General features: G+C 55.0%; 99 protein-coding genes, 3 tRNA genes and 2 pseudogenes (1 of these 104 running past the window's edge). 40 read left to right on the top strand and 64 right to left on the bottom strand.

The window, feature by feature from the left end; genetic code table 11:
* Positions 1–660, bottom strand: the 5' portion of a protein-coding gene (locus FYJ63_RS05880; RefSeq protein ID WP_338106847.1) for an ABC transporter ATP-binding protein. 321 nt of this gene lie to the left of the window's left edge; 660 of the gene's 981 nt are visible here — the first part of the coding sequence; the start codon lies at positions 658–660; the stop codon falls past the left edge of the window.
* Positions 661–801: 141 nt separating this feature from the next.
* Between FYJ63_RS05880 and FYJ63_RS05875 the strand changes: the two genes are divergently transcribed.
* The 3 genes from FYJ63_RS05875 to FYJ63_RS05865 all read left to right on the top strand — a co-directional run bounded on the left by FYJ63_RS05875 (position 802) and on the right by FYJ63_RS05865 (position 3,708).
* Positions 802–1,797 carry an undecaprenyl-diphosphate phosphatase gene (locus tag FYJ63_RS05875; protein ID WP_154544693.1) on the top strand — a complete coding sequence of 332 codons (996 nt, stop codon included), beginning with the start codon at positions 802–804 and terminating at the stop codon, positions 1,795–1,797.
* Positions 1,798–1,858: 61 nt separating this feature from the next.
* A complete protein-coding gene (locus FYJ63_RS05870) occupies positions 1,859–2,485 on the top strand; it encodes a MarC family protein (protein WP_154544691.1) in 627 nt (208 codons plus the stop codon).
* 176 nt (positions 2,486–2,661) lie between these two features.
* Positions 2,662–3,708, top strand: a complete 1,047-nt coding sequence (locus FYJ63_RS05865) for an NAD(P)-dependent alcohol dehydrogenase (RefSeq protein WP_154544689.1) — start codon at positions 2,662–2,664, stop codon at positions 3,706–3,708.
* A gap of 1 nt (position 3,709) precedes the next feature.
* On the opposite strand, the gene FYJ63_RS05860 is transcribed toward FYJ63_RS05865, so the two are convergent.
* Positions 3,710–5,515, bottom strand: coding sequence for a cell wall-binding repeat-containing protein (locus FYJ63_RS05860; protein WP_154544687.1), 1,806 nt, complete (start codon positions 5,513–5,515; stop codon positions 3,710–3,712).
* Positions 5,516–5,701: 186 nt separating this feature from the next.
* Positions 5,702–6,601, bottom strand: a complete 900-nt coding sequence (locus tag FYJ63_RS05855) for a hypothetical protein (RefSeq protein WP_268233709.1) — start codon at positions 6,599–6,601, stop codon at positions 5,702–5,704.
* A 658-nt stretch (positions 6,602–7,259) separates the two neighbouring features.
* Between FYJ63_RS05855 and trpX the strand changes: the two genes are divergently transcribed.
* From trpX to FYJ63_RS05835, 4 genes are all read left to right on the top strand, one after another.
* Positions 7,260–8,312 (top strand): tryptophan ABC transporter substrate-binding protein, encoded by a 1,053-nt coding sequence (trpX, locus tag FYJ63_RS05850; RefSeq protein WP_154544683.1) that lies wholly within the window; start codon positions 7,260–7,262, stop codon positions 8,310–8,312.
* A gap of 61 nt (positions 8,313–8,373) precedes the next feature.
* Positions 8,374–9,282, top strand: coding sequence for an ABC transporter permease (locus FYJ63_RS05845; protein WP_287848510.1), 909 nt, complete (start codon positions 8,374–8,376; stop codon positions 9,280–9,282).
* The gene (locus FYJ63_RS05840; RefSeq protein WP_154544681.1) at positions 9,279–10,127 is read left to right on the top strand and encodes an ABC transporter ATP-binding protein; all 849 of its coding nucleotides are present in this window, start codon (positions 9,279–9,281) and stop codon (positions 10,125–10,127) included. The genes FYJ63_RS05845 and FYJ63_RS05840 overlap by 4 nt, the downstream gene beginning before the upstream one ends.
* A gap of 154 nt (positions 10,128–10,281) precedes the next feature.
* A tRNA-Ala gene (locus tag FYJ63_RS05835) sits at positions 10,282–10,354 on the top strand.
* A gap of 259 nt (positions 10,355–10,613) precedes the next feature.
* Here FYJ63_RS05835 and FYJ63_RS05830 read toward each other — a convergent pair.
* The 4 genes from FYJ63_RS05830 to FYJ63_RS05815 all read right to left on the bottom strand — a co-directional run bounded on the left by FYJ63_RS05830 (position 10,614) and on the right by FYJ63_RS05815 (position 14,222).
* Positions 10,614–10,754 carry a hypothetical protein gene (locus FYJ63_RS05830; RefSeq protein ID WP_154544679.1) on the bottom strand — a complete coding sequence of 47 codons (141 nt, stop codon included), beginning with the start codon at positions 10,752–10,754 and terminating at the stop codon, positions 10,614–10,616.
* A gap of 266 nt (positions 10,755–11,020) precedes the next feature.
* Positions 11,021–11,599 carry a restriction endonuclease subunit S gene (locus FYJ63_RS05825; RefSeq protein WP_338106850.1) on the bottom strand — a complete coding sequence of 193 codons (579 nt, stop codon included), beginning with the start codon at positions 11,597–11,599 and terminating at the stop codon, positions 11,021–11,023.
* Positions 11,587–12,171 (bottom strand): restriction endonuclease subunit S, encoded by a 585-nt coding sequence (locus FYJ63_RS05820; protein WP_420846020.1) that lies wholly within the window; start codon positions 12,169–12,171, stop codon positions 11,587–11,589. Before FYJ63_RS05820 ends, FYJ63_RS05825 begins: the two co-directional genes overlap by 13 nt.
* Positions 12,168–14,222, bottom strand: coding sequence for an HsdM family class I SAM-dependent methyltransferase (locus FYJ63_RS05815; RefSeq protein WP_154544675.1), 2,055 nt, complete (start codon positions 14,220–14,222; stop codon positions 12,168–12,170). Before FYJ63_RS05815 ends, FYJ63_RS05820 begins: the two co-directional genes overlap by 4 nt.
* 445 nt (positions 14,223–14,667) lie before the next feature.
* Between FYJ63_RS05815 and FYJ63_RS05810 the strand changes: the two genes are divergently transcribed.
* Positions 14,668–16,185, top strand: coding sequence for a family 20 glycosylhydrolase (locus tag FYJ63_RS05810; protein WP_195839346.1), 1,518 nt, complete (start codon positions 14,668–14,670; stop codon positions 16,183–16,185).
* Here the strand turns inward: FYJ63_RS05810 and FYJ63_RS05805 are convergent.
* The 4 genes from FYJ63_RS05805 to FYJ63_RS05790 form a co-directional block, all read right to left on the bottom strand.
* Positions 16,175–17,008 carry a carbohydrate ABC transporter permease gene (locus FYJ63_RS05805; RefSeq protein ID WP_154544671.1) on the bottom strand — a complete coding sequence of 278 codons (834 nt, stop codon included), beginning with the start codon at positions 17,006–17,008 and terminating at the stop codon, positions 16,175–16,177. The genes FYJ63_RS05810 and FYJ63_RS05805 overlap by 11 nt on opposite strands.
* A complete protein-coding gene (locus FYJ63_RS05800) occupies positions 17,005–17,961 on the bottom strand; it encodes a carbohydrate ABC transporter permease (protein ID WP_154544669.1) in 957 nt (318 codons plus the stop codon). The genes FYJ63_RS05805 and FYJ63_RS05800 overlap by 4 nt, the downstream gene beginning before the upstream one ends.
* A gap of 56 nt (positions 17,962–18,017) precedes the next feature.
* Complete coding sequence (locus tag FYJ63_RS05795; RefSeq protein ID WP_338106846.1) at positions 18,018–19,319, bottom strand: extracellular solute-binding protein; 1,302 nt, start codon at positions 19,317–19,319, stop codon at positions 18,018–18,020.
* A gap of 148 nt (positions 19,320–19,467) precedes the next feature.
* Entirely contained in the window at positions 19,468–20,646 is a 1,179-nt protein-coding gene (locus FYJ63_RS05790) for an ROK family transcriptional regulator (protein ID WP_195839345.1), read from the bottom strand.
* 429 nt (positions 20,647–21,075) lie between these two features.
* On the opposite strand from FYJ63_RS05790, the gene FYJ63_RS05785 reads away from it, so the two are divergent.
* Positions 21,076–21,387, top strand: coding sequence for a DMT family transporter (locus tag FYJ63_RS05785; RefSeq protein ID WP_338106845.1), 312 nt, complete (start codon positions 21,076–21,078; stop codon positions 21,385–21,387).
* A 69-nt stretch (positions 21,388–21,456) separates the two neighbouring features.
* Here the strand turns inward: FYJ63_RS05785 and FYJ63_RS05780 are convergent, their stop codons facing one another.
* The 6 genes from FYJ63_RS05780 to FYJ63_RS05755 form a co-directional block, all read right to left on the bottom strand.
* On the bottom strand, positions 21,457–22,752 hold the full coding sequence (locus FYJ63_RS05780; RefSeq protein WP_154544665.1) for a heparan-alpha-glucosaminide N-acetyltransferase: 1,296 nt from the start codon (positions 22,750–22,752) through the stop codon (positions 21,457–21,459).
* The gene (locus FYJ63_RS05775; RefSeq protein WP_154544663.1) at positions 22,749–23,870 is read right to left on the bottom strand and encodes a hypothetical protein; all 1,122 of its coding nucleotides are present in this window, start codon (positions 23,868–23,870) and stop codon (positions 22,749–22,751) included. The genes FYJ63_RS05780 and FYJ63_RS05775 overlap by 4 nt, the downstream gene beginning before the upstream one ends.
* 122 nt (positions 23,871–23,992) lie before the next feature.
* Positions 23,993–25,081 carry a hypothetical protein gene (locus FYJ63_RS05770; RefSeq protein WP_338106844.1) on the bottom strand — a complete coding sequence of 363 codons (1,089 nt, stop codon included), beginning with the start codon at positions 25,079–25,081 and terminating at the stop codon, positions 23,993–23,995.
* 105 nt (positions 25,082–25,186) lie between these two features.
* Complete coding sequence (locus FYJ63_RS05765; RefSeq protein ID WP_229769998.1) at positions 25,187–25,843, bottom strand: GNAT family N-acetyltransferase; 657 nt, start codon at positions 25,841–25,843, stop codon at positions 25,187–25,189.
* A 38-nt stretch (positions 25,844–25,881) separates the two neighbouring features.
* Positions 25,882–27,072, bottom strand: a complete 1,191-nt coding sequence (locus tag FYJ63_RS05760; protein WP_154544659.1) for a molybdopterin molybdotransferase MoeA — start codon at positions 27,070–27,072, stop codon at positions 25,882–25,884.
* Positions 27,072–27,983 (bottom strand): UTP--glucose-1-phosphate uridylyltransferase, encoded by a 912-nt coding sequence (locus FYJ63_RS05755; RefSeq protein ID WP_154544657.1) that lies wholly within the window; start codon positions 27,981–27,983, stop codon positions 27,072–27,074. The genes FYJ63_RS05760 and FYJ63_RS05755 overlap by 1 nt, the downstream gene beginning before the upstream one ends.
* 69 nt (positions 27,984–28,052) lie before the next feature.
* On the opposite strand from FYJ63_RS05755, the gene FYJ63_RS05750 reads away from it, so the two are divergent.
* Together FYJ63_RS05750 and FYJ63_RS05745 are read left to right on the top strand one after the other, a co-directional pair.
* Positions 28,053–28,709 (top strand): 5-formyltetrahydrofolate cyclo-ligase, encoded by a 657-nt coding sequence (locus FYJ63_RS05750; RefSeq protein ID WP_277027201.1) that lies wholly within the window; start codon positions 28,053–28,055, stop codon positions 28,707–28,709.
* Positions 28,710–28,843: 134 nt separating this feature from the next.
* The gene (locus FYJ63_RS05745) at positions 28,844–29,440 is read left to right on the top strand and encodes an RcpC/CpaB family pilus assembly protein (protein ID WP_154544653.1); all 597 of its coding nucleotides are present in this window, start codon (positions 28,844–28,846) and stop codon (positions 29,438–29,440) included.
* A 219-nt stretch (positions 29,441–29,659) separates the two neighbouring features.
* Here FYJ63_RS05745 and FYJ63_RS05740 read toward each other — a convergent pair whose 3' ends face one another.
* Both FYJ63_RS05740 and FYJ63_RS05735 read right to left on the bottom strand, forming a co-directional pair.
* Entirely contained in the window at positions 29,660–33,928 is a 4,269-nt protein-coding gene (locus FYJ63_RS05740) for a DNA helicase (protein WP_154544651.1), read from the bottom strand.
* Between the two features lie 30 nt (positions 33,929–33,958).
* Positions 33,959–34,576, bottom strand: a complete 618-nt coding sequence (locus FYJ63_RS05735; RefSeq protein WP_154544649.1) for a TetR/AcrR family transcriptional regulator — start codon at positions 34,574–34,576, stop codon at positions 33,959–33,961.
* A 234-nt stretch (positions 34,577–34,810) separates the two neighbouring features.
* Between FYJ63_RS05735 and FYJ63_RS05730 the strand changes: the two genes are divergently transcribed.
* Complete coding sequence (locus FYJ63_RS05730) at positions 34,811–39,430, top strand: acyl-CoA dehydratase activase-related protein (RefSeq protein ID WP_154544647.1); 4,620 nt, start codon at positions 34,811–34,813, stop codon at positions 39,428–39,430.
* A gap of 42 nt (positions 39,431–39,472) precedes the next feature.
* On the opposite strand, the gene FYJ63_RS05725 is transcribed toward FYJ63_RS05730, so the two are convergent.
* The 4 genes from FYJ63_RS05725 to FYJ63_RS05710 form a co-directional block, all read right to left on the bottom strand.
* Positions 39,473–39,991: a DUF1648 domain-containing protein gene (locus FYJ63_RS05725; protein WP_154544645.1), complete on the bottom strand. Its 519-nt coding sequence runs from the start codon at positions 39,989–39,991 to the stop codon at positions 39,473–39,475.
* Positions 39,992–40,024: 33 nt separating this feature from the next.
* Positions 40,025–40,097, bottom strand: a tRNA-Arg gene (locus tag FYJ63_RS05720).
* Between the two features lie 120 nt (positions 40,098–40,217).
* A complete protein-coding gene (locus FYJ63_RS05715; protein ID WP_229769997.1) occupies positions 40,218–41,009 on the bottom strand; it encodes a C40 family peptidase in 792 nt (263 codons plus the stop codon).
* Positions 41,010–41,144: 135 nt separating this feature from the next.
* On the bottom strand, positions 41,145–41,858 hold the full coding sequence (locus FYJ63_RS05710; RefSeq protein ID WP_154544643.1) for a metal-dependent transcriptional regulator: 714 nt from the start codon (positions 41,856–41,858) through the stop codon (positions 41,145–41,147).
* 128 nt (positions 41,859–41,986) lie between these two features.
* Here FYJ63_RS05710 and serC point away from each other — a divergent pair, with 128 nt between their 5' ends.
* Positions 41,987–43,123: a phosphoserine transaminase gene (gene serC / locus FYJ63_RS05705; protein ID WP_277027181.1), complete on the top strand. Its 1,137-nt coding sequence runs from the start codon at positions 41,987–41,989 to the stop codon at positions 43,121–43,123.
* Here serC and FYJ63_RS05700 read toward each other — a convergent pair.
* Genes FYJ63_RS05700 through FYJ63_RS05690 form a run of 3 tightly spaced genes read right to left on the bottom strand, consistent with a single transcriptional unit; the run spans position 43,112 to position 45,800 of the window.
* A complete protein-coding gene (locus tag FYJ63_RS05700) occupies positions 43,112–44,560 on the bottom strand; it encodes an NCS2 family permease (RefSeq protein WP_338106842.1) in 1,449 nt (482 codons plus the stop codon). The genes serC and FYJ63_RS05700 overlap by 12 nt on opposite strands.
* A gap of 54 nt (positions 44,561–44,614) precedes the next feature.
* Positions 44,615–45,388, bottom strand: coding sequence for a DUF3027 domain-containing protein (locus tag FYJ63_RS05695; protein ID WP_338106841.1), 774 nt, complete (start codon positions 45,386–45,388; stop codon positions 44,615–44,617).
* Positions 45,389–45,422: 34 nt separating this feature from the next.
* Positions 45,423–45,800, bottom strand: a complete 378-nt coding sequence (locus tag FYJ63_RS05690; protein WP_277027173.1) for a cold-shock protein — start codon at positions 45,798–45,800, stop codon at positions 45,423–45,425.
* 179 nt (positions 45,801–45,979) lie between these two features.
* Here FYJ63_RS05690 and FYJ63_RS05685 point away from each other — a divergent pair, with 179 nt between their 5' ends.
* Together FYJ63_RS05685 and FYJ63_RS05680 are read left to right on the top strand one after the other, a co-directional pair.
* Complete coding sequence (locus tag FYJ63_RS05685; protein WP_338106840.1) at positions 45,980–48,001, top strand: coiled-coil domain-containing protein; 2,022 nt, start codon at positions 45,980–45,982, stop codon at positions 47,999–48,001.
* Positions 48,002–48,161: 160 nt separating this feature from the next.
* On the top strand, positions 48,162–48,737 hold the full coding sequence (locus FYJ63_RS05680) for an NYN domain-containing protein (protein ID WP_154544641.1): 576 nt from the start codon (positions 48,162–48,164) through the stop codon (positions 48,735–48,737).
* Here FYJ63_RS05680 and FYJ63_RS05675 read toward each other — a convergent pair.
* A complete protein-coding gene (locus tag FYJ63_RS05675) occupies positions 48,734–49,606 on the bottom strand; it encodes a type 1 glutamine amidotransferase (RefSeq protein ID WP_154544639.1) in 873 nt (290 codons plus the stop codon). The genes FYJ63_RS05680 and FYJ63_RS05675 overlap by 4 nt on opposite strands.
* Positions 49,603–51,030 (bottom strand): MurT ligase domain-containing protein, encoded by a 1,428-nt coding sequence (locus tag FYJ63_RS05670; RefSeq protein ID WP_338106839.1) that lies wholly within the window; start codon positions 51,028–51,030, stop codon positions 49,603–49,605. The genes FYJ63_RS05675 and FYJ63_RS05670 overlap by 4 nt, the downstream gene beginning before the upstream one ends.
* A 155-nt stretch (positions 51,031–51,185) precedes the next feature.
* Between FYJ63_RS05670 and sqr the strand changes: the two genes are divergently transcribed.
* The 5 genes from sqr (at position 51,186) to FYJ63_RS05645 (ending at position 57,326) form a co-directional block, all read left to right on the top strand.
* Positions 51,186–52,910, top strand: coding sequence for a type III sulfide quinone reductase, selenoprotein subtype (gene sqr / locus FYJ63_RS05665; RefSeq protein ID WP_154544637.1), 1,725 nt, complete (start codon positions 51,186–51,188; stop codon positions 52,908–52,910).
* A gap of 151 nt (positions 52,911–53,061) precedes the next feature.
* Complete coding sequence (locus tag FYJ63_RS05660) at positions 53,062–53,631, top strand: DsrE/DsrF/DrsH-like family protein (protein WP_154544635.1); 570 nt, start codon at positions 53,062–53,064, stop codon at positions 53,629–53,631.
* A gap of 177 nt (positions 53,632–53,808) precedes the next feature.
* Positions 53,809–54,963, top strand: coding sequence for an NAD(P)H-dependent glycerol-3-phosphate dehydrogenase (locus FYJ63_RS05655; protein WP_154544633.1), 1,155 nt, complete (start codon positions 53,809–53,811; stop codon positions 54,961–54,963).
* Between the two features lie 59 nt (positions 54,964–55,022).
* Positions 55,023–56,711 (top strand): TusE/DsrC/DsvC family sulfur relay protein, encoded by a 1,689-nt coding sequence (locus tag FYJ63_RS05650; protein WP_154544631.1) that lies wholly within the window; start codon positions 55,023–55,025, stop codon positions 56,709–56,711.
* Between the two features lie 51 nt (positions 56,712–56,762).
* On the top strand, positions 56,763–57,326 hold the full coding sequence (locus FYJ63_RS05645; protein WP_229769996.1) for a DsrE/DsrF/DrsH-like family protein: 564 nt from the start codon (positions 56,763–56,765) through the stop codon (positions 57,324–57,326).
* A gap of 22 nt (positions 57,327–57,348) precedes the next feature.
* Here the strand turns inward: FYJ63_RS05645 and gluQRS are convergent, their stop codons facing one another.
* The 3 genes from gluQRS to dcm all read right to left on the bottom strand — a co-directional run bounded on the left by gluQRS (position 57,349) and on the right by dcm (position 61,200).
* Entirely contained in the window at positions 57,349–58,287 is a 939-nt protein-coding gene (gene gluQRS, locus FYJ63_RS05640) for a tRNA glutamyl-Q(34) synthetase GluQRS (RefSeq protein ID WP_154544627.1), read from the bottom strand.
* A gap of 7 nt (positions 58,288–58,294) precedes the next feature.
* Positions 58,295–59,857 carry a lysine--tRNA ligase gene (gene lysS / locus FYJ63_RS05635; RefSeq protein ID WP_420846019.1) on the bottom strand — a complete coding sequence of 521 codons (1,563 nt, stop codon included), beginning with the start codon at positions 59,855–59,857 and terminating at the stop codon, positions 58,295–58,297.
* A gap of 65 nt (positions 59,858–59,922) precedes the next feature.
* Positions 59,923–61,200, bottom strand: coding sequence for a DNA (cytosine-5-)-methyltransferase (dcm, locus tag FYJ63_RS05630; protein ID WP_154544625.1), 1,278 nt, complete (start codon positions 61,198–61,200; stop codon positions 59,923–59,925).
* Between the two features lie 121 nt (positions 61,201–61,321).
* Here dcm and FYJ63_RS05625 point away from each other — a divergent pair, with 121 nt between their 5' ends.
* Both FYJ63_RS05625 and FYJ63_RS05620 read left to right on the top strand, forming a co-directional pair.
* Positions 61,322–62,035, top strand: coding sequence for an Eco47II family restriction endonuclease (locus FYJ63_RS05625; protein ID WP_154544623.1), 714 nt, complete (start codon positions 61,322–61,324; stop codon positions 62,033–62,035).
* A gap of 80 nt (positions 62,036–62,115) precedes the next feature.
* The gene (locus FYJ63_RS05620) at positions 62,116–62,379 is read left to right on the top strand and encodes a hypothetical protein (RefSeq protein ID WP_154544621.1); all 264 of its coding nucleotides are present in this window, start codon (positions 62,116–62,118) and stop codon (positions 62,377–62,379) included.
* A 41-nt stretch (positions 62,380–62,420) separates the two neighbouring features.
* Here FYJ63_RS05620 and panD read toward each other — a convergent pair.
* The 5 genes and pseudogenes from panD to FYJ63_RS05595 form a co-directional block, all read right to left on the bottom strand.
* A pseudogene (gene panD, locus FYJ63_RS05615) lies at positions 62,421–62,768 on the bottom strand (aspartate 1-decarboxylase); the annotation flags it as partial.
* A 55-nt stretch (positions 62,769–62,823) separates the two neighbouring features.
* Positions 62,824–63,663, bottom strand: a complete 840-nt coding sequence (gene panC, locus FYJ63_RS05610) for a pantoate--beta-alanine ligase (protein ID WP_154544617.1) — start codon at positions 63,661–63,663, stop codon at positions 62,824–62,826.
* Positions 63,664–63,672: 9 nt separating this feature from the next.
* Positions 63,673–65,430, bottom strand: a complete 1,758-nt coding sequence (locus FYJ63_RS05605; protein ID WP_229769995.1) for a PH domain-containing protein — start codon at positions 65,428–65,430, stop codon at positions 63,673–63,675.
* Positions 65,427–65,915 carry a PH domain-containing protein gene (locus FYJ63_RS05600; protein WP_154544615.1) on the bottom strand — a complete coding sequence of 163 codons (489 nt, stop codon included), beginning with the start codon at positions 65,913–65,915 and terminating at the stop codon, positions 65,427–65,429. The genes FYJ63_RS05605 and FYJ63_RS05600 overlap by 4 nt, the downstream gene beginning before the upstream one ends.
* A 67-nt stretch (positions 65,916–65,982) precedes the next feature.
* Positions 65,983–66,981 carry a Rossmann-like and DUF2520 domain-containing protein gene (locus FYJ63_RS05595; protein WP_154544613.1) on the bottom strand — a complete coding sequence of 333 codons (999 nt, stop codon included), beginning with the start codon at positions 66,979–66,981 and terminating at the stop codon, positions 65,983–65,985.
* A gap of 215 nt (positions 66,982–67,196) precedes the next feature.
* Here FYJ63_RS05595 and FYJ63_RS05590 point away from each other — a divergent pair, with 215 nt between their 5' ends.
* The 4 genes from FYJ63_RS05590 (at position 67,197) to FYJ63_RS05575 (ending at position 71,159) form a co-directional block, all read left to right on the top strand.
* On the top strand, positions 67,197–67,922 hold the full coding sequence (locus tag FYJ63_RS05590) for a response regulator transcription factor (RefSeq protein WP_154544611.1): 726 nt from the start codon (positions 67,197–67,199) through the stop codon (positions 67,920–67,922).
* Positions 67,923–67,988: 66 nt separating this feature from the next.
* The gene (locus FYJ63_RS05585) at positions 67,989–69,605 is read left to right on the top strand and encodes a sensor histidine kinase (RefSeq protein WP_338106838.1); all 1,617 of its coding nucleotides are present in this window, start codon (positions 67,989–67,991) and stop codon (positions 69,603–69,605) included.
* Positions 69,606–69,793: 188 nt separating this feature from the next.
* On the top strand, positions 69,794–70,732 hold the full coding sequence (locus tag FYJ63_RS05580; protein WP_154544716.1) for an HD domain-containing protein: 939 nt from the start codon (positions 69,794–69,796) through the stop codon (positions 70,730–70,732).
* Positions 70,733–70,868: 136 nt separating this feature from the next.
* On the top strand, positions 70,869–71,159 hold the full coding sequence (locus tag FYJ63_RS05575) for a WXG100 family type VII secretion target (RefSeq protein ID WP_154544609.1): 291 nt from the start codon (positions 70,869–70,871) through the stop codon (positions 71,157–71,159).
* 90 nt (positions 71,160–71,249) lie between these two features.
* Here FYJ63_RS05575 and FYJ63_RS05570 read toward each other — a convergent pair whose 3' ends face one another.
* From FYJ63_RS05570 to FYJ63_RS05530, 9 genes are all read right to left on the bottom strand, one after another.
* Positions 71,250–71,765, bottom strand: coding sequence for a RodZ family helix-turn-helix domain-containing protein (locus FYJ63_RS05570; RefSeq protein WP_154544607.1), 516 nt, complete (start codon positions 71,763–71,765; stop codon positions 71,250–71,252).
* A gap of 281 nt (positions 71,766–72,046) precedes the next feature.
* Positions 72,047–73,675: a chaperonin GroEL gene (gene groL, locus FYJ63_RS05565; RefSeq protein ID WP_154544605.1), complete on the bottom strand. Its 1,629-nt coding sequence runs from the start codon at positions 73,673–73,675 to the stop codon at positions 72,047–72,049.
* A gap of 186 nt (positions 73,676–73,861) precedes the next feature.
* Positions 73,862–74,506 carry a LytR C-terminal domain-containing protein gene (locus FYJ63_RS05560; protein ID WP_338106837.1) on the bottom strand — a complete coding sequence of 215 codons (645 nt, stop codon included), beginning with the start codon at positions 74,504–74,506 and terminating at the stop codon, positions 73,862–73,864.
* Positions 74,507–74,577: 71 nt separating this feature from the next.
* Positions 74,578–75,252, bottom strand: coding sequence for a uracil-DNA glycosylase (locus FYJ63_RS05555; RefSeq protein ID WP_287848559.1), 675 nt, complete (start codon positions 75,250–75,252; stop codon positions 74,578–74,580).
* A gap of 104 nt (positions 75,253–75,356) precedes the next feature.
* Positions 75,357–76,271 carry a carboxylating nicotinate-nucleotide diphosphorylase gene (gene nadC, locus FYJ63_RS05550; protein WP_154544603.1) on the bottom strand — a complete coding sequence of 305 codons (915 nt, stop codon included), beginning with the start codon at positions 76,269–76,271 and terminating at the stop codon, positions 75,357–75,359.
* A gap of 49 nt (positions 76,272–76,320) precedes the next feature.
* Positions 76,321–77,919 (bottom strand): L-aspartate oxidase, encoded by a 1,599-nt coding sequence (gene nadB, locus FYJ63_RS05545; protein ID WP_154544601.1) that lies wholly within the window; start codon positions 77,917–77,919, stop codon positions 76,321–76,323.
* Positions 77,920–77,982: 63 nt separating this feature from the next.
* Positions 77,983–78,975 (bottom strand): quinolinate synthase NadA, encoded by a 993-nt coding sequence (gene nadA / locus FYJ63_RS05540; RefSeq protein WP_154544599.1) that lies wholly within the window; start codon positions 78,973–78,975, stop codon positions 77,983–77,985.
* Between the two features lie 28 nt (positions 78,976–79,003).
* Positions 79,004–79,076 (bottom strand) — tRNA-Thr (locus FYJ63_RS05535).
* A 96-nt stretch (positions 79,077–79,172) separates the two neighbouring features.
* Positions 79,173–80,681, bottom strand: coding sequence for a serine/threonine protein kinase (locus tag FYJ63_RS05530; protein ID WP_154544597.1), 1,509 nt, complete (start codon positions 80,679–80,681; stop codon positions 79,173–79,175).
* Positions 80,682–80,868: 187 nt separating this feature from the next.
* Between FYJ63_RS05530 and FYJ63_RS05525 the strand changes: the two genes are divergently transcribed.
* Entirely contained in the window at positions 80,869–81,987 is a 1,119-nt protein-coding gene (locus FYJ63_RS05525; RefSeq protein ID WP_154544595.1) for an ABC transporter ATP-binding protein, read from the top strand.
* A gap of 191 nt (positions 81,988–82,178) precedes the next feature.
* Positions 82,179–83,396 carry a DUF4032 domain-containing protein gene (locus tag FYJ63_RS05520; RefSeq protein WP_338106836.1) on the top strand — a complete coding sequence of 406 codons (1,218 nt, stop codon included), beginning with the start codon at positions 82,179–82,181 and terminating at the stop codon, positions 83,394–83,396.
* Between the two features lie 54 nt (positions 83,397–83,450).
* On the opposite strand, the gene FYJ63_RS05515 is transcribed toward FYJ63_RS05520, so the two are convergent.
* Positions 83,451–84,995 carry a helix-turn-helix domain-containing protein gene (locus FYJ63_RS05515; RefSeq protein WP_338106835.1) on the bottom strand — a complete coding sequence of 515 codons (1,545 nt, stop codon included), beginning with the start codon at positions 84,993–84,995 and terminating at the stop codon, positions 83,451–83,453.
* 258 nt (positions 84,996–85,253) lie between these two features.
* Between FYJ63_RS05515 and aceA the strand changes: the two genes are divergently transcribed.
* Entirely contained in the window at positions 85,254–86,543 is a 1,290-nt protein-coding gene (gene aceA, locus FYJ63_RS05510; protein WP_154544591.1) for an isocitrate lyase, read from the top strand.
* Between the two features lie 142 nt (positions 86,544–86,685).
* Positions 86,686–88,317 carry a malate synthase A gene (gene aceB, locus FYJ63_RS05505; protein ID WP_154544589.1) on the top strand — a complete coding sequence of 544 codons (1,632 nt, stop codon included), beginning with the start codon at positions 86,686–86,688 and terminating at the stop codon, positions 88,315–88,317.
* A 162-nt stretch (positions 88,318–88,479) separates the two neighbouring features.
* Here the strand turns inward: aceB and FYJ63_RS05500 are convergent, their stop codons facing one another.
* Both FYJ63_RS05500 and FYJ63_RS05495 read right to left on the bottom strand, forming a co-directional pair.
* Positions 88,480–89,346, bottom strand: a complete 867-nt coding sequence (locus tag FYJ63_RS05500; RefSeq protein ID WP_287848568.1) for an exodeoxyribonuclease III — start codon at positions 89,344–89,346, stop codon at positions 88,480–88,482.
* A 108-nt stretch (positions 89,347–89,454) separates the two neighbouring features.
* Positions 89,455–90,315: an HAD-IIA family hydrolase gene (locus tag FYJ63_RS05495; RefSeq protein WP_154544587.1), complete on the bottom strand. Its 861-nt coding sequence runs from the start codon at positions 90,313–90,315 to the stop codon at positions 89,455–89,457.
* Between the two features lie 140 nt (positions 90,316–90,455).
* On the opposite strand from FYJ63_RS05495, the gene FYJ63_RS05490 reads away from it, so the two are divergent.
* Positions 90,456–91,232, top strand: coding sequence for an SDR family NAD(P)-dependent oxidoreductase (locus FYJ63_RS05490; RefSeq protein WP_154544585.1), 777 nt, complete (start codon positions 90,456–90,458; stop codon positions 91,230–91,232).
* A gap of 7 nt (positions 91,233–91,239) precedes the next feature.
* Here the strand turns inward: FYJ63_RS05490 and FYJ63_RS05485 are convergent, their stop codons facing one another.
* The 3 genes from FYJ63_RS05485 to pyrE all read right to left on the bottom strand — a co-directional run bounded on the left by FYJ63_RS05485 (position 91,240) and on the right by pyrE (position 93,670).
* Positions 91,240–91,458, bottom strand: a complete 219-nt coding sequence (locus tag FYJ63_RS05485; RefSeq protein WP_154544583.1) for a PIN domain-containing protein — start codon at positions 91,456–91,458, stop codon at positions 91,240–91,242.
* Positions 91,459–91,954: 496 nt separating this feature from the next.
* Positions 91,955–92,980: a class II fructose-bisphosphate aldolase gene (fbaA, locus tag FYJ63_RS05480; RefSeq protein ID WP_277027098.1), complete on the bottom strand. Its 1,026-nt coding sequence runs from the start codon at positions 92,978–92,980 to the stop codon at positions 91,955–91,957.
* A 120-nt stretch (positions 92,981–93,100) separates the two neighbouring features.
* Complete coding sequence (pyrE, locus tag FYJ63_RS05475) at positions 93,101–93,670, bottom strand: orotate phosphoribosyltransferase (protein WP_277027095.1); 570 nt, start codon at positions 93,668–93,670, stop codon at positions 93,101–93,103.
* A 23-nt stretch (positions 93,671–93,693) separates the two neighbouring features.
* On the opposite strand from pyrE, the gene FYJ63_RS05470 reads away from it, so the two are divergent.
* Together FYJ63_RS05470 and FYJ63_RS05465 are read left to right on the top strand one after the other, a co-directional pair.
* A complete protein-coding gene (locus tag FYJ63_RS05470) occupies positions 93,694–94,386 on the top strand; it encodes a TrmH family RNA methyltransferase (RefSeq protein WP_277027092.1) in 693 nt (230 codons plus the stop codon).
* Between the two features lie 86 nt (positions 94,387–94,472).
* Positions 94,473–94,901, top strand: a complete 429-nt coding sequence (locus tag FYJ63_RS05465) for a hypothetical protein (protein ID WP_154544581.1) — start codon at positions 94,473–94,475, stop codon at positions 94,899–94,901.
* A gap of 4 nt (positions 94,902–94,905) precedes the next feature.
* Here FYJ63_RS05465 and FYJ63_RS05460 read toward each other — a convergent pair whose 3' ends face one another.
* The 10 genes from FYJ63_RS05460 to FYJ63_RS05415 all read right to left on the bottom strand — a co-directional run bounded on the left by FYJ63_RS05460 (position 94,906) and on the right by FYJ63_RS05415 (position 106,517).
* Entirely contained in the window at positions 94,906–95,844 is a 939-nt protein-coding gene (locus FYJ63_RS05460) for a serine hydrolase (protein WP_277027086.1), read from the bottom strand.
* 45 nt (positions 95,845–95,889) lie between these two features.
* Positions 95,890–96,543: a TetR/AcrR family transcriptional regulator gene (locus FYJ63_RS05455; protein WP_154544579.1), complete on the bottom strand. Its 654-nt coding sequence runs from the start codon at positions 96,541–96,543 to the stop codon at positions 95,890–95,892.
* 145 nt (positions 96,544–96,688) lie between these two features.
* On the bottom strand, positions 96,689–99,382 hold the full coding sequence (gene clpB / locus FYJ63_RS05450; protein WP_154544577.1) for an ATP-dependent chaperone ClpB: 2,694 nt from the start codon (positions 99,380–99,382) through the stop codon (positions 96,689–96,691).
* Positions 99,383–99,452: 70 nt separating this feature from the next.
* Positions 99,453–99,980, bottom strand: coding sequence for a heat shock protein transcriptional repressor HspR (locus FYJ63_RS05445; RefSeq protein WP_154544575.1), 528 nt, complete (start codon positions 99,978–99,980; stop codon positions 99,453–99,455).
* Positions 99,977–101,122: a DnaJ C-terminal domain-containing protein gene (locus tag FYJ63_RS05440; RefSeq protein WP_154544573.1), complete on the bottom strand. Its 1,146-nt coding sequence runs from the start codon at positions 101,120–101,122 to the stop codon at positions 99,977–99,979. Before FYJ63_RS05440 ends, FYJ63_RS05445 begins: the two co-directional genes overlap by 4 nt.
* A 51-nt stretch (positions 101,123–101,173) precedes the next feature.
* Positions 101,174–102,013, bottom strand: a complete 840-nt coding sequence (locus tag FYJ63_RS05435; RefSeq protein WP_338106834.1) for a nucleotide exchange factor GrpE — start codon at positions 102,011–102,013, stop codon at positions 101,174–101,176.
* Positions 102,010–103,881 (bottom strand): molecular chaperone DnaK, encoded by a 1,872-nt coding sequence (dnaK, locus tag FYJ63_RS05430; protein WP_154544571.1) that lies wholly within the window; start codon positions 103,879–103,881, stop codon positions 102,010–102,012. The genes FYJ63_RS05435 and dnaK overlap by 4 nt, the downstream gene beginning before the upstream one ends.
* Before the next feature lie 301 nt (positions 103,882–104,182).
* Entirely contained in the window at positions 104,183–104,473 is a 291-nt protein-coding gene (locus FYJ63_RS05425) for a hypothetical protein (protein ID WP_154544569.1), read from the bottom strand.
* Positions 104,474–104,497: 24 nt separating this feature from the next.
* Entirely contained in the window at positions 104,498–106,015 is a 1,518-nt protein-coding gene (locus FYJ63_RS05420) for an inorganic phosphate transporter (RefSeq protein ID WP_154544567.1), read from the bottom strand.
* Between the two features lie 217 nt (positions 106,016–106,232).
* A complete protein-coding gene (locus tag FYJ63_RS05415) occupies positions 106,233–106,517 on the bottom strand; it encodes a hypothetical protein (protein WP_154544565.1) in 285 nt (94 codons plus the stop codon).
* A gap of 198 nt (positions 106,518–106,715) precedes the next feature.
* Here FYJ63_RS05415 and FYJ63_RS05410 point away from each other — a divergent pair, with 198 nt between their 5' ends.
* Positions 106,716–107,378, top strand: coding sequence for a potassium channel family protein (locus FYJ63_RS05410; RefSeq protein ID WP_277027073.1), 663 nt, complete (start codon positions 106,716–106,718; stop codon positions 107,376–107,378).
* Between the two features lie 3 nt (positions 107,379–107,381).
* Here the strand turns inward: FYJ63_RS05410 and FYJ63_RS05405 are convergent, their stop codons facing one another.
* Together FYJ63_RS05405 and FYJ63_RS05400 are read right to left on the bottom strand one after the other, a co-directional pair.
* Positions 107,382–108,572 carry a DNA mismatch repair protein MutL gene (locus FYJ63_RS05405; RefSeq protein WP_154544561.1) on the bottom strand — a complete coding sequence of 397 codons (1,191 nt, stop codon included), beginning with the start codon at positions 108,570–108,572 and terminating at the stop codon, positions 107,382–107,384.
* Between the two features lie 39 nt (positions 108,573–108,611).
* Positions 108,612–109,982 (bottom strand): TrkH family potassium uptake protein, encoded by a 1,371-nt coding sequence (locus FYJ63_RS05400; protein ID WP_154544559.1) that lies wholly within the window; start codon positions 109,980–109,982, stop codon positions 108,612–108,614.
* Positions 109,983–110,267: 285 nt separating this feature from the next.
* Between FYJ63_RS05400 and FYJ63_RS05395 the strand changes: the two genes are divergently transcribed.
* The 6 genes from FYJ63_RS05395 to FYJ63_RS05370 all read left to right on the top strand — a co-directional run bounded on the left by FYJ63_RS05395 (position 110,268) and on the right by FYJ63_RS05370 (position 114,968).
* Positions 110,268–110,489, top strand: coding sequence for a helix-turn-helix domain-containing protein (locus FYJ63_RS05395; protein ID WP_154544557.1), 222 nt, complete (start codon positions 110,268–110,270; stop codon positions 110,487–110,489).
* Between the two features lie 90 nt (positions 110,490–110,579).
* Positions 110,580–110,678, top strand: a complete 99-nt coding sequence (locus FYJ63_RS05390; protein ID WP_003792170.1) for a 30S ribosomal protein bS22 — start codon at positions 110,580–110,582, stop codon at positions 110,676–110,678.
* Positions 110,679–110,777: 99 nt separating this feature from the next.
* Complete coding sequence (locus tag FYJ63_RS05385) at positions 110,778–111,599, top strand: HAD family hydrolase (RefSeq protein WP_287848662.1); 822 nt, start codon at positions 110,778–110,780, stop codon at positions 111,597–111,599.
* A gap of 36 nt (positions 111,600–111,635) precedes the next feature.
* A complete protein-coding gene (locus FYJ63_RS05380; protein ID WP_154544555.1) occupies positions 111,636–112,313 on the top strand; it encodes a histidine phosphatase family protein in 678 nt (225 codons plus the stop codon).
* Positions 112,314–112,428: 115 nt separating this feature from the next.
* Positions 112,429–113,676 (top strand): type IIL restriction-modification enzyme MmeI, encoded by a 1,248-nt coding sequence (locus FYJ63_RS05375; protein ID WP_154544553.1) that lies wholly within the window; start codon positions 112,429–112,431, stop codon positions 113,674–113,676.
* Between the two features lie 29 nt (positions 113,677–113,705).
* Positions 113,706–114,968 (top strand): AlbA family DNA-binding domain-containing protein, encoded by a 1,263-nt coding sequence (locus FYJ63_RS05370; RefSeq protein ID WP_338106833.1) that lies wholly within the window; start codon positions 113,706–113,708, stop codon positions 114,966–114,968.
* A gap of 27 nt (positions 114,969–114,995) precedes the next feature.
* Here FYJ63_RS05370 and FYJ63_RS11190 read toward each other — a convergent pair.
* Positions 114,996–115,343, bottom strand: a pseudogene (locus tag FYJ63_RS11190) (hypothetical protein); the annotation flags it as partial.

Here is a 115,343-nt window from a genome sequence, read left to right as displayed (position 1 = left end):
CACCTCTCCGGAGGCCACGATAGACCCTTCCGAAATGATGGCCACATGAGAGCACAGTTCCTCCACCAAAGCCAGTTGGTGAGAGGAAAACATCACTGGAATTCCTCGCGCCGCATACTCGCGCAACACCCCGCTCATAACATCGACAGCAATCGGATCCAGGCCAGAAAAAGGCTCATCGAGAATCAGCATCTGCGGGTCGTGCACCAAGGCGGCTGCGAGTTGGACGCGCTGTTGGTTTCCCAGAGACAGTTTTTCGAGCACGTCGTTTCGCCTCTCAATAACTCCCAGGCGTTCCATCCACGTCTCCGCCGAGTGTTTCGCAGCCTTTTTGTCCAACCCGTGCAGCCTCGCGAAATAAATGAGCTGTTCTTCAACCTTCATCTTCGGATACAGGCCGCGCTCCTCGGGCATATAGCCGATATTGGCGCGGGCCTCGTCGCCTATGTGGCTTCCTCCAAAAGTGACCGTCCCGCGGTCTGCTCCCGAAATGCCCATAACAATCCGCATGGTGGTGGTTTTTCCCGCGCCGTTTGCCCCCACAAATCCCATCAAAACGCCCGGGTCAATCTGGAGATTGACACCCTTCAGGACTTGACGTTCCCCGAATGACTTATAGAGGTCTGTAACCAGTAGCGACTTACCGTCAGGTGTTTCCACGGATTTTCGACCTTCCCTAGTTCCACAGTTATTGCTCTCTAAACACTATAGGCAAAACGGGATTGGGAGCCACGCGAAAAGCGCGGGCATGGCGAGAATGATTTTCGTTTCTCGGGTCACGATGTGGATAGGATGGTCACCATGTCATGGTGGGAAGCGTTGCTCTTGGGAATCGTGGAAGGTTTGACCGAATATTTGCCGGTTTCTTCCACGGGTCACCTCACAATAACCGAATACTTGCTCGGAAAGAACATTGCCGATGTTGGGATGGTGGCTTTCACTGCCGTCATCCAAATCGGCGCGATTGCAGCGGCAGTCATCTATTTCTGGGGCGATATTTGGCGGATTGCGAAGGCCTGGGTTACGGGACTTTTCCGACGCGAGGCGAGGCGAGACCCGTATTACCGTTTCGGTTGGGCCATCATCGTCGGCTCGATTCCGATTGCCGTGGTTGGGCTGTTGTTCAAAGACTTCATCGAAACCGGTCTTCGTTCCATGTGGTTCGTTGCCGGCGGGCTCGTGCTTTGGTCCGCGGTTCTCTTCACCGCCGACCGCTTTTCCGCAAAGCAAACGGGGACGGTTTCGGCAGAGCGCGCTGGCAACGAGCAAAACGAGTATGAGCCAGCGTGTAACAGCGCGGAGGCGTCAAAAACTGCGCAGCAGTTTAGCCGGAGCTCCGCTAACGGCGCTCGCGCCGTAGCGGAGCAAGGTGGAACCGTCCCCGATTACTCCGCCGATGCCTCCACGACTATCCCCCAAGCCCTCATCATCGGCTTGGTTCAATGCTTCTCCCTAATCCCCGGCGTCTCTCGCTCGGGCGCTACCATCTCCGCGGGACTCTTCCTCGGTTTTGACCGCGTTCTCGCAACGCGGCTGTCTTTCTTCCTCGGCATCCCCGCCCTGGTCGCGGCCGGCACTCTCCAAGGCATCACCAATTTCGACAAAATAGGCTCCACTGTCGGCTGGGGGCCAACCCTTATCGGCCTCGCAGTCTCCTTTGTCGTTGGCTACGCTTCGATTGCGTGGCTGCTTCGCTTCGTTTCCAAGCATTCTTTTAATGCTTTCATCATCTACCGACTCCTCGTCGGCGGCGTTATCGCTGTGCTCTTGCTGAGTGGAACCATCCCCGCAGTCTAGCGAGACCGCGAAAACTGCTGAACTAAGCCAACCACCCACCGGAAGAAAGGAGAAAACCGCAATGACCGCCGAGATTGGCGTCTTCGTTTCCACCTTCGCCATCATGTTCGTCATTGTTGACCCCTTCGGGAACCTTCCGGTCTTCATGTCCCTGACCGCGCATTACGCGCCCGCAAAGCGACGCTTGGTAGCTTGGCAAGCCAACGCTCTAGCCTTCGTGATTTTGCTGGTTTTCGGGTTTTTCGGCTTCAAACTCTTCGGACTGCTGGGAATCACCCCCGCCTCGCTCCAGATTTCGGGAGGGCTGCTGCTCCTCATCGTGGCCTTGCAGCTCCTGACCGGCGAAGAATCGAAGCCGGGGAACGAAGGCGGGGAACTCAACATTGCGGCGGTTCCTCTCGGAACCCCTCTGCTGGCAGGGCCTGGTGCCATCGTGGCACTCATGGTTCAGATGGACAGTAGCGGCCACGGGGTACTCTCGATTATCGCCGTAGTCCTCGCCACGCTGCTCGTCTTAGCGTTTTCCTGGCTCACGATGTTTTTCGCCACCCCGATTATGCGCTTCTTAGGCAACTCCGGCATCGCTGTCCTGACTCGCTTGTCAGGCATGATGCTTGCTGCCATTGCCATCCAACTCATGATTTCCGGAGTCATGAACGTGGTTCAAGAAGTCGCCAAAACCCTTTGACGTCGAAACCCGGTTTTCCGAACTTGGGAAACAAACTCGTGATGATTTCGTCACGAAAGCCTCTATAGCCGAGTTGGTGGCGAAATCTTCACGAGTTTGATCCGATATACAGTTCAGAACTCTCTCATCTATGTGGTTCAATTGCTTGTACCCCTACATCAACGAAGGAGCCGATGATGACTACAGTAAAAGCCTACGCAATGGACGGGCCGACTTCGTCCTTTCACCCCGTAACCCTGGAACGGCGGGAGCCCGGACCAACCGAGATATATTTTGAAATCAAGTACGCCGGAATCTGTCATTCCGATATCCACACCGGTCGCGGGGAATGGGGGCCAGCGATTTATCCCCTCACCCCCGGCCACGAGATTGCCGGCATTGTCACCAAGATTGGAACGGACGTTACAAAGTTCGCGGTGGGTGACCGTGTCGGAGTCGGCTGTTTCGTGGATTCTTGCGGGCATTGTGAGACTTGTCAAGCCGGTTTCGAACAGTTTTGCCAGACTGATGGTGGGACAATCTGGACCTACAACAACCTCGGTCGTGACGGCCTCCCGACTGCCGGGGGATATTCTCAAGGGATTACCGTGGAGCAGGACTATGTCTGTCGGATTCCTGATTCGCTTGGGCTCGATGTGGCCGCGCCGATCATGTGCGCGGGCATAACGTTGTACTCACCGTTGACGCGCTGGGGCGCGGGGCCGGGGAAGAAAGTTGCCATCGTCGGAATGGGCGGACTCGGCCATATGGGGGTCCAGATTGCCGCGGCTCTGGGCGCGGAAACTCACGTGATTTCACGGACTCGGTCGAAGGAAGCCGATGCTTTGCGGTTTGGCGCGGTTGAGCTCCATCCCACCAGTGAGAACGGTACTTGGGATTCAATGCGCGGCGAGTTCGACTTGATTGTCTCGACGCTTTCTGACGGGGTCGAGCTCGATGATTTGCTGGCCTGTGTGAAGCCACAAGGGGTGGTCGCAGTCGTGGGCTTGCCGGAGCAGCGCCAGGACTTCGCCATGTCCAGCATCGTCCAGCAACAAAAGATTCTGGCAGGGTCGAATATTGGTGGCATCGCGAAAACCCAAGAGGTTCTGGATTTCTGCGCGGAGCATAATATTGCCCCACAGATTGAAGTTATTTCCGGAGACAAGATCAACGAGGCTTGGGATAACGTGGTGGACGCGAAAGTCCGCTACCGCTACGTCATCGACACCGCAACGTTTTAGATTACGGGAAAGGCCGCTTCACAATCGGAAGCAACTTCCTGCCCCAGCGCCACATATTCGTCACCGACGCCCTTGCCCCGACGCTCCAGGTTTCCAAAATCTGGTTGTTGCCGAGGTAAAGCGCAACATGGTAAGGGGTGTTGCCGCTTCCCATAAAGACCAAATCCCCGCGTTGCCGCTGTGAGAAGGGCACACTCATCAATCCGTTGTGCCAGTAAAGCTGCTGGCTCGTGCGATAAAGCGGCTCCGCGTGATGCAGAACGTTTATCGGCTGCGGATCAATTCCAGCGGCATACAGTGACTGTAAAACCAATCCGGAACAGTCAAATCCCTGTTCCCGCGGCCCCGCTCCGCCCCAGACGTAACGCGTGCCGAGCTGTTCGTATGCGTAGCCAATCATGGTTTCAACGCGTTGCTCGCGGGTGGCTTCTAGCCCAAGACGCGGCTGCTCCTGGTAAGTGTCAACGTTCCAGGGATAACCAGTCCCCAAGGCATTCCAAGTGGCTTCGTCGACAATCCCAGTCACGGGCAATCCGGCTCTGGCCTGGAAGTTCCGCACAGCTCTAATCGTTGTGGAATTCATTGTCTGGAAGCGCCAGCCCAGCCCAAGTTTTTGCTGAACAATGCCGACCTTGACCCCATTCCATCCGGGAGTCAAAACATTCGTACCTTGCACTGGGGTGATGTGGTCAACCGGTTGGAGATATTGCGGAGGAATCGTGTAAGTCGGGCAAACTACGCTTAAAGCAGCATCCGGCATTGCCCCCGGACCGCCAAGCAAGGTTCGACCGGGAATCGCATTAAAAACGTCCACAATCGCCCGAGTATTACAGTTCGTGCGACTTAACAGAATCGGCGCACCGGTCGCCTCAGAAAGGGTGGCGCCGGTCAGGGCATCAGGGAAGTTGCTTCCGGAAGCAATCAGAGCTTCCGAAAAATTGTTTCCCCAAAAGAAGCGCGCCACATTGAGGGCGGTTTCATAGCGGTTCTTTCCACCAAAAACCGCTGTTTGCGACTGCGGAAGAATCGCCTTAATCTCGTCAAGGACATTTTGAGAGAGGGCCGAACCGATAACCAAAATCCACTGCGGTTTTAGGCGCAACAGCTCAGCCTTAGTTGATTCCGGAAGACCGCTAGGAGAAGACAGCAACAGCGGTGTATTACCGTGAGCTGCGCCCGCAGAACCGACGATGGCGTCAGGAAAATCGGCGCCGGTAGTAAGGCTGACATGAGAAACCTGGTCAGGGAAAAAAGCTTGCGAGATTTTCGCCGCCGTTTCGTAACGATCCACCCCGGCAATGCGCTCCACATTAGCGTCGGGGACGAGCTCCGAGATTTCATCAAGAACATCATCAGAGACAGCCCCCGAACCGCCCGCAACAATGACTTTCCCGGGTTGAAGCCTCTTGAGTTCTGCAACGGTTTCGCTCGGAATCGAATCTTGAGCAGTCAGCAGGATTGGGGCACCAATCTTACCTGCCACGGATCCGGACACGAGTCCATCTGGAAAGTTTGTACCGCTCGTTACAATAACGTTTCCGCCGGTAGCCTCGGACACCGTCTTGCTTATCAAAGACGCCGTTTCAAAGCGATTAGCGCCGCCCACGCGTGGCAAGGCCTGGATTTGCACCTTCGCGAATTGGCCAGCAGCGAGAATCTCTGTTTGCTCCTGGATGCTTGCCTCGTTAGAGCCCGAGTCGCCAGTATCAGCCCAGACCGTCCCGGGTCCGACCAAAGCCAAAGCACACGTTGCCGCGAGCGCAGGAATCATCGTGGCCGTAAACTTCCGGACAGTGTTCACCTTCATGTTTGCCTCCCAATTGCGACTCTATAACACAACATCGCCCCCCCCGGGAGGACTGTAGGATTTCGGGTGGTTTTTTCATTTTTTTCCAAGCCGCGAATCCCGCGAGTCGAGGAACAGCCGTCGGGGACGGTTTCTCTTCGCTCCGTTCCACTATGCGAAAAAGAAACCGTCCCCTTTGCTCCGCGTTTAAGCCACGTGCTTGCCGCGAGCCTTTTCTTCACGCCTGCGCGCCAAAACCAGAAGCGCCAAACCGCCGGCAAACACCGCCAACGCCACCGGAGCCAGTGCCCCGGACTCCACACCGGTCCGAGCCAAAGCCTCCCGGGGAGCCGTCGGCTTGGCCACCGCCACGGGAGCCGCCGGCGATTGCGGGGCAACAGGCGCCGCGTTCACTTCCGGAGCCGCCGGAGTCGTATGCAGACCCGCCACTGGCGGAGTCGGCTTTGCCGGAGTGTTCGTTCCTGCAACCGGCGGAAGCGACAAAATCGGAGTTGAGGGAGTCTCTACCACGCCACCGATAGGACCGGTCGGGAACGTCGGGATAAATCCACCGGGGAGGTTGCCGCCTCCCGTGGAGGGATTAGCGCTAGGCGGCGCCGGAGCTACTGGAGGAGCTGGCGGAGGCGGCGGAACCGCAGGCGGTGGCACATCGGCATTCCCGCCTCCCGGGGTCGTGGGCGGCACCTCTAAACACTGTTCGTCTTTCCCGACGAATAACGAGGTATCTACATCAGCTTTCTTCCCGTCAAAGTAAACTTCGGGAGCATATCCTATGACTTCTGCGGGGATATTGACCTGGCGTGTCACGGCGCTTAGCGAACAAACTCCTTCGACGCAGTTCACGTCATCTTCTGTAAAGGAAATCACATCGTTTTCCCCAAAGACGAACTTCGCGGTCGCCAGTTGTTTCTTCATAAGGTCGAATTTCTCGGGAATTGTCACTGACTGGGTGAGAGTCTCCCCGCCTTTATTCTCGGCCACAACATAAACCTTGTCTCCAGTCCAGGCGAAAACCCTGCAAGTGTAGGTTTCTCCAGTAACTGTGCAGGTCTCGCCGTTTGCCATGACAGTCAAAGAGTATTCCACTCCGCCGTTGCCGACACTTCCAGAGATAGTTCTCCAGTTCGTTGTGTGTGGAAGTATTAGTTTCAACAGAGGCTTGGGTTCCCGCCGACTGAGTTCCCACTGACTGGACCTGCTCCGTCTGAGTACCTACCGGCTGGGTTTCTGCTGACAGAGTTTATCCCGCGTCCAACGAAGATTGCGTCTGTGGCTGGGGGATTCCACCGTTTGATTTTCGACTACAGCCCCGTCAACAGCACTGGTTTCGCCGAGCGCCAAGGGGGTAAAACACACCGCCACCTGCGACGATGAGACTGAACCCACCAATAAACGCCGAAATGCAGCCACGCTTGTTGAGAGGCAAAAATACGCTATTTCCTCGACAAATTTCAGGCAAGTAATAATCCTTTGAAAATGAGAGGCTACGCCCTTTTACCGCTGAGCCCTAGCTCAGGATTCTGGTAGGTTATAACGGTCGATTTCTCGAGATTTTAGAACGAAATCAAGACACACCTGAGTTTGTGGGGACAATCATGTTTAAACCCGAAATGAAACACCTTCTCGCCTTCCGTCTCGGATTTCGAGACTATTTGTCTCAAATATCGACGAGGTGGTGGACAACTGACCAATACCCCAGGTAAGGTAGCCATTCGTAACTAATCATGACGAATCGGAGACGAAGATGAAAAAGATCGCCGGACTCGGCGCCTTCCTGGTTGGCTGCCTGTTCACTCTGTTTGTGTGCATGCCTTTTATGACGTCTACTCAAAACTGCTCGGCTCCGACTTCCCCCGCCGGAGCGGCTCCGGTGGCAACGAATTCTAAACCCGCAAAAGTCGTCAATATTGGCTTGTTGCAGATGATGAGCCACCCCTCCCTTGATGACATCCGCCAAGGCGTCTACGACGGCCTGAAAGAACGCGGCTACACAGACGGGGAAAATATCAAGATTGATTATCAAAACGGCCAGGGCGACCAAACGCTCTTGAAAACCATTGCTGACCAGTTCATGGCCGATAAGAAAGACTATCTTGTCGGGATTGCCACTCCTGCGGCCCAGGCGCTTGCCAACTCCTCACATAATTCTGTGCCGGTCGTTCTTTCCGCTGTTTCCGATCCGCTCGGCGTCGGCTTAGTGAAGGACAATGCCAAGCCCGGGGTGAATGTGACCGGGGTCTCTGACCAAACACCGGTGAAGGCTCAACTCGACTTGGTGAAAAAGATTATGCCGCAGGCCACCCGCCTCGGGATTCTTTATTCCAGCTCCTCGCAAAATGTTGGCGAAGCCGTGGCGGAAGCAAAGAAACTTGCTCCGGAATACGGATGGAGCGCGAAAGAGGCGACCATCACGACAACAAATGATCTCGCCCAGGTCGCGGAGCAACTTGCCGCGGATGTGGACATGATTTTTGTTCCCAACGACAACACGATTGCGGCAGCCATGCCGACCCTGATTACGGCGACGACTGCCCATAACGTGCCGGTTTTTCCCGTGGTGGACAAGATGGTGGCCGACGGTGGCCTCGCGACAGTCGGCATCAACCAACACCAAATCGGCGTGGACACGGCGAATGTTTTGGCAGACCTTATTGAGGGGAACCAGGCGAAGGACTACCCCATCGTCTTCACGAAGAAAGTTGACACCATTATCAACTCGAAGCAGGCCACACGCCTCGGCATCACCTTACCCGCCGACGTGACCGCCACCGCCAAGGACGCCGCAAACACCAACTAGCCGAATGAGTTTTGGGAAAGAATAGAAAACTCAAAAACTCAAAAGAGGAAAGGGCAACACTGTGGAAATCTTGTTGAGCGCTTTGTCGCAGGGCGCCATCTGGACCGTCATGGGGATTGGTGTCTACATCACCTTCCGCGTCCTGAACGAGGCCGACCTCACGACCGAGGCCTCCTTCACTCTGGGGGCGGCGATTGGAGCGCAGTTGCTGGTTCTCGGGATGAATCCACTGATGACACTGTTTGTGGTCTTCTTTATAGGAGCCGCCGCGGGCGCGATTACCGCTTTGATGATTACAAAGGCCCACATCAACTCGCTTCTCGCGGGGATCATCACGATGACCGGACTGTACTCGATTAACCTCGGTTTCATGGGAAAGGCCAATCTTTCGATCGCAACAGAAACGACTCTGAAAACCCAGCTCGGCGCTCTTGGACTCCCCCGCAATGTTGACACCTTGGTTCTCGGGATTATCGTCGTTCTCGTGGCAGTCGCGGCCTTGAGTTTCTTTTTCCGAACGGACATGGGCCAGGCTCTGATCGCCACGGGAGACAATCCGGTGATGGCGAAGTCTCTCGGGATTTCCACGAGCGAGATGATGCTTTTGGGCTACATGCTCGGCAACGGCCTCATTGCGCTCTCGGGCTACTTGGTAGCGACCGACAACGGCTATTCAGACATCTCGATGGGCATCGGCTCTCTAGTTATCGGCCTGGCTGCCATCATCATCGGCGAGGTTGTCATTCGAGATGTCCCCTTGCCGATACGTCTGCTGGCGATTTTTGTGGGTTCAGTCATCTACCGACTCTTACTCGCCCTCGTGCTGCGTTTCAACTTCGACACCAACAATTTCAAACTGTTTTCCGCGATTATTCTCGGCCTGTGTCTCTCCATCCCGACCTTGCAGAGGTATTTCGCGGCGCGGAGAGCCCGTCAAGCAGCCCTGAAGGAGGTGGCTTTAGCATCATGAGCGAAACTCATACCCCGACCGGCCGGGTCAAAAATGGAACAAACGGTACAACTGGAACGTCAGGTACAAAAACGGTTTTGCATTTGGAGAAGATCGAGAAGTCTTTTCATCAAAGGACAGCCGATGCTTATCGCGCTTTGCGCGGGGTGAACCTGGAGGTTCCCGAGGGGGATTTCATCACCATTGTCGGCGGGAATGGTGCCGGAAAATCGACCCTACTGAATGTCATCGCCGGATCGATTCTGGTTGATTCCGGGCGGGTGGTCATTGATGAAACCGAGGTCACGAGGCTTCCGGAAGAGGAACGCGCGGGGCTCATTGGACGGATTTTTCAAGACCCCAAACTCGGAACAGCCCCGCGAATGACGGTGGCGGAGAACCTGTTGCTGTCCTCGAAACGCGGGGAGGGTCGCGGCTTCAAGATTTCCATGAACGAGGCGAAGCGCGAGGAGTTTCGTCGTGTCCTCGCCCCGCTCAAGCTCGGCTTGGAAGACCGTCTCGACACCGAGATAGGCGTTCTTTCCGGCGGCCAGAGACAATCAGTAGCGCTGATTATGGCAACCTTGAAGACCCCGCGGCTGCTTTTGCTGGACGAACACACGGCCGCTCTCGATCCGAAAACCGCGCGCAAGGTGCTCGACTACACCGCAAAGGTCATCGCCGATAATGGGCTCACCGCTTTGATGATCACCCACCATCTGAAAGACGCACTGAACTTTGGCAACCGGATGCTCGTGATGAACCACGGCGAGATTGTCCACGACTTCAATGCTTCGCAGAAGGCCTCCATGACCGATGCGGAACTCTACACCCTGGTCGGCGAGCTCGCGGATCAAGATATCTAAGCATAACCAATGGAGACGGGTATTGATGGCGTAACGAAGTGCAGCCAGCAAGACCCGTCACCAGTGGCGCAACGAACCCAATTACATACCCTTTTACACGGATACCCATTAATTAGCGCTCGCTGCCAAAATTGAGTTAGAATCTTATTTGCTCGGGGCATTGGCGCAGTTGGTAGCGCGCAACGTTCGCAATGTTGAGGTCAGGGGTTCGAATCCCCTATGCTCCACTAGCTGCCTGCTGGTGTTGATTCAATTTCGCGCCAGCAGGCGTTTTCACTTTTAGGTGTATCAAAACAGGGTTACGCGAAATTGCTGCCTTGAGCTGGGGTTTTATATATGGTTTTTGGGGTTATGCGAAAAGGTTGGCGTTGGCGCGTAAAAGTTGGGCTGATTTGCGTGTATATCGCGGTTGAACAAGCTCTGGGGGATACGAAGATAGCCAGCCGTGGAGGACAGGGTTGGGTAGGTCATTGAGAAAGCTGGCCGCTAGTTAATGGTGATGTTCATACCCACTCTCTTCGCCGCTCCAAGCCTCTTCAACGCAATCAACCACCGGCCAAACACCAGCGTCTTACCCAACACCTTGCACTCACGCACCAAATCCTGCGCCCGCAACACCGTAGCCATCGCCGAATCCTCCCGCTCATGGCATAACGTTTCGGTTAGGTATATGCAGCCATAAAACCGCGCCAATATCCAGTCAAAAACCGCACAAAACCAGGAAAAAACAGCGATTCGTTAAGTGTTAGTCACCCCGCCTAGAATCCGCACACCAGCGGCGAGGGGTTAATACCCCGTTTATTCCAAAAACTCGCACACGCAAGGCCGAGCCCGCGGTCACACCACAAAGACCGTAGAGATACACGACCCCCTAGGGGGGGGCAGGTTGAAAATTACGAAGAGATGACTTGCTCAGTAGCGGCAATCCGACGGTCGGCAAAATCCACCACATCTTTAATTGCAAGTTTCTTGAGTCCCGAGATAAACGGTGGAATGAATTCATAATCGATTCCACCGTTGTTGGCAGTGGGAAGGAAAATCAGATCGTTTTCAACTTTCCCTGCCCACGTAGCTAAAAAGTCTCGCGAGTACTTCGGATACAACACCTTTTCCATCGCGGTAGAGAAGAAAAGATTGAGATCGTGATCTCTATTGTCACTCCGGGGCGCGATGAAGTAGCTTTCTGCAAGGATGCCAGTTGGTTCTTTCTGTGCGTAGACTTTTCCGGCTGCAATTGCACCGTTGTAGATGACTGATATTGCGTTTTCATGAGTAGCAAACTCGCCTTTACGTCCCCAGTACATGATGCCGTTATCCCCAAACTTGCAATAGACAACTGGAGTGCTGAATTCCTGGTCACGGTATTTGCGAACGTTCTTCTTGGTTGCTTTCTTTCCGTCAAGTTTCTTGAAGAGATCCCCAATTCGATACTGACGCCAGGTGAGGGAGTCAAACTTGTTTAGCGCCTCGATCTCGGGGGGGTCAGCGTGTAGTCGCGCAGACCAGTGGCTTCGAGGTACGCTTCTAGCTCCGCTAGACGCGTAGCTTCTAGCTCCGCTACAAATTCCTCAATGAAAGCAAAATCAATCTCACCATCCCGCACGGGGAGCTTGATTTTAGTATTCCTCATAGCATCACGATTGAATTTTTGACCATAACTGTACCCAGCCTTTTCTGTGGCAATATGTGATGCTGAGATGAGCATGAAAGCGATTGAACGATTAAAGCGTTCAAGTTTTGGCACAAGATGTTGAATATGCTGATATCCAATGAAACTTTGTTTCTGATAAAACATTGTTTCTGCACCAAGGGTGGTATCAGAACATGAGAGACTATTACCGTCATTAAGTGCAGGCAACAGAGAATACCCCATCACGCCATTCTCGGTGGATGAATTGGAGACTAGAGGAACGCTTCCTTCATCGGATAAAATCTGCTCGTTACGGAGTTTGTAATATTTTGTTGGGTTGATTTCAAACAGGTCTCCGAGCCGGTATTCGCCCCACTCAACTGTGGCTAGTTTTGCGTTGAGTGAGGCGTTTATTTTCCCAGGCGCTCGTCCTGGCGGTTTTGCTGTTTCAAGATGTTGGAGACTTCCCAGGCAAGATAGTCACTCACGGTTTTCTTGAAGTCATCGAGGGTTGGGGTGGTGTCGATTGGCGCGGATTGGTTCCAGTCATTACCACTGGTCGGATCGATTGTGCCCTCGTAATAGTCTGATTCGCTGAGATAGTGTAGTTTCTTCGCTCCGAAACGTACGAGGTCTGCTACTTCTTGGTAGCGTTCGAGCGCGTGATCTACGTTGCGCAGGTTCACGCCGCTCTTAGCTTTCTTGCGGTTCGCACGCTTATAGCCATCTTCAGAAAAATCAATGAATCTCACGACGTCATCTGATTTGTGGGATTCACCTACTCGGAAAACATAGATTTGGGTTTGCACACTCGATTTTCCGATAAACAAGTCAATTGGCATTTTGATGCTGGCGAGCAGCGTGGAGTGCTTCAAAATGCGTTTGTTATATTCGCTAGCTTTCCCCGTGCCTGCTGAGTTTTGAATAATAATGGCAGCGTATCCGCTGTTCATCATTGAAAGTGCGCGCTCAACGAATACCATACCGTTACCAGGCGCAGAATATGGAGGGTTCAGCACGAAAGCGGTAGCAGGGAATTTAGCGTCCTTGTTGCCGTATTCGTAGTTGCCAGTAAAGTTTTTCAGCGAGTCGTCGTTAATAATGTTCGAGGAGCCGTCACCCATCAAAATCATGTTGAGCACAGCCAGCATGTAAACGCTTGGTAGAATTTCCAAGCCCAGCAGTTGCTCGGCTTTGATGCGGGCATATTTTGCTTGCAGCTCATCTGCTGAGGTGATGGTTTCTTTCGCGTCATTCATCATCTCGTTCATGGCTGCCACCAGCAGGCCTGCCGAACCGGTAGCGAAATCCCAAACATAAGAGTCTTTATTAACGCGGGCGAGCTTCACCAGTAGTTTTGCAACATAAGAAGGGGTGAGCACCACATCGTTGAGTTTGTCTTGGGTAAAGCCCAGCCAGCTATACATTTCGTTGAAGAGCTTGCCGGTGAAATCAGTGGTAAGACCAATCTTGTAGTAGATGCCCAAATCGTCCACAATCTTAGAAAACACGCGCTTGAGCTGTGTTTCCCCGTTTTCCACCTTGTTCACGTTCTCGGCAGTGAGAGTGTTTTGCAAAGTGCGCGCGATCATGTCGCGTTTTTCTTTCGGCAGCTGCTTCAAATCAAGGAAATTCCGCACTCTGCGCAGCACAATTTCGCCATCGGTATCGCCAGGTACACTCGAAGACCGCAGATCTGATTTTTCTAGCGGAGGCAACTTGCCTGGCACACCGAGCGTGGCAATAATGGTGGCTGCCACCAGATAGACGCGGTCATTCTCACCTAAGCCTTTTTCGTTTTGGTAAATATCATTATTCAGCTTTACTAAGCTGGCATCGATTTCACGTTCACGCTGCGCCTTCAACGCCTCAATCTCTTCAGCAGACAGCTGGAGCGTCAACACTCGCTGAACAAAAGCATTGAAATTATCGGGTCGTAAAAAAGACAAATCGCTGAACTCCCCGATTTTCTGCCCAACACCAAAGTTTGATTTCGAGACGAAATAGACACCGATCTGTAGCTGCAGCTCGCCGCTGGCATCTCGATACCCCGTCGCCCCGATAGCAATCACGTTCGTGTAGGCGGTGTAGTGCAGCAGGGCATTTGCGTAATGCACTGCGCCGTTTACAGCATAAGCATTGATATTGGCAAAGTTTGGCTCATGGTTCTTCTTATGGTTATCAACATGCCCGTCGGCATCAAGTTTTTCGAGCTTATCCTTATAGCCCTTATGTTCAATCAGTACTGGCCAGAAATCACCATGCTCATCTTGCAGGAGTGCTTTAGCATCCGGGCGGTTCCCGCCTACGCCGCCTTGCTTGGAGAAATACTCGTTAAGAGCAGTATCTATCTCAGTGTTAAGAGATTCTTGTTCGAGCCTATAGTCAACGCCATAGGAGCGCAGCCAACCATTAACCTTGTCAGCAACATTCGGCTCAACAGACTGGATTTCGCGCTTGACCATCTCTTCTCCCTCTTATCATTTAGCTAGGTGGCGGAGAACCATGTACAAAACAATAACTGCCCCAATTTTACCTAGCTGAACGCATAAGATAGCCGAGGCGTACCGGCGTCATAGCAAGTGAATCTCTGAAAGTGAGCTAGCCGCTCGTACGGTACAACAGTAGAATCAGATAGACGTAACCCAGGCGATTCAGCCGAAGCTGGTGATCGTTCCGGGGTCTTCGGTATCTATTTTACTGTAGGAAGTGGATGCGTCGATGGCAGGTAGGGCTTGGGATAGCAGCCACGTGGTGCATCTGCTTTCTGAAGAACTCATGGCCACCTTCATCAACGCAGCAGAGACTCTATGCACCGTCTTTATTGCTGCAACAAAATGATTATGTTCGCATTCACCAGTTTGACGAACCCCAAAGTGTTAGTCTTCGTTACAGATTATGGTGATGAGGATGATAGTTTATGAACAGATTCGCATATTCACTCACCTCAAACGCCTGTTCAATAACCTGGTGACGCAACACGCCTCACACACGTGCCATCACGATAGTCAGCAAAGCAAAGGAGTAGCAGTGACGCCACAACCCACAGATAGTAAATCGGATCGCAGCTCATCTATATCTGATTCCCCCATACCCGCCATTTCAGATGAACAACTGGCGCGCCTGGGCGGCTTTGGCGTTTCGGATTGCATTCCCCTAGGAGGGAACGAGACCATTCCACGCTATACGTGGCGCGGTGTCCTGCTCGATTCAGCAAGAACGTTTTGGCCTGTGGGTACTGTGTGTGAGCTGCTGGCTCTCATGGCTCGCTATCGTTTGAACAAACTGCATTGGCATCTGTGCGACGACGCCGGATGGCGGTTCAAGGTGGACGGCTATCCGGATTTGACCACAGTAGGCGCATCTTTGGAACGCGAACCATTTGCGTGGTATACGAACGTAGATCCAGCAAAAGCAGCACAAGCTTATCGGCTGGCTCCTAACGATTCTACCTGCGGATACTACACAGATGAGGAACTTCGATTTGTGGTGAAATACGCGGCCTCGCTTGGCATCGACGTGATACCGGAGGTGGATCTTCCAGGGCATATGGGCGCTGCAATTCGGGCATACCCGCATCTTGGAGATCCATTGCTCAGTGAGCTCCCTGCGGTTCAGTGGACCCACCGCAACGACGTACTGTGGCCATCCCAACAGGCACTAGACTTCATTCATGCTGCCCTCGATAAAGTGATGGATATCTTTCCTAGCAATCTTGTACATATTGGTGCTGATGAAGTTAACTTTGCGGCCTGGGAAGCGGATGCTTCCCTTCTGGCGCGCGCCGCTAAACGTGGTGTCTATTGCGGCGCTCAAATTCAAGGCGGTTTTATCCGTGATGCCCGCGAGTATCTTGCCCGCCGCGGACGCAGGCTTGCCGTATGGGACGATGCTTTGCAAGCTCAGGCGAATGCTCTGGGTGGCGACGAAGTGATAACCGCATGGCAGGAAAACGGCGCTGCAGAACGTGCCGGTAAGAGTGGCCACGATTGGATATTTGCTGACTCTGCCGCACTCTACCTCAACCGAGTAGCCGGACCTGTGGATAGCGAGCCGGCAGGGATGTACGGCGCAATCTCCACGGGGGACATCCTCAATCTGTCTATTCCAAAGAGTAAGCATCTTCTCGGCGTGCAGGCAGCAATCTGGTGCGAATTCGTACCGAACCGTGACGCGCTGTATTATCAGCTTTTTCCACGCCTGTTTGCGGTAGCGCAAATCGCATGGAGTGATGCGCATCTATCGTGGAGGGATTTTTATCCACTCCTCGAAAAAGAGCTTGACTGGCTTGCAGGTCACGGTATTAACACACGACCGCTAGATGCGCACACCTACAGAGTATTCGATCCTGTGGAGCGAAACTATCACGATGCCCCTATTGACCGCCACCAAGCTCCTGAGGCAATACGGTTTCGTTTCAACCTTTGACCGCTCCGTCAACAAGCCCTGCAGTCATGCGAGTTTGCACAAAGGCAAAAATCAGCATCACGGGGAGAGCAATCAGAGTTGAACCAGCCATCACACCACCCCAATCGGCTCCGCGCAAGCCCTGTTGGAAAGACTGCAGCCATAGGGGAAGCGTGTAGGCCGAGTCGCGACTGAGCACAATCAACGCTAGAGTGTATTCATTCCATGAATGAAGGAACGCAAAGACTGAAGTGGAGACAAGTCCCGGTGCAAGCAGTGGCAAGGTAATACGAATAAACGCCTGAGTATGTGTGCATCCATCAACCATCGCCGCTTGTTCTAGCTCCTGGGGAACTCCCACTATAAAACCGCGCATCATCCAAATAACGAAAGGCAATACTCCACCGATATAGAGTAGGGACAGTCCGGCGATCGAGTTGAGCAGCGCCCATGAATCGAGCATTCGATACTGGGAAATAAACAATGCCTCGGCGGGGATCATCTGTATTACAAGAACCAATACAACGAGCGTCCGACGCCCGAGGAAATTGAAACGCACTAAAGCTACAGCCGCCAAGAGCGCCGCCACAGTTGTCACCACAACTGTGATCACCGCAACCGTAAGCGACATTCCCATCGCCTGCCAGAAAGAACCATCGTGCAGCACCCCACGGAAGTTCGCTAGCGTGGGAGGCGATGGAAGTAAATTAGGTGGTGAGGCGAGTAAATTACGCTCCTCCTGGAAAGCCGAGTTCACCATCCAGTACACCGGAAGAAGCCACAACAATGCAGCAATCAGCAATGCAAGGTTCACTAATAGTTTGGATGGCTTGAGCCGTTTCATAGTTGCCCCCCTTGCTTGAAAAGCATCCTAATGTACTTGCCAGTGATTACGAGGGTGACAAGCAGGATTACCATTGCCACTGCCGAAGCCGAGCCGTAGTCTCCTTGAGAGATACCCACCTGGTACACGTAGGTGCCAAGCAGGTTTGTCTGGGAGGAGATTCCGCCTGATTGCTGTAGAACATATATGTGTGTAAACACTTTGAGATCCCAAATGATTTGCAGCACGCTCAGCAGGCTAACCACCGGGCTGATAGCTGGAAATATAACGTGGTGAAAGCGTTTCCAATAATCCGCTCCATCTATTTGTGCCGCTTCAATAAGCGAATTATCCACCTGTGTTAAAGCAGCATAAATAGAGATAGTCGCGAGGGGGATAGACGCCCAGATGATGACGGCTGAGGCCACCAGATAGAAAGTCCACGGGGAGCTTGCAAGCCACGAGAACCCCTCGAACTGTTTCAGACCAAGGCTTGACAACAAGAAATTCACCAGACCATAGTTCGGATCGACTAGCCACTGCCACACCGTGAGACTGGCTATAAGCGGCATCGCCCAGACAACCACAAGAACGATGTTCATTAAGGTTCTGATGCTCGGATGTGCTGAGCGCATCAAGAGTGAAAACCCAATAGCGAGTATCATCGTCAGCCCGGCCGTCCATGCACAGAACAGCAGTGATTTGACCAGCACTGTCCAAAAATACGCATCAGTGAGAATCGATATGTAGTTCTCAAGCCCAACAAACTTTGCCGGTTGCCCGAATTGCTGCGCCAAACCAAATTCTTGGAATGACATTACAAACTGACGCAGCATCGGGTAGCCAAGCACGAGAAGTACGAATGCCGCTGCCGGTATCAGCAGAAGATAGGGCACATAATGCGATAGCCGCGCTCCGCGTCTGCGTGGCGCGGCGTGACACTCCTCGGCGGTATGGGCAGATCCCCTTACCATCACGAGGCCTCCTTACTATCTTGGATCATAGAGACTATATCTACGACGGGAGAAAGCTACTTGCTGTTCAAGATGTCTTCGAGCCGCTGACCATAGCGATCAGCAACAGCTTGTACGTCGTCTTCCTGCGCTAGAGCCGTCCAGAAATCGCGCACTACGTTATTGCCCGATGCCACACCCCACTGAGGCGTATTCGGAGTAAGCTTGGAGACGTCTACGATTTGTGCAGCAATCTCAGCAAATGGACCGGTAGCTGCGCCCGAATACGTAGTGTTTCCCGGAACCCAGCCCTCCTTAGCAATCTGATTTTGGAAATCCTCAGAGAAAATGAGCTTGAGAGCTTCTTTCGCTAATTCAGGATTTTTTGCATTGGCCGACAGTGAGATATGTGAACCGCCTGCAAAGGTGGCTCCTAGCTCGCCGTCTTTCACTCCTGGAATCGGCATCACAGCAACCTTGCCTTCATCCCAAAGCTTTTGATCGATCTTGGCACCAATGTTACCAGTGCCAAGTAACATGCCGACTTTCTCTTCGTTGAAGTATTTCTCGAACGCTTTCTGCGAGGCCTGGGAATCAAGCGCATAGGCAGTACCATCAGAAAAGATTTTTTTCACGCGTTTGAGAGCCTCAACACTTTGTGGCTCGCTAAGCTTTTGCACCCATTTGTCTCCCTCTTGAACAGCCCACTCACCGCCTCCGGCGAAGAAGATCGATTCTGGAGCGTGAATATCAACTGCTGCTAGGTACATACCGGAGAATCCGCCAACCCCATCGGGATTCGCCGCACCGAGGTCAATCGCTGCTTGGGCGAGATCATCAAGCGTCGTTGGCTTGTCAATTCCAGCTTTTTCGAATAAGTCTGAGCGATAGAACACTCCACGGGCACCCGCATATAGCGGGAGTGAATAGAGAGTATCGTTCCACGAACCCGCTTCAATGAAACTGGGGATCAAATCTTTTCCGCCAACTTCGTCATAAAGGTCAGTGAGCGGAGCGAATGCTCCCACGCTGGAGAACGTGGATGTTTGAGTATTGCCGGTTTCCACCAAATCCGGGCTTTCAGAATCGGAGGCCAGCGATGTCTGAAGCTTTTGCACGATACCATCCCATGGCTGAAGCTCCACTTTCAGTTTATTACCTGGGTACTTTTTCGCGAATTGGTCTTCTAAATACTTCACTGTTCCGTCGGTGAAACTCCCCTCCATAAGCCACACACGCAAGGTTTCGCCGTTAATCTCGCCCACATCGCGAGAAGACGCTGGCTTTGCTGAATTACCTGAGGAACATGCGACAAGTGAAAGCGAAGTGACTAACGCCACACCCGCAGCTAGAATCTTCTTAAAACGCTTGTTATTCACGATTTCTTCTCCTTTGAAGTAAAGCGACGGCTCATTGGTGAGCGCTCGCGAGAAATAGCCTCTGGATTGAGTTCACCCAAATCATTCTCAGTATGCACCCTAGAAGAAATAGTGTCAAGTTCTTTTACACTTTTAGGTAATACTGAGCTCATAACTCGTAGTTACTGCTGATTAGCTCCACGCACCTACGTATTATGTCGTCCCGCCTTCGCAGTACATCTATCCCGGCCTCAGCAATACTTCTCACATCGAAAGGTACATGCACGGCACTGATCTCGAGATTCGAAGTCGTTAGCGGCAACGCTCGTTGTAGCACAACACGCTTCACAGCATCAACAAAAATGTCGGAAAAAGCAAGTTTCCCACCAATGACAATGACATCGGGATCGAGAATGTGGCATACCGTAACGAGTGCCCGACCGAGGCATTCACCGAGATCGTCAAGCAAAGCCACCGCACCGTGATCGTAGAATGCGGCGTCTGATTTAGACGAGTTACCAACGAGCTCATCAACGGAACCTGGCGCACTACTCAAGACTCGCGCCCGCTCCATAACCGCTTCCTCACCTATGTATTGCATAAGACACCCACGGTTACCACACTCACAGGGCAACCCATGAGGATCAATACTTACGTGACCAAGTTCGCCCGCCCCTCCGCGGCTGCCATGTACAATGTGCCCATCGAGAATATGACCAAGAGTCACTCCAAACGACACATGAACATACGCCAAGTTTCTTCGCTCGCAGGAATACGATTGCGCTTGCATTAATCCGATGAGACGGGCGGTGTTTTCGATAATAATTGACGCTTGCGGAGCAAGGCGTGAAAAACCTTTCAAGAGGTTAACTCCTTGCCACATTCTCGACGCTTCCCCACCCAGCACTTCCCCGCTCTGTGTATCCACTTGCGTATTGACCGCGATATGCATTGCCGCAATAGGTGGGTTGCCAACATCGCCCAACACATCGCACAGTACGACCTCAGCAGTTTCGAATCTCTTGATCCCAAGTTCGCTAGGTTCAGTGGCGTATACCTGGCTAGATACTACTGCGCCGTCAAGCGTCGAAATAAAAACGGCAGTGCTACGGATCGTGAATGTCACAGATACCATCACACCAACGCTTTGCGGCACATAGAGCTTAGCTTTCAGCCCATGCGGTTTTTCTTCAGCAAGCAATCCCGCAAGCACAAGCGCCTGGGTGGCATTTGTGATGGTGGTGCGCGAGACACCCAGAACTCGCGCTAAATCGGCTCTATACAGCGGTCCGTCATGAATAATCTGGGCAAGAACCCGTTCTTTGCTTGACGTTACGCCAGTAAACATGGAACACCTTGCATTAAACCCTACCCTTTGAACAGTCCGATTGTATCTAAGTGAAGCTTGGTACGGTGCCGGCATTCGGTGTGTCTCATTACTTAGAACCTTTGTTGTACAGACTTGGCTCTGCATCAATGCGTTTCGTCCAATACCACCCGCTTATGGTAACAGACAAGTCATTGCTGAACATTTCCCCTCCGAGGAGAGACAAAACTGTCTGTAACAGATTTGTTCGAGAAACTATCCTTCCGACTCGGCAATTGGACACAATTATGCTATAAAATTAAGTTCCTATTGCAGCAATTACTCTCAGCCTCGCTCACGTTTCGGCTTATACTGGATAGCGTAGTCGGCAATTTTGCCCACTACGCCGACGAGGGAGCTGTACCGGCGACGCGACAAGACGGCCAGGAAAGGTTCGCCATGGCGTGGTTCGTGTTAATCGTCTCTGGAATGTTGGAAGCAGTGTGGGCTACGGCCTTGGGGTACGCTGACGGTTTCCGCAAGCTCATTCCTTCCCTAGTATTTTTCGTGGCCTTGGCGCTATCAATGGCCGGACTGGCTTACTCCGTCCGCACGATTTCACCTGCCATTGCCTACGTCGTCTGGGTCGGCATCGGAGCGTGTCTCACCGTGATTTATGCCTTCCTCGCGGGCACGGAGAGCGCCACCCCCATCAAGGTTGCTCTCATCATCGTGATTATTGCCGCCATTGCGGGCCTGAAGCTGGTCTCCCCCGAGGCGTAAGCCCTCAGGGCGCGACAATCTTTAGCTATCTAGGTGATTCTTCGACAAAACCCCAGTTTTAGCCTGCCATCAAGCATGGATATAGATTTTGAAATGCCGCAGGATTATCGAAAGAATCCACCAAAAAGCGAGATTCAACAGCACGAAGCCCCAGGCGTCCCAACCTGCCGGTAGCCCCAGCGACACTGCTCCAGCAAGACGAGCGGCGAGAGAAGGCTCCGTACCTCCATTGGTCCCAAGACGGTCAAGCACATCAACTAAGAGGTGTGAGCCGAAATAGACCAGCAGGGAATTTCTTCCCAAAGCCACCAGGGGTTCGGCAAACCGCGGGCGCTTTGTTGACCACGCCTGACCCGCAGGGGCATCAAAAATCCAGAAACACACTGCAAAAAGAATGATGCCGAGAGCTGCCGTCGCCAATCCGAAGGATGGAGTCCACAAACGCTTGAATGCGGGAACCAGCAGCGTGAGCCCCCAGCCGTAGAGCGCTACAACCCCAGCCCACGCACCAAGCCGCAAGGCTCCCAAATGCGCCAAGGTGCCACGCGAGGCCAAAGCCATATGTCCCGCGGTTGTCCCCGCAGCGGCAGTTACGAAAGCCCCCAAGATTGCAATAACGCCCTCCGGATCATGCCCCAGGGAACCCTGCGCGTACATGTGAACCCCCAGAATTGCCCCGTCAATCACGCGCGAGGGATTGCATGTCGGAGTGAGTTCTCCCCCGATGCAGCCGCTGGCATAGAAATGCAGCCACACCGCTTCCACGGTCGCTGTAACGAGAGTGATCCCCGCCCAGATTGGCCAGGTACGACCGAGCAAATGCCCCAGGACCAGTAAAGCCACCAGCCCCGCATAGAGCTGCAGCGTCCCCGTGAGCCGTAAGGTTGAAAGCGTATAGTCACCCGTGGCGACCGCCCCGTAAATCACTCCTACCACTAGCAGCACGGTGATTCGCCGCAAACTCACCCATCTCGAGACCCTATTGCGGTAAGCAAAAGCCATCCCCACTCCGGACAGGGTCACAAACAGAGGGAAAATCAGGTCATAGAGAGTCAAGCCCATCCAGGAGGCGTGAACCAGCCACTCCGGGCGCGGAGCCAATACTGAGGCGGAAGTAACGGAAGTGATGAGCATCACTCCGCGAGCCGCATCCAGGCCAGTGATGCGTCCCGGCTTGGTTTTTTTCCGAACGTAGTTCTCGGGATTTGCTTGCTGGCTGGCAGAAGTTTGCGCCTCCGGTCGCGACTCGGGTCGGGTCTCAAGTTGCGGCTGCAGTTGAGCCTCTGCCTGCGGCTGCGCTAGCGAATGCGGCTCAGGGCACGGAAGCGGCTGCGGACTGGAGTGGGAATCTATCTTGGGGTTCATTCGGCTTCGCCTCCGCCCTCGATCTGGATGAAAAATTGGTGGCGTGCGAATAAAGCCCCAGATCCGGCCAGGTTATATTCTCCCGGAATCCAAGTTGCCGCCGCCAACCAGCCGTAAGCCTCTTGGTGAATTCCGGTGTGCTTGAGCGTTTTCAGCTCTTCAAATTCGGCAGTTGTCCCGTCCGCATAGGAGAAAGCGGGAAGCTTCACGGGAGGTTTGGAGCCGACCTCAAATCGAAACGGCGCAAAGGCCTTTTTCCATCCGTCCCACCTGGTTCCGTCAGCGGCAGTATTTTCCATCAGAGCATCGAATTCTGACTTCGGAATAGTGGACATCAAGGTAGCTCTGTCATCAAAAGGATGCGTAGTGACCCACACTCCCTCACTGGTGAAGGATGCTAGGTTCACGGCCGCGTCCTGCACCGCCTTGTGGTCAGGATGCGGGTAGTCATAGGCAGCAGCTGAACTGTGGGAGCCATCCGATGACTTCAGCAAAGGGTCGTTGTAATACGCCGCGATGACAATATTGGAAAGCTTGAGGTCGGGGAGCATTTTTCCCCTCTCCTGCAAGACATCTTTCACAACGTTTTCGACGCCCTTGGAAGTGACTTTCCCATCTCCCAAATCAGCCATGAAACGAGCCGAATTGGATCCAACCCAGGCTCGAGTCTTGGTTCCTCCGGCTTGCAGGGTCTCAGCAGCAACGTCATCCCCAAGCGCAGTTGACCGGTTGAGAGTGGAGGCACGGTCAAGGAAATGATTCCATGATTCCGCCCTAGCCTCTCGACATGCCGCCGCCACCGCGGCCTGGTCTGAGCTGTTAACAATTGTCTGTAAGGTCGAAGGATAAAAATCACTATTAGCCTTCGCAAGGGTGCTTTGGACGATCTCTGGCTTACAAAACCCCGTGGCCTCACCATTGGTGGCAGTAATGAAAACATTGTAGATATTGGGACTCGCGCTCAGGGCTGACCAGGCTTGTACCTCATCATCTGGATGCGGAGTGAGAATAATCTGTATGGTGGGTTGATTCTGTGTGGCTCTCGTGAGAATGAATCCAGTAACCGCTAGCGCCACCGCCAATACGAGGACACTGGCTAGTTTCAATCGGCGCGTCATCCGTCTCCTCCTTCGTTGAAAACTTTAGTGGAAAGATCGGCGACTTGCCATCGGCGGTTTGCGCAGACACGACCTTGCAGGGTGCCTTGCCCCGACAAGAGGTCGTAACGGGCATGTATTTTCTAGGCGCGGCGGCGTTCCAGAATGGTTTCCAAATCGACAGGAGCCGAGGATTGGATTTCTTCGCTCGTCAGCGCTTCTCCGGCCGGCATTATCTGGGCGATCTTCGGTCGCATCGGTACCGGCGTGTCTTCCCAGTCTTGTCCGGTCACTTCCGCCGCGATAGCAACGTCTCGACGAACCAGATCCGAGCGTAGCGTGTAGGAAGGCGCCGGAATCGCGGTCGGATTCCACTTGTGCTTCTCGGAGGAATCGACAAGAGTTTCAGTCGCGCTTTGCTCGGTAGACTTTTGCTTCGCGTCATTTTGTACCGTCTGGTCAATTCCGTCTCCAGTTGCCGCCGACGTCTCGCCATTTTGTACCGTTTGTTCCACCTCGGATGCTGTCATCGTTTCGGGAGCTTCTTCGATTTGAGCCTCGAGAACCTCATTTGCCTTTTGCAATGCCTCACTCAAGGTCCCCTCGCGCGCCTCGGCGTTCAAGGACTCCTGAGCGACCTTAGCCCAATGGCTATTGCTGCGGAGTTTACCGGCGTGAAGTGCCGCTCGGCCTGCCGGGCTCTTTTCGAGACGACGCTCCACAGCACGGATATCTTCCAAATAGCGCAGATCTTCTCGACGTCCTTTGCGAGCCGCAACCGATCCCCATCCCAAAGTCAGCAAAATGCCCGCCCCGGGGGCCGCCAAAACCCACCAGGCCAGCATCCCCGCGGCCGCAAAACCAGAGACCACAACGGCCGCTATCGCAAGTCCCCCTAGGAAAGCCAACCTCCGGCGAGCGGCCGAAGACCGCGAGGAAGAAGCGGCAGCGCGACGGGATTTCAAGTCCGTATAGGTCCTTAAATCTTGGGCCATCTTGATGGGTCGGGTCACAGATTGTTGCATGGTTCGGTCAGTTTTCCGGTGTATAGCCACTTCCACGCTGTGGGCTAGACTGGGCGCTTCGGCCAGTTCCAACACGCGCATCCCCTGCGAAAAACGGTCATCATTACGGGCTTGGCCCATCATCCGACGCGATTTTGCCACCTGCGGCAGCAATACGACCGTAACGATGAGGGTCAGGCTTAATAAAATCCAGGCAGCGATACTCACATCTCCAAAATACAGACCGAACAGTCCAAAAGAGAGCTGCCACTCCGAAGAGAGGTTTGCTTTGAAATTTCAACCAATTATCAAAATTCTCAAAGGCCACAATTTTCACTTTGGTAACAATTGGGATACGAAATAGTCCGGCTCCCATTCCTCCAAAGTTACCGCGAAAGCGCGATGATCCGACCAAGCGCCATTGATGTAGAGAAAACGCTCGCGCAGTCCCTCTTCTCGCAGCCCCAGTTTCTCAACAACCCTCAAGGAGGGCTGGTTTTCAGGACGAATATTTATCTCAATCCGGTGGAGTCCGTATTCGGCAAAACACCAATCCAACACCGTCGCTACCGCCAGCGGAGCGAGGCCGTGTCCGGCAAAGCGAGAGGAGACCCAGTAGCCCACTGCGGCGTTTTGGGAAGCAGCTCGCTGGACACTGCTGATGGAAACCTGGCCCGCCAGCCGCCCTTCGGGAAGAATCGCAAAGCACATGCCCAAGCCCTCGCGGGCACTTTTAGACATCGCCGCCACGTATTGTTCCATGGTGATGGGTCGGGTCATCCCGGGAGGGGCGCCTGATTCCCACGGCGCCAACCAGGCTGCCTCGCCACGCCGCAATTTTTCAACGGCATAGAAGTCCTGGCCTTTGAGTTGGCGCAGTTCCATCCAATCCCAGTCGGAGGATAAGCCACGAGCTCGCAGATCCGGTTGCTGCAAAATGACGCGACGGCGTCCTCCTGGATAAATGATTTGACCGCGCGTTCTACGCAATGATTCGCCTATCCATTCACTAAACAATCTTGTACCATTCATTCCAAAACCATGCAGTGCAGCATCGCTTCCGGCGCCACGGTCGTGACATCTTCTGGAACCACCGCGAAAGCGTTCGCCCTCGCCAGCGCAGCTAGGCGCGCTTGAGGGTGGCGACCGAGCACCTCCCCACGATAGTGGCCGGGGTTGCCGGTCAGCAACACCGGCACAAACTCGCGCCGCCCCCTTGGTGAATTCCACCCTTGGGACATTGCCGCTGGAACAGAGGCGCGATAGAGACCCGAGCGACCGGCCATTTTCCGCAGAACCGGACGGATGAACGTCTCAAAGGCGACCTGCGCGGCCAGCGGATTCCCGGGAAGACAGTACACCGGTACCTCCCCGATTTTCCCCACGCCAAGTTGGCGTCCCGGCGCGATCGCCACATTGTCAAAACGCATCTGACCTAAAGGAGCGAGAACCTCCTTCACCGTGTCAGCAGAGCCATAGGACAACCCGCCGGTTGTCAGAATCAAATCGGCGCGCACCAACTGGTCTTCAATGGTTTCACGGAGCTTCGCGCGATCGTCACCGACCAAAACCCGAAAAGTTTTCGCGTCACTTTCCTGGCAGGCCGCAGCCAAAGAGTGCCCATTCGCGTCACAAATCTGGCCCTCCTCGCGGTGAGCGCCAGGTTCAACGAGCTCATCACCAATAGAGATAACCACGACTCGCACCCGCGGATGAACCGTGACCCTGCTGAGACCCAGAGCAGATAAAAGCGCAATCTTTTTCGCATCCAAACGTTCTCCCGCCGGAAGCAAAATCTCCCCCGGCTGAGCATCTATCCCCTCCGGAATCACCAGGGCTCCGCGAGGAAATGTTTGGGAGATTTCCACCGTTGAAATCCCCATATCGGTAGCCTCCAGGGGGACCACCGTATCAGCTCCAGGAGGGAGGGGTGCCCCCGAGGCGATACGAATGGCGGTTCCGGCAACGAGAGCGGCCCACGGAGTATCTCCGGCCACCATTTCGGCCGTCACCGGTAGCTTCGTCGGGGTTTGAGCAATAGCCGCAGCCGCCACCGCATAGCCATCCACTCCGGCACGGTTGGTCTCCGGTAAGGCAACCTGAGCCACAATATCAACCGCTAAAACACAGTCAACCGCATCTTCAAGAGGGACTGCCAGTTCGGGTAGTGGCTCCGCGGCCAGCAGGCACAGATTCAGATGCTCCCCCACTGAGCGCATCAGGCTTCGCCTCCCGCTCGCTTACCGCCACTGTTCTCCTCGCAGATAACCCCGCGCAGATGCTCCCGCAGGGGATTGCCAAGGAACGGGTGTTCCAAAGCGAGCTCGGCTTGGGCAGCCAAGTATCCCGCGAGATTTCCGGTGTCGAAGTGGCGTCCGCGCGAGACCACTCCCCAAACTCCCCCGCCGTCTTCAACCGGCAAATCCGCCAAAGTGGCCAAGGCATCAGTGAGTTGAATCTCCCCATTTCGACCGGGCTTGGTTTCGGCCAGCACCTGGAAAATCTGGGAGGTCAAGACGTAACGTCCCATGATGGCGTAGGGGGAATGCACCTGTTCTGGAGTGGGCTTCTCCACAATTTGTGACAACCGGTACACGGAGTGTCCGCCGGTTATTTCCGAGGGGAGCACCTCGCGTTCAATGGCGGTGGTGGAATAGGCTCCAATCTCTTTGGGACTCACCTCCAGGAGACCAACCACGCAGCCTCCGGTTTTCTCGTGCACCTTCAGCATGGTCTGGAGCAGCGGATCTTCTTCATGGAAGACGTCGTCGGGAAGCTGCACCACGAAAGGGTTGTCCCCCACTACTTCTCGGGCCTGCAAAACCGCGTGCCCCAAACCTTTGGCTTCATCCTGGGTCACGAAGTTCACCGGCGGCATCGAGAAACCTCGCGGATTGCGGGGGTCATCCTCCACTTTCGGGGTGAAAAACTCCCGCAGCGCCGGCTTCTTCGGTGAAGTCACGATGTGGAAAGTCTCGATTCCAGCACGGCTACCCTCTTCAATCACAGTGAGAATAACCGGCCTATCTACCAGCGGCAGCAGTTCTTTAGGAACTGACTTTGTCAGGGGATACATACGGTTGCCACGGCCCGCAGCCGGGATGACAGCGGAGGTAACTTTTTTTTGCATGACTCCAGCCTAAATGCTTTTCGCGAGTAAATGCCGGAAAACAGACCGGAATTAAGGCACAATAGGAAGGTGCATGCAACGGAGCTCAATCTGCCAGACCTACGTGGCCAAGAACCAGAGGACGCAAAACAGCAGTTAAGAGAGATTATTCGGGTATCTCGGAATCGTCTCGGACCCTCGCAAGTCGAAGAAGCCGGTAAAGCGATTACCGCTAGAGCCTTGGAGCTGGCGAAAGATTTTCACAATATTGCCTGCTACGTTTCCGTGCAGAACGAGCCCCCCACCTTGGAACTTATCGAAGCCCTCTACCAGGAGGGAAAAACCATTTTTATCCCGAAACTTGGTCCGAAACTGAAGCGGAACTGGGGTTACTACCAGGGCGCCGACGATTTGGCCGATTTATCTCCCAACCGACCTAAGGAACCGACCGGAGATGCTTTGGATTCTTCCGCGCTGGCCGCGGTGGATTTCGTCTTCACGCCTGCCCTCGCGGTGGATCGGCAGGGAAACCGTCTCGGGCAGGGCGGTGGCTGGTATGACCGAGCTTTGCCTTATGTGAAGCCGCAAACGCCGATTTACGCTTTGCTTTACACCAACGAACTGTTGACCCACACGATTCTCCCCACCGATAAATATGATTTTCCAGTGACGGGGGTTGTCACTCCCGATTGCGCCTTCGCTTTGGAAGATTCAGAGTTTAAAACTCAGGGTATTTTACCGCTCTAAACGTCACCAAATACGCTCTGGCATGGTAGTTTTGGGTTCAGCAAGGGTTTTCCACAATTGCAAATTAAGGCCCGAATTCACAGGGTAATAATTTTCCGCTAGGGCGCTTTTTCTCCTCGTCGTAGCGTGGGGGCATGAAGTTCAAACGATTTTGGAATTGGCGTTTTCCTCTGGCCGGAGCCTTGGCGGCTCTGGCTCTAGCGGTAGGGGTGACCATATTTTTACCCCAGAAAAGTCACACTGCGGCGCTGGTAGCGCGCTCGGAGATTTGCGCCGGCTGTGAGATTACGGCCCGGGAAGTGCAGGTGAGAGGTCTAGACCCGAGGGCTGTGCCGGAAAAATATCTCGCCTCGCCTCAAGATGTGGAAGGTAGAAAAGCCGCGGTGGCCTTGGAGGCGGGAACTATCCTCCAGCCGAGTTTGCTGCTGGAAAATTCCATGGGCGATCTCCGAGAGGGCGAAGTTGCCTTCGCGCTTTCCATTGATGATCCGGCAGTAGCGGGTTTTTCTCAGACCGGTCAAACAGTTGAGATCTGGAGCTCCGAGCCCCAGACAGAAAACCAGCTTCTTGCTACTGGGGTCCGCGTCTTGGGGGTGGAGGCCTCAAAGGATAGCCTCCTCGGAACCTCCCAGTCGAAAGCCATTGTTTACCTAGCGGCCAACGAAGAATCCGCGCGAAAAGTTGTCGCCGCTAAAGACGAACATTCCCTGTCCTTTGTCCTGCGAGGTTAGCGTAGCGCCTAAAGACTCCCAAAGTGCGGCGGTATATTCTCTATAATCTGCCTCTCAATCGACCCATCCAACTCCGCGGGAGTTTCCGGAACGGGAAAATCCGACGGCCCCGACTCGCCAACAGGCGCGAAGGGATCCGTCTTGTCGCTATCCTGCGGGGCAATATAGGTCGCTTTCCGGTGGCGACGTTGCGAAGAATTTTGTGACGATTGTTCCATTTTATAAGGCCGCGTTTCGTCGCTGCACCACGTGGCGCAGCACCGCATCAACTTGGGCGCCGCGCTTGGAAACCTCGAGCTCGCGGCGGAGTTCTTCCACTTGTTCGTCCTCGCTACGCTCCACGTCGTCGGAACAAATCCACTCCAACAACTCATCCAATTGGTCATCTCCGTAGGCTGCCAATGGCAGTCCCTTGGCTATCGGCGGCCTGGGGCCGCGCTCTTTCTTGACCAAGTGCAGGCGAGCCGGCCCCGAGGAATCGCTATCCAACTCCTCCGACTCTTCCAAACCCTCCGACCCCGAATTTTCTTTACCAAACGTTCCACTTTGGGGTTTTTCATCAACTGGCAAGCCACCGGATGATTCCAGATTTTCCTTGGATTTGTCCTCCCGCGCTACGTCTTTCTGTTTTTCACCGGTTCCAAAGACATCCGCGAAAGAATCCGCTCCCTCCTCCGGATCGGTTTCAAAGTGCGGGGTAGCGATAATCGGTATCGAAAGCTGGGATTTTCTCGCGTTCAAAGCATTAGATAGGCCATGGAAAACCCGCTGGGCTTGCGCTTGGGGATCTGCAAAAACCTCGTTGGTGTAACAGGTGATGACTTTCCACCCCGCCGCTTCCAGACGCGCCGGCCACAGCCTTTCACGGCGCCGCAAGGAAGGCTCGGAAACGTAGTTCTCGTCATCTGTCAAGACCGCCACCAAAAGCTCAGAGGGCAAATCGGCATGTCCGATTGCCAAAGGAATCTGGATTCCGTCGGGTAACCCGAAACGCGGCACTACCGTGAGCCCCTGTCGCCACAGGCGTTCCGCCAAATCCACCAAGAGACGATCCGGCTCTGATTCAAAGGACTCCGGCGTTGTCAGTGCGCGAGCCATCCCCTCCGGTTCTCCGGCAGATTCCAGAAGCTCAACGAGCATTTTCCCGCCCGCGCTGTCGACTTTCTTGAGGTCAACTTCCTCGGCTTTAAACGCGGAAACAATCTCCAGCCTTTGCCGCACCGCCTCGAGACTTCCCACCACATGCGCCACTCCGGAAGGACCCGAAATCGGCCCGAAGTGTAACTGAACCCTCCCCTGCGGCGTTTTTGACATTCCCAAAGACAGGATGATGACATCACGTCTGAGGCCGGCGACCTGGGTCGAATCCACGACCACGAACGGTTCCACCGCCGGTCTTCCACTCGGATGGGAGAAGAATGACTGGGCCTGGGGAATCTTCACGCGCGCATCTGCCAAGGCCTTCCGAATCCGCGGTACCGCCGCAGCATTGAAACAGACAACTGCCAAACTCTGGCTGGGTCGATTGAGCGCGTGGTTCAGACACAACTCCACTACTTGATGAATTTCCGAGCGGGACATCACCATGGATTGATCTCGAGAGAGGGGAGCTTGCGCCTCGGGAACAAGATGCAGATTGACTAAAGACGCTGGACGCGGAGATGGCACCGGCACCACCGTATCCTCGTACCCGTGTCCCGCCAGGAAAGCCGCGACCTGTTCGGGGAGCTCCCCCAGGTCGGAACGTAAAGACACCGCCGGGAGAGTTCCGGCAGCCGCCTTGGTGAATCCACCCCAACCGCGGTGCGAGTCTCCCGACACGACAAGCTGTTTCGCACGCGCCACCAAGGGCATGACTTGAGAGAGGCTCAAATGATCGAGATGATCCAAAACCAGCAGGTCAATGGGTTCAGATCCATAAAGCTGACCCGCTACGAAAGGAGACAGCGCCCAAATTGGACGCAAAATCTTCACTAGCGGAACCAGGCGGCTAAAGTTACCGAGCTCGCTTGCTTCGGAGGAAACCAGCACTTCTTGCAGCAATCCGGCTATCTCCGGATTGGAAGCCAGAGTTTGGTTTGCTCGCAGGCTGATGGCTTGGGCTACGGGATAAGGCAGTGACTCGATATGAGCCAGTTCCAGGGCACGCAGACTCGTCACCATCTCGCGCACAGCGGCGCCGTCGGTTCCCGCCAAGTTTTGGTCACTCTTGAAGATGGCAGTCAAAACTGTCGACCACCAGGCAAGATCCAGTTCTGCCGGAACTAAGTCCGGATCAACCTTCCTCTCTCGCAGGTCCTCCAGCAGTGGCTCCAGCCCCTCCTCCTGAATCTCCTTCAGGAGTTGCACCTGCGCCGGCATTTGTCTCGTCTGGTCACTCGTGGAATCAAGTCGATTCAACAAGGTATCGAGCTCAGACAGCGCCATCGCCTCCGGTTCTTGGCCCTTCGATCCATCCGCTTGCGCGATTATCGGCTCTATGGCTTTGATTTGTACAAAAATCTCTTCCGAAAGCTCCTTGATTTCCGCCAGGTTCTCCGGCACCCGTGGCCACGCCCCCGGCACGGCATGGCGCCGCCACAGGTCTCGATAGCTTTGTACGTTCACCAAATCTTCGTGGAGATTCCGGCTGGTAGCCCCGGGACGAAGCAGGTCACGGGCCTGTTTCACGAGAGCACGACGGTCTTTGCCTTTCATCGGAAGGGAGCGCGCTTGACGCCACCGCGAAGTAGCAGTCGCGATAACCATGTCGGCTGCGGATTTTTCAAAAACCTCGGGCTGGAAAGTCTCCAGAATCTCCGCCACCCCATCGAGCATCCCCAACTGTTCTTTCCAAGCATTGAGGGTTTCCGGGAAAACCAAGCCCGTCTGGTCTGAAACCGTGTCCAGTTCTCTACGCAGTTTCGCGAGTTTGCCCTCCGCCAGGTCATGAACCCGAGAGACCGCGTCCGTGGCGTCCACTTCTGTGGAAAGCACCACCGATCGCCACGGCGACGTTTCCAGGCTCGGGTCGAGCATCCCCGCCTGTTTCGCTTTATCAAGCAGCTTCTTGATGCGTTCGCGTCCAGCCGGAGTGAACTGTTCATCGTTCGAAAGCGAAAGCTTCACCTTGGTCCTCGGGCCAGGTTTCGCACTCGTGAGGTCGGCGAGAGCCTGCAGGGCGGTATAGGCCGAAACTCCCCAAGGTTGCCGCACCCGATGCAGCCGCTCGGTGTAGCCGTACAATTTTTCCCGAATCGCGCGCAGTTTCGCGTGTGCCCTGGCGAGTTCCTCCACGGGAACCGGCGAGTTCACCTGGGAGTTCGCCGGAGCGGACAGGAGCTGGTCACGCAGGCTACTGCGCCACTCGCTGGATCCCGTCAAATCCAAAACGTAATCAGACAATCGGGATCGCTTCAACCCACCCAACACCGCTTTTCCGAGGCGTCGCACGCCGGGAACATAGCAAATCTGTTTCCCCGAGGCGGCTCCATCAGCCAAGATGGCTTCAATAGTGGCAGAACCGGGGGCGCCCGGAGGAACCTCTACAAAAATGGAGCGACCGCTCGCCACCAGTTCAATAACCCTCGCTTGAGACACGTCCAAATCTCCGATGCCCCGCTCCACATCGGGATCGCGATCGAAGGGTGGCGTCTCCGGAAGTGGCTCCAACAACTTGGCTGATGCCGTCTTGTCGCCCGCAAACGCTCTCACCAGCGGGTTTTCCAAAGCCATGGCTGACACCTGGTGCCAATCCGCCGCGAGAACCGCTCCGGACACCCCCAGGTTTGCCACCAAAAGATTTTCTTTCAAATCGAAACCAGGGATATGGCTTTGCCCCAGGTCTCTAAGCATTTGCAAAGCCGGTTGGAAATCGAATCCAGTTTCCCCTCCCGATGTCTCCCACAGTTTTTGGGGTTCAAAATCAACCTCACGTTGCTGGAACACATGTTCCAAAACGGGGTTGAGCATAAGAGCCCCGCCCATTTTCAAGGTGAAATCGTTCCCATTGGCTTCCAGCTCCAAGGGCCGCAACAGGACAGGAAGATTGAAATGTTGAAGTTTAAAGTGGGACAGATCCGGCCTCGTGCCGCGTTCTTCCTCTCGAAACGGCGGGAGCTGGGTCCAGGAAGCCACTCCCATCACCAGGTATGTGGGGTAGAGGCCGAAGCGCGCTAGGGAAGTCTGTTTTTCCTGGTCGATTTTCGAAAGCACTGACCGTGCCGAAGCAAAAGCAGCAGTGTCCCGTATCAGAGCCGAGAGTTTCGTCACTCTTCCGCCGTAAAGCTGGGCCATACCGGCAGGGTGAGAGCCGGTCAAATCCAGCAGGTATTCCAGCGCGTCAATATCTCGCAGGGCATTCCCCCCGGGGGCTTGATTGGCCTCGGTTGCCCATTGTTCGATTCGCGAAGCCACCGGATCAAGCCGCACGGGCTCCAGGGCTTCGGTCACTACATCGACTTCTTTCGGTTCTGATTCCACAGCTCCACGATACTTTCCCAAAGGCATTAAGTCGCGTTACCACGCCAAATTCGTGAGTTATTGCACGGTTTCGAGTTGACCCAGCAGGCGTTGAATGATGGAACCAAGGACATCAATAAGGTCTTCTCGACTCATGGAGGCGAGTGGTTCCAACTTGACGACATATCGAGACAGCAGCATTCCCAGCACGGCGCTCATCATCAGTTCAATGGGCAAAACCAGGTCGATACCGAGGTCCTGTTTTACCGTTGCCAGGACTTCATTTTCGATATAACAGGCAAAGACCTGTTGAGTGGAGGCATCTTCCAGCAGGAGAGTGAACAGGGTGGAAAGCGTTCCCGCTGTGGCCGCCTGCTCCCAAGTGTTGAGGATGACCGCAGCCAGCCGGTGCCCCGTTTCTTCAGCAGGTCCTTCCACCAACGCGGCAGCAATCAGCTTTTTAGGATCTTCGGGAAGAGCCAAAGATTCTCGCAACAGTTGGGCTTTGGACTTGAAATAGTAAGCAATCAGCGCGGGGTCAACCTCCGCTCGAGACGCGATTTCTCGGAAAGTCGCGTGCTGGTAGTCCATTTCGGTAAAGGCTGCGTGGGCGGCTTCGAGGATCCGCTGACGAGTTTCGCCGCGTTTCCCTGCGGGGCCGCGCTGGTTTTTGGACACTTTGGAGCCATCAGCCATTTTCACAACTCTCTTGTTGTATAAATATTGGATTAAGTTTCAATAACATTTCTCTCCTTCACTGTAGAGTTTTCCCTTATCCTCGTAGGAAATCACATTTACCAACATTCTAATTTCAACACGTTAAAATTTCTGGCTTTTCCGTCTAGTCTCCCAATTGGAAAATGAGTTTTTTCTCACCCTCAAAACTCACGTCCCAAAAACTCACTTTGAGGAAAACAAGGGAGGCTTGTCATGTCGGTTTCAAAAAACCAGGTAATCCGTCTAGGAGTCGATGTTGGTTCCACCACTGTGAAGGCCGTGGCGCTTAACTCCGAAGGCAAGCACGTTTTCGCTGACTACCGCCGCCACAAAGCCGATGTCCGCCGCGAGTTGACCAGGCTCCTGGAAGATGTCGCCACCGATCTCGGGGATGTCACCGTGCAAGCTGCCGTGACCGGATCGGGTGGCCTGCAGGTTGCTAACTCCATGAAAGTTCCCTTTGTCCAGGAAGTTATTGCTGAAACCGAAGCGGTGCGACGCTTCAACCCCGAGACTGATGTCATTATTGAACTCGGTGGCGAAGACGCGAAGCTGACCTACCTCCACCCCACTCCCGAACAGCGCATGAATGGGTCTTGTGCGGGTGGGACCGGCGCTTTTATTGACCAGATGGCGACCTTGCTCGAGACCGATGCCGCGGGCATGAACACCTTGGCCGAGCACGCTACGACGACTTATCCAATTGCCTCACGCTGTGGCGTGTTTGCAAAGTCTGACATTCAGCCGCTCCTAAACCAGGGCGCGGCCCACGAAGACGTGGCTGCCTCCGTTTTCACTGCCGTAGCCACCCAAACCATCGCAGGGCTTGCCAATGGGCGTCCGATTCGCGGCAATGTGATGTTTTTGGGCGGGCCACTCCACTTCATGCCGCAGCTGCGCGAGGCCTATCGCCAGCTTCTCCCGAAAGTCGAGCACTTCACGACTCCGGATGACGCCCAGCTCTATGTCGCGCTCGGTTCAGCGCTTTTAGCCGATGGCGGTGAGGCCGGCGCCAACGCCGCCGCGCCAGAAAAACTGGAAGTGCTGATTACCCGCTTGAAGCAAGCCGAGGTCACCCACGAATCCACCCGGATGCGCCCTTTGTTCCTGAATGATGCGGAATACCGCGAGTTCAAGGAGCGTCATGACCGCGACCATATCGATTCCATCCCGACCAGCGAGGCGACGGGACGTTGCTGGCTGGGGATTGATGCCGGTTCGACAACCATCAAGGCCGTGGTTATTGATGAAAACGACCGGATTGTCTTCACCCACTACGCTTCTAATGAGGGCGATCCGTTGAGCGCCGCGATTGAAATCGTACGCCGGATTCGCTCTGAACTTCCCGAAGGCACGGTTATCGGGCGTTCCTGCTCGACCGGTTACGGCGAGGGCTTGGTCAAGGCTGGATTGACCCTTGATGAAGGCGTAGTCGAGACGATGGCCCACTACCGCGCCGCTAACTACCTGGCGCCCGGGGTGACTTCGGTGGTGGACATCGGCGGCCAGGACATGAAGTTCATCAAGATCAAGGACGGCACGGTTGATTCGATTTCTGTCAACGAAGCCTGCTCCTCGGGTTGCGGTTCTTTCCTTCAGACTTTCGCAGCCACGATGGAAACTACGGTACAGGATTTCGCCGCCGCGGCCGTGAAATCCCCCGACCCGATTGACCTCGGAACGCGCTGTACGGTCTTCATGAACTCCTCGGTGAAACAGGCCCAAAAGGAAGGCGCCGACACGGGAGCGATTGCCGCAGGCTTGTCTTATTCGGTCGTTAGGAACGCCCTTTACAAGGTCATCAAGTTGAAAGATCCTTCGGACTTGGGCGATAAAGTCGTGGTTCAAGGTGGCACGTTCTTGAATGATGCCGTCTTGCGCGCCTTCGAGCTCTTGACCAAGCGCGAGGTTATTCGCCCCAATATTGCCGGCTTGATGGGTGCTTATGGGGCGGCGCTGACTGCGAAAATGCACGACGACAGTGCCGAGGCCTCAAGTCTCGCGAGCCTCGAAGCCCTTGATGACTTCGACGTGGAAACCACCCACAAAACCTGTAGTTTCTGTCAAAACCACTGCAATGTCTCGATTTCAACCTTCGCCAATGGTACCCGCCACGTGACCGGCAACCGCTGTGAGCGCGGGGCCTCGCTGGAAAAGCACCCGAAGAAATCGGAAATTCCAAACCTATTTGACTGGAAGTACCAGCGGCTTTTCTCTTACCGTCGCCTTACCGAAAAGAACGCCACCAGGGGCGATATCGGGATTCCACGCGTACTCGGAATGTATGAGGACTACCCGCTGTGGTTCACGATTTTGACCCACCTCGGTTTCCGGGTCATGATTTCGGGGCGTTCCTCTCACGATCTCTTTGAGCAGGGTATGGAGTCGATCCCTTCTGAAAACATTTGTTATCCCGCCAAACTCGCCCACGGGCATATCGAGCAGCTGCTGGCCAAGGGCGTCAAGACGATTTTCTATCCTTGCGTGAACTACAACATGCCGCGCAACCCAAAGCTGGACAATAATTTCAATTGTCCCGTGGTTGCAACCTATCCCGAGGCGCTGCGTCACAATATGGAGTCTCTGGCCGAGCCCGGGGTGCGATTTATTTCCCCCTTCCTCAATATGGCCGACCCGGATTTTGTCGCAAAACGCCTCGTGGAAACGTTTGCTGACTGGAACGTGACCCTGGAAGAAGCCACCGCTGCCGTCTATGCCGGTTACGAAGAGGACGCCCGGGTGAAGGAGGAAACCCGCGAGCAGGGTCGCTTGACCTTGGAGTGGATGCGCGAGCACGGCAAGCGCGGTGTGGTTTTGGCCGGTCGCCCGTATCACTTGGATCCGGAAATCAACCACGGGATTCCAGACGCGATTGTCCAGCTCGGGATGGCGGTTTTGACCGAGGATTCCATTGCCGATGGTCGTTTGGAGCGCCCGATTCGCGTGCGTGACCAGTGGACTTATCATTCGCGCCTCTATGAAGCAGCCGCGCGGGTCGCCGCCGAGCCAGACCTGGAGCTCGTCCAGCTCACCTCTTTTGGCTGTGGGCTTGATGCGGTAACTGCCGAGCAAGTGCAAGAGATTCTCGAGGGTGCCGGTGACATTTTCACCCAGTTGAAGATTGATGAGGTCTCAAACCTGGGCGCGGCAACGATTCGCTTGCGCTCCTTGGCCGCGGCCGCCACCGAACGCGAAGAGCGTAGCCAAAAGGGTTTGCCCCCAACTGGCGTAGCGCACCCCACCACAACCATCTCCGCGGACGGCACCATCAACGTAAACTTCCTCGGAAACTCCACTTCGACCACTAATAAAAAGCACCCCGACCGCGAACTTACCTCCGCCACGGTCGAAACCTACCCGGCTACCGCCGCGCGCCCCGATGGTTTGCCATCCCCCACAACTTGCACGACCGCGGCCGGCCACCTCTACGCCCCAACGCCTTTCACCGAAAAGATGCGTGATGAGGGCTACACGATTCTGATTCCGCAAATGGCCACCATCCAGTTCCGGATTGCGGAGCCGATTTTGCGCCATGCCGGCTACAACATTCGCCTGCTGGAAACCGTGGATGCCGAGACGATGGAAACCGGCCTGAAATACGTGAACAACGACGCCTGTTATCCCTCCCTCGTCGTAATCGGCCAGCTCATTGATGAATTCGTATCGGGTCGGGCGGATCCGAATAAGTCCGCAGTCGCCATGAGCCAGACTGGCGGGATGTGCCGCGCGACGAACTACGCGTCACTGCTCCGCAAGGGCTTGCGCGACGCGGGCTATCCCCAGGTTCCAGTCATCGCGATTTCGATCCAGGGGCTCGAGGAAAACCCGGGATTCAAGTTCACCCTCCCGATCTACCACCGCATCATCCAAGCGCTCGTGATTGGGGATGCGATTCAGAAGATGCTCTTGCGGGTGCGCCCCTACGAGGCGGCGCCCGGTTCGGCCCAGGCGCTCTATGAACGCTGGAACACGCTGTGGCGCGAATGGTTTGAATCTGGCGGGAAACACGTGCGCGGTTTGGGGCGGGTGAGCTACAAGAAGCTCACCAAGATGTGTGTCCGCGAGTTCGATGAACTGCCCTTGCGTAACATTGCCCGTAAACCGCGGGTCGGGATTGTGGGCGAGATTCTCGTGAAGTTCCACCCCTACGCGAATAATCACGCCGTAAAGGTTATTGAAGACGAGGGCTGCGAAGCAGTTTTGCCGGGACTCTTGCAGTTCTTCGAATATTCGATGGCTGACGGAAAGTGGGATTGGGAAAACCTTGGCATGAACCCGAAGGCGCGGTTCACGAAGCCGTTTGGGCTGTGGGTGTTGCGACAATACAACAAGGCCGTGAACAAGGCCTTTGAGGCGACCAACGGCAAGTTCTCCCCCGCAACTAACATCATGGACATGTACGAGAAGTCCAAGGATATCGCCTCGATGGGCAATCAGGCCGGCGAAGGCTGGTACCTCGTCTCCGAGATGGTTGACATGATTGAGGAGGGCTGCCCGAACATTATCTGCGTCCAGCCCTTCGCGTGCCTTCCGAATCATATTGTCGGCAAGGGCATGTTTAGGCCGCTGCGTAATCGCTACCCCCAGGCCAACATCGTCGGCATCGACTACGATCCGGGGGCCTCGGCGGTGAACCAGTTGAACCGCATCAAGTTGATGATTTCCACCGCGAAAATCAATGAAGGGCGCGACCTCGATTTCGCCAGGCTTGGCGAGGACATGCCAGACTTGACCGAAACTGGCTCCGCCTCCGCTTGTGGCGTTGCGGGAGGCGCGAACGCTAGCCCCGAACCGGTCGCGCTCGGAATGCCGTCGCTTCCCTCTCGCAACTAGCTAATCTTGCCAACTGCGCTTAGTCTGGATAAATGCGCCGCCCTACTTCTTCTTCGAGAGCTGGTGGGTGCGCCTCAGATGAACCGCGATGAGAGCAACAGCCAGAGCTAAGGGCATGCAAACCCAGAATATCGGGAGGTTCCACTCCGGATTGGCAGTCAAAATCATGACCAGGTTTAGCGCCGTTATCACCAGACTCAGCCCAATCGAGAAATCGCGCACCGATCCGTAGTATTCCTGCCATCCCGCATCGGTCTTCGGGGAAAACAGCGTATTTGTTGCCTGCGGGAAACGCACCAAAATCAAGACAGCGAGCGCCAGAACCGCAAAAATAATGACCATAATCCACATCTCATCGGGATTTCCATAGCGGTCAATCTCTCCTGCCGCGTTCCAATGCATCGGAATAGAATCGGGCAACAGGGCACGAATCCTCACCCAGGCCACGACAACCCCAATAACCGCCAATACCGCAAGGAACACCCCGACTTGGTGGCGTTTCGCTACCGGATTCGGGAACGGTCGTCCCCCGAAGGTCCGCTTGTTTATTAACTCAGACATCTGGCCCACCTCTGAGAAACCATGGTTAGGAAGTGCCCCCGATCCGATTTGAACGGACGACCTACCGCTTAGGAGGCGGTTGCTCTATCCACTGAGCTACGAGGGCCTAAGCCAAGTCTACGTGGTTTTGCACGACGGGGCGAAAACGAGTCGGTAATGCGCACCCCCTTGACTCATTAAAGTGAAAGAGCCGACACAGAGGTCGGCTCTTTTGCAAAGTTAGCGGTTACTGTTGCGCCACGCGAACGTAGCTCGGGGAACCGTAGACATCAACCACCTTGACGGATTCACCGGGGCGCGGGGCGTGAACCATCTTGCCCTCACCAAGGTAAACGCCAACGTGACCGCCGTAGTAGACGATATCGCCGGCCTCAGCCTGTCCAGCAGAGACCTTGGTTCCAGAAGCGCCCTGGGCCCAGGAGGTACGGGGCAGATGAATGCCAGCCTGGTTATATACGTAGCCGACAAAACCCGAACAATCGAATCCACCAGGAGTTGTGCCGCCATAAACATAGGGCACGCCCTGGTAACGCAAGGCAATATCAGCAATAGAACCGCCAGCGATATTCGCGGGAATGGAAGCGGCTACGCCACTTTGACCAGCCCAGGCTCCACTCGCTGCCCCACCGGAGGTACGAACGCTGGATTTCTTGGCTGCGGTATTACCAGCGGCGGCTTGCGCCTGCTGCTGAGCCGGAACCTGCACCTGGCCTTCAGTCCAGCCCACATTTTCCGGAGCGGTAATCTCTGGATTCGCTGCTACCGTAAGATGCGCCTTCGCTACTGCATCTCCAACCTGGGCCGCAACCGGAGCGGCTGCCTGCGGAGAATTTTCGCCCGCTTCCGGCGCCGCCATGGCAGTGCCGGCCCAGACGGTTCCCAACGCCAAACCAGTGGTGGCAGCCGCAACCATGCCTTTTCGGCTATCGATGTGGGACATGGTGTCTTTTAAAGAATCAAAAGGTGTAGCGGGCTTCGTAGCGGCGCGGTGGCGAGCCCGAGAAGTAGCGTTTGCCAACTAAGTCTCCTTTATTTTCATGACATAGAAACCCTTGCGATTGCATTCGTTCCTACGAAAGTAGTCCTAGCCTACTACATGAAAAACCAAATGTCACATTTGGATAACAATTTTCGGGCAATCTGAAATAATTTGCTAGAACTTTACGAAAAAATGCTTGAAGAGACTCTCGTCTACTGTGACACTATTCTCGCCCTCAATATCCGTTTCACCTGGCATTATAGTGGCAAACTTGCGGTCTTTATCCGCGCTATCGTACCTGAGATTTACCTTGGAGCCAGGTAACATTTTGGCTGCGCTGAGTTCGTCCAATAGTCCGGGAACCGCCTGCACCGGCTCTCCGATACGAAGGATTACGGCCTCTCCACCCTGCGGATTTTTCCGGAAAAAGGCGGACAGAGAGACCCCTTCTTCCACTGGTTTTATCGCCTTCGGAGTGCGGGACTGTCCTGGAATAGGGTTCCCGTAGGGGTCTGACGTGGGTTTTTTCAGCAAAGGTTGCAAAAGATTCTCAACCTTGTCGCTCATGACATGCTCCCACCGGCAGGCTTCATCGTGCGCCTCTACCCAGCTCAGCCCGATGACATCGGTGAGTAAACGTTCCGCGAGGCGATGTTTGCGAATCACCTCTGTGGCTGCCGCCACGCCTTTCTTTGTGAGGACAATCTTGCGGTCGTCTTCCAGTTCCAACAAACCATCGCGCCCCATTCTCGCAATGGTTTGAGATACGGTTGGTCCGGAATGTCCCAGACGTTCCACAATGCGAGCTCTCAGCGGAGTCACTCCGTCTTCCATCATCTCGTAGATAGATTTTAAATACATTTCGGTGGTGTCGACCAGCTCGCTCATGCTCCGCTCCATTTTTCCTGAAACAACTAGCTTCAATTTATCAAATAATGCCCAGATGTCCCTTTTATGCTTGACCTGTTAGCGGTGGCTCAAAATCCACCCGCCCTAAACGTGGCATAATCAAGGGCGTGAGCGATATTGAAAACTTGAAAATCCCGTCAGACATCCTTCCCCGCGATGGCCGGTTCGGAAACGGACCCACCTTGATTCGCCAAAGCCAGCTTGATGCTCTTGCCCACTCCAAGCTGATGGGAACCTCCCACCGCCAGGCTCCGGTCAAGGACCTGGTGAAGGATTGTCAACAACGCCTCGCGGCCCTGTTCGGGATGCCGACGGATTACGAGGTGGTTCTCGGAAACGGTGGAGCCACCACGTTCTGGGCTCTCGCCACGTGCTCCTTAGTGGAGCGTCGCGCCGCCCACGGCGTCTTTGGTGAATTCGGCAACAAGTTTGCTCAAGAGACCCAAGGTGCTCCTTTCTTGGAGGATTCTCGCCTCACCAAGGCAGAAATGGGAGACTCCACACTTCCTGAGCTTTCCGATGACGTCGACGTCTACGCCTGGCCTCATCAAGAGACTTCCACCGGCGCTATTGCTCCGGTGACGCGGATTGGGACTCCCGACCAGCTCGTTTTGGTAGATGCCACTTCGATTGCCGGATCGGTTCCGGTAGATCTCTCCCAAACCGATGCCTACTATTTCTCTTTGCAAAAGGCTCTCGGTTCCGATGGCGGTTTGTGGTTCGCATTCCTGTCACCAAGGGCCATCGCGCGCGCCGAGAAACTCTCCAGCCAACCCAGCTCTGGCCGGTGGATTCCGTCCATCTTGAATCTCACCACGGCTGTTAATAACTCGCGCAAAAACCAAACCCTCAACACCCCCGCAATCGCCACCCTGGAGCTCCTGCATTCCCAACTGGTGTGGATCGAAGAGGAACTCGGGGGTCTGGCGGGAGCGGAGAAACGCGTGCGGGAGTCCTCCGACGCGATTCACGCCTGGGCTTACTCTCGGGACTTCGCCTCGTCCTTTGTCACCAACCCCGAAAAGCGTTCCCCGGTCGTGTCCACAATCGATCTCGCAGACACTATTGATGTGGCGATACTTCTCCAGGTGCTTCGTCAAAACGGCATCGTGGACATCAACCCGTACCGTTCCTTGGGACGCAACCAGCTTCGTATCGGCACGTTCCCCTCAACGGATCCGGCCGATACAAAAGCCCTCCTCGCCTCCCTGGACTACGTCGCAGAACGTCTTCTAGGCAAATAGCGCCTGAATCGGTCCGAGGCAGAAGTAGATGACGAACAGAATCGACACAATCCACATGAGGACTGAAATCTCCTTCGCCTTCCCCCGCGCCAGTTTCACCACGAGGAAAGTCACGAATCCGACGCCGATGCCGACCGAAATCGAGTAGGCGAAGGGCATGAAGATGATGGTCATGAACGCAGGGATAGCGACTTCAAGATTCTTCCAATCGATGTCGGTCACTTGCACCATCATCAAGAAGCCCACGAACACGAGCGCGGTGGAGGCGGCCTCGGAGGGGATAATCTCCACCAGCGGCGCCAAGAAAATCGAGAGCAAGAACAAAATACCGGTCACCAAGGAGGCGAAGCCGGTGCGCGCGCCCTCACCCACGCCAGCGGAGGATTCCACATAGGAAGTGTTGGAAGAGACCCCGCCCAGACCGCCGGCTACCGCAGCGAGGGAGTCAATAATCAAGATGGACTTGGTTCGCGGAGGATTGCCCTCTTTGTCGAGCAAACCGCCCTCTTCACCGATAGCCACCATGGTTCCCATGGTGTCGAAGAAGTCCGCGAGCATCAGCGAGAAAATAACGAGAATGGCCGCAACCACACCCATCTTGGCGAATCCACCAAAGAAGTCGATTTGCCCGAGAGACCCGAAACTCGGAAGATGCCACGATTCCGCATTGAAAGCCGGAACCGTTTGTCCCCATCCCACCGGATTCTTATCCGATTTCGGCTCTAGCTTCGCGAAGAACTGGATGATAACGGCGAGAACTGTGGAGCTAAGAATTCCGATGAGGATGGAACCCTTGACGCGAGCCGCATAAAGCACCACCGTCAAGAAGAAACCAAAGACGAAAACTACCGCAGGCCAACCCATGAGCGAACCGTTGACCCCGAGACCAACAATGGTGCCGTCTTGAGCGCGGATGATTCCCCCGTTGATGAGCCCGATAAACGCAATGAAGAGGCCGATTCCAACCGAAATCGCGGTCTTCATCTGGCGAGGCACCGCGCGGAACACAGCCTCGCGGAAACCGGTCAGAACCAGGATCGTAATCACCACACCTTCCCAGAAAATGAGCCCCATAGCCTCTTGGAAAGTCAATCCCGAACCCAAAACTAGGGTGAAAGCCACCATCGCGTTGAGTCCCAAACCGGCGGCCAGTGCCATCGGATAGTTCGCGACAACTCCCATGAGGATGGTCATAACCCCAGCGACGAGGGCGGTGCCCGCAGCAATATCCGGCATGGTGATGGAACCGTCTTTAGGCAGAGCTGCTGACAGAATAATAGGGTTCAACACGAGGATATAAGCCATCGCAAAGAAAGTTACGAATCCGCCGCGAATCTCGCGCCCGATGGTGGAGCCACGCTTGGAGATTTCGAAGAAATGGTCGAGTTTTCCGCCAAATGTGTTCGGGGCGGGAGCCGTTGCTGTTTTCTTACTCACGCCTAATAAGCTAACGGTTTTTGCCGTGAATTCGCAAACTCCGAGGCAAATAGCCTAGATCTCTTCGGTTCTCAGAGACTGATCATCCAAGTAGGTTTCTCCCACCGGAAGTGAAGACGGAGTCAAGTCGGCATCAGTTTCCGAATGGGCCCCGCAAGTGTGGTTCATCGCCACCACATGCCCGTCATCGGGGCTCCAGGCATTGGTGCACAGCCCGAATTGGAGCCGCAAAGATCCGTCTATCTTCCACAAGTATCCGCAGGTCGAGCAAGGATTATCCGGAGGGTTCCCGTGACGATCCAGTTCAGTTCGGGAATGCTGGTCATGGAGCCAGCGTTTGACCGCGGCATCTCGTCCGGCATGGTTCAACACCCGTTTCCGCCCTAAACCCAATTCCCACAGCGCGATCTCGTCCGCGTCCTCGCCAGTGGCCTCGTATCCTTGGTCCAGGTTTGGGTCGTCGGGGTCGTAGGGGGTGGCATCTCGGCGGCTGAGATCGCCCGGTTCGAGGCGCTGCGCCCACGGTATCCACGGAGGAGCCAGCAAAGCGCCTTCGGAGGGCAGTAAATCTGTCTCCGAAATAGTTCCGGTGCGAGCGTGGGGGACGCGGGCCAAGGTCACTGCCCAGACCCAGCCCTTATATCCAGGCTTGAGGCACTCGAAGAAGTGGGTGACGACCCTTTCACCGGCAAACTGCACCGTGAGGTGTTCACCAATTTCCTCCGCCTTTGCCATGTCCGTAAGTGCGGATTTCGCAAAATCAACCTGTTTGGCGAGAATTCCGTCCGGTTGCGGTGTTTCCTCGTCCAACGCTTTTTTCCGTGCCACAGTAGCCCTTCTGTCTTCGCTAGTTACGGCGGTCTCAAGCCTCAAAAGATTGAGCGACCACTTTCAGTATTTTTGCAATCTGTTTTCCGTTGTCAGGGTAGTGCCCGCGACGGAGGTCTCCGGAGGATTCTTCCAATAGCCGGATGAGATCCTCTACGATGACCACCATATCTTCAGTGTTCTTTCGCTGCGACTTGGCGACTGACGGAGGTTGTTCCACAATGGTCACGTTCATGGCTTGCGGCCCACGTTTGCCTTCAACAATGGAATACTCAACCTTGGTTCCCGGTTTAATATCAACCACACTGGGCGGGAGCGCTGAGGCGTGCAAAAACACCTCATCTCCACCGGTTTCCGCGATGAACCCGAAGCCTTTAACGGCGTCATACCATTTCACTTTCCCGTTGGGCACTTGTTACTCCTTATTGACCATGGGTTTAAGTTTTCTCTCTTCGGACAAACCGGAGCTAACGCAGCCTGGGCTTGCAGAAGCAAAATAACTAGCCCAACTAGTCTAATATCTAGGCGTGACTAAGATAAAGTTAACCTTACAGATAGAGATTTTCCAGATTGAGATGTAATGGAGAAACTGTGTTGAAGAAAATATGCGCCTTGGCAGCCGGTTTAACTCTAGGTGTTTTGGGTTTTGTGACCATTCCCACTGCCGAGGCATCCCCCTATTCTGGCGGGATGTCAGCGGTGTCCGTTCAAACGCTAGGACTCCCCCAGGCCTTAGTACCAGCCGCAGACCCCTTGGATCTATCGGGCTCCCAGATTTACGATCCCGGAAATGTGCTGGGAACCGGACTGTATCAGGTGAAGTCATCGGTCCAATCCGCTGAGTCCCGAGACATGAAGCTCTACGTGGCCATTGTGGACAACTACTCGGGTTTCGATCCCGCGGAGTGGAATTCCCGAACCATGAAACTCACCAATATGGGACCGAATTCCTACCTGATTTCGCTAAATGTTTCCGACAAACAGTTCTCCGCCACCTCCACCACGGGCTCCGTTCTCAACAGCGCCCAGGTTAATGACCTCGCCATGCAGGTGGGTGCCTCGCAATTCTCGGCGGGCGAGTTTGCCTCGGGCATCAGTTCTTTTGCCCAGCAGCTATTGCAAATGTCCATGTCTACCGCTAGCGCCGATGCCCAAGCACCCGCCGCAAATGCCGCCCAGAGCGCCACCAACCGCTGGCTGATTGTCATGCTGGTGGCGGCTATGATTGTGACCGTGGTTTTGGCAGTGGCGGTCTACCGGCGCAATACTGTCGGGGTCTCGTCTAAGAATCCTCAGGTGGATTTCGATGCCGTGGAGCGAGCCGATCGAAACAATGAGCTGGATACTGATGAGTCTTTGTTGCAGCTAACTGACGACTATCCCGCACCTGAACCCGCACCTGAACCTGAACTTGAGGCGCCACAGCCTGAACCCACTCCATCCGCCCCCGCTGTACAGGCCGAAGAGGTTTCTACCACCCCTGCCACCGCGCAAAATGAAGCCAACTACGACAAGGTTCTTCACGAGCTCACCGACCTCACTTCTTTGGTATTCAACTCCACCGAGGATCTCCGTTCCTCGGAATTGCTGCTGGGTGCCACCGCAGTGGCTCCCTTTGCGAATGCCGTTAACAGTGCACAATCCCGTGCCGCAGTTTTGTTGGCTGAACTTGCCGGAGCCGACGGACTGCTGACAGAAGCTCGCGCCAGCGAGATGACTTCCAAAATTGCCGAATCCAAAGACCAGCTCTCGAAAGAGGTTTCCGTTTTCACTAAGGAACGTCATAACCCTGCGGAAGCCACCAAGACTCTCAACCGGATTGCTACCCAGTGGAATGACACTCGACAGGAACTAGCCAGCGCTCAAGCAGCCGTGAAGAAGATTCACGAAAGCTACTCTGCGGCTCCGCTAGGCCACTCCCAAGAAAATCTGACCCAGGCCACCAGGCTTTTGAAAGCCTCCTATAAAGGTGTGCTCACTGGCCAAGAAAAGGCGAAGGCCGGAGACAAGAAACTGGCCTCCCGCTACGCTCGGGGAGCTGAGCGGGCCATAACCCAGGCGAGTTTGGCCTCGAAGCACGTCACCAACCTGGAGAGTTTCCTCGGCAGAATCAGCGACGAATTGAGCGCTTTGAAAGTCCAAATCAGCTCCGATTTGGATACGATTCGTGACAATGATTCTTACGCGTCCGGTTCCGAAATCGCTATGGCTGAGCGGGCGCTCGAGAGTTCAACGCAGGCTTTGGCAGGAAGATCCGATCCGGTAGAGGCTTTGGCGAAATTGCGCAGCGTGCAGGTCAACCTGTACCGCGCTTTCTCCGGTCAAGAAGAAATCGCCGCGAAAATGAATGAGGCTCCCACCGAACTCAATCGGCGTTTGGAACAAACTGAACAACTGCGCGCTATCGTAGGGACAAATTTGGCGCTTCGCCGCAAAGCCCTTGACTCACAGATGCTGATGGATTTGGCTCGCTGCGACCAGTTGCTGGAACAAACCAAGCGCAAGATGCACACCGATCCGGTGGCGGCAGTTTCCATGTTGAATACTTGCGCGGAGATGTTGATTCAAATCGACCGCGAACTACCGGTGGGCTTTAGTTCCGCCCAATCCTAAGACGGATTCGAGGCACTCGGGGCTGTGTTTTTCACAGCCCCGATTACATTTTCAAGTAAATACGAAGTAAACTGGTTTGGCTGTCGAAAACTCCATGTCGAGGCCGACAGGGCCACTAGCAGAGGCAAAAAGATTTTCCTGATTTAGAAAAAAGTTGAATATGAAACTGCAAATACCGGAAGAAGAGACTACCTATTTACTGGTCGACGGTGAAAATATCGATGCCACGCTGGGTTTAAGCGTGTTGCAGCGGCGACCCGAACCCGATGAGCGTCCCCGCTGGGATCGGGTTCGCGACTATGTGGCGGAGAACAATCCGGGGCAAACCAAAGGCTTATTCTTCCTGAATGCCACCGCGCACATGCCGATGACTTTTGTGCAAGCACTGCTCGCCATGGATTACCAGCCCATCCCTTTGGCCTCAGAGGGGGATGAAAAGGTCGTGGACGTGGGCATTCAGCGCACCTTGGAGGCTATTTCCCAGCGGGGGGAGGGCCACGTGGTTCTCGTCTCCCACGACGGTGATTTCGAGCCACAGTTGCGGACTTTGCTCCAAAACGGACACCACGTAGCGGTCGTAGGCTTCGAGGAGTTTTTGAGCGGAGAGTTGCGTTCCTTGGAGGACCACGGCTTGAAAGTCATCGATTTAGAGCGCGAAATTCACGCTTTCAACACTCCCCTGCCACGCATCCGCGTCATCGATCTCCAAACCTACAACCCGGACACCTATATTTAATCGACCCGTTTCGCCGCAGCAAGGCGTTCCTCGCGGAGGCGCGCCACCCCGGGGATTTCCTCCATTTCCGGCAATTCTGGAACGGTTATTCCAAGAGCGCGCGCGAGCAGCAAATCCGCTAGTTGCGGGTTTCGCGCCAAGCAAGGTCCGTGCATATAGGTTGCGATGATACTGCCCTGGACGGCGCCCTCAAAGGGTTTGCCATCTTCCTCGGCGCGATATCCGGAAGGGATTTCGGTGGAAATCTCTCGGTCGTCGTGGACGCCAGCCTCAGAACTAATCCCCGCCTCCAGTTCCGGAGCAACTCCGGGGCGTCCGTTGCCGACACCGGCTTGGACAAATCCGAGGGGACGCGCCTCAGCACCCAAGAGAGTTGCTCCACCGTGATTTTCAAAGCCGGTAAGGGACTCGGTGAGCTGCGCTTCCAGCGGAAGTCCGGCAGCGGTGGTGACCAGTTCTCCAATCGCCCGCGCCCCCTGCGGTAGGGTCACGACATTGAGCAAACCGGCTCCCTCAGTTTGGTTCCCCTGAGAGTCCGTATACCACTCTCCGAGAACTTGGAAGGCAGCGCAGATGGCCAGCACCGGCACACGTTTTTGGACCGCCTGGTACAATCCTCGATCGGTGCGGAGCCTCCTCGAGGCGATGGTTTGAGCCACATCCTCTCCCCCGCCAAGGGTATAAATATCAAGGGTTTCGGGAATTTTCTCGGTGACGCCGACCTGAACCACCTCCGCTTTAATCCCCCGCAGTTCGGCCCGCTTGGCGAGAACCACCGCATTTCCGCCGTCCCCGTAGGTTCCCAACACTTCGGGGAGAAGCACCCCGATTCTCAAGGTGGATAGTTTTGAGTGTTCCGATTCTTTCATTGCAACCAACCTTTGGCGATAAATTCCGCGCGGGCATCGCGAAAAGCTGTGTAGTTCAAGAGCATATCGACCTCTCCGGAGGGAACCTGCTCGAGTGCCGACTCTACCTCGGGAGCCCACAGCGTGATGATTCCCGCATAGTTCAGACGTACCTGAAGGTCGGCTCCGCGCTCTCCGGTTGCGACCACGGTTTTCCCCCGCAAAGCCTCGAAGTTCACGTCCCACAACCAAGATAGATCCGTACCGTCGGCCCGCTGTCCGTTCACCCCCACAACGAGCTGAGCCTCGGGGTTCAGCATCGTCAAGGATTCCATCCAGCCAGCGGGATTCTTGGCGAGCAGCATTCGAATTTTGCGCCCTTTGACTTCGAGGTGCGCGTATCTTCCCGCCACGTTTCTCACTTCACGGATTGAGCGAGCAGCGGGTTCGGGATCTGCCCCGAGAGCGAGCGCCGCCACAAAAGCCTGCAAGGCATTGCCGCGATTGGCTCGTCCGGGGAGATTTACCACAATCTCATGCTCGCGTCCGTTCGCGGTTTCCACGGCTCGCATCGGTTCTCCCTCCTGGAAACTCGAAGCCTGCCATATCCACGCCGGCTCGGGGCGAGCGAATTCCACCTGGCTGGGAGGTCTCTCCCAAGGCACGTCTAAAGCCAACAATTCGTCCACCGGAACAGATTGCCAATAGGCGTCGGTATCTTGACCGGAAGCCCACACTTTTTGACCAGTTAGTACATTTGTATCGCTCGTTACAGTTTCAGGGCCTGAGCTACTAGCCGTTTTCCCACCGTAGATAATGGCCCCCTGCGTTCTTGGTGAAGTCAAGGAATCCCCGCTCCAGCCCTTACCAGCAGCCACCCACAGCGGACGGGCCGCATCCCAGGCGGCGGAAGTCACCAAGGGATCATCCACGTTCGCCACCACTGTGGCTTGGGGATTCTCATCCACCGCGGCCCTGATTCGCCTTTCGATAACCGAAATCTCGCCAACCCGATCCAGTTGGTCGCGAGACAGGTTGAGGAGCACTATCACTGCGGGATGCGTGGCGTTCGCAATCGCCTCGAGATGCATTTCATCGACTTCCAAAACCGCCACGGGCGCGTCGGGGCTTTGCATCAATGCCGAAAGTACTCCGGCAGTCATATTGTCCCCGCCACGATTCGAAGCCACCGGCCTTCCCAAAGCCGTCATCGCTTCGGAAAGCATCCTTGTCGTGGTGGTTTTCCCGTTCGTGCCGGTAACAAGGGCAATCTTCTTGCCTGTGGCCAGGTGCTCCAGCAAATTTGGGGAAATCTTGAGCGCAACCTTACCCCCAATCATCCCTCCGCTGCCGCGACCTGCTATCCGCGAAGCCCACGAAGCTCCGCGTCCGGCGAAAAGTCCCCAGCGGTCTCGCCAGCTCAATGCACCTGTTTTTCCTGACACAACAAGCATCCTACCCACAAGCGCTTCGTCCAAGACAAGACGAACCTAGAAAACAACAAACAGTAACATGAAAATTATACGAATTTCACCCAAATACCCGTGCTAGGTAATAAAATTATCTTGACACCTGCCTAACCGTATTTAAGGAGATTGCGATGAAGCAAATTGTTATCCTTGGTGGGGGTACCGCCGGTTCGATTGTTTCGAACCGACTCTACCGAGAACTGCCAAAGAGCGAATACCAGATAACCGTGGTTGACCGTGACGACCACCACCACTATCAGCCCGGGTACCTGTTTGTTCCCTTTGGGATGTACCGCCCCCGCACGGTCGTCAAGAAACGTTCGCAATTTTTCCCCCGCGGGGTGCGCTTCGTTATGGACGGCATTAAGAAAGTTGATCCGGTGGCGAAAACCGTAGAGCTTGAACACGAGACCCTGCCCTACCATTACCTCATTATTGCCACCGGCTGCACGATTCGCCCCGACCAGGTCCCCGGGATGAGCGATCCGAAAGTGTGGCGTAAGAGCGTCTTCGATTTCTATACGCTGTCCGGTTCGGGGCGCCTCCACAAGGCTTTGAAAAATTTTGAACGCGGGCACCTCGTGGTTCATATTTCAGAAATGCCCATCAAGTGCCCCGTGGCACCACTGGAATTCGTGCTACTCGCTGACTGGTATTTCTTCATGCGTCGGCGCCGCCTCGATATTGACATCACCTTCGTGACCCCGCTGGATGGCGCGTTCACCAAGCCAGTGGCGAAGGCGGAGCTTGGTGACCTGTTGCGGAAGCGTGACATCGAGATCGAAACCGACTTCAATGTGGAACGCATTGATCCGGATAACCAGATGCTGGTGGGCTATGACGGGCGCGAAATCCCCTTCGACCTGCTGGTCACGGTCCCGCCGGTGATGGGTCAGCAATACGTGGCCGATTCGGGAATCGGCGATGAAATGAACTATGTTCCTGCTGATAAACACACCATGCAGTCCACCGAATACCCCGATATTTTTGTCCTCGGGGATGCGGGCAACTTCCCGACTTCCAAAGCGGGAGCAGTGGTTCACTTCCAGTCAGAGTCCTTTGTTCCGAACTTCATCAACTACATCAATGGACGTCCAATGACGGAATCCTTTGATGGACACGCGAACTGCTTTATCGAATCCGGTTTCCACAAGGCACTGCTCTTGGACTTCAACTACGATGTCCAGCCTGTGACGGGTAAATTCCCCTTCCCCGTAGTCGGTCCGCTGAAGCTACTGGGAGAGTCCCGCATGAACCATCTCGGGAAACTCGCGTTTTACCTCATGTACTGGGGGTTCCTCGCGCGCGGACTGCCCTTGCCTTTCCCGCGAGACATGTCCAAGGCCGGAAAAGACTTCCGGAAGTGGGGTTTCATGCCGGATGGGGTTAATCCCCTTCCCAAGGAAAAAACTCCCCCGCCGCCTCCCGAACCGGACATCAAGATTCCGATTGTTCGCGTCGCCGGTTCCGCGCCGCTGGTTTCGGAGACTATGGCCAAGCCCGGGGACAAACCCACGAATACCACCAAGGGAGACAATATTCCGGTTATCCGCGAGATTAATGGCAAACCTATTGATGTGACCGATGAAGGCTTCATGACGAATAAAGAACAGTGGAACGATGAGGTCGCAGAGGGCCTCGCGAAGGCCCTCCACATTGAGCTTGATGACGTGGCCTGGTCTGTCATTCGTTTCGTGCGCCAAGATTTCGAGGAACGCTCAGTGTCCCCAACCTTGGGTCGGATCTCTAAGGCGGGCGGTTTTGATGTGAAGACTTTGTTCTCGATTTTCGGAACCAAACCCGCCAAGAAGCTGGCCTACATTGCCGGAGCCCCGAAACCAGTGGGCTGCGTGTAGTGGCGACGCGAAGCGGCGCCGTTGAACACACAGTCGCAGTGTGGAGCCGTGAAAACAGTCCCGATGGACTGTTTTAGGCGGAACTCCGCTAAGGCGCGAAGCGCCTCACAATGACAACACTTTTATTTTGGATCTACAAGGAGAAATAATTATGGCTGAAACCAAAGAAGCCCCTACTACGGAAACCCAAACAGCCCCCGAAGAAGAAGCGACCTACGTCAATCGCAAGATGGCGTTTATCTGTTCTAAGGGGAACCTCGACATGGCCTATCCCGCGTTGATTATGTCCCACGCCGCCTTGAACCAAGGCATTCACGTGGACATTTTCTTCACATTCTGGGGTCTCGACATTGTCAATAAGCGCACGATGGATAATCTCAAGTTCACAATGCAAGCCAATACTGCAATGCATATGCCGGCTCTCGAGGACATTCACCCCGGCTGGGGAACCGGTTATCTGCCGCCTTCCCTAGGGGTACTCCCCGGGATGACCGCATTCGCGACCCGCTTCATGAACCAGGAACTCGAAAAACTCGAGATTCCGCCAGTTCGCGACCTCTTGGAGCAGGTCTCGGAGATGGGCGCGGATATGTGGGCCTGCAAGTTGACGGCCGACATGATGCATATCACTCCGCGGATGCTTCATAAATCGGTCAAGGGCATCATCGATGCGGGAACCTTCATTGAGCTCTCCGAGGGCGCCCAAATCGTCTTCATCTAGTGGAGCAGGGACGGTTCTGTCTCTGCGCAGTAAGCGAAGCGAGCGAAGCAAAGTAGAACCGTACATCACAGCTTCACGGAGCAAACGGGGACGGTCTTGTCTTTGCGTAAACAAAGTTGGAGCAAAGTGGAACCGTCCCCAGATTGCGTAGCGCCCCCCAAGAGGTAGAGTTGCCTTATGCCAAAAGTTGCTGTTATCGGAGCCTCCGCGATGGGCTCAGCCCTGTGCCGTCCCCTTATCGATACCGGCTGGGACGTGTCGCTGTGGGGAACCGAGTTCGATGACGCCGTCTTGGACGCCTACGCCGCCGGCAAACCCCATCCCGCCACCCAGGCTCCGCTGGCTCCTCACGTAAAACTCTTCCGTTCCCGACAATTGGAACAAGCGGTCAAAGGAGCGGAAGTTCTCGCCATTTGCGTGGCCTCGGTGGGATTACCTTCCATCACGGAACGACTCGCTCCCTATTTCGATCGAGTCAGAGCAGTATGGCTCACCACCAAAGGTTTCGTTGAAAACGAGGACGGCCAGGTAAAGCTCCTGGCTGAAGCCATGGCTGAGATTGCGGCTCGCCAAGGCGTTAAACTCCCGCCCGTGGTCTCAATAGGCGGCCCCGTTATTGCCCGCCAATGCGCCCTCTCCGAGCCCACGGCGACCGTCTTTGCCAGCGGAGAGCTCGGAGCCGCCATTCACTACGCGCGCGCGCTACGAACCGATTACTACCGCGCCTTCCCGACCGACGATGTCATCGGCGTGGAAGTGTTGGCGCCGTTGAAAAACGTCTACGCCATTGCTCTGGGAGTAACCGAAGGCATCCAGGAAGCCACCGGCGCCCCCCAATCCAACCTCCGTGCCGCTGTCTTTGCCCAAGCCATCCGCGAAATGTCACTGGTTTGCGAAGCTCTTGGCGGGCGCAAAGAAACCGCTATCGGGCTTGCCGGAGTCGGCGATCTCGAGGTCACTGGCATTTCCGGGCGCAATAAATTCTTCGGGATGCGCTTGGGGCGTGGCGAAAATCCTCGAGAAGCCGAGGCTCAAATGCGAGCTGCCGGCCACACCGTTGAGGGGGTCCCCACCACGCCGCTGGCTTTAAAAATCGTCGAACAGCGCGCCACAGAGCTTTTAGATGAGCTTCCCTTGATGCAGGCCGTTGCTGCTGCGGTCGCAGGCGAAGTCGATATTCGCACCGTACTAGTTAGTGCCGCGTTACCGGCATATCCGGCCGAAATTCCCGTGAAAGAACACCAAGGTTCCTGGAGCCCAGAGTGGGATCCGACCCGACCCCACCTTCCTTGGAGTATCGCGAGACTGTTCAATCGTTTCAGAAGAAGTTAAAAGACAAATAAATCAGGCTAGCCTTGGTAAAATTTCCGTATTGGAAATCGAGGCTGATTATGAAACACGTTGTCATCATTGGCGGCGGAACCGCCGGTACTTGTACCGCTAACGCTCTGATTCGCTCTCTCGACAAGAGTGAATTCCGCGTTACCGTGATTGATTTTCAGGCGCGCCACTACTACCAGCCCGGTTTCGTCGGCATCACCATCGGTAAAATTCCGAATCCCGCTTTGTGGCGGTGGCGTCGCCAGACGCTACTTCCGGGAATCCATCTTCTCCAAGAGCGCGTCACCAAGGTGGATCCCCATTCGAAGCAGGTAATCACTCCCACTCGCGAAATTCCGTATGACTATCTCATCATCGCTACCGGTTGCCAATGCCACCCCGAATTAGTCGAAGGCATGTCCAACGGAAACGCCCTCGCTGAAGGCATTTATTCTTTCTATACCCTACGGTGGGCGAAGAAGCTTCGCTCCGTTTTACAAGAGATGGAAAGCGGTAAGCTCATCGTTCATATCTCCGAATTTCCCATCCGCTGTCCAGTGGCACCTCTCGAATTTGCCCTCCAGGCTGATTGGTTTTTCTTCCAAAAACGGCGCCGCGATGACATTGAGATTAAATTCGTCACTCCCCAATCCGAAGTTTTTCAACAGGAAATCACAGCGAAATCCCTGTCCAATATCCTGAGATTGCGAGATATCCAAGTGGAACCGGATTTCGTGGTGCGCCATATCGACGCCAAAGAAAAACGCCTGTATTCCTACGATGGAAAGATTATCGACTACGACCTTCTCGTAACGGTCCCACCAATGCGCGGCCAACAATTCCTGATAGATTCGGGACTCGCAGATGAGCTGGGTTTCGTGCCCTGCGACATTGAAACCTTCCAGCACCGAGAATTCCCTGACGTTTTTGCCCTTGGTGACGCCGCGGATTTACCGACTTCTAAAGCGGGATCGGCAGCCGTCTACCAATCGCGAATTTTCGTTCCGAATTTCCTAAACTATGTTGAGGGCAAGCCGATGACCAAACGCTATGACGGCCACGCGACCTGCATTGTTGACACGGGATTCCGTAAATCCACGGTAATTGATCTGAACTACAAGACTCCGGCTTTGACCGGAAAACTCTTTATTCCAAAGCTCGGTCCGCTCTCGTTGTTGAAAGAGACCCGACTCAATCATCTCGTGAAGCGCCTCATGTTCCCGTTCTACAGCGTCTTGATGGCGGCGCCTCCGGGCCTGAATATCTCCAAACTCCAGATGATTGGAAAGGAGTACACGCGTTGGGGTCTTCGCAGTGACGGAAAAACCCACGTAGCCAAACCGAGGTCAAAGGATTCCTTCTCCCAGCTCCTTGCTCCCACCTATAAGCGGCGCCCCAATGCTTGCTTAGCGGCTTCACCCAAAGCCAAGGTTCTACAGATACCGATTCTCCAAGAGGCTGGCGGGATTCCGATTGATGTGGACAGGGAAGGCTTCATGACCAAACCGGAACAGTGGACTCCGGAGGTTAGCGTGGATTTAGCGAAAGCAATGGGGATGGAGCTTACCGAACGTCATTGGGACGTGATTAACTTTGCGAGGAAAAAATACTTCGAAAACCACCACATTAGCCCCTCTTTGCGCCAGTTCGAACTAGCCGGAGGAATCAGCATCGCCGAGCTTTTCGATTTATTCCAGTTCAAACCCGCTAAAGTTATCGCCTTTATTTCCGGTCTTCCCAAACCGGTCGGTTGTATCTGAGATAAACATGCTGATAAGGGACTAAATTGGAAGTGAGATTGGAGGCAGATGATGGCACCAGACTTTATGGACGCTAAATTTTGGCAAGTAGCCAATCAGCAGATTGGGGTACAAACTCGCAAAATGGCCTTCGTTTGCTCCAAGGGAAATCTCGATATGGCCTATCCGGCTTTAGTTATGGGCATTGCTGCTTTGTCTGAAAAGGTCGATGTCAATCTTTTCTTCACTTTCTGGGGTCTAGACATCATCACCAAGCGCACCATGGATCATCTCAAATTCACCATGCAGGGCAACACTGCGATGCACATGCCCTTCTTGGAAAAACTCCGCCCCGGGTGGGGGAAACGCTATCTTTCCCCGTCGTTAGGTAATATTCCCGGGATGACTCACTTCGCGACCCGCTATCTGATGAAAGAGATGGACAAGAACGGAATTCCTCCGGTACGGGATCTCCTGGAACAGATTAACGAGATGGGTGGGCATCTCTACGCCTGCCAAATGAGTATGGATTTGATGGGGCTACGGAAGAACATGCTGTTTAGAGAGGTGGAAGCCGTTATTACCGCACCGGAATTTGTTCGTAAATCCGAGGGCGCCCAAATTATCTTCATCTAGACGCAGCCGTTAAACATAGCCACTAACCATGAAAAATCACAGGTTCTTTCGGCAACATACCGAACTCCCAGTTTTGTACCGCCCGTTCAAGAATTGCTTTCGTGTCTAACTCAAGAAGCCCCGAATCTTTCCCCTCGCTCCATCCCAGCGTTTCCAGGGCTTTAAGGAGAATCTTCTGATCCGTCCAGCCGAGGGCCTTCAGCTCCGGTCGCGTGACCGACTTGTCTCGTTTCGCAAGCCGTTGCCCCTGGGTATTGATGACCAAGGGAATATGGGCATACTCGGGTGGAGTACCTCCCAGAGTCTCGGTCAACCAGGCCTGCACCGGCGCAGAAGAAGCCAAATCGGTTCCGCGAACCACTTGGTCAATCCCCTGTTCCAGATCATCAACCACCACCACGAGCTGATAAGCCCAATCACCATCGGTGCGTCGCAACACAAAGTCATGCAGCATTCCGGTCACGTCCCCCAAAATGGCATCGTGTACCGTGTATTCCAAATTTTCCGGAGCCCGCAAGCGCAACGCTGGTTTTCGTCCTTGCGCCACGAGTTCAGCCCGCTTTTGCTGACGCTGTGTCGTACTCAAATTCCGGCAGGTTCCGGGATAAATCCCAGGCTTTCCGTGCGGGGCACTGGCCGCGGCCGCAATGTCTGCTCGGGAACAGTAGCATTCATACACGAGACCTTTTTGTACCAATTGTTCCAAAGCATCTTCGTACAACTTATGGCGCTGGGACTGGTAGACCACAGGTTTATCTGAGACCATCCCGAGTGCAGCCAAATCCTCCAGGCTTGCCACGGCAAACTCCGGGCGAGACCGACCGGTGTCAATATCCTCAATTCGCACCAGGAAATCTCGCGCGGTGGTTTTTGCAAACAGGTACGCCGCGACTGCGGTTCGTAGATTCCCAAAATGCATCCGCCCGGAAGGGCTCGGAGCAAATCGTCCGGTGCTTGTCATTGTTGCGTCATTGAGAAATCGGTTTCACCAGCGGGAAGGTAATCGTTTCGCGAATCCCCAGGCCGGTCAGCGTCATCAAGAGGCGATCGAGACCCATGCCCATGCCACCCGCCGGAGGCATCCCTTGTTCCATTGCCGCCAAGAAGTCCTCATCCACCTGCATCGCTTCGGGATCCCCGTTGGCAGCTTCCAAGGACTGGGCTTCGAAACGGGCTCGCTGGATAACCGGATCGTTCAACTCGGAGTATCCAGTTGCCACTTCAAAACCGCGGATGATGAGATCCCATTTCTGTACCTGTCCGGGCTTGTCAGGGTGGGTTTTGACGAGAGGAGAAGTGTCTTCGGGGAAGTCGCAAACAAAGGTCGGCTCCCAAATCTTGTCGCCAACTAGCTCCTCCCACAGCGTTTCCACAATCTTTCCGGGAACATAGTAGGGCTCAAGTTCAATCTCGCGTGCTTCGGCGATTTTCACCAGCGCCTCGCGCGGAGTGTTCACATCTACTTGTTGACCGAGCGCCTCGGAAAGCGACCCGTACAAATCCATCCACTTCCATTCCCCACCAAGATTGAACTCGGTGCCATCGTTCAGGGTCACGACCTCGGAGCCGTAGACATCGCGGGCACAACGCTGAATCATTTCCTGGGTCAGGTTGGCAATCTGGTGGTAGTCACCATAGGCGCAATAGGCTTCCATCATGGTGAATTCCGGAGAGTGGGAAGAATCGGCGCCCTCGTTTCGGAAGTTGCGGTTGATTTCGAAAACCTTGTCGATCCCCCCGACGAGACAGCGCTTCAAAAAGAGCTCCGGAGCAATCCGCAGGTAAAGATCCATGTCGTAGGCATTCATATGGGTTACGAAAGGACGAGCCGCCGCTCCCCCGTGGAGCACCTGCAGCATCGGGGTCTCCACCTCTATATAGCCTTCTTCATCGAGGTAGTGACGCAGAGTCTGGACCACCTTGGAGCGGTTACGCACCATCTCGCGGGCTGCCGGACGCATAATCATGTCGAGGTAACGCTGACGCACCCGAGTATCCTCTGAGAGCGTGACTTCCTCGCCAGCTTCGTTCGTGTACGTCTTCGGCAAAGGTCGCAACGCCTTACAGGTGAGCTGCCAAAGGTCAACGAAAATCGAGAGTTCTCCGCGTTTGGAGCTAATAACCCGCCCGTGTACGAAGAGGTGATCTCCGAGGTCAACGTCGGTTTTATAGGCAGACAGAGAGTCCTTTCCCACCTCGCGTTCGGAAATCATGATTTGGATGGTGTTGCCGTTGCCCTCTTGGAGGGTGGCGAAGGCCAGTTTGCCGCTGGAGCGCATCAAGCGCACCCGCCCCGCTAGGCCAACCTCGTCTTCAGTCTCCTCCCCGGCTTCGAGTTCCCCATACTTTTCGCGAACTTTTGTAATCGTTGTCGTGATATCGACATGCACCGGATAGGGAGTTTTTCCGGCCCCGAGCAGCCGCGCCCGCTTCTCGGCACGCACTCGGATTTGTTCTGGGGCGTCATCAATAGCCTCCGGGTTGGGAGTCTCTACGGTCGGATTCTGGTTTTCAGTTTCATTCTTTGCCACCGTCCCAGTCTAGTGCATTACAACGTCAGGTCTAAAGGAAGTCAGTTCAGCCAGGAAAGAGCCGCCTAAATTACATAATCCGTCTCGTTCGCAGGCACAACGAATTTTTCTACGCCTTTTTCGCTTCCTTGAAGAGCCGCATAAGCACACTTACCTATGTAATAACCTAGGTTGACCGGTACAGCATTGCCGATTTGCTTGTAAGCCGCGCTCGTACCACCCTTAAATTGCCACTCATCTGGGAAAGTTTGAATTCTCGCATATTCCCTTACGTTAAGGGGTCTCGTCTCCTCCGGATGGCAACGTTCCGTCTGTTTTTGCGCAGGTGAACACGTCAATGTTAAAGATGGCTCGTCCCAAGACAGCCTCCTAGCCATTCCCGTTTTACCGCCTCCAAGGTAGTAAGAACTCCCCATATAGCTTTTAGCTACATCCTCTGGAAGATCCTTCCAGTAGCCACCTTCAGGAACCTGTTCCAGCACAGCCTTTTTCTTCAATGGATAGCTTTGGCCTTCAGACTTGGGATAGTCACCAATTGCATCCCAAAGGGAGACTATGTAATCCCGCTCTCGTGGAAAGTATAGCTTGTCCCCAATATCAGAGCGGATGCCCATGACCAATAGTCGCTCGCGCTTTTGAGGGACGTCATGGTACTGAGCCTTTACCAGCCGATATGCGACCCTATAAGTTTCATTGTTCTTGCCGCGAATAGACTTCAGCGTATTCATCATGGTTTCAAGAGTTTTTCCGCCGTCATGACGCAATAGCCCCCTCACGTTCTCACCAATAAACATTTTAGGCATGGATTCACTAATGGCTCGGGCAAACTGGAAGAACATCGTCCCGCGAGTGTCTTCAAAACCTCGGGAATTTCCTGCATAACTAAATGCTTGACAAGGGAAACCACCTTCTAAAAGATCAATTTCATCTGTAAATTCTTTAAAATCTAGGTTAGCGACATCCCCCTCGATAACATTCCACTCAGGCCTGTTTACCCTAAGGGTATCTGCCGCGTCTTTGTCTATCTCGGAAAGGAGCACATGCTGAAAACCGGCATTCTCAAGCCCCAACGCTGTGCCTCCCGCACCTGCAAAGAGATCTAAAGATTTATAGCCATTAGGGCTTTCGTCCTTTAAAACCTGGTAGTTTCGAGTTCCTTGTGAATGCCCGGAAGTGCGACAGTCCCTCTTCGATTTAACCCGTTCAATCTCGTCTAAATTAAAATAGCGCACCCCGCGGTTGTCTCGCGTTGCGCGAATAATCCCCCTTTTGTCCCAACGACGTAGCGTGTCGATTGACACTCCCACCAGGAATGACGCTTCTGAAATAGATACACTCTTCATAAGCTCTAGTTAATCACATAACCCTTGCCTATGCAATGGTTACAGAGGAGTGTTGTGAGTTGATTACTGTAAATTATACAAATGCCGCCATATAAGGCAGTAGTTGGGTAAACTTCGTTTCATGAGTTCCTACAGCTACGGTATTGATTTTTTCAGCGATGAACTACTTGAAACTGAGGTGCAGAAGGTTCTGATTAAGGCTAGGGGCAAGAGTGAGCCAAACCCCTACAAAAACGTGATTGACCCTTACGCAGCTTTATTAGAAGCAGCTGCTCTAAACACCGAGCTTACGAGCTGGGTTGACCTTGAACTTTCGCGCCAGGAAAACAAGCGTCTCACAAATGCAATTGGCGATTTTCATCAGACTTTGCTGGGTAATCTGCCGGGATGGGAAAGCACTGGTTCAAGTGGCGGTCTGATTGATCTCAAGCATGAGCAACCCTTCGGTACTAGACAAACACCTGTTCTTGCGGAGGTGAAGAATAAATACAACACAATGAACTCCGGTAGCGCGGCAGATGTTTTTACCAGGTTTCAAAAGTACCTTAGCATCCCCGAGTATAAGCACTACACCTGCTATCTTGTCCAAGTCATACAAAAATCAGTTCATGATGATGTACCCTGGGTCATCTCTCAACGCGGAAAGCAAGAGAATATAAGACTAATCAGCGCGGCCAAGGTTTATGAACTGTCTACAGGTGACAAATCTTCGTTTCCAAAACTCTTCAGTGCAGTACGACAAATTCTCGAGATTAAGCACGGCATGACATTCGATGCCGAAGATTTAAATGTGCTTCAAAGAATTCTTAATGGGGCACCAAGTTTTCGCGCATAGCCTGTAATCCCCGCGAGACGGGTTTGAGACGGGTAAAGTTTCTCTTAGAGGTGCCAAACAACGATGTTCGAGGGGAAACTATGCAGCTCAATGACAATGACCGGGCCACCATCACGGCGCGATTGCAAGAAGCCAAACAGGGCTTGGACGAAGTTTTTGCAATGATAGAGGCGAATCCGGATGCGGGCTTGTTGATTTCAAAATTGAACGATTGTTCCAAAATGCTGGATCGCGCCAGTTTCGCGCTGATGGTTTCGAGCCTTCAGGGAACCGCGGGTGCGTCCGAGGATGAAAAGGCCGCCAATATCAGGCACTTGGAGCAGCTTTTCCTCCACATCGACTAAGGCGTTTTCGGTTCTCGGGGCGTGGAATTCCCGAACGTTCAAACCGGTTGATTGTTCCCATCGACGTGAACGATTTTTGGTTCGAGAGTCCGCGCTGATTCTTCGTCAACTGTCGCGTAGGCAATGATAATAACGAGGTCTCCGGGGGCGACCAAGCGAGCCGCTGCGCCGTTCATCTGAATGGTTCCCGAACCGCGTTCACCGGCAATCGTGTAGGTCGTGAGGCGCGCGCCATTGTTGATGTCCACGACATCGACTCGCTCTCCGGGAAGGATGTCGGCCCGTTCGAGAAGCTCCTCATCGACAGTAATCGAACCAACATAGTTGATATCGGCATCTGTAACAGTTGCGCGGTGAATTTTTCCGCTCATCATGGTTCGCATCCGCATATTTCCCCCTTGTTCGTTTTAAATATTAAGCCAGAAGCCGCATTCTGCATAAAAGCTAAAACACCAGATCCATGTTGTCAATAAGGCGGGTCGCACCGACTTTCGCGGCCAAAGCCAGGGTGGCGGGGCCGCGGAAACCTACCTCAGTAATCGGCACGAATCCGCGAGGATTCACCAAGGCGACATAATCGACTTCGATTCCAGGAATTTCTTCCAAGCGCCCCCTAACCGCCGCCGCGATTCTATCGGAGCCGAGTTCCGAGGCGTGTTCTAGGCCCCATTGCAAGGATTGCGACAGGTTCAATGCGCTCCCGCGTTCCGCTTCCGAGAGATACCGGTTGCGAGAGCTCATCGCCAGACCATCCTCCTCGCGACGAATCTCTACAGGCAGAATCTCGAGGGGGAAATCCAAATCTCGAACCATCTGGGTGACGATAGCGAGCTGCTGGGCATCTTTCTTCCCAAAGCAGGCCACGTCCGGGCGGGTCAGGTGGAACATCTTACCCACCACCAAAAGCACCCCCGCAAAGTGCGTTGGCCTGGTCTTTCCCTCTAAAATCTTCGCGGCGGGTCCAGGATTAAAACTAACCAGAGCCTCCCCCTGCGGATACATAACTTCCGGAGTGGGAGCAAACAGCGCGTCGACCCCTACCGCTCGCAGTTTCGCAGCATCCCCCTCCAGGTCGCGCGGATATTTATCAAAATCCTCTCCCGGAGCAAACTGGGTGGGGTTCACAAACACCGTCACCAAGACAGTGTCCGCGGCTGCTTTCGCGGCTCGCACCAGATCAAGGTGCCCCTCATGCAAGGCACCCATTGTCATCACGAGTCCGAGCGTTCCAGAAACGTTTTCGCGCCAAGTTTTCAGTTCTTCACGAGTTTGTAGGATTTTCATATTTCAATCCTAGCCACTTATCGAAGCCACTACGCGCGCCATCCATTCCTCGGGAGGCTCTTGGTCGCGGGCAATGTCGGCGTGACGCACTTGCAGTTCCCACAGGCGCTCAGCAAGGGGCGCTTCAAGGTGGTGAACGACTGTCGGCACGACACCGGGCACCAGGTGCAAGCTCACATTCGCCAGGTTCAACTTACGTTCCAAAGGCCCTTGATCGATCGCCACCGACTGCATCCGAGAGTGTGGCACAAACGAGACTCGGTGAGTGACACGACCGTCTCGAATCATCACCATGGTTGTAGTCAGAACAGCGGCTTTCCGGTTCCACGTAATCCAATCCAGCCAGCGGTCGCGGCGCGGGGGGACGAACAGTCCGGGGGCCGAACCGGAGCCGTACATGAGAACTTGCAACAGGTCTGTACCGGCTGTTCCAATTTCTTGGCCTTCCAAGTCGGTCACTGCTCCCAGGTCGCGTTGGACCATCCACAGGGCTTGCAGCGCTTGTTCGCGAGTTCCTACCGGCAGGAGAACTGTCGAGGTCTGGGTTTTTTTATCCCCGGACGAAGCGCCTTGATAGCCGGCCAAAGTCAGTTGTACTTGCCACCAATCTTTACCTCTCCACAAGAAAGGTTGTTTCAAAACCACGGCGTGAACCCGCCCGGGAGGAATAGTCTGCGAGGCATGAGTGGTGAGCCCATGACGCAACCGGATCCCATCGGGAGAAAATGCGGCAGTAAAGTTCCACCCGCGGTTCAACTGTTGGAATACCGCAGAGCCAGCCGCCACGATACCGCCGAACGCACCAATGAGAGCCGAGGGAGTGGCTAGAAGAGCTGCAATAAATGCCTCCTCCGTACCGTCCATTACCGCAAGAATCACCGGAACCAAACCGGCCGCAAACAGAAATGGGATCAAGGCCACGGTGAACCACAAACTCAGGGAGCGCAACATGGATCCCAAGAGCATCCCCACCGGAATCTCATACAGTGGCACTTCCGGAGCCTGGAGGGAGGCCGCCGGTAAATCTCCCATGATTCCCGATTCACCGACCTCCAAAAATTTTGAGATCCCCGCGCTTGCTGGCAATGTCTGATTCGACTTCATACCCGCAGCTTTGGCTAAGACTTCGGCTCGAAGTTCCTGGCATTCAGACACCTTCAGATACGCCACGTCAACTTCAGAACCGGCGGCCCCCGCCGAATCCACATGCAGTTTCGCCAGACCGAGAAGCCGCGGAACCAAGGGCGCCACCACATCAACGGCTTGAATCCGATTCAGTCGCATGTGCCGCTCGGACTTGAAAATCAAGCCTTTGCGGAAGAAAATTGCCTGGTCTGTCAGGGCATATTTGGTCACCCTCCACTCTAGATAGTTGATGACCAAGATGAAAAGCAGTACCACTACTACTATGGCAATGGCAACCACCCAAGCAATCCAAGCCTGGCCAATGTGGTTGAGGAAATCGATGGCCTCAAGGGCACCCTCATTGGTGATTTGGCTTAAAATAATCGCGAACAGAACCAAGATGGCTGCCCAGGAGTTTGCTAAGGGGGTCAGGGGATGGACCCGCTTCCAGTTCGCACCTTTTGCGAGGTCCTGTTCCGAAACCTCAGAAACTGTACCGTTCGTTACATTCTCAGTCAGGTTGTTCGCTGAGGCTCCCGCGGGTGGCTGTGACTGCGGAGTCGGCACCGAATCAGGTTGCGGTGAAGCCACAGAAGGCTCAGGAAGCTCAGCAGGCTCGGGATTAACCATGTTTTCGCTCATAGTCCCGCCCGCAATGCTTCCCCACGCTCGGTCAAGACGGTGCGGATTCGATCGGCCTCATCGCGGGGCAATCCCGGAATATCGGCGTTGGACTCCATTGAGGCCGTTTTGAGACTGACCCTAGCCAGCCCGAACGCTCGGTCAAGTGGCCCTTGTTGCACGTCAACAAACTGCATCCGTCCGTAAGGAACGGCCCACATTTTCTTGAACATAATCCCGCGACGAATATAGAGATTTTTTTCCCCTTCGGCATAGCCCCAGGACTTGACCTGGCGGGGAATGAGCCACATCTGCCACACCAGGAGAACGAGAGGGCCAATTTCTAGGAGCCACAGCCAGGGATTTCCGGAAGCCAAGGGCGCCACCGCACAACCGATAAGCATGATTGCAACCCAGATGAACAATACTACGAACTGGGAATTGATGTATTTCCTTGAAATCGGTTTGAAGGTCACCCCAGCAGGGCTAAATAAATCTCCACTCATGTTTCAATCCTACTCGCTCACAGCCTAATTGCCCCAACAAAGTGAGTTGTTGAGAACGAGTGCAAAATCACTTTTCCTCGAGGACAGCAACGAGCTCACGGTACTGAGTCTCGCTCAAGCCCCTGCGAGCGTAAACCCGCGAGGCGGTTGCCGCAGCCATGGCTCGGTAAGCCCCCGGCAAATCGCTCAAATCATCAAGAGGAAGAGACGGATCCGAATCATCGGGGTGTCGCCACCCTCCACGAGACAAAGCCTCGAGGTGTCCCTGGACAGTCAGCGCGTCTCCCCGCCGAATTGGGCCGGAGAGACCCGCCTCCCCTTCATGGAACGCTCGTTCCAAAGCGGCTTTCAACAGTGGCTCAATAAAAGCAGCCGGATTCTCGATTCCCGCCACTCGCAAGGCGCGCAGGGACTGCGTCACCAAAGTCACCAAGTGGTTGGCTCCATGAGCGAGCGCCGCGTGATAGAGCGGACGCGCCGCGTCGGGCAAGACTGCCGGAATTCCCCCAATATCCATCACGAGAGCTTGCGCGACAGGGAGGAGAGCCAAGGGGGCATTGACCGCCCAGTGCGTTCCATATAACCGGTCCAAATCCAAAGAGGTCCCCGAAAATGTTTGGGCCGGATGCAAGGCCAAGGGAATGGCCCCCGCGGCCTGGGCGGGAGCCAGAATTTCTAAGCCAAAAGCCCCGGCCGTATGCGCCACCAATTGCCCCGCTCTAAACGCCCCAGACTCTGCCAACTGTGAAACCAGGCCCGGCAATCCCGAATCCGACACCGTCAGCACCAGCAGATCAACTCGAGCCGCTAGATCAGCGGCCGCCAAGAAATCCACTCCCGGCACCATCGCATCGGCTCGCTCTCGCGACTCCTGGGAACGGGCCGTTACCCCCACCAAGGTATGCCCCGCGGCCCGCCACGCGGCGGCTAAAACCGGACCAACCGAGCCCATGCCGATAACTCCGAAACGCAGCGAAACCGCAGGGTGAGGCCTTGACGATTCTGGGCTAGCAGCCCCGAGAGGTGGAGCGGGAAAATCATTAAATGAGCTGAGGTCTGCGTCCATAGTTCTATGCTAATGCACCGCGGAAACTCACCATCTGGGGATTGATTTACCGCTACCGGAAACTGCCGACCCTAAGAATTGTCTTTCCAGATTCAACCATCAGCGGACTTTTACCATTAAGATAGTTCTAAGAGCTTTTTTTCGCTTCGCGAGTGTCCGGGTTCTCCTGGCGGTTTCGCGGGCGGACACCGAAGCAACAACAATGTGTTAAAGGGATGGTTATGGAACCTGCAGTGAGTGAAGCCCGTCTTCTCGTCGTCGATGACGAACCCAATATTCGCGATCTTTTGGCATCGTCCTTGCGTTTTGCCGGCTACGACGTACTGAGCGCCGGGGATGGCACCGAGGCCTTGCGACTCGCAACGACAGAGAAGCCCGACTTGGTGATTCTTGATGTCATGTTGCCGGACATGGATGGCTTCACCGTGACGCGGAAACTTCGGGCGGCTGGAATTGATATGCCGATTTTGTTCCTGACAGCCAAGGACGATATGCGGGACAAGGTTGAAGGTCTTCAAGCCGGTGGCGATGACTATGTCACTAAGCCTTTCGGTCTCGAGGAGGTAGTGGCTCGCATCAATGCCATCTTGCGCCGCACCAAGCGCGGTTCTTCAGAACAACCCTTGTTGCGCGTAGCTGACCTGGAGCTGGATGACAATCTCTACGAAGTCCACCGCGGCGGGCGTTTGATTGACCTTTCCCCCACCGAGTTCAAGTTGCTGCGTTACCTGATGGTGAACGAAGGCCGCGTGGTTTCGAAGGCCCAAATTCTCGACCACGTGTGGGAATATGACTGGGAAGGCGACGCAGCCATCGTGGAGTCTTACATCTCCTATCTGCGCCGCAAGCTCGATGCTCCGGACGAAAACGGCAATATTCCTCCGTCATTGATTCAGACCCGTCGCGGGGTGGGTTATCTGCTTCGTGACCCTAACGAGTAAGGGTCACAGTCTCACGCGTGAACTCAATCACGTTTTCATAGTCCGAACACTTTAGGGAGACGGCTCGTGCGTGCGCCGGCAAAGATGTGGAACTCCCTGGCCTTAACGACCAGGTTGACGGTTCTGTTTGCGCTCTCTATCCTGTTTGCTTTGGCAACGGGTGGGGTGGTTACGGTGGTGTCACTAAGTACCTACCTCACGAATCAGCAAGACGCCCAGCTTTCCGCGGCCGCTCGGGTTCTCGGCCCGAATGCTGCGAACCTCGAGGACTACACCCAGCTCTATAAGATGCTGCCTAATGACTACTACGTCTATGTGCACTACATGAAGAATGTGAACCGCAAAGACCGCGAGTTCGTTACGGACACCACCAAACGCGAGGCCGGAGTTCCCACTTTTGATTCCCTTCCGACAGAGGAAGAGATTCCTTCCATCGCTACCGCGTCTTCCCTAGTCATGCCCGGGACTACGGTTCCATCCACGAAAGAGGGACAAAACTGGCGCATTCTTTCCATCATGCTGACTCAGAACAAAGAGGTGGCAGGGGCAGTAACGGTGGGTCTGTCGATGGCTCCGCAAAAGAACATGCTCCAAGCAGTGACTTTTACCGTAACGATTTCGACTCTGATTATCGCTTTGGTGGGTACTTTACTAACAAACTACCTGGTGGGACGCGCCTTTAGACCTCTACACCAGATTGAAAACGTCGCCAACAAGATTGCGGCGGGCGATCTCACGAGACGTATTCCGCCCGCGCCGACAACAACCGAGGTGGGTTCGCTTTCCAACTCGTTGAACGTCATGCTTTCCCACTTGGAACAGGCCTTTTCCGCGGTGGAGCTCTCGGAGCGGAAAATGCGTCGTTTCGTTTCTGATGCCTCCCACGAATTGCGCACCCCGACCGCCGCCATCCGCGGCTATGCCGAGCTCTCCCGCATGGGAGGGGTCGGGCCGGAGCGGCAAGCCGAGGTGATGGCCCGAATCGAATCCGAGGCCACCCGCATGGGGAATATGGTCCAGGATTTGCTAACCTTGGCGCGTTTGGACGAGCACCGCCCGATGGTGTTTGAACGTACCGATATCACCGCCCTTGCCCGCAATTCCCTTTCCGATCAGGCCGTCATCGATCCGGATCGTCCCGTCGCGCTTCTCAACTTGGAAAACGAGGAGCTGGAGGATGTTTTTTCGGTTTATGCCGTGGTTGATTCCGAAAAGATTTCCCAGGTCATTGCCAACTTGCTATCCAATGTACGCCAACATACTCCGCCGGGAACCGCCATTGAAATCGCGGTGGGATATCGGATGTGGCCGGATGAAACCGGAAGAAATCTCCGCGTGGCGGAAGCCTCGAAAATCCCGGCCTACCAGCGTTGCGCGGTTATTGAGGTGCGCGACCATGGGCCCGGGGTTGATCCCGAAAATGCGGAAAAGGTCTTCGAGCGTTTCTTCCGCGCCGATGCCTCACGGGTTCGCACCACCGGCGGCACCGGCCTCGGCCTCGCCATTGTCTCCGGTATCGTCTCCGCCCACAACGGAACCGTGGCCATGTTGACCACTCCGGGAGGCGGTGCCACCGTGCGGATCAAGGTGCCCTGCCAAGCGGCGCACGTGGTGGCCGAAAGCGGAAACAGCGGGAAGAAAACTAAAGTAATGCCCCCGCCTCCCCCACCGCCCCGCTCCTAATCTTTCTAGTCGGCTTCCCGATGGAGGAAACGTTTTCCACAGAGGGATCGTTTCTTGACTTCAAAATGCTCCCAGTGGATTTTCGCCATCGAATTCCTAAGAATTCCCTATCCGATATATACTTACGGGGTTGCCTGAATGACCGGAAGCGGACATTCACAAGAGGCTCCCGAAGGAATGATGTGAGTATGGCCGAAACGATTCCGGCTTGGCTGATTTCAGGTTTTGCCCGTGCCTGCGCCAATTTGGGTGCCAGCGCGTCGCGCGAAGCAGAAGAACAACAGGCTCGAGATTTGGCGACAGTCTGGTCGGCTCCCGAGCGCTGTTTCCATAATCTCACCCACCTGAAGGACACCCTCGAAAACGTCGATTTCCTGGCTGAGCAGGCTCGCGATATCGACGCCTTACACTTGGCAGTGTGGTTTCACGGGGCGGTTTTTGATGTTTCCGAGGCGGCAGTGGAACGCAGCGAGGGCGGGATCAACATCATGGAATCCGCCAAACTGGCCCAGAACCGATTGACTTTCCTAGGGTTGCCTCCTGAAAAAGTAGACATCATTGTGGCTCTCATCGAGAGCTTGTACCGACATAAGGCCACCGAAGACATTGATTCCCAGGTCCTCTGCGATGCCGATTTGGCAATCTTGTCTGCGGATCCGGAAGAATATCTTGACTACCTGCAGGCAATACGTGAAGAATATCGGGCATACTCCAACGAGCGTTTTGTGGAAACCCGTCTGGAGATTGTGGAGAGCCTGCTAGCGCGCCCCCAGCTGTTCTATACTCACACGGCAGCCACCTGGGAGGAACAGGCCAGAGAGAACCTTCTCGCGGAGCAGTCTCGGCTCCACAAGGTAAATGTCTCTGAGCTACCTCCGCCTCCCGAGCCGAGTGCCTCCACTTTGCCCGCACCTGGACTGGACTCAGGTTCCTTCGAAGTTATCTCGGAGACGGATGAGGCGGAAGATTCGAAGATTGCGGGCGATATCAATCCCTATGCCCCCACCGATGAGGCGGACTTGGGATCCACCTTGGAGAATGTGGAAGAGGTTATGGATACCCTGGTTATGAAAGCTTTAAAGTCAGATGAAATGACGATTAAACCCATGTCTGACAATGCACAGTGAGTTTTCCACAATTGCAAATTAAGGCCTCAATTCACAGGGAAACTTTTCTCCGTTAGGCGCGGGGGGAGACAGTCCCTAGGTTGGATTCCAGGGAGTCACGTCGGCTTCCATTTGTTACAACCAAAGGAGAACACTCATGCAATTTCAAGTAGACAGCGAAGCCGTTGCGCTCGCCGCCAGCCAAACTCGTGCCTGCGCCGAGGAAGTCAGCGCTCAAGTCTCAGCCATGATGGCGAATCTCGTCAATCTGCAATCCACCTGGACGGGCAATGCCTCGGGCGCTTTTGAGTCTTTAGCGCAGCAATGGCGGGCCACTCAGGCCACGGTCGAGGATAACCTCCGACAGATTGGGCTCCAGCTCGACACGGCTTCCCAGACCTACGCTCAGGCTGAAACTACCGCCGCCTCTTTGTTTGCTACGGCTTAGGTGGTTTTGGGACTCAACAAAGGGTCTATAAAACGCCAAACGGAAGGCTGATGCCTTCCGTGAAGCGTTTTATTTGGAATCTTGGCAGTGTTACCGCGCCAATCCCAGGTCGATTTTCTTTCCAGTAATCCAGGAGATGACCAGGGCCGCTCCCACGCCAGAACCCACGCAAAGCGCCAGGATAAGCACGAAAGAAACCACCCCGGGAATGGAGTCAATTGGAGAAGCCACAAAGGCGCGAGGCGCGTTGGGGTCGATTTGAGAGACGGCTCCTTTAGCGGCGCTCTGCGGAGACTGGGGCACGATTCCGGAATCAATCTTTGGCTGAGCCGGATTGATGACCTCAGGACCGGCAGGCACAGACAAATCAGATCCGAGATTGGCATTCGGCGGTGTCTCTGACTGAGGATTTGAGGGAACCGCGGGAGTTGGAGAGGCATCGGTTTTGGGACCGCCCGCTAGGGTGTCAAGTTGAACATATTCCATGGCTGAACCGGCTTCCCCCTGAGTGGCCTCGGGGGACGGGGATACCGTGGCGGCACCCGCCAGCGGAGTGAAGAAAAATCCCAGCGCCAGCGCCACCGCTGCAATCACTAACCGCCTCATCGCATCCTGCCTTAGTTCTTTGAGTTTCCCTTCAGCGTTTTCCAGGCTCAGAAATCCCTTTTTTCGCGTATTTTGAAGAAAAACTTCATTTTCCTTACGGTTTCCATTGTACCCGCAACCATATCTATCGGTAAGCACTCAGATTACATTAGGCTTTTTTGATGATTTTTTTCGGTAATTTCAAGGTTTAGCGCGGCAAACATCCAGCGCTTTGTCCTAACAATTCGGGGCGACCCAGACAATTCTGAGTCGCCCCGAAAGTATGGAGTTATCTAAGCGGTTTAGTACATGCCGCCCATTTCGTCGCCAGCGCCTGCTGCCGGAGCCGGAGCCGGAGGCTCGGGCTTATCGGCCACCACGGCCTCGGTCGTCAAGAACAACGCCGCAATCGAAGCGGCGTTCTGCAGAGCCGAGCGCGTCACCTTGACCGGATCAGCCACCTTAGCGGCCAGCAGGTCTTCGTATTCGCCAGTCTGGGCATTCAGACCCTCACCCTTGGGGAGGTTGCGAACCTTCTCAGCCACAACTCCACCCTCGAGACCTGCGTTGATAGCGATTTGCTTCAGCGGAGCTTCCACAGCCACCTCAACAATCTTGGCGCCAGTAGCCTCATCACCCTGGAGGTTCAAATCCTGGAAGGCTTCTTTAGCGGCCTGAATCAGCGCCACACCGCCACCGGGGACGAGTCCCTCTTCCTTGGCAGCCTTGGCGTTGCGAACCGCGTCTTCGATGCGGTGCTTACGTTCTTTCAGCTCCACTTCGGTTGCCGCACCAGACTTGATGACAGCCACGCCGCCGGCGAGCTTAGCGAGACGCTCTTGAAGCTTCTCACGGTCATAATCAGAATCGGTCTTCTCGATTTCCTGACGCAGTTGCTTGATGCGAGCAGCCAAAGCGTCCTTATCGCCACCGCCGTCAACAATGGTGGTATCGTCCTTGGTCACGACCACCTTGCGGGCGGTACCCAACATCTCAATGCCGACGTTTTCGAGTTTGAGACCAACATCTTCGGAAATGACCTGACCTCCGGTCAGAATCGCCATATCCTGCAAGGTGGCCTTACGACGATCGCCAAAGCCCGGAGCCTTGACAGCGACAGTCTTCAGAGCGCCACGAATCCGGTTCACGACGAGGGTTGCCAGGGCTTCACCTTCGACGTCTTCAGCCACGATTGCAAGAGGCTTACCGGCTTGCATAATCTTTTCCAACAGCGGAACCAGGTCCTTGATCGTGGTGATCTTGTGATCCACCAAGAGGACATAGGCATCCTCCAGGACGGATTCCTGACGATCCGTGTCGGTCACGAAGTAGGGGGAAATGTAGCCGCGGTCAAAGCGCATACCTTCGGTAACTTCCAGGTTCAAACCGAAAGTGTTGGATTCTTCAACGGTGATAACGCCCTCATCGCCGACTTTCTCCATAGCCTCGGCAATCATCTCACCGATTTGCTCATCGCCAGCAGAAATAGAAGCGGTAGCAGCGATCTGGTCCTTGGTTTTCACCTCGACGGCATCATCCAGAAGGCGCTTCACTACTGTATCAACGGCCTTCTCAATGCCGTGGCGCAAAGCAATCGGGTTCGCGCCGGCTGCCACGTTGCGCAGGCCTTCTTTGACGATAGCCTGAGCCAAAACCGTAGCGGTCGTCGTGCCGTCACCAGCCACGTCGTCAGTCTTCTTGGCGACCTCTTTAACCAGTTCAGCACCAATCTTTTCGTAAGGATCGGCGAGATCGATTTCTTTCGCGATGGACACGCCATCGTTCGTGATTGTGGGAGCGCCCCACTTCTTTTCCAACACCACGTTACGGCCCTTGGGCCCCAAGGTGACCTTCACGGTGTCAGCCAACAGGTTCAAGCCGCGTTCCATGCCGCGACGAGCCTCTTCTTGAAAGGCAATCATCTTTGCCATTTAGTTCAACCTCCGCTTGAGTAAGTATTGCGGTGATGGAAACGCCCGCGACGGACGGTTTCGACCTACCGGTTCCTTTCTCCGGCGGAATCTTAACCTCGTTCACCATCAGTTTTGTCACTCGACTAGTTCGAGTGCTAACTCAATCTTGGCACTCTCACCCCTAGAGTGCAAGTTTTACGAAGTTTAGAGGCTCCCTACCAGCACAACCCTCACACCGGTAACATCCTCGCGAGGAACAATCATGTCGATACCGAGAACTTGCTGGATTTCCTTCGCTTCAGCCTCGGAGGCAGCCGGATAATAGATAGTGTTTTGTTTCGGTTTTGTGCCGGTAAAGTTCTCGGCAACCACCTGCGAATAGCCCTTGGCGGCGATTTTATCTTTAGTCTTAGCGGCTAAGCCGTTTATTCCCGAAGCATTCAAAACGGAAACGGACGTGGCCTTATCAACTTTGTCAGCGGCAGGTGTTTCTGCGGGAGAAGCTGTGGCGCTTGGAGAAGTAGCGGTTTCACTGGGAGTGGCGGTATCGCCAGTTCCTACCGAGTTTTCATTGCCTGCCACAGTTTCGCCGGGGCCGACTGATTCATTCGGCCTCGCAGTATCGCTCGTGGTGGGGGCCGGATTGGATGGTTCAGCGCCGGTGTTGGTGCTCGCCGGATGGGATCCCAATAGCAGCAGGAGAGCCCAAGCTAGCAGTGGCGCTGCAATAATGGCTATCACAAACGGCAAGAAACCGTACCACCAGGGCTGCCCGGGACGGTGCGCCCCGCGGGGCAACCTCTTCCCGATCCGGTCGAATTCATCCTCTGGATACTGCGCTTCACTCACATATTAAAACTAGCCGAGAACCGCGCCTCCCCGCTGTTTGCCACGCCCGACGCCTCTAAATCGCGTAGCCCCTAAGGCAACCGCCAATCCACCGGATCCGCCCCTTGCTCAGCCAGCAGCGCATTCGCCCGACTAAACGGACGCGACCCGAAAAATCCTCGCGAAGCCGACAAAGGCGAGGGGTGGACCGATTCAATTGCGGGAACGTTAGGCATAAACTCTTTCGTGCGCCTGGCATCATTGCCCCACAGGATTGCCACCAGAGGTTTCTTGGGTCGCGCCGCCAAGGCACGGATAGCGAATTCCGTAATGGACTCCCAGCCTTTGCCGCGGTGGCTGGCTGGCGCGCCAGGCTGGACGGTAAGCGCGCGGTTCATGAGCATGACGCCTTGTTCCGCCCAAAGAGTGAGATCTCCGGAAGTTGGCTGCTCGATTCCCAAATCATCAACCAGTTCTTTAAAAATATTGACCAGAGATTTCGGAAATTTTGTACCTGGCGTTACAGAAAATGACAGCCCCATGGCATGTCCCGGCGTGGGATAGGGATCTTGACCCACAATAAGCACTTTCACCTCAGCCATCGGTCGCGTGAAAGCATTAAAAACCAGGTTACCGGCGGGAAAATATCCGCGTCCCGCCAGGTTCTCCGTGCGTAAGAAATCCCCCATCGCATGGATCTGTGCCTCCACCGGACGCATCGCCTCAGCCCAATCCGGCGCCATGATTTTGTCTAAACTGCTCGTCACGCCTCCACCTTAGTTCATGACCGCCACTGAAACGCGGCATCTTACGCATCTACGATTTCTAAAGGAAAAATAGAAGTCGATAAAGTGGCAAAATTTCCGGACTTTTACATATCGAGGGCGAGGTCGAGGATGGGGGAAGAATGTGTGAGGGCTCCGATGGAGATGAAGTCCACTCCGGTCGCAGCAACCGCGGCGGCATCTTGAAGCGTAAGCCCTCCGCTAGCCTCGGTTTTGACACCTTCTGGAGCAGTGATGGCGACCGCTTCGCGCATCATGTCGGGGCTCATATTGTCCAGTAGCACGAGGTGCACGCCGAGGTCGGCGGCTTCGCGAACCTGTTCCAAGGTGTCGCATTCAACTTCGAGAGGGAGACTCGGGAAACCGGACCGAACCGCAGCAACTGCTGCGGTTAAAGAACCAGCGGCTGCAATGTGATTGTCTTTAATGAGCGCCGCGTCCCCGAGGCCCATGCGGTGATTCATTCCCCCGCCACAGCGCACCGCGTATTTTTGCAACACCCGCAATCCGGGAATGGTTTTGCGGGTGTCTCGCACCCGCGTTTTTGTACCACCTGGTACAGCAGCGATGGCGTCCACGAATTTCGCCGTATGCGTCGCCACGCCGGAGAGCTGACTGGCAAGATTCAGCAAGGTCCTCTCGGCAGTGAGCATAATGCGCGCCGGAGCGGTGATGTCGAGAATCACGTCTCCGCGCTCGACCCTTTCTCCATCCGTTTTCAGTATCGATACCGTTATCTCCGCGACGGTTTCTTGCAGGTTCGCCAAAACGAAGGGAACCGCAGCCGCCACCGGAACTCCGGCAATACGTCCCTCGGCGCGTGCCACCATCTTGGCATTCACCATGATTGCGGGGTCAAAAATCGCGTCTGTTGTCGCGTCAGGACCATAGGCCAGGTCTTCTTTCAAAGCGCGACGGATAACCTTCACGACCTTATTCACGTTGAGGCCAGCCTCCTCGATGGAGCCTACGATTTCTCCTGGAATCGTCAATTTACTCATTGGTTTCCTCTCTTTTGCGAGCTTCGGGATAGAGCAAAAATGTCATTTATTAATTGGCCACACTTTGAGTGATTTCGATTTCAAGTCGATCTTTTCCAGCGAGGCTTACATCTAAGTGTTTCACCCATTCCTCTCGCCGCTCGGGGAAGTCTAGGCGGCGGTGAGTTCCGCGGGATTCCTCCCGAGTCAGCGCTGCGCTCACCAGCGCACGCGCAACGATAGTCTGCGCGGCTGGCAGTTCAGCAAGTTCTTGTACCGCCCGTTCCAAGCCCTTGCGCTCTCTCAAAACCGACACATCGCGACTCATGATCTTTTGAATGGCCAATAAGACTTCGGATTCAATAAACACGGGTTCAGGAATCTTCGCGGGCTGTCCGGCAGGATGCTGGCACAGTTTCGGAAGATCACTCAAAGCGAGCTGCTTCGAAACGAGATTCCCCATGACCAGTGCTTCCGTCAAGGAATTCGAGGCTAGACGGTTGGCTCCTTGAACACCAGTACAGGCAACTTCCCCAATGGCATACAACCCGGGAACGCGCGTTTCCCCGCTCATGCTAGTGGCAATACCCCCGCAATAATAATGAGCCCCGGGACGAACCGGAATGGGCTCAACAATCGGGTCAACGCCGCGTTCGCTCACCAACTCATAAATGGTCGGAAATTTTTCTTTCCATTTCTTTTCCCCAAAGTCAGTGGCATCTAGGAACAGGTGGTCCAATCCGTGAGCCATCATGTATTCCTGTTCTGCGGCCGAAACCACGTCTCGAGGAGCGAGATCTTTCAGGGGATGCACGCCTTCCATCACCCGATTTCCGGCGCCATCAACAAGGAAAGCTCCCTCACCGCGGACAGCTTCGGAAACCAGGACACCGCGATCGCCCGGAACTTTAACGGGCGGTACAAAAATGGTGGGATGGAATTGCATGAACTCCAAGTCTCGCCCCGTTGCCCCCGCGCGCAAAGCCGCGGCCAATCCCGACCCGTTGGCAACCTCTGGGTTCGTGGTGGCATTCCACAACTGGCCAATTCCGCCAGTAGCGAGGATTACCGCGGTGGCCGAAATTACCCCGAAGCCTCTAGTTTCGCTTAATACGGTTGCTCCGCAAGTCCGCCCACTGGTATCAACAAGAACATCGCACAGTTCGCAATCTTCGTAAACTTTCAACGAGCCTTGACCGCCAGTATTCCAGGTGGCTCCGTCCATGGCAGCCACGTTCTTAGCCAAAGTAATTTCAATCTCGTGACCTGAAGCATCGCCGTTGGAGTGCAGGATGCGCCTGGCAGAATGGCCCCCTTCAAGATGGAGATCGATTTCACCATTGTCCCCGCGATCAAAACGTGCGCCGATACTCATCATCCATTCGAGAGCCTTCGGAGCCTCCTGAACCAAAGTGCGCACTGATGCCTCCACGCACAATCCCGCGCCTGCCACCAGCGTGTCCTGGACATGTGCTTCGAGGGAATCCCCAGGATCCCACACGGCGGCAAGTCCCCCTTGCGCCCAGTCAGTTGAACTGGCGGTGAGATCGGATTTGGTCACCACAACCGTATCTATACCGGCATAAATCAGGTTAATTACTGCCGTTAGTCCCGCAGCACCGGACCCCACCACTAGAACCGGGGTGGTTGCAGTCCATTTCGCTTCCATGATCGCCTTCTTCGGATGAGGACTCGGTTATTTGTCTTGTGTCAGGAGACACGCCCCAACGGTTTAGTGTTTCAAAGGCTGGGCAGTTTTACCGATGCTGATCATGCGTTCGACGCTGGCTCGAGCCTTTTCGATGATTTCAGGATCTACAAAAACTTCGTCTTTTCCTGTTTCCAGACAGGTCACCAGGTTATCCAGGGTGGTCTGGTTCATGAAGGGGCACTTGGCGTCGGCTTTCAAGGGCTCGAAAGTGGCATCGGGATTGGCTTTGCGCAAGGCGTGCAGCATTCCAACCTCGGTAGCCATCAAAACTCTGGTTCCAGCAGGAGCCTTTCGTGCTTCGACTATCATGCCACCTGTGGAAAGAATCTTGACCTTATCCTTGTCGAGCTTCCCCTCTTCAATGAGATCCACTGCCGCCTGGGTGCCACCGCATTCAGGGTGAATATAGACCTCAGCCTCAGGTTCTGCCAGAATCCGATCCATGAGAATCTCCGGAGTCATCTCGGCGTGGACGTGACAGGCTCCGTCCCAAATCACCAGGTTTTCTCGACCTGTCACCCGCTTCACGTGAGCTGCCAAGTTGCGGTCGGGACAGAATAAGACTTCCTGGTCCGCGGGAATAGAGTTTACGACGTCAACGGCGTTTGCCGAAGTACAGCAAATATCAGTTTCCGCCTTGACCTCAGCAGTGGTGTTAGCGTAACTCACCACCACTGCGCCGGGATGTTCCGCTTTCCAGGCTCGCAGTTGGTCTGCATTAATGCAATCGGCTAAGGAACACCCTGCCGTGGCATCCGGAATCAAGACTCGCTTCTGTGGGGAGAGAATCTTCGCAGTTTCCGCCATAAAATGCACCCCCGCAAAAATGATTGTTCCGGCGGAAGAATCAGCAGCCAAGCGGGACAATGCCAAGGAGTCACCGGTGAAATCAGCCACGTCTTGGACCTCGGGAGACTGATAGTTGTGGGCAAGAATCACGGCATCTTTTCGTGCGGCTAGCTCACGAATCTTTTCCTGCAGTGCTTTGGTTTTCTCATCAGTGCGAGTGTTCATCTGCAACTCCCTATCTAATTGTGCATCGAGCCACTTAACAGACTCGAACTGTTGACCGTCCGCTTACAAGGCGGGTGCTCTACCAACTGAGCTAAAGTGGCGGTTTCCCCAATTTTGGCACAGATGTGCTTTTATTGCCAAAGCGATAGGGCAGCATCGGTTCTCTTTTTGAAACGGCAAAGCACGACCCCATCGTTTCAGGAAAGGATTAGCGCGGCGAGTGTTGCCCCCAGGGCGAGGAGAACCAGGAGAGCGCGAGCCCAGATTCTCGGGAAAAACGCTCGAATCACACTGCGGGCTCCGGTTCGAATCGGCGCGAACGCGGGAAGAATCCACAGCACACAGGCGCAAAACCACGCAATCACTATTCTCGCTAGCCACGATTGTGTAACAACCGTTCCAAAAATCTCAAAACTACCCGGCCACCCGTCAGGGAATATCACTTCCGCCCCATTTCCGATTCCATAACTCGCGACCAGAGGCACCAAAATCCCCACCATTCCCGGGAGACCCGAGATCAGCCCCTTCACAAAAACCGCTGGTATCGAGAGTATCTTTCGCCGCGCTTGCCGGTGCCATCCCGCTGTTGCCGCCACCCAAATCGCAGCTACCGCGACCACACCCGCCACAATCTCACTGTGCGGCACCCAAGAGGCCCACGCCAAGCTCAGCGCCAAGAAAGTAAAAGGCACCGCCCTTGGCTCCTCTAGCGCTACCGATTCTTCGAGATTTTCCTCGTTGCCAGATTCAAAAGCTTCTGGATTTGCCTCAACCGTCTCGGGGAAAAACCTGCCGTGTAGAACCTCGGTTTCACCATTGGAAGACCCCTCACTCCCAAGGCTGTACCAATCAGTAAAATCTTGAACTCGGGTCGGAGAGATTTCTGGAACGCGTTCCAAGGCCTCCAAAAGCATCGGGAACTCTCCACGCCCTTTTTCCTGAGGAGCAAGCACCTCCCGAAACACTTCCGCCAAGTCCTCATCCAACCCCAACACATCGGGATTTCCAGCCAGGACTCGTGAAATCTGGATCACTTGGGAATCAGCCCCAAAAGGTGGTCGTCCCGTGAGTAAGAACAGTAATGTCGTAGCTAAAGCCCACCAATCATCGGCGAAATCATAAGCCTTGCCGTTGATAACTTCTGGGGAGATAAAACCAGGTGTCCCCACCACCAGGCCGGTTTGAGTCAAATGCTGAGCCCCTGAAGCGAAGGAAATTCCGAAGTCAATCAAAACTGGACCATTCGGTCCAAGGATGACATTGGCGGGCTTGATATCTCGGTGACAGATTGCGCGGGCATGGACGGCGGTGAGGGTATCACTCAGTAGTCCAGCAATTTCGGAGACATCCTCCCGTAACCACGGACCGCTGGTATGGACGTCTTCTTCCAAGGTGGGTCCGGGAATATACTCCGTCACCAAAAAGGCTTCTACCCCATCGACCTCCAGGTCAGAAACATGCGCGATTCCTGGAATATCAAGTTTTGAGAGAGCCAAAGCCTCGCTACGTAAACGCCTGCGTCCCGGCCCTTCATCGGAGTCTTCTCTCTCACCTAAACTAGCCCCGGGATTGAGCAGTTTCAAAGCCACCGGTTCCCCGCCCCCATCTTTAGCCAAATAAACTGTGGCAGAAGCACCGCTCCCCAGGCGGCGTTCCAGAACATAGCCCCCTACCACATCGCCGACTTGATGGCGCGAATTCGTCATAACTTCAGGATACCTAACGGGCATAGAAAAATGTTTTTCCGAAAACTGTGTATTTTCCATTAGTTTCTGGCACAATGGACTGAGTCGAAAACGTCGACGTCCGGCAAAGGAGCCGAAACTCTCCAAGCCTGGAACCTTTTACTCGGAACGTCCGGCACGTACCTGCCGGTGAAGGGATTATTGAATCATGGCTACTGTTACCTTTGATAAAGCCACTCGTATCTATCCAGGATCTACTGTTCCCGCAGTTGACTCCCTGGATTTAGACATTAAGGACGGGGAATTCCTCGTCTTGGTAGGACCCTCTGGTTGTGGTAAATCTACCTCGCTGCGGATGCTGGCAGGTTTGGAAGAAGTTAATGCGGGGCGCATCCTCATTGGCGATAAAGATGTCACCGATGTCCAACCGAAAGACCGCGACATCGCGATGGTATTCCAGAACTACGCGCTTTACCCCCACATGACCGTGCGCGACAACATGGGTTTCGCGTTGAAAATTGCGGGTACTCCGAAAGATGAAATCAACAAGCGCGTTGAAGAAGCTGCTAGGACCCTGGATCTGACCCAGTACCTGGATCGCAAGCCCAAAGCTCTTTCCGGTGGTCAGCGCCAGCGCGTGGCTATGGGTCGTGCTATCGTCCGTAAGCCCCAGGTGTTCTTGATGGATGAACCGCTGTCAAACCTGGATGCCAAGCTGCGTGTCCAGACTCGTACCCAGGTGGCTTCCCTGCAACGGAACCTTGGTGTCACGACCCTCTACGTGACTCACGACCAAACTGAGGCCTTGACGATGGGCGACCGTATTGCCGTTTTGAAAGATGGCATCTTGCAGCAAGTCGGCACTCCGGACGAAATGTACCAAAACCCGTCCAACGACTTCGTCGCTGGCTTCATCGGTTCTCCCTCCATGAACCTTAGGAAGTTCAAGGTAGAAGGCGAAACCGCTAAACTATTCGGTGCGGTTCTGCCAGTGTCTCCCGCGCAACGCTCCGCCATGGTTGACTCTGATAACGGTGAAATCACCATCGGTTTCCGCCCCGAAGATCTCTCCATCACGACGGATGATGGCGAAGGGGTGATGCCGATCGTGGTTGATGTCACCGAAGAACTCGGCTCTGATGCCTATGTTTACGGCCACTTCGAAGGAGATACTGCTGGAACCTCTGGTTCGGTGACGGATGACCACCTGGTAGTGCGCGTCCCGCCGCGTACCGCCCCGAAACCCGGCAGTGTTTTGAAGGTCAGGATTAACCCGGGCCGCCAGCACGTGTTCAGCGTTTCCGATGGCAAGCGCCTCCCGGAGTAAGTTTTCACTACCCCGCGGCTGGCGAAAACTGCATACTTTTTCAATAACACCCCTTCAATCGGCAGGTATCAACACCACCAAACCCAACCGCCTGCCGGTTGAAAAACCGGGCGACCCAGCTTCTGAGTCGCCCGGTTTTATTTGTCCTCACTCAGTTTCAGCTCCCTTTACTTCTCGACTAAAATTGCCCTGTGACACTTTCGTTTACCGCAGTAACTCCCGAACCGTCTTTACTGGATTTACCTTGGAATCTTCCCTTGGAAAACTGGCCGGAACACTATATTGCTTCCCTCCCTCATGGTATTTCACGGCATATTGTGCGTTTCGTGAATTTGGAGGACCGTATTTTGGCCGTAAAGGAAATTTCCGCGGAAGTGGCACGGCGCGAATATGAGCTGCTCCGCAACTTGGTACGTTTGGGCGAACCCACCGTGCATCCCCTCGCGGTGGTCACGGGAAGAACGGATCAAAACGGCGAGGAGCTCAACAGCGCCTTGGTGACCGAACACCTCCCTTTTTCTCTCCCCTATCGAGCCCTGTTTTCCACCAATATGCGCCCCGAAACCGCTACCCGTCTCATCGATTCGCTCGCAGTTCTCCTGGTGAGACTCCACCTTGCCGGTTTTTATTGGGGCGATGTTTCCCTTTCCAATACTCTGTTTCGCCGCGATGCTGGGGCTTTTGCCGGCTACCTTGTGGACGCTGAGACCGGTGAGCTCCACCCCGAGGGCCTTACTTTTGGACAGCGCTCCTATGACCTCGATATCGCCCGCACCAACATCATCGGTGAATTCATGGATTTGGAGGCCGGTGGCATTCTCGACGAATCCATCGATGCCATCGAGATCGGTAATCTCATTCAGGAACGCTACGACGCCTTGTGGAACGAACTGACCTCGGAAGAGACCATTTCCGCCTCGGAACGCTGGCGGGTGGAGGATCGCATTCACCGGCTGAACAATCTCGGTTTTGACGTCGGGGAAATCAAGATGCGCACCGACGAGAAAGACGGCAAGACACGAATTATTTTGAAACCCAAAGTGGTGGATTCCGGCCACTATCACCGCCAAGTCATGCGCCTGACTGGCCTCGATGTCCAAGAAAATCAGGGGCGGCGCATGATCAACAATATGCAGGCTTTCCGGGCTTTGAATCATCTGGATGACGCCCCCCTCGAGTTGGTGGCGCACCGGTGGCTAACCGAGGTTTTTGAGCCGATTGTAGACGCCCTCCCGCCGGAGCTTCGGGCCAAACTGGAACCCGCCCAGATTTTCCACGAGGTGCTCGATCACCGCTGGTTCTTATCCGAGAACCAGCATCAGGAAGTGCCCTTGAACAAGGCTATCGAGTCCTATATCCGCAAGGTTCTCCCCGAGAAGCCGGATGAGATGGCTCTTCTCGGCGCATAATCAGCGCTCCAACCCGTGCATACTGAGCACTCCAACCCGCAGAAAAGCAACTGCTCAATCCGCCGAGTGCTTCTCCAAGAACTCATACACTTCACGGTCATCGACTCCCGGGAAGGTTCCCGGCGGGGTCGCGGCGAGCATGTGTGAGTGAACTTTCACGCTCGGCCAGGCGTACCGAGCCCATTTTGCGGCCAATTCGGAAGAAGGTTCGCGGCAGCAATTCGGATCCGGGCAGTTCGAACTCAGCCGAAGATTCGTATCACGACCGCGGAAAAATTGTGCTTGTTCGAAAGGAACCCCTAAGGAGATAGAGAAATCTCCCGCCCGGTAGGGTTCCTGCTTCGAGACAGACCAGTAGGTTCCGGTCGGAGTGTCGGTGTACTGGTAATAGGGAGCCGCGGGATCGAGTTGTTCAAACACTTGCCGAGCTCCAAACTTTCGACACGCAAGCTGACCCTCGATGGAGCCATCAGTGTGAGTCGGAAAAACCACGCCATCATTGGCATACGCCTTGTAGATTGTACCGTCCGTTCCAACGCGCAGGAAATGAACCGAAATTCCCAAATGTTTGGTGGCAAGATTCGTGAACCGGTGCACGGCAGTCTCGTAAGACACCGCCACCCGATCAGCCAGATCCAATACGGAGATGTCTTTTTGCTTTTTATCTTCTTGCAGTTGTTTTACCGTAGAGCTCTGGGGCATCAACACGGCGGATGCGAAATAATTGGCTTCTACCCGTTGGCGCAAAAATTCGTAGTAAGAAGTCGGTTTGGGATGGTTGAGTGCCTGATCCCCCAGCGCCCGCAACACGATGTTCCTCTGGTCGCGCCCCCGCACCTCGGAACTGGACAGATAGATGCGGTGATGTTTCAAGTCGGTAATGGAACGCGCCCCCCGTGGCAGGTCAGGGAGTTTCACAATGGAAAACCCGAGATAGTTGGCTATTTCCTCCACCCCCGACTGCACCAGGGGGCCTCCGGTGAATCCGGTAGCCTCTGTCACTTCCGTAGCGAGGGATTCAATCTCAGGAAGATAGTTATCCAGGTTGTGCATTTCAATGTGGAGTAGCTGATTCGCTTTGCGCGCGGCCTCTGGAGAATCGTGCCCAATCTCAACGAGCTGCTGGAGCTTTCGATGTGTCGCCACCAAGGATTTCAGAGCATCGGTGGGAAGCCGCGGCCCGATATGCACTGTCGGAATCCCCAGCTTCAGCGCGGTCGGAGAGTCTTGGCGACTGGATAGTTCCAGTTCAAGGGCGGCTCTCTGGGTTGGTGGAGTCGGTTTCATCAACCCCTCTACAGTTACTCCCAAAGCAGTTGCAATCGCGTTCAGAAGGTTTAGGCGCGGCTCGCGCTTCCCGTTTTCAATCTGGCTCAACAGCGAAGTAGCACGATTAACCTTTTCACCAAGTTGCGTCAAAGTCATCCCTCGCGTAGTGCGAGCATGGCGAATCCGCGCCCCTAAAGTGGCGAGATCTATGCCCGCGTCCGCCGCGGGTGGGGACTCAACAGGAGCAGGAATCTCATCACGAGCCGCCTTGGTGGATCGCGATGGTTTCGCAGTTGGTGCAGCTGAATCAGTATCCTTACTAGCAGCCACAGTTCGCCTCCTCTGGTTCATTCATGTCGATTTCGGTTCAATCTCGATAAAACAGAATATTTTTGTTTCTTTAGTAAAGATTTTAGTTTCTACGCTACCATTTTTTTCTTATATGTGAAAATTTCTTTTTTTTCACATGATTTCGCCTTGTTTTTAGGCGCGAAAAGTTGAAAACTTTTAATAACAAAAGTTTTCACTCGACGACGAGCTGCAACCCGCCCCCCGAAGTTGAGTGACCGATTAGTAAGGAACCCCCTCATGACCGAAACCGCTGAAGCTCGTATCTCCCGTGTCGCCCAGGAAATCGAAAATGACTGGAAGACCAACCCGCGTTGGAAGGGTGTCAAACGCACTTATACCGCCGACAAGGTAGCCCGTTTGCAGGGTTCGGTTACCCAGGAGCACACCTTGGCTCGCATGGGCGCTGAGAAACTCTGGCAGGGCTTACACGACAACGACTACATCCACGCTCTTGGTGCCATCACCGGTAACCAGGCGGTGGAAATGGCTAAGGCTGGCTTGAAGGCCATCTATCTGTCCGGCTGGCAGGTTGCTGGCGACGGTAACTCCGCCTCCGAGACCTACCCGGATCAGTCCCTCTACCCCTACGACTCCGTGCCGAAGATGGTCAAGCGCATCAACAACGCTCTGGTCCGCGCCGACCAGGTCGATTACTCCGAAGGCAAGAACGATGTGGATTACTTCCTCCCCATCGTCGCCGACGCTGAAGCCGGTTTCGGTGGCCCGTTGAATGCCTACGAACTGGCCAAGCACCTCATCGAGGCTGGCGCTGCCGGCATGCACTACGAGGACCAGCTCTCCTCCGCGAAGAAGTGTGGTCACCTGGGTGGCAAGGTGTTGATTCCGACCCAGCAGCACATCATCAACCTCGAAGCCGCTCGTCTCGCCGCTGACGTGGAGGGCGTGCCGACCCTGTTGGTGGCCCGCACCGACTCCCTCGGAGCCAACTTGATCACCTCCGATGTGGATGAGATCGACAAGCCCTTCTTGACCGGCGAGCGTTCCTCCGAAGGTCACTACTACACCACTCCGGGCGCCGACGTGGTTATCGCCCGCTTGCTGGCTTTTGCTCCTTACGCGGACTTGCTCTGGGTCGAAACCAACACCCCGGATCCGGCCTTGGCTCGCCAGGTTGCCGAAGCCGTCAAGAAGGAATACCCGGACAAGATGCTCGCGTACAACTGCTCCCCGTCCTTCAACTGGCGCGCCAACCTCTCCGACGACGAGATTGCGAAGTTCCAGAAGGAACTCGGCGCGATGGGTTACGCCTTCCAGTTCATCACGCTGGCTGGCTTCCACCAGATCAACTACGGCATGTTCGACCTCGCCTACGGATACGCTCGCGAAGGCATGACCGCCTACGTCCGCCTGCAGCAGGCCGAATTCGACTCCGAGTCTCGCGGCTACACCGCCACCAAGCACCAGCGTGAAGTTGGCGCCGGCTACTTCGACTTGGTTTCCACCACCGTGAACCCCGAATCCTCCACCCTGGCGTTGAAGGGTTCCACCGAAGAGGCTCAGTTCTAAACCAATCCGGTCTAGGATGAAACCGTAACGACCCGGGCGGCACTACTGGCGAACCCGTCAAGGTGCCGCTCGGGTTTTTAGACACCAATCAGGCTTGACCTCATCGTTGAGGCCTCCCACTATCAAAGAGAAGAGAGAGAACATGGAATTACGTCCCGTAAACATCGTCCACCCCATTGTGGATGGCAAGGAAGTTATTGTGGATCGCGAGGATGAAATCCTCACCCCAGAAGCGTTGGAGTTTTTGAAGAAACTGCATGAGAATTTTTCCGGCCGTCGTGCGGAGTTACTGCGTGACCGCCACGATCGTCGCCAACAGTTGGTCAACGGTCGCCTCCCCCAGTTCTTGGTCGAGACCAAGGACATTCGCGAGGACGACTCCTGGAAGGTCGCACCGCTCGGCCCCGGCCTCGAGGATCGTCGCGTGGAGATGACCGGCCCGACCGACCGCAAAATGACGATTAACGCGTTGAACTCCGGCGCCGCGGCGTGGATGGCAGACTTCGAGGACGCCAACACCCCGCACTGGGAGAACGTCATCGGTGGCCAGGTGAACCTGAAAGACGCCATTGCCGGGACGATTACTTTCGATTCCCTGGAAGGCAAGCACTACGAGCTAAAGAGCTCCGACATCAAGGAGTTGCCGACGCTGCTGGTGCGCCCGCGCGGCTGGCACCTGGTGGAGAAGCACATCAAGGCCGGCAATGAGAATATGGTCGGCGCCTTGGTGGACTTCGGTCTTTACTTCTTCCACAATGCGAAGACTTTGATTGAGAAGGGCCGCGGGCCTTACTTCTATCTTCCGAAGATGGAGTCTCACCGCGAGGCGCGCTTGTGGGCTGACGTGTTCACCTACGCCGAGGAATACGTGGGAATCCCTCACGGCACGATTCGCGCGACTTGCTTGATTGAGACCATCATGGCCGCTTTCGAGATGGAGGAATTTCTCTACGAATTGCGCGATTACTCGGCCGGTTTGAACGCGGGGCGCTGGGACTACATCTTCTCGATTATCAAGAAGTTCCGTGATTCCGGCGCCAAGTACGTTTTGCCGGACCGTGCCGATGTGGGCATGACTGCCCCGATGATGCGCGCCTACACCGAGCTCCTGGTCAAGACCTGCCACAAGCGTGGGGCTTCCGCGATTGGCGGTATGTCCGCGTTTATTCCGTCGCGTGACGCGGCGGAAAACGCCGAGATTGAGAAGAAGGTTCGCGGCGACAAGGCCCGCGAAGCCGGAGACGGTTTTGACGGTTCTTGGTGCGCCCACCCGGGCATGGTTCCCTACATCCGCGACGAGTTCGACAAGGTGCTCGGCACGAATCCGAACCAGATTTCCAAGCAGCGTCCTGAGGTGGACGTGAAGGCGGAGGATTTGTTGAACGTCGCCGCCACCCCGGGCAAAATCACCGAAGGAGGCGTGCGGACGAATATTTCCGTGTCCTTGCGTTACCTCGAGGCCTGGCTCGGCGGAAACGGTGCGGTGGGTATCTTTGGTTTGATGGAAGATGCCGCGACCGCGGAGATTTCCCGCGCCCAGATTTGGCAGTGGGTCCACAACAAGTCGAAGCTCGATGACGGTCGCGAAGTCACCCGCGAGTTCGTTGAGGCTCTCTTGAAGGAAGAATCCGACAAGTTCGCTGCGGAACTCAGTGGGGACGAGGCGCGCTTGGCTCGCTTGAAGAGGGCGACCGAGCTCTTCGGGGAAATCTCGCTTTCCGATACCTTCCCGACCTTCTTGACCTTGCAGGTTTACGCCAACGACGTGGCGTAGGGCGTAGTCGGCGGGTCAGATGAAGCCACCGGGTCAGACCTCTCTGGCGCAATGAACACAGCGAATGTAGCCAGAAGGGTCTGACCCCAGTGTGGTGCAGCATGACCGCAACGGCGTATCCCAAATAGCTGGGTCTGTACCAATCGGTACAGGCCCAACAAATTAAAAATCCAAAATCACCGGCGCATGATCCGACGGTTTCTCTCCGTCGCGTTCTTCCTTGTCAATAAGGGCTTTCTGGATTTTCGGAGCGAGTGCGGGGGTGGCGAGGGCAAAATCAATCTTCATCCCCTGGTCACGCCGCCAGCGCGCCTTTTGATAATCCCAATAGGTCCAACCTGGCGCGCTCGCGCGGGTTACTTCAAACAAGCCCGCCGGTTTTGTACTGCCCGTTCCAATCTCGTTCAATTGTTCCAAACTGAGCGTCACCGCTTCCGGGAGTGTTCCCGGAGCCAAGAGGCGCGCAAAAGCCTCACGTTCGGGAACCGAAACATGGGTCGCGCCTTCAAATTCGACCATATCCCACACGTCTTCATCTCGCGGAGCCACATTGAAGTCTCCCATAAACAGCCCCAGCGCTTTCGGGTCTGTCTCCAGGAGAGACACCACGTGGGAGCGCAGGGAATCAAGCCAGTCGAGCTTGTAGCGGAAATGCGGGTCGTCCAGCTCTCGGCCGTTGGGAACATACAGAGACCAACATTCGATGCCATCGGCTCTCACGCCGATAACTCGAGGTTCCAAGGCGGGTGGTTCACCAAATTCGGGTTGCGGGATCTCTCCCGTGAACTGCATTCCGAGAAGATGCGCCTTGATTCCGGTTCGAACCGCAATAGCCACGCCGTTCCACTGGTTCTTGCCGTTTACGAACACCTCATAGCCTGCGGTTTTAAAGGCATCAGCGGGAAACTGATCCACGCGGCATTTTATTTCTTGCATTGCTAAAACATCAATGTCATGGCGTTCCAGAAAAGCCAGGACACGCCCGAGACGCGTGCGAATCGAGTTCACATTCCAAGTTGCGATACGCACCGAGCCTCCCTTTTAACAAAATTTAGCTTTTCACAGTTTATCTCATGCTACTGCGAAACCTGAGAACACGCGCTTGGGACGATGGGGGCGTGCTTTGTCGTCCCAGATTCAAACTCGCGCTACGATGTCGGCGATGGATTCCATGACTTCGTTGGGACGGTAGGAGAAGTTTGCAATATCCTCATACTGAGTCGATCCTGTCAACACGAGGAAGGTGTGGAGGCCTGATTCAACTCCGGCAAGCATATCGGTATCCATTCGGTCGCCAATCATGGCGGTTTCCTCCGAGTGCGCGCCGATCTTGTTCAAGCCCGTGCGGAACATGACAGGATTCGGTTTTCCAATGAAGTACGGATTCTTACCGGTCGCCGCGGTTATCATAGCCGCGATTGCGCCGGTAGCTGGAATGGGGCCGTCCTTGGTGGGGCCGGTCATATCCGGATTCGTGGCGATGAATTTCGCGCCTTTAATGATGAGTTGCACCGCGGTAGCAATTTGATCAAAGGAATACGAGCGGGTCTCCCCCAGAACCACATATTCCGGATCGGTCGAGGTCATCACATATCCCGCCTGGTAAAGGGCCGTGGTGAGACCAGCCTCGCCAACCACGTAGGCGGTAGATTTCGGAGACTGAGTTTTCAAGAAAGAGGCTGTCGCCAAAGCGGAGGTCCAGATACGCTCCTCGGGAACCTCGAGGCCGGAGGCGGATAGGCGAGCCGACAAATCGCGAGGTGTAAAAATCGAGTTATTGGTCAAGACTAGGTACTCACGCCCGTTGTCCCGCAGGGCCTGGAGGAACTCGGCGGCTCCGGGGATGGCCTGCTGTTCATGAACCAAGACCCCATCCATATCGGTGAGCCAGTACTTGATTCCCTTCTTGGGTGGGTTGATTTCCTTTTCGCGCTGTTCTTTGGTGCCGAATGTGGCATCCATCATGGCTTCAAGCTGGTCGGCGATTGTTGTTTTCATTTTGATTTCCCCCTGTTAATCGTTGGGGCACTCCCAACGCGCCGAACTCAGCCGGCGCAGCCGACGAGGCCGACATTGGCTTATGATGCGTTTCCCTTTAAGGTTAAGGGAGAAAACTGGAAAACACAAAGGATGTAGCAATGAAGTGGGCATTAATTACCGGAGCCTCCAGTGGCTTGGGAGAAGAATTCGCTTGGCAGTTTGCAGCCGAACCGCTCAACGTGGTTTTGGTGGCTCGTCGCGAGAAGAAACTCGAGGGAATCGCAGAGGAAATCCGAACCACTCTCGGGGTGGAAGCGGAAGTTTTGACCGCAGACCTCGCCACCAGAGCCGGTCAATATGCGGTTATCCGCCGGTTGGAGGATGATTCCCGTCCGGTAGCGGTTTTGGTCAACAATGCGGGATTCGGTCTCGGACAAGGCTTTGTAAGCGGCGAGTGGAAACGTGAGGACGAGGCCTTAGAGGTGATGGGACGAGCCTTGGCGCGTCTGAGTCACGCCGGAGCCCGTGCTATGCTTCGTCGCGGCAAGGGAGTTATCTTGAATGTTTCTTCAGCAACCGCCTATACCGCGATGGGTTCCTATGCGGCCGTGAAAACCTGGGTGCGGTTCTTCTCGGAATCCCTATCAACCGAGCTAAAAGGCACTGGTGTGTCCGTGACGACGGTGGCTCCGGGACTGATGAAAACCGAGTTCCATGAATCCGCGCGGATGAATGCCGGGGTGTGGCCCCAGATTGGTTTTGTGGAACCAGCAACAGTGGTTTCCGAAGCGATTGAGGCCGCCCGCCGCCGCCAAGTCCTCGTAACTCCGACCATCCGGTACAAGATTCTCATGGCGGGGGCACGCCTCTCGCCTCGCTGGCTCATGCGAGTCCTTTTCGGCTCAAAGCTTTTCACCCGCGCGCTTAGGCAATAAAAGGCCCTTACGAAGCAAGCTGTCTGACTTTATATTGCTTAGTTTGACTGTCTACGCTTAGGAAAACCATCTCCTCCACTCGCGCCTGCGCAATCAACATCCGGTCAAAGAGATTGCGGTGCAACAGCGGCAGGCGTTCAAGCTCGCGGGCATGGTCGGGAGTGAAGGAAAGCTCTTGGAACCCGACCGCTGCGAGGTTATCCAGGAGCGGCGTGTCATAGTCCAATTTACCAATGGCTTTTTTGCGGCAATCTCAGCCAGAGAAATCGAAGAAACAAACTTGAGATTTCGCCCGTCTTGAATCACCGACCGAAAAGACTGCGGGAGACGCGCCGAGTTCGAGCGCATCCAGAGGTAAATATGAGTGTCAAGCAAAAGATTCATTCGCCGAACCACATTCGTTCGTCCGCATCGGTCCACTCATCGAAATCTTCGCGGATAGCCACGTGGCCTGTGAGGTCATCGAAAACGACGGGATTTTGTGACGGAACAATCGACCCCAACACGGCAGCCGGCACCACCGACGGGCGAACATTATGGTTTCACCGGTCTGAGCCCGCGCCACAAGCCGGCTGAGTTCAGTTTTGGCCTCATAGATGTTTACGGTCTCCATGACTTATTACTACCCATCTTGACCAAATATGGTTAAGTATTTTTCGCCATCGCGAAACCAAGTGGGGATGCCCAAAACCGGACATCCCCACTAAAGATAAGCCAAGCGACTACTTCATCTTGGTGCCGTCAGATCCGAGACGCTGGCAGGCTTCGACCACCCGAGCGGCCATGCCGGCTTCAGCGGCTTTGCCCCAAGCGCGAGGATCGTATTGCTTCTTGATACCGACTTCGCCATCAACCTTCAAAACGCCTTCGTAGTTCTTCATCATCCAGTCGGCGACCGGACGGGTAAAGGCATACTGGGTGTCGGTGTCGACGTTCATCTTGATGACACCGTTAGCCACCGCAAGCGCAATCTCATCGGCAGTCGAACCGGAACCACCGTGCATCACGAGGTCAAACGGACGGCTTCCAGCGTTGAAGTGAGCGCCGACTTCTTCCTGAATGGTGCCGAGGATTTCCGGACGCAACTTCACGTGTCCAGGCTTGTAAACGCCGTGAACATTCCCGAAAGTTAAGGCGGTCAGATAGTGCCCGTTTTCGCCAAGGCCCAAGGCTTCCACGGTCTTAATGCCGTCTTCGGTGGTGGTGTAGAGCTTTTCGTTGATTTCACCAACGACGCCGTCTTCTTCACCGCCTACAACGCCGATTTCTACCTCAAGAATTGTCTTGGCAGCAGCCGCTTTCGGCAAGAGACGCTTGGCTACTTCGAGGTTCTTGTCGAGAGGAATCGAGGAACCGTCGAACATGTGGGACTGGAAGAACGGGAGACGCCCCGCTTTGACCTCTTCAATCTCCAGGTCAATGAGGGCTTCGGTCCAAGAAGCCAACTTGTCCTCGGTGCAGTGGTCGGTGTGGAGAGCCACCGTCACGGGATAGTTCTTAGCGACTTCACGGGCGTAAGCGGCCATCGCGAGAGAGCCGGCTACACGATCCTTGATAGTCGATCCGGACCAGTATTCCGCGCCACCGACGGAGACTTGGATGATGCCGTCGGATTCTGCATCCGCAAAGCCCTGCAAGGCTGCGGTCAAAGTTTGAGAAGATGTCACGTTGATAGCGGGATAGGCAAATTTGCCATCCTTGGCGCGCTTCAACATTTCGGTGTAAACATCTGGGGTTGCGATAGGCACAGTAAACTCCTTCTTTCTGTTGTCAGATTGACGACTCTATTCTTTCACTTTTGGACGGGATTCACCGCCCATTCGCATCTAGAAATTTGGATGAAACCATGAAGAATCAGTCTCGCTGATTCAGGCAAGACCGAGGTCTTCCAGGTGGAGGGCGGCAAAATACGGGAATCCCGCAGCTTCGATTTTCTCTTTAGCCCCGGTGGCTCGGTCCACGACCACGGCGACCGCAACGATCTCCGCCCCCGCAGCCTGCAAAGCCTCAGCGGCCTGCAAGGGCGAGCCTCCGGTGGTGGAGGTATCTTCTAAGACCACAACCCGTTTTCCACTCACGTCAGGACCTTCAATCTGGCGCTTCATGCCGTGGTCTTTGGCTTCCTTGCGGACTACGAAGGCATCAAGTTCAAGCCCGCGAGAAGCCGCAGCGTGGAGCATGGCAGCAGCAACCGGATCGGCGCCCATCGTGAGGCCGCCCACCGCATCAATCTCCGAAATGGGGAAACCATTTTCTTCCAGAAGGTCAATCATAACGTGACCAATGAGCGGCGCCGCCTCGTGATGCAGGGTAGCGCGGCGCATATCAACATAGAAATTCGACTCTTTTCCGGACGCGAGCGTCACTTTGCCATGAACCACGGAAAGCTTTTTGACGAGTTCGGCGAGTTTAGACAATTGCGGGTCGTTGTTTTTCACACTCCTAGCATAGAGTGAGTTTTGTGGAAGAGACGAAAAATGACGCGGAAAACTTTCCGAATGGCGAGCTGACACCAGTCGTCGGGGTGGGCCCGTGGCCGGCTGACAGACCCCGTCCTATCGGTGAAGAATACGACCCCACGCTCCTAGCGGAAGGCGACCGGCGCAATGTTCCTGACCGCTTCCGCTATTGGACTAACGAGGCTATCACCGCCCAGCTAGACCGCGAGCTTGAGCCCGACCCGAGCGATTTGAGCGTGCCGGTTTTGGAGATTGCGATTGAAAACATTGGCCACGACTTCAACATCGGTTCCATCATCCGAACCGCCAATGGACTCGGGGTACGCCACGTTCATATTGTGGGGCGTCGGCGTTTCAACCGTCGCGGGGCGATGGTGACGGATCGGTATTTGCATGTGCACTTTCATCAAGACGCCCCCGCTTTGGCCGCCTATGCGCGTTCTCGCGGGCTCACCATCATCGGAATGGATAATCTCCCCGGTGCTAAGCCCTTGGAAGATTGTGAGCTCCCCCAACGCTGCTTGATGATTTTCGGAGAAGAATCTCAAGGCCTTACCGACGATATGCAAGACATTTTGGAACGATTGATACAAATTACTCAATACGGCTCCACTCGTTCCCTCAACGTTGGTCACGCCGCCGCGATTTCGATGTGGGCCTGGGTATTCCAAAATCAACCTCGCAGACCCCAATAATTCGTGTCTTTCATCTTCGTGTCACCGCTTTCAAACCCCGTTAAACTGGGGTTTGTCGCAGATGCAACCGCTGGTTGCACACTCGATTGAAAGTTCCAAGTACGGGTGGTTTGTTTATTCTCGGCCTGACAAATGCTGCAGCCTGGGATTTCCTGTCTGAAATCCTCGACGAGAGAGTTCAGACTTTCTTGTCCCTGAGCCTGGTTTTGACAGGCATCGGGGTGTACCTCATCATTACGGTGGCAATGCCTCATGGAGCGCAAAAGAAACTTTTACAAGAAGGCGATTTCACTGTTACCAACAAGTATTTCAAATCCGAGATGGCCGGAAACGCTGGGATTAATTGGCGCAGCATCGTAGCTATCTATCTCAGCTACAGTTTCCTGACTATGAATTGGGAAAGATCCTGGATCATCTGGCCTGTGGCCCCAATACTTTTCGCAATCTTGTTGATCGCCCTGGAACTCGTCTTCAAGAAAGACGATGCCGATTCGACGCCTAAGATTCAGGAGTAAGGGTTTAGCGCGCGAGGAGGGCGAGTTGGCGAATTTCCGCGTTCAAACGAGGCCACAGCGCCTTGTGGACGGGGCCAAACTTCTCCGCGCCAAGAAAAACGCCCGCCGCGCCCGCCGCGCGATCCACCCAGATAAAAGATCCCGACTGGCCAAAGTGTCCAATGACTTCGGACGGGAAGGACTCGGGAAGATAGTGTGGCGTTTTCGCCCCGTGGACTTCCACTCCCGTCCCCCAGAGATTGTCCTTTTGATGACCGTATCCGGGGAGAACTCCGCGCAGGCCGGGGTGAACTGGCGCTGAAAATCGGTCTATGTCAGCAGCGGTGAGACCAGTTAGTGATGGAGACAGCATTTCGGCCGCGAGCCTCGCCAAATCGACAATTGGGCCCACCGCTCCCCAGGCGGGAGAATCCGACAATTTTGTACCATTCATTCCAAGAGGTCCCGTGATGACCCGTCCCACCCAATCGTTCCAGGGGACTCCGAGTCGGGATTCAGCAAAGGCTCCCGCAAGTTCGAAGTTATAGTTTGAATAGACTCGCTTGGTGAAGGGCTCGATAGCACGCTCGTCGGGATTGGCGATGCCGAAACGGATACCCATATTATCCGCGGGCGCATCAAAGGGGAGACCCGAACAGTGCGCCAGTAAATCCACGAGCCGCACCCCTGGTGGCGCCGGTGGGCCTACAGCTAGATCCAGGGGCATCACTGTTGAACCGGCAGAGGGAAGAGACTGCACCCAAAAAGCAGTCGCGACCAAGAACTTCGTCACCGACATCCATTTGAACGGTCGTTCCAAATCTTTCGGCGTTGCGGATCCAGTCCAAACATAGACATCCCCTGAAGGTTGCCGCGACAGCACCGCTAGCGCATAGGGAAAGCCAAATTCGCGGCGGGTGGGGAGGTGTTCCGGTGTTAACTGACCAATAGCAACAGTCCCCACCACACTATCCTCTCTTCACTACGTGGCGCCGTAAAACCGATCCGCTCAATGCAGCCATCCGGCTTCGCGGTAATGTACCAAGCATTCCGCACTGGTCTCCGGGGTGAACATGTGGAGATAGAAACGCGCCATCTGACTCGGGGCCTTCAAATCGTGAGAATAGAGCCACTGACTCATAATCCCGTCGAAAAGCGACATCTGAATATTCGCGATATCTTCCGGATTAGACGTCACCTCGGCTCGCCCCTCGGATTGCAACTGCGCCCAGGCGGTAGTCAGAATGGAACGGAACAGTCGGTTTCTTTCCTCGTAGTGGTCGTGAGCCGGATGAAGGTTGGAAGAGGCTTCCACCAAAAGCATACATTCCACCTCGATAATCATGGCGTTCTTCCCCATATTGGAAAGAACTTCCAGCACTGCATCCAGCAGGGACAAGGGATTAAGCTTCGCTAATTCTTTGAGGTCAAAACCCATCTCTTTTTCATATCGATCCACGACGCTCATCAGGAGAACTTCCTTTGAAGGGAAGTGGTAGATAACCCCGGGATGAGAGATGCCCACATTTCTAGCGACGTCGCGCAGAGACATGCCGTGATAACCAACCTCTGCTAGCAGATCAACGGCGGCATCCAGAATCGCCTCGCGCCGAGCCAGACCAGAAGCATAGGGGCCACGCTCACGTCTTTCGAAAGAGGACATCTCATCTCCATAGTTAGACTTTCAGGCTCTCACGCTTATTCCCTGAAAAAATCCAGGTAACATTCATGAACCCTTAATCTAAATATAACTTACCGACTGGTAAAGTTCCACGTTTCGCTGGTTAGATTTTCCCAGGAAACGCCTGTCAGTTAAATTTTACACGCAAATTCAGTCGGTATTGGTCGGACATTGGTCCTGTCAATTCGCTCAAATCCCCACTTTCAATCAAATCTGTCGGGCTGAAATCAGGAATATCTACCTCAACCGTATCGCCACGGCCGATTTCACCGGAAAGCAATTTTTCGGCTAGCTGGTCTCCGATCTCACGTTGAATGAGGCGCCGCAACGGGCGCGCCCCGTAGGTCGGATCGTATCCGGTCATCGCCAGCCAGCCCCGCGCCGAATCCGTCACTTCCAGGGTCAATTGGTTGTCCTGCAGCCGATTAGTCAGTTGAGTAATCTGGATGTCAACAATCTTTTCCAGATCCTCAGTAGACAGGGAGTCAAAGAGTATCGTCTCGTCCAAACGGTTTAAGAACTCTGGTTTGAACGAGGCTCTCACCAACTCAAGTACCTGCTTCTGTTTCTCCGCCGGACTCCCACCCGGTTCCATCAAGAATTGAGAACCGAGGTTAGATGTCAACACGAGAATGACATTGCGGAAGTCAACCGTGCGCCCTTGACCGTCAGTCAAACGTCCATCATCCAGCACCTGCAGCAAAATGTCGAACACATCCGGATGCGCTTTTTCCACTTCATCGAGCAATACCACCCCGTAAGGACGGCGCCGCACCGCTTCGGTGAGTTGGCCTCCCTCTTCGTAGCCGACATAGCCCGGAGGGGCTCCAATAAGGCGCGCTACGGAATGTTTTTCCCCGTATTCGCTCATGTCGATGCGAGTGAGGGCTCTTTCGTCATCAAAGAGGAATTCCGCCAGCGCTTTCGCCAGCTCTGTCTTTCCGACACCCGTGGGTCCGAGGAACAAGAAAGATCCGGTGGGCCGATTCGGGTCAGATACTCCGGCCCGCGCGCGTCGCACCGCGTTTGCCACCGCCCGCACGGCGTTCTTCTGGCCGATGAGGCGTTTCCCGATGTATTCCTCCATGTGGAGAAGTTTCTCTGACTCACCGGTAAGGAGCTTGCCCACCGGAATTCCCGTCCAGGAAGCGACTACCTCGGCGATTTCAGAGGCATCAACCTTTTCGGCGATCATCGGAGCGTCCGAACTTGTACCGCTCGTTCCAGAATTGTCGGAGTCAGCGGCATTGGTTTCGCCAGTTTCCGCGGCCTCAATCTGGCGTTGTACCTCCGGAATTTCCCCGTTTTGGAGACGACCGGCGTCTTCCCACCGACCCTCGCGCATGGCCTGTTCTAGGGCAGTGTTCAGCTCATCGAGCTTCACGCGCAGCTCGCCGACTTTGTTGTGGCCGGCCTTTTCAGCTTCCCAACGCAGGTTTAGGCGATCCAAAGCCTCTTGTTTATCCGACAAATTGGCTTGCAGAGTTTCCAGACGGCCTGCCGTGGCGGGGTCTTCCCGATTCGGGTCGGAGGATTCCAGATAGGAAAGTTCCATCTTCAAGCGTTCCACCTCGCGGCGCAACTGGTCGATTTCCTCCGGAGAAGAATCAAGCTCCATCCGAAGCCGCGAAGCCGCCTCATCAATCAGGTCAATAGCCTTATCCGGAAGTTGGCGCCCCGAGATGTACCGATTCGACAATTGGGCGGCCGCTACCAAAGCGCCGTCAGCAATCGTCACCTTGTGGTGGGCCTCATATTTCGGGGCAATTCCACGCAGAATCGCAATCGTGTCTTCCACCGAGGGCTCTCCCACAAACACAGTTTGGAACCGTCGTTCCAAAGCGGGGTCTTTCTCGATGTGTTCCCGATATTCATCAAGGGTCGTCGCACCCACCAGGCGAAGCTCCCCGCGAGCCAGCATGGGCTTCAACATATTGGAAGCATCCATCGAGCCTTGCGAGGCTCCGGCTCCCACCACGGTATGGAGCTCATCAATGAAGGTCACGACTTCGCCTTCAGCGTTCTTGATTTCTTCCAAAACCGCCTTCAGACGTTCCTCGAACTGGCCGCGATACTGGGCTCCCGCGACCATGGCCGCCAAATCCAGGGCAATCAAATGCTTATGTTTCAAAGAATCCGGCACATCCCCCGCGACAATACGCTGCGCCAGACCTTCCACCACCGCGGTTTTACCGACGCCGGGTTCACCAATCAGAACCGGATTGTTCTTTGTCCGGCGAGACAAAACCTGGATGACGCGGCGAATCTCGGCGTCACGACCGATAACCGGATCGAGTTTGCCGTCCATCGCCCGCTGCGTGAGGTCATCGCCATATTTCTCCAGGGCCTTGAAGGTGGCCTCCGGATTCGGGGAAGTCACTTTGGTGTCTCCGCGAATGTCATCAATGGCTTTGAGAATCTTCTTATCGCTCGCTCCCGCGTCACGGAGAATCTTTCCGGCTTTGCCGTCATTCTTTGACAAAGCCAACAGCAAATGCTCCGTAGAGACATAGTCATCCCCGTGTTCTTGGGCGAAGGTGCCGGCGGTACTTACCACCTTCAGCGCGGCCTGGGAAGGCTGGGGTTGCGCCACGGATTCTCCGGACGCCCCCGGCAAAGCCACCAGGGCGCGGCGCACCTCTCCCCCGATTGCATCAGCGTCGGCAATCTTTTGCAGAATCTGGAAGGCAATGCCTTCTCGATCCTCCAACAGTGCTGCCAAAATGTGGATTGGCTCCAGCATCGCATTTCCCGCTGCAGCAGCCGTTTGTAGTCCGGAAGCAATCGCCTCCTGGGACTTCGTAGTTAATTTGTGATCCATTGTTTAGTTCCTTTCTCCATTTACCCCTGGAAATTTCCCTTTGGTAAAGCACCCCCAAATCGGCGCTTCGCTACCGCCTCCACAGCACTAGGGCAGAGGACCGAGACACCGGAAATCCCACCGAGCGGGTTTTTTCCGGTCTCTCTCCGCGTGTCAAAGACGTGACTTCTCCTGTCGAGTTGGCGGCAAAAACTCGATTGGAGGCCCCGGCCGCTAAGGAGAGTTGGGCGTTTTCCGCCTCCAACTCGTCCACGCGCCGTTGCAGTTCCATGATCCGGCGAATCCCCTCGAGGTTTACCCCGGCTTCTTGAGACAGAGTCTGAACCTCGTGGAGATGCGCCAAATCGCGCAGGGAATAGCGACGCCCGCCCCCGCCAGTTCGACCGGGCACTACCAGGCCGAGCCGATCATATTGGCGCAGAGTCTGGGGGTGCATCCCCGTGAGGCGGGCCGCATCACCCACCCTAAATCTCGGCTGCGACCAGGCTTGTTGCGCCTCAACTTCACTGAGTTCCTCGTCGTAGAGCTTGGCTTCGAGGCGAATGTTGGCCTCGCGAAGCATGGCCAGACAGGAAGCCAATTCATCAAAGAGGCTCATAGCGTCACCAGCTTGTCTAACTCGGCGCGAGGATTGGCATCCTTCGTAGCCGCCGCAAAGTCGTCCACGGCCTGTTTTGCCGCCTTCGATAGCTTCTGCGGAACCGCGACCTGAACCGTCAAGCGAAGATCTCCGCGTCCAGTTTTCGTTTTCAAGCCAAAACCGGGGATCCGGATTTCTTCCCCAGACTGGGTACCTGGAGCCACATTTACCTTCACGGTACTGCCGTCTGGCAGCGGCACGATGACCTGGCTGCCTTCCACGGCTTCCGCGAAAGTTACCGGCAAAGTGAAGCGCAGGTCGTGGCCGTCCAGGCTCAGATACGGGTGGGGTTCCACGTGGCAAGTCACCACCAGGTTCCCCGGCTCTCCGCCGTTGGAACCCGGCTGTCCCTTGCCCTTCAACCGAATCTTTTGGCCGTCACGGACCCCAGCGGGTATCCGAACGGTTATCGTTTCCCCGCGCAACTTCAACCGCACCGTCGCGCCGTTATAGGCCTGCTTGAAGGTCAGTTTGGTGGACGCCGAGACATCCGCGCCATTTTGCGCGCGGAACGAGAACCATCGGTTGCCCGTACCAGACTCAGCACCACTAGGGCCGCTACTCCCACCAGTGCCGCCCGGATGACGCGCGGTATTGCCGTAAAACTGGGTTCCCGCTCCGGGAAACGTGGCACCGAACCCGGGGTAGGATGTTCCCGGACCTCCAGCTCGGCCCCCGCGCTCCGCAGCGTCGGCAGCAGTGGTGAACATGTTTAAGATGTCGCTCAGATCCGGATTCACTCCCGAATACCGAGCCGAGCCCGTAGCTCCGCCGTATCCCGAAGAGAACATGGCGGAAAATGCGTCTTCGAAATCGTCTGGGGTTCCGTGACGCGAGGTGCCGGCGCGGAACCGCGGACCGCCCGAAGCCATCGCCCGCAGCGCATCATATTTCTTGCGTTGTTCCGGATCGGAGAGCACCGCATACGCTTCGCCGATAGTCTTGAACTTTTCTTCCGCACCCTTATCGCCCGGATTCTGGTCCGGATGATATTTCCGCGCAAGTTTCCGATATGCCTTCTTGAGATCCTTATCAGATACGCCCTTGGTGACCCCGAGGATCGAATAATAATCCTTATCAAGCCAATCATTAGAGCCCATCGCTTTCACCCCTTTCTCTATTGGATAGCGTTTGCTGCCGCTGGCTTATCGTCACTGGTTGTCGCTCTCATCTGGAGTTGACGAGTCCCCTTCCGAGGCCGCCTCTCCAGACTTGGCTTCTGCCGAGCCTTTTTCAGCCGAAGTCGCGGTTCCCACTATCACCATCGCGGGACGCAGGACGCGTTCCCCGACGAGATAACCGGGCTGAGCCACCTGATCAATCACGTGCTTATCGCCTTCGGCTCCCTCCGACATCTGAATGGCCTGGTGCAGGTTCGGGTCAAAGGTATCGCCTTTGGCTCCGTAGCGCTTCACCTTGAAGTTGGTCTCCAGAGTTTGCTCGAGTTTCGTCGCCACCGCTCCGAAAGACCCTTTGAGGTCATCGTGGACTCGCGCGAGTTCAATGTCATCAAGCACGCCCATCAGCGCATTGACCACACTCGCAACTCCGGCCTCCTGCTGGAGCGGAACTTCCGCCTTCGTCCTACGGGCGTAGGCGTTGTATTCCTGCTGCAGGTTGTAAAGATCGGCATGAGCTCTAGCTAGCTCATCTTTCACTTTCGCCAGTTCATCTTTCAGCTCCGCAATGCGTTTTTCCTGGGCTTGAGCAAGTTCGTCTTCGAGTTGGTCCGTGGAGGCCTCCTCCGAGGCGGGCTGGGAAACACCTGTTGTCTCGGTGTTTTCCTCCGCCCCCTCGGAGGAAGTCTCGGAAGAATCTTCGACAGAAGTTTCCGGTTTCAACTCCGCATCGCTCTTCCCGGCTTTACCCTTGTCTTTCTTGCCTTTCTTCGACTGGTCGGCCTGCTCTTTGTGCTCGCGAGCCTCATCAGACTCTTTTTGCACCTCAGCGTAGGCTTTCCGAGCCGCTTGGTTCAGTTTGTCTTCACTCACTTGTCTTCCTCTTCGTCGATAACTTCCGCATCGATAACGTCGTCATCTTCCTTGTTTTCGGAAGTGCTATCGGCGCTGGCGCCCGAGTTAGACTCGCCGGCCTCCGCTTCAGCCTGGGCATTCGCGTACAAAGCCTGACCAATGGCTTGAGACTTCTCCTCGAGCTCACTCATGGCGGTCTTGATGGCCTCGATGTCCTCGCCCTCATTAGCCTTCTTCAGGTTTTCCAAAGCTTCCTTCACCGGAGCCACCGTATCTTCCGGCAACTTGTCCGCGTTGTCCTTCAGGAGCTTCTCGATGCGGTACACAGCCTGTTCAGCCCCGTTACGCACCTCGGCATCTTCGCGGCGCTGTTTGTCTTCGGCGGCGTGAGCTTCTGCTTCCTTCACCATTCGGTCAATCTCATCCTTCGGAAGCGAAGATCCGCCGGTGATGGTCATGGACTGTTCCTTGCCGGTGCCGCGGTCCTTAGCCGAGACGTGAACGATACCGTTGGCATCGATGTCGAAAGTGACCTCAATCTGCGGGAGCCCTCGCGGAGCCGGCGCGATTCCAGTCAGTTCGAAGGTTCCGAGCGGCTTGTTGTCGCGCGCAAACTGGCGTTCACCCTGGTAAACCTGAATCAATACGGAAGGCTGGTTGTCTTCTGCGGTCGAGAACACTTCGGAACGCTTGGTCGGAATGGCCGTGTTGCGCTCGATGAGCGGGGTCATGATTCCGCCCTTGGTTTCAATGCCGAGCGACAGCGGGGTCACATCAATCAAGAGAACGTCCTTGCGGTCGCCTTCGATAACACCCGCTTGGAGCGCAGCGCCAACGGCCACGACCTCGTCGGGGTTCACGCCTTTGTTCGGTTCTTTGCCACCAGTCAGTTCCTTGACCACCTCGGTCACTGCCGGCATACGGGTCGAACCGCCAACCATCACCACGTGGTCAATCTCGTCGAGCTTAATGCCCGCATCCTTGATGACGTTGTTGAACGGAGTCTTAGTCCGCTCCAGCAAGTCCTCGGTCATTTCCTCGAACTTCGCCCGCGTGAGCTTTTCGTCCAAGTGAATCGGGCCGTTTTCGCTCATCGATAGGTACTGCAAGTTGATGTTGGTAGACATCGCGGAGGACAGTTCCTTCTTCGCCTGTTCCGCGGCATCACGCAGACGCTGCAGCGCAATCTTGTCCTTCGAAAGATCCACACCGTCCTTGTTCTTCACCTGTTCCACCAGCCAGTCAACAATGCGCTGGTCCCAGTCATCGCCGCCGAGCTTGTTGTCACCGTTCGTGGCGCGAACCTGAATCGTGGAAAAGCCGTCTTCATCTTTACCTACTTCCAGCAAAGACACGTCGAAGGTGCCGCCACCGAGGTCAAAGACCAAGATGAGCTCATCTTCTTTGCCTTTTTCCAAGCCGTAAGCCAGCGCCGCGGCAGTCGGCTCATTCACAATACGCAAAACGTTCAATCCCGCAATCTGGCCGGCTTCTTTCGTAGCGGTACGCTGAGCATCGTTGAAGTACGCCGGCACGGTGATAACCGCATCGGTTACCTTGTCGCCGAGGTAGGCTTCCGCGTCTTGCTTCAATTTTCCAAGGACGCGCGCCGAGATTTCCTGGGGCGTGTATTCTTTGTCATCAATCTTGACTTTCCAATCAGTGCCCATGTGTCGCTTTACCGAAGAAATCGTGCGATCCACGTTGGTGACTGCCTGACGCTTCGCCACCTCACCGACGAGAACCTCCCCCGTCTTCGAGAAAGCCACCACTGAAGGGGTGGTACGAATTCCTTCCGCGTTTGCGATAATTGTGGGTTCCCCGCCTTCCAGCACTGCCAGGGCAGAGTTCGTAGTTCCGAGGTCAATACCTACTGCTTTTGCCATTGTTGTTCCTAACTCCTTGTTTAGTTTTGGGGCTCAAGAATGAGTTTTAGCCGGTCACTAAACACTCACACTGCTTCTTGGGCAAATCTTGAGTTCTTACGACTCAAGTTTACCGTCTAGGGGATAGCTTGTCCACTTGAAACTCCCAAACTTGAGTCTACCTAACTCAACATTTGAAACTGGGGGTTTATTCCTGCGGGTAAAAAACGTTGGAGGACGAACCGAGTTAGTCCGTCCTCGAGCGAGAAAATGTGAATTTAGGCGATTATGCGGCCGGCTCTTGATGAACCCCCTTTAAGATTCAGAGACTCCCGAAAGGTTTCCAGTTCAGGTAATACGCCAAAGAATCCTTGGCAATCCACAAGATAGCGGCCACAATAATGACTGCCAAAACCGCATAGGTGGCGTAGCCCAGGGCGCGCATATGAGGGGTGGGGTCGGTGTCGTCAATCACCACACCGTTTTCATCGCGAACCGGCTCCCCAGCCTGTGCGCGCATTCCCAAAGCGTAGAGCATCGGAATCCCTGCCCCGAAAACTACCGCCAAACCAGCAACTCGAAGAATCGCCACAATCATTTCCGTTCCGGTCATTGCCATATATCCTTTCCACTCCGCTTACTTCGCATCGCCACTAGCAGTCGCCGCAGCATTCCCAGCGGCAGTTTGCGGGGTGGCAGCGCCTACGGGGATCTTGTTTTCTGCGTCAGCGGGATTCGCCTCGCCGACAAGATTATCATCGGCGAAGAGAACATCTTCCAGCTCTCTTTCAATATCGCGCAGCTGTTTCACCAAAACCATCCGCTGTTCTCGGAGCTCTTGGATCTTTTGGGCTCGAGTCTTCGTCGTCACCGGCGCCGCGGCCGCGGCCGCATCAATGCCACCTTGCAGAATTTCTTCCACATCACGCTCGAGAGTCTTTTCGATAGCCTCAGTAGCGCTGCCACCCATCGAGGATTCCACGCTCTCCGAGTTGGCATCCCACTCTTCGTTCACATTGGAAGCATCGACCGCAGTCTTCCGAGAACGGATTACAATCAGCCCGACCATCCCGATGAGAATCGCAAAGTCCACCAAGGCGCCTACCAGAGGGTGAATCTGGCCGAAGAAATGGGCAATCCACCAGGTCGAGTAGCCAACCAGCGCAGAGCAAGGCAAGGTGATAACCCAGGCTGATGCCATCCGCATCGCCACACCCCAGCGAACCACGCCACCCTTCTTTCCCAGACCGGTTCCGAGGATAGCGCCGGTGGTGACGTGGGTGGTGGAAAGAGCCATTCCGCCCGCAGCCGAAGTCAAGATGATGGCGGCAGAAGTGGCCTCGGCGCACATACCTTGGGGAGATTCCAGATCAACCAGCCCCTTACCGAGGGTGCGGATAACCCGCCACCCTCCCGAAAGCGTTCCCAAAGCAATGGCTAGAGCACAAGCGATAATGACCCACGAGGGTATTCTCTGGTTGACATCGGCGTTACCGGCTGCAATGAGGGCTAAGAAAATCACACCCATGGTTTTTTGAGCGTCCCCCGCCCCGTGAGCCAAGGACACCAAGCAGGCGGTAATAACCTGACCGTGACGAAAGTGGGTGTTTTTCCGCCCATGAGGAATCGTGGAAGTAATCCAGTAGACGAGGAAAGTGCCGAAGGCTGACACCGTGGCAGCAATAACTGGCGAGGCCACCGCCGGAATGACGATTTTTCCGAGGATAGACGACCATTCCACACCGCCGGCTCCCACCGAAGCGAAGGCAGCCCCAATCATGCCCCCAAAGAGAGCGTGAGAAGAGCTGGAGGGAAGCCCCAGCAGCCAAGTGAACATATTCCAGACAATGGCGCCAATAAGGGCGGTAAACACCACCATCAACAGGTCAATACCGTTGCCCTGCCCTTGACCAATCAATCCAAAAGAGCTGAGGTCTACGATTCCGGAGGCGACGGTGGCGGCAACATTCACGGAAAGAAACGCTCCGACTACGTTCAGGACTGCGGAGATGGCAACCGCTTGAAAAGGCTTCAAGGCACCGGTAGAAATCGAGGTTGCCATCGCGTTGGCGGTGTCGTGGAAACCATTAGTAAAGTCGAAAGCAAGGGCGGTAACAACCACGATCGCAAGAATGATAAAAGCTGTTGTAGCCATGCATTATCCTCTGTATTCAAAGAGGTTTCAAGATCATTCCTCGGATGAGGGCAACCTTAACCCCCAAAGACAATACTAAGGAGTGAGCGTTAACAGAAGATTCAGATTTTGTTAAATCTATGTAAAATTATTTTCGATTTTCTTAACATAAGGAAAACGCCCGACCTTGTGAGCCAGGCGCCTTCCCGTTAGGGAGAACATCATGAAGGAGAAAGATTTAGGCGGCGAATCCTTGGTTCGCCACAGTGCGGGTGCCGAGAATCCCCATGATTCCCGCCGCTGGAACGTTGAAAGACGGACGTCCGACAAGTTTGTTGACGGCTTCAGCCAGATTCCCCGAATTGAAGGCGTGGGGAGAAGACGTCTTGGAAAGATCCACCGGAGTCACGACCTTGGGAAAAACCGGGGCATTGTCGTAGACGTTCCGCCCTGCCGTCATCGCAGAGGCGATAGCAAACGTCTTACTAGACTTCCGCTGGGTCGCAGTGCTCTGGTCGCTCATTTTTCCATCCTTGGTTTCACTAACTGATAGCTTCTTGCTACACAAAGATACTTCGGCTCGTTTCCTCCCTTGATTAGGGTTTTAGGAGCTTAAGTCCTACAAGTGCGCAATTTCTCACAGTTTTTCAAAGCAGAACCGCGAAATTTGTCCTGACAAAAACGTGTTTTCGAATTCTTCAGCAATGGGTAGACTTTGAGAGTGGCAGAAAAGGAAAAGTCCTCCGGGACACTCGTGATTGGTTTGGGACGATTCGGTTCCGCTGTTTCGATGACGTTGAATTCCCTCGAGCGAGAAATTCTGGCGGTCGAAAACGACCCCGCGATTGTGGAGCAATTCTCCCCGATGTTTCCCGTAGTGGAAGCCGATGCCACTCGTCTCGATGCCATGGAGCAGCTCGGCGCCACCGAGTTTTCCGCCGCGGTTGTGGGAGTGGGCGCCTTGGAGGCCTCCGTCTTGATTACCGCGAACCTGGTTGACCTGGGGATGGAGCAAATCTGGGCCAAGGCTGTCAGCCGTGAACAGGGCAAAATTCTCCGCCGAATCGGGGCTCACCACGTCATCTACCCCGAATTCGATGCGGGACGCCGTACTGCTCACCTGGTGGACGGGCGGATGCTTGATTATGTGGAAATGGATCGCGAAGGTTTCTCCATCGTGAAGATGCGTCCTCCTGCGGAGATTCAGGGATTCACCTTGATGGAGTCCGACGTGAGGCGTCGCTATGGGGTCAATATTCTTGGAGTTATCTCCCCCGGTCAACATTTCGAATATGCCGGTCCGGACACGGTCGTGGCCGCGAATGACCTCATCATCGTCTCCGGAGACGGCAAGCTCTTGGAAGACTTCGCCAACCGCCCATAACCCTCACAGGCTCAACCAGACAGTTGACCCCGGGACCACCTGGTACATCATCGCCACAAAGCGCTTGCCGGAGGCTGCGAGCTGCTCCACCGATGAGAAATTGGGCGTCAACAAACTGGGCTCTATGTCCACGCCCACATCCGCGCATTCCAAGACGGCATTGAATCCAAAATGCACCACATCGTAATCTTTTCGCACTCGCTCCCAGTCCAAGCCAAGGAAAATGGCATCCTTGCCGGAGAGCCGTTCGAACTCGGTTTTCACCAGCCGGTTGGTGAATTCGAGAGGATAACGCGCCACCAAACTAGTCCAAGCCTCCACGGAGTTCACGTTGTAGGCTCGCTCGAAAGGCACCAGCGGCGGGTTCTCAAAACGCGTGGCAGGGTGCTCAGCCTGGAGCTCGCTTCCGGTCCAGTCCACATCGAAAAGGTCCACGGTGCAGGGGAACTGCACCAGCGGCGCCTCGGGAAAACTCAAACCGGTTGACCAATCGGGAACCGGAGGTAGCGGCCCCACGTAGCTCACTATGCAGGGGAAGTTCGTGGGATGAGTTCCGGCGTGGGGATCCCCGTAGCGGGGAATCTCGCCGGTGGGCCTCTCTATCGAGTCCACGGTGGACACGGTTTTTTGAGTTTTTTCATCCAAATAGCCGATGCGGTAATGCTGGGCGAGGGGATGAAAATCTTGGTTTAGGTACTGAAACGGTGGCAGGCTAAGCCAGATTGCGGAAATTTCATCCGCATAAGCGCGTCCCTTGGAACCGAGGAGGCGGTCCCCAATGCGAGGCTGGAGGTCGGGGAAGAAAGTGTAGGTCACGGTGGCAACTGAAAGTTGTTCCACCAGGTAGGGGAATCTTTCGAGATGAAGACCGGCTTGGGTGCCATCCATAACCTCGCGGTAACGCAACTTCAGGGAGCTAATCGCCACGTCGGAACCGGGAATATCGCGAATGTCTGTCCCATTTTGTAGAGCCTTCAACGCGTGGCGTTCCTTCTTGGCTTGGGCGCGAGTATAGGCGTCCAGCATGAGGCTCTTCATGGACTTGTCACCAAGACGCAGACAGAATTGCTCGAGTGTAGTGCCGCTGAAAATATCCTCATAGAGTTTCGGGAAGGCCACCAAGAGCACCCAGTAGCGACGCCACGCCCCCACTTTTGCCTCTAAATGAGGGAAAATCCAACTTTGGACCGCCATCGTTCCTCGTGTTCCTTTGAGATCGAAAGCTTCAACACTCTAGCCAATACTCGGAGCTTCCTCCGGAAATCGTATCACCCTCCGGCGAGTCCTCATGGCCAAAGCCGCCCCGAAAGTCATCGTCCCCACACGTCCCGTAAACATCAAAACCGACAGCAACACTTTCGCCGAGGCCGGTAGGGTGGCCGTTATCCCCGTGGATAGTCCCACCGTCCCGAAGGCACTAATGACTTCGAAAAGCACTTGCGCCAACGGCAGGTCCGTAAGAATCAACATCAACGTCGTGGAGACCCCGACGATAAGCGCCCCCATTGCGACCACCGCCACTGCGAGACGCACCGTGGAGGGCCCAATCCGCCTTCCGAAGGCTTCAATATCGCGATTGCCTCGAATCTCCGCGACAATGGCGAGAACCATCACCGCAAATGTCGTCACTTTGATGCCACCGGCAGTTGAAGCGGAGCCGCCTCCGATAAACATCATGATGTCAGAAACGAACCAGGATGACTGGTGCATCTGACCCACGTCAACCGTGGAAATCCCGAGGGAGCGCGTATTTGCCCCGCCCAGGAAAGCCGCCAGAAGCTTCCCCGCTAAATCCAACTCTCCGAAAGTTCGAGGATTATTCCATTCGATTACCGCGTTAATCGACCCGCCCACTAGAACCAAAGAAAGATAGGTCGTGATTGTGAGTTTCGAGTTGAGACTCAGCAAGCGCAAATTCCGCCAGTTTCTCGCCAGGTCTAGAGCCACGGGAAAACCCAGCGCACCAATAATCATGCCCACAATGACGGGGATCAGGAAGGCAAAATCGGAGGCAAACTGGCCCATTCCTCCCGGAAGGATGACGAATCCAGCATTGTTGAACACGCTCACTGCCATGAAGATGGCGTACCAAAAGGAACGGAGAATCCCGTAATCCAGTCGCAGGAAGTGCGGGAAGAACAAGAGCGCCAACATTCCTTCCACCGAGAGGGATACCAGGAGTGCCATCTTGACCAAGGATCCAACTTCACCAAGGTGGGAATTCTTTTCTCCCGCGGCCAACAGACGGGCGGTGAGCCCGATGTGGCGCGATACCGCCAAGGACAGCATGGAGGCCAGCGTCATTACGCCGAGGCCACCAATTTTCATCCCCAGGAGGATGACTATGAGCCCGAAAGTTGACCAGTAGGTTTCCGTGGGAACAACGGTAAGTCCGGTGACGCAGACTGCGGAAGTGCCCGTGAAGAGGGCATCAACAAATGTGGCGGGGACTCGGCTGCGGGTGGCAATGGGGAGGCTCAGGAGCAGGGTCGCGATGGCAATAATGCCGAGGAAGATGGCGAGAGTGAGCCTAGCCGGAGCTCGCCTTGCTAACTCGTCGAACCATTTTTGGCTTCTAATCCGAAGATTTTCCCAGGCCTTCATCGTCACCTCGCTCTCACAAACGTAGTTTATTTCGGACGCTCTCCGTTACGCGGCAAAAAGTACCGTGGAGAATCTTTTGTGGCGCCTTTAACGTTACCTAATCTAGCGTCTGGAGCAGGAAAACTGGGGCTAACAACTGGCAAATTTGGCCCAAAAATGGATTTCAGGAGGCGAGAACTAACACTTTTAGGGAAAAACCGGCTATATTTCATATGGTACGAATGTTTTCTCTGTGGCCAAAGTGGTCACAGTTACGTACTACGGAGCAAGAGCAGGATGACAGGGATGACGCAGAACCAAGCACCACGGTTTCTCACCGTAGCCGAAGTGGCGGATTTTCTTCGCGTTTCGAAAATGACGGTTTACCGCATGGTGCATGCCGGGGATCTCCCCGCAGTGCGGGTCAAGCGGTCATTCCGTGTTCCTTTGAAGGCGGTCGAAGAACTCTCCAAGTCGAATTTGGATAGTTGGATTGTCGGCGAGGATTCCGAAGCTGTAGCTCAGTAAAGGCGCTTTCATTTGGTGCCCTTTTGAAAAACCGTTAGACTTATTCGGCTGATACAGCCGTAATGTAGTCGTATTAATGAGGAGGTCGGCGTGGGTTCTGTTATCAAGAAACGCCGCAAGCGGATGGCAAAGAAGAAGCACCGCAAATTGCTTCGTAAGACTCGCCACCAGCGTCGTAACAAGAAATAAAGCAGTTGCGAGCCAGGTTTTCAACCTGGCTCGTTGCTTTTTTGCCAAAATGAATTTATGGGACAGAGAAAAAATCACTTGACCATTTAGGATTAACCCGTGGCTAAAACCGCAGCTTTCTTCGACATCGACGGCACCCTGATTAGGGGCGCCTCAACTTGGTACCTAGCTCGCGACCTCTATCAACGCGGGTATTTTGGGCTGGATTTTTTCTTCTTCGCTGCTTGGCAGTCGTTGCTCTACGTGGTTTTTGGAGAGAACAAGAAGCGGATCGAACGCATCAAACAGCGCTCCCTGCGGATTTTGAAAGGCAAACTCGAATCCGACCTGGCGCTCATTGGTGAGGAACTCTACGATCACTTCCTCCAGGAACGCCTCTTCCCCGGCACCTTAAGAATTATAGAGAAGCACCAAAAAGCTGGACACGAAGTCTGGCTCGTCTCGGCAACTCCCCAAGAGATTTCCAAACAAATGGCCCATCGCCTAAACCTCACTGGGGGGCTCGGAACCATTGTGGAGGTCGATGATAATGGCCGCTACACCGGAAGAATGCCCCAGTCCTTGCTTCACGGCACGATGAAAGCCAAGGCAGTTTTGGAACTCGCTGAGGAACGCGGCTTGGATCTCTCTACCTGTTTCGCCTATTCGGATTCCTTGTCGGACGAAAAGATGTTCAACCTGGTGGGACATCCTTGTGCGGTGAATCCCGAGTGGAAGTTGCGCCGCATCGCCAAGCAGCGTAACTGGCCGATTTACGACTTTGCTTTCCGCCGCCCCTCGGTCGCTTTGGCGGCGCGAACCACGCTCTTACCGGCCACGATCGTGGGCGGGGTGTGGACTGCAAAGGTTTTGTGGCGCCACGTTTTACGCCGCCTGTTCAAACTTCCAGTGCGGCTCTTGCGCAAGTTGTTTGGCCACTAGAGACGCTTTTCGGTTGGATTTTGAGGAGGAGTATTCATGCCCATCACCACAGTTCACGTCATGCGCCACGGGGAGGTCGACAATCCCGAGGGAGTGCTCTACGAGAGGTTGCCTGGTTTTGGATTAACCTCGCGCGGACGAGAGATGACTGCGATGACCGCGCAGTGGCTGGCTGAGTCCGGGCGGGATATTGCTTTGATTATGGCCTCGCCCCTGCAACGTGCCCAGGAGTCGGCCGCTCCCGCCGCCAAAATTTTTGACCTTCCGGTACAAACTGATGCGAGGCTTACCGAGGCGGGGAATAAACTTCGGGGACGCAAGATCCATCAATCGCCTTTGTCTTTGGCAAACCCGAAGTTTTGGCCGCTCTATTTCGCGCCGTGGCTGCCGTCTTGGGGGGAACACTACACCGATATTGCGCGTCGGATGTTTCGCGCCGTGGCTCACGTTCGGGCGCTCACTGAACCGGGACGCGAGGCTTTAGCGGTCTCACACCAGTTGCCAATCTGGACTTTACGGCGCTTCGTGGAGGGAAAACCTTTGGTGCATGACCCTCGGAACCGAGAGTGTGCGCTAGCCTCGCTGACAAGTTTCCATTTTGATGGCAGTACGTTGATTGGCCTCGAATATGTCTCTCCTGCTGACGCTCTTGTCCGCGAGGCCCGCGACGTCACCCCCGGCACCTCCGGCGCCTCCGTCAACACCGGTCGATAGCAGAGCTGGGGGGTCAGCCTAGCCGGCGGGTCGCCCCTCTTTGGCGTCGAGACTGAAGGGAACGTAGCCAAAAGTGTGCGACCCAACGGCGTAGCGAATTCCCTAGGATTGTCTTATGGCTTTTGAGGTTTCTTTGTGGTCTCCGGCTGAGGTGGGGGCAGATGTGGGTGCGTTTGTGGATTATTGGCAGGCGCTTGCGGACGGGCCGGACAGTGGCGGGCCGGGGCGGGTCTCGGAGGATCAGGAGACACAGAATTTTTGGCTGGACCTGATGTCGCGGGTGTTGGGGGTTCGCAATGCTACTCAGGAGTGTCGTTTTGAGCAGAGGACTGCGGGTAATGGTCTGATTGATGTGCGGATTCCGGCGGCTTCGGTTTTGGTGGAACAAAAGGCTGGCGGGGTGGATTTGGATCGTCCGGAACCTCGGCAAGGCTCGTTGGTGACGCCTTTTGAACAGGCGAAGCGCTATGTGGATGCTTTGCCAAATCGGGAGAAACCGGATTGGATTATCGTCTCAAACTTCTTGACGTTTCGGGTGCATGACCTCAACAAAGAACATCCCGAGAAGGGCGTCCTTGAGTTTGGTTTGGCGGATTTGCGCCAGAAGCCGCATTTGTTGGATTTCCTGCTGGACGCGTCGCTTGCGCGGGAGACCCTGGAGCAAGAGGTTTCCATCAAGGCCGGCGAGCTTATTGGGGAGCTCCATGCAGCTTTGAGCCGCCAGTATCTTGATCCGGATTCTGTGGAGGAGTCTCATGCGTTGAATGTGTTGTGTGTCCGGCTGGTGTTCTGTCTCTATGCCGAGGACGCGGGACTGTTCGGTAAAGACACATTTCTGGGGTATCTCTCGGGTTTTGAGGCGGGGCAAATGCGCCCGGCCTTATTGGATTTGTTCAAGGTGTTGGATACGCCACCAGAGGCGCGTGACCCGTATCTGTCTGACACCTTGAAGGCTTTCCCGTATGTGAATGGCGGGTTGTTTGCCGGTGAGTTTCAAATCCCGCAGTTCACGGCGGAGTTAAAGACCTTACTTGTTGAGCGCACGGCGCGGGACACGGACTGGTCAAGGATCAGCCCGACGATTTTCGGCGGGATTTTCGAGAGCACTTTGAACCCGGAAACGCGCCGTTCGGGCGGGATGCACTACACGGATCCGGTGAATATCCACAAGGTGATTGACCCGCTGTTCTTGGATGGCCTCAAAGCAGAACTCGAAGCAATCCTCAATGACACGACGCTTACCCCGCGTCAGAAAACGAACCGACTGACAGCCTTCCAAGACAAGCTCGCAAGCCAGCGTTATCTTGAAACTTCCAGCACGGATTGGATACAAATTGGCGGAACCTACGCGGTCGCGGCGTAGGGGGTAGTTTTCAGATTGAGGGGGTATTCGTGTTCACGCCGATCCATCAGGCACTAGGACTCGAACCTGGTGAGCTTTCCATCGAACTGATCGAACGCGCCGTTGAGGCGGGAGTCCAGGAAACTGCGTCGCTTGATTGGAAGAGAGACTTCTACGACTCTCGCGATCCGGCTTGGAATGACGAAGCGGCAAAAGACATCGCTGCGATGGCAAACAGCGGTGGCGGATGGATTGTGTTCGGCGTTGACGAGGACAAGGAAACGAGCGCTGCCTCGGAGCTTAGACCGATTCATTGGAATGCCAAGGAGCATCAGCGGATCCTTCGTACTGCCTACTCACACATTGGCCCATCCGTTCTGGGGCTCGAGTTTTTCGACTTTCCCAAGGACGATGGTCACATTGTGATGATGCGAGTTCCCGACTCGCGTGAAGCTCCGCACTTTGCTCGTAAAGGAAACGATGCGTTCGTTGCCCCTCGTAGGAATGGTCCCCACACAGCTTTCATGAGCGACCGAGAGATCGAGCGGGGTTTCCGAGAGCGGTTCCAGCAACGCGACGATGACGAACGGCGGCTTCAGTTTCTCTACGAACAAACCGGCAGAGTGCTCGATCCCAGAGAAGGCGTCTGTATTGTCGTTGTCGCAATTCCACAAGAACCTGCCTCTGCCAGTCCAGGGCTTTCTGAAACAGAAGCGCACCGCTTTACTTCGCCAGAGCTCTGCACCGAACTCATCTACCCCAACGCAAGCTCGCTACTTAAGTGGGAGCACGGTACTCTTCGAAAAGGCCTCAGACAATGGATCGTCCGAGATGACGCCACACGGTTCCCAAGCCGCAGGTTTCTATCTGATGATGGGTCTGTGGCAGGCACCTATCGCCTGGGGATCGCGACCGAGCGTGAGGAGCAGAGCCATTATTTCCCTTTCGGAAAACCAAATCACTGCATGTCAGCCCATATTGAATCTGCGATCATTGATTTCCTCAGTCTGCTCCGTCTATATGCTGCCGAGCGACATACGAATGGTGGTTACAGGATCCGCGCGGGTCTCGTCGGGATTGCTGATGAACCTATCTACATCAGAACGACCGAGGGGCGCACAAACCTTCTCCTAGACGTTGAGTACAGTGAACCTATTATCAGATTCCAACCCTTGACAGTCGGACTGGATCCCCTCGCGTCATTTGACGAGATACTACCTGTCGCGAACGATCTCGCTAGAGATTTTATTAATCAAAGTGGGCTCAAATATTTGAAGGTCATGGCTGAACCTAACGATTTTCAGGAAAATTAGCCCGGTGCGTAGCGCCTTCACCCGCGATTAGTATGCCGTTACGATAGCGGCGGTCGCATCCCTGAACATGAATTTGATCGTTCCGCCCTCGTTGACCTCGGCATGGTCGAGGAGGGTGTGCCAGCGGAACGGGCTGTACTGGACGTTGTGATCGTCGCCTAGTTTGGCGAGTTGCTGTTGGTAGTGCTCGTAGGCGCGGCGTCGGGTTTGCCTGTCGTTGATTTGGTCAGCGATCAGCTTGTGGTCGGTGGAATTGCCTCGGTTGTGTTGACGCTTTTGGTGTGGGTATTTTGCTCTTACGGGAAAGGATTTGAAAGTGTCAAGAGTGTATCCATTACAGTTCCGTGCGGAAGCTGTCCGATTGTATAGAGCTGG

Origin of the sequence: Mobiluncus porci, from assembly GCF_009695935.1 — a bacterium.
Classification (GTDB): Bacteria; Actinomycetota; Actinomycetes; order Actinomycetales; family Actinomycetaceae; genus Mobiluncus; species Mobiluncus porci.
This window is presented reverse-complemented; position numbering and strand designations above follow the sequence as displayed.

Excerpts from the sequence above, each read along its gene's own strand:
- FYJ63_RS05875 (WP_154544693.1), top strand. The coding sequence starts at position 802 with ATGTCATGGTGGGAAGCGTTGCTCTTGGGAATCGTGGAAGGTTTGACC.
- FYJ63_RS05870 (WP_154544691.1), top strand. The coding sequence starts at position 1,859 with ATGACCGCCGAGATTGGCGTCTTCGTTTCCACCTTCGCCATCATGTTC.
- FYJ63_RS05865 (WP_154544689.1), top strand. The coding sequence starts at position 2,662 with ATGACTACAGTAAAAGCCTACGCAATGGACGGGCCGACTTCGTCCTTT.
- FYJ63_RS05860 (WP_154544687.1), bottom strand. The coding sequence starts at position 5,515 with ATGAAGGTGAACACTGTCCGGAAGTTTACGGCCACGATGATTCCTGCG.
- trpX (WP_154544683.1), top strand. The coding sequence starts at position 7,260 with ATGAAAAAGATCGCCGGACTCGGCGCCTTCCTGGTTGGCTGCCTGTTC.
- FYJ63_RS05840 (WP_154544681.1), top strand. The coding sequence starts at position 9,279 with ATGAGCGAAACTCATACCCCGACCGGCCGGGTCAAAAATGGAACAAAC.
- FYJ63_RS05830 (WP_154544679.1), bottom strand. The coding sequence starts at position 10,754 with ATGGCTACGGTGTTGCGGGCGCAGGATTTGGTGCGTGAGTGCAAGGTG.
- FYJ63_RS05815 (WP_154544675.1), bottom strand. The coding sequence starts at position 14,222 with ATGGTCAAGCGCGAAATCCAGTCTGTTGAGCCGAATGTTGCTGACAAG.
- FYJ63_RS05810 (WP_195839346.1), top strand. The coding sequence starts at position 14,668 with ATGATAGTTTATGAACAGATTCGCATATTCACTCACCTCAAACGCCTG.
- FYJ63_RS05805 (WP_154544671.1), bottom strand. The coding sequence starts at position 17,008 with ATGAAACGGCTCAAGCCATCCAAACTATTAGTGAACCTTGCATTGCTG.
- FYJ63_RS05800 (WP_154544669.1), bottom strand. The coding sequence starts at position 17,961 with ATGGTAAGGGGATCTGCCCATACCGCCGAGGAGTGTCACGCCGCGCCA.
- FYJ63_RS05790 (WP_195839345.1), bottom strand. The coding sequence starts at position 20,646 with ATGTTTACTGGCGTAACGTCAAGCAAAGAACGGGTTCTTGCCCAGATT.
- FYJ63_RS05780 (WP_154544665.1), bottom strand. The coding sequence starts at position 22,752 with ATGAACCCCAAGATAGATTCCCACTCCAGTCCGCAGCCGCTTCCGTGC.
- FYJ63_RS05775 (WP_154544663.1), bottom strand. The coding sequence starts at position 23,870 with ATGACGCGCCGATTGAAACTAGCCAGTGTCCTCGTATTGGCGGTGGCG.
- FYJ63_RS05760 (WP_154544659.1), bottom strand. The coding sequence starts at position 27,072 with ATGCGCTCAGTGGGGGAGCATCTGAATCTGTGCCTGCTGGCCGCGGAG.
- FYJ63_RS05755 (WP_154544657.1), bottom strand. The coding sequence starts at position 27,983 with ATGCAAAAAAAAGTTACCTCCGCTGTCATCCCGGCTGCGGGCCGTGGC.
- FYJ63_RS05745 (WP_154544653.1), top strand. The coding sequence starts at position 28,844 with ATGAAGTTCAAACGATTTTGGAATTGGCGTTTTCCTCTGGCCGGAGCC.
- FYJ63_RS05740 (WP_154544651.1), bottom strand. The coding sequence starts at position 33,928 with ATGCCTTTGGGAAAGTATCGTGGAGCTGTGGAATCAGAACCGAAAGAA.
- FYJ63_RS05735 (WP_154544649.1), bottom strand. The coding sequence starts at position 34,576 with ATGGCTGATGGCTCCAAAGTGTCCAAAAACCAGCGCGGCCCCGCAGGG.
- FYJ63_RS05730 (WP_154544647.1), top strand. The coding sequence starts at position 34,811 with ATGTCGGTTTCAAAAAACCAGGTAATCCGTCTAGGAGTCGATGTTGGT.
- FYJ63_RS05725 (WP_154544645.1), bottom strand. The coding sequence starts at position 39,991 with ATGTCTGAGTTAATAAACAAGCGGACCTTCGGGGGACGACCGTTCCCG.
- FYJ63_RS05710 (WP_154544643.1), bottom strand. The coding sequence starts at position 41,858 with ATGAGCGAGCTGGTCGACACCACCGAAATGTATTTAAAATCTATCTAC.
- FYJ63_RS05680 (WP_154544641.1), top strand. The coding sequence starts at position 48,162 with ATGAAACTGCAAATACCGGAAGAAGAGACTACCTATTTACTGGTCGAC.
- FYJ63_RS05675 (WP_154544639.1), bottom strand. The coding sequence starts at position 49,606 with ATGAAAGAATCGGAACACTCAAAACTATCCACCTTGAGAATCGGGGTG.
- sqr (WP_154544637.1), top strand. The coding sequence starts at position 51,186 with ATGAAGCAAATTGTTATCCTTGGTGGGGGTACCGCCGGTTCGATTGTT.
- FYJ63_RS05660 (WP_154544635.1), top strand. The coding sequence starts at position 53,062 with ATGGCTGAAACCAAAGAAGCCCCTACTACGGAAACCCAAACAGCCCCC.
- FYJ63_RS05655 (WP_154544633.1), top strand. The coding sequence starts at position 53,809 with ATGCCAAAAGTTGCTGTTATCGGAGCCTCCGCGATGGGCTCAGCCCTG.
- FYJ63_RS05650 (WP_154544631.1), top strand. The coding sequence starts at position 55,023 with ATGAAACACGTTGTCATCATTGGCGGCGGAACCGCCGGTACTTGTACC.
- FYJ63_RS05645 (WP_229769996.1), top strand. The coding sequence starts at position 56,763 with ATGGCACCAGACTTTATGGACGCTAAATTTTGGCAAGTAGCCAATCAG.
- gluQRS (WP_154544627.1), bottom strand. The coding sequence starts at position 58,287 with ATGACAAGCACCGGACGATTTGCTCCGAGCCCTTCCGGGCGGATGCAT.
- dcm (WP_154544625.1), bottom strand. The coding sequence starts at position 61,200 with ATGAAGAGTGTATCTATTTCAGAAGCGTCATTCCTGGTGGGAGTGTCA.
- FYJ63_RS05625 (WP_154544623.1), top strand. The coding sequence starts at position 61,322 with ATGAGTTCCTACAGCTACGGTATTGATTTTTTCAGCGATGAACTACTT.
- FYJ63_RS05620 (WP_154544621.1), top strand. The coding sequence starts at position 62,116 with ATGCAGCTCAATGACAATGACCGGGCCACCATCACGGCGCGATTGCAA.
- panC (WP_154544617.1), bottom strand. The coding sequence starts at position 63,663 with ATGAAAATCCTACAAACTCGTGAAGAACTGAAAACTTGGCGCGAAAAC.
- FYJ63_RS05605 (WP_229769995.1), bottom strand. The coding sequence starts at position 65,430 with ATGAGCGAAAACATGGTTAATCCCGAGCCTGCTGAGCTTCCTGAGCCT.
- FYJ63_RS05600 (WP_154544615.1), bottom strand. The coding sequence starts at position 65,915 with ATGAGTGGAGATTTATTTAGCCCTGCTGGGGTGACCTTCAAACCGATT.
- FYJ63_RS05595 (WP_154544613.1), bottom strand. The coding sequence starts at position 66,981 with ATGGACGCAGACCTCAGCTCATTTAATGATTTTCCCGCTCCACCTCTC.
- FYJ63_RS05590 (WP_154544611.1), top strand. The coding sequence starts at position 67,197 with ATGGTTATGGAACCTGCAGTGAGTGAAGCCCGTCTTCTCGTCGTCGAT.
- FYJ63_RS05580 (WP_154544716.1), top strand. The coding sequence starts at position 69,794 with ATGGCCGAAACGATTCCGGCTTGGCTGATTTCAGGTTTTGCCCGTGCC.
- FYJ63_RS05575 (WP_154544609.1), top strand. The coding sequence starts at position 70,869 with ATGCAATTTCAAGTAGACAGCGAAGCCGTTGCGCTCGCCGCCAGCCAA.
- FYJ63_RS05570 (WP_154544607.1), bottom strand. The coding sequence starts at position 71,765 with ATGAGGCGGTTAGTGATTGCAGCGGTGGCGCTGGCGCTGGGATTTTTC.
- groL (WP_154544605.1), bottom strand. The coding sequence starts at position 73,675 with ATGGCAAAGATGATTGCCTTTCAAGAAGAGGCTCGTCGCGGCATGGAA.
- nadC (WP_154544603.1), bottom strand. The coding sequence starts at position 76,271 with ATGAGTAAATTGACGATTCCAGGAGAAATCGTAGGCTCCATCGAGGAG.
- nadB (WP_154544601.1), bottom strand. The coding sequence starts at position 77,919 with ATGGAAGCGAAATGGACTGCAACCACCCCGGTTCTAGTGGTGGGGTCC.
- nadA (WP_154544599.1), bottom strand. The coding sequence starts at position 78,975 with ATGAACACTCGCACTGATGAGAAAACCAAAGCACTGCAGGAAAAGATT.
- FYJ63_RS05530 (WP_154544597.1), bottom strand. The coding sequence starts at position 80,681 with ATGACGAATTCGCGCCATCAAGTCGGCGATGTGGTAGGGGGCTATGTT.
- FYJ63_RS05525 (WP_154544595.1), top strand. The coding sequence starts at position 80,869 with ATGGCTACTGTTACCTTTGATAAAGCCACTCGTATCTATCCAGGATCT.
- aceA (WP_154544591.1), top strand. The coding sequence starts at position 85,254 with ATGACCGAAACCGCTGAAGCTCGTATCTCCCGTGTCGCCCAGGAAATC.
- aceB (WP_154544589.1), top strand. The coding sequence starts at position 86,686 with ATGGAATTACGTCCCGTAAACATCGTCCACCCCATTGTGGATGGCAAG.
- FYJ63_RS05495 (WP_154544587.1), bottom strand. The coding sequence starts at position 90,315 with ATGAAAACAACAATCGCCGACCAGCTTGAAGCCATGATGGATGCCACA.
- FYJ63_RS05490 (WP_154544585.1), top strand. The coding sequence starts at position 90,456 with ATGAAGTGGGCATTAATTACCGGAGCCTCCAGTGGCTTGGGAGAAGAA.
- FYJ63_RS05455 (WP_154544579.1), bottom strand. The coding sequence starts at position 96,543 with ATGTCCTCTTTCGAAAGACGTGAGCGTGGCCCCTATGCTTCTGGTCTG.
- clpB (WP_154544577.1), bottom strand. The coding sequence starts at position 99,382 with ATGGATCACAAATTAACTACGAAGTCCCAGGAGGCGATTGCTTCCGGA.
- FYJ63_RS05445 (WP_154544575.1), bottom strand. The coding sequence starts at position 99,980 with ATGAGCCTCTTTGATGAATTGGCTTCCTGTCTGGCCATGCTTCGCGAG.
- FYJ63_RS05440 (WP_154544573.1), bottom strand. The coding sequence starts at position 101,122 with ATGGGCTCTAATGATTGGCTTGATAAGGATTATTATTCGATCCTCGGG.
- dnaK (WP_154544571.1), bottom strand. The coding sequence starts at position 103,881 with ATGGCAAAAGCAGTAGGTATTGACCTCGGAACTACGAACTCTGCCCTG.
- FYJ63_RS05425 (WP_154544569.1), bottom strand. The coding sequence starts at position 104,473 with ATGACCGGAACGGAAATGATTGTGGCGATTCTTCGAGTTGCTGGTTTG.
- FYJ63_RS05420 (WP_154544567.1), bottom strand. The coding sequence starts at position 106,015 with ATGGCTACAACAGCTTTTATCATTCTTGCGATCGTGGTTGTTACCGCC.
- FYJ63_RS05415 (WP_154544565.1), bottom strand. The coding sequence starts at position 106,517 with ATGAGCGACCAGAGCACTGCGACCCAGCGGAAGTCTAGTAAGACGTTT.
- FYJ63_RS05405 (WP_154544561.1), bottom strand. The coding sequence starts at position 108,572 with ATGGCGGTCCAAAGTTGGATTTTCCCTCATTTAGAGGCAAAAGTGGGG.
- FYJ63_RS05400 (WP_154544559.1), bottom strand. The coding sequence starts at position 109,982 with ATGAAGGCCTGGGAAAATCTTCGGATTAGAAGCCAAAAATGGTTCGAC.
- FYJ63_RS05395 (WP_154544557.1), top strand. The coding sequence starts at position 110,268 with ATGACGCAGAACCAAGCACCACGGTTTCTCACCGTAGCCGAAGTGGCG.
- FYJ63_RS05380 (WP_154544555.1), top strand. The coding sequence starts at position 111,636 with ATGCCCATCACCACAGTTCACGTCATGCGCCACGGGGAGGTCGACAAT.
- FYJ63_RS05375 (WP_154544553.1), top strand. The coding sequence starts at position 112,429 with ATGGCTTTTGAGGTTTCTTTGTGGTCTCCGGCTGAGGTGGGGGCAGAT.